Here is a 115,343-nt window from a genome sequence, read left to right on the forward strand (position 1 = left end):
CTTCGGCGAAGCGCGTCCGCGTCTATCGCCACGGCGCAACGATCACGATCAGCGGCAGCGGACTGCGCTTCGCGGCGCCGATGCTCAACCAGCGCGCCCCACAGAGCAGGCGGATCCGCCGCGGCGCGGTCGTCCGCATCCGCGACAACGGCGAGAAAGGCTGGGAAATCCTGCAAGTGCCCGAAGTCCAGGCGGCGCTGGTGTCGCTCGACGCGAACACCGGCGCGGTTCGGGCGCTGATCGGCGGCTTCGACTTCGACCACAGCAAGTTCAATCACGTCACGCAGGCGTTGCGCCAGCCCGGCTCGAGCTTCAAGCCGTTCATCTATTCGGCCGCGCTCGAACGGGGGTTTTCGCCGAGCAGTGTCGAAGACGACGCGCCGCTGTTCTTCCCCGCCGGCGTCACCGGCAGCAAGGACTGGGAACCGCGGAACTACGACGGCAAATACAACGGGCCGATGACGCTGCGCGACGGCCTGGCGCGCTCGAAGAACATGATCTCGATCCGCGTGCTGCAGTCGATCACGCCGCACTATGCGCAGGACTACATCACGCGCTTCGGCTTCGACGCGCAACGCCATCCGCCGTACCTGACCATGGCTTTGGGCGCAGGCAGCGTGACGCCCTGGGAAATGGCGGGAGCGTATGCGGTGTTCGCCAATGGCGGCTACCGTATCGATCCGTACATCGTCAAGGAGATCATCGACGGCGACGGGCGCGTGGTGGCAAAAGTCGATCCTCCGATCGCCGGCGAAAGCGCTCCGCGCGTCATCGACCCGCGTAACGCGTGGCTGATGAATTCGATGCTGCAGGACGTAATCCGGCGCGGCACTGGCACTCGCGCGCTCGCGCTCAAGCGCGGCGATCTCGCCGGCAAGACCGGCACCACGAACGACTACGTCGATGCGTGGTTCACCGGCTACAACCCCGATCTCGTCGCCGTGAGCTGGATGGGCTACGACCAGCCGCGCAATCTCGGCCGTGGCGAAACCGGCGGTTCGGCCGCGCTGCCGATATGGGTGAACTACATGCGCACGGCGCTCAAGGGAGTGCCGGAAAAAGCCCTCGCGCGACCCGACGGACTGCTCGCGATCCACTTGGCCGGCAGCGGCCGCGAAGAGTACATCTATCGCGAGAACCTGCCCCCGCAGCCCGTGGAAGTTCCGACGCTGCCCGTCGGGCTCTTCCCGCCGGCCGAAGCCCCCGACGAAGCAGTACCGCTGGCGCCGATACAGACTCCGTACAACGCTCCCGCGCCGGTCGTCGAACGCACGCCGACGCCTGTAAATCCTTAGGCCGCGACGTCTTTTCAGCCGGGCGAAAGGCTTACGGCGACGCCGGACTGCTGCCGTACCAGGTCGGACAGCATCGCGTACAGTTCCGCCCCGTCGCGCGTCGCCAGCCAGCGACCGCTGTCGGGGCGGAAGTGGAAGCCTCCCGATTTCGCCGCGACCCAGATTTCGCGCGCCGCCGTGTGGCGATTGATGATCATCTTCGTGCCGTTCTCGAATTCGATCTCGAGCACGCCGCCCGGCTTCGGTTCGATGTCGATGTCGGCGCCGCAACTGTCGAGGGCGGCTTCGATGCGCGCGAGTTCCGCATCGGCAAGGGCGTTGAATGCGGACTCTTCCATGCTCTCTCCTTCTGTTAGGATTCCCGTTTTTCCGATCGGCGACACCATGCGAGCGACTCTCATTGCGGCGGTGCTGGGCAGCACGCTGTTCCTGTCCGGATGCGGCATCAAGGGGCCGCTGTACCTGCCCGAGATTCCGGCCGCACCGCCGCAGGCGGCGCCCGCCGTCGACGCCGATCATAGCAAAGCCCTTTCCGCCCCGGCCGACTCGAAATGAATTCCGACTTTCCGCTCCCCACGCTGCGCCCCGGCTCCGCCGGGCTGCAGCTCGAAGACGTCGCGCTCGCGGCGATCGCCGAACGCTTCGGCACACCGACCTACGTCTATTCGCGCCAGGCGCTCGAGCAGGCTTTCGACGCGTACCGTCAAGCGCTCGCCGGCCGCCGCGCGCTCGTTTGCTACGCGGTCAAGGCGAACTCCAACCTCGGCGTGCTCGCAGTGTTCGCGAAGCTCGGCGCCGGGTTCGACATCGTTTCGGGCGGCGAGTTGTCGCGCGTGCTGGCGGCAGGCGGCGACCCGGGCAAAGTGGTGTTTTCCGGCGTCGGCAAAAGCGCTGGCGAGCTGCGCCAGGCGCTCGCGGCCGGCATCCGCTGCTTCAACGTCGAATCCGAGGCCGAGCTGGAGCGGCTCGACCTGCTCGCGGGCGAGCTTGGAACGCGGGCGCCGATCGCATTGCGCGTGAACCCTGACGTCGACCCCAAGACTCACCCCTACATTTCCACCGGGCTGAAGAACAACAAGTTCGGTGTCGCGTTCGACACCGCGCTCGCGCTGTACCGGCGCGCGGCGCAGATGCCGAATGTCCGGATCAGCGGCATCGCCTGCCACATCGGCTCGCAACTGCTCGATTCCGGACCGATCGCCGAAGCGGCGGAAAAAGTGCTCGGACTCGTCGATGAGCTCGCAGCGCAAGGAATCCGCCTCGACCACATCGATCTCGGCGGCGGTCTTGGCATTCGTTACCGCGACGAGGCGCCGCCGTCCGTCGCCGACTATCTCGCCCCGCTGCTGCGCCTGCTCGACGGCCGCAGCGAGGAGCTCTGCTTCGAGCCGGGCCGCTCACTGATCGGCAACGCCGGGCTGCTGCTGACGCGCATCGAATACCTGAAGCCGGGCGCGGAGCGCAATTTCGCGATCGTCGATGCGGCGATGAACGACCTCGCGCGCCCGGCCCTGTACGACGCGTATCACGAAGCGGTCGCGGTGGCGCCGCGCGACGTGCCGGAACTCAATTACGAGATCGTCGGGCCGATCTGCGAGAGCGGCGATTTCCTCGCGCACGACCGCCCGCTCGCGGTCGCGGCCGGCGACCTGATCGCGCTGCTGTCGGCCGGCGCGTACGGCATGGCGATGAGCTCGAACTACAACACGCGCCCGCGTGCCGCTGAAGTCATCGTCGACGGCGCCCGCACGCACCTCGTGCGACAGCGCGAAACCGTGGCATCGCTCTACGCGCTGGAGTCGCCGCTACTCTGAAAAACGCCGCGCCCGGACTCTTCGATCAGCGCCCGGCCGAACGCTTTCCAGGCCGGACCGCCATGCGTGTGCAGGCCCGTTTCGGCGCTCTCCGTCATCGTCCGCAGCATCAGCACCGCTAACGCGAACAGCTCGCCCCGCGCCTTGAGCTGCGGGTCCGGAGCGCGCAACAGCGCGTTGGTATGCTCGGCGCCGCCTTCGAGCGCTTCGCGCGCGAGCTGCCGCATCGCTGCCGCGTCGGACCAGTCGAGCCCGAGCAGGATGCCGCGCTTCAGGATTTCACGCTCGAGTTCGAGCGCATCGCGCGCGAAGTGCTCGAAGCCGCTCATCGCGCAGCCCTCTGGGTGACGCTTCCGTCATCGCGCGCGCGTCCCCGCCGCTCACCGCCCCGCGAGATCATCGAGGCAGCGCGCGAGCGCCTCGTCCCATCGCGGCATGACGATTCCGAAGCGCGCCTGCAGCTTGCCCGCGGCGAGGCATGAATTGGCGGGGCGCACAGCCGGCGTCGGATAGGCGGATGACGGAATCGGCGTCACCGCGGCGACTTTCAGGCCGATATCGGGCAGCTGCGCTCGCGCGGCGGCGAAAATCGCTTCGGCAAAACCGTGCCAGCTGGTCTCTCCACGGGACGCGAGATTGAATATGCCCGACGCGAAGCTGCGCTGCTGCCGCTCCGCCTGCGCCCGGGCGACCGCAAGCGCGGTCGCATCGGCAATGTTGCGCGCCCAGGTCGGTGCGCCGACCTGATCGGCGACGACTTGCAGGCGGTCGCGCTCGGCGCCCAGGCGCAGCATCGTGCGCACGAAATTGGCGCCGCGCGCCGCGAACACCCAGGTCGTGCGGAAAATCAGATGGTCGCAGCCGCTTTCGCGAATCGCGAGCTCGCCGGCGAGTTTGCTGCGACCGTACGCGTTGATTGGCGCGACCGGGTCGTCCTCGTCGTACGGCGCGGACTTCGTGCCGTCGAACACGTAGTCGGTCGAGTAATGCACCAGCAATGCGCCCGTGCGCTTCGCGACGCGCGCGAGCTCGCCCGGCGCCACCCCGTTGATGACCGTCGCCGCAGCTTCGTCGCTTTCGGCGCGGTCGACAGCAGTGTAGGCCGCGGCGTTGACGATGACGTCCGGCGCGAGTTCTTCCACCCGCGCCGCGAGCGCAGCCGGCCGGGACAGGTCGCAGCCGCTGCGGTCGAGTGCGACGACATCGCCGAGCGGCATCAGGCTGCGCGCGAGCTCCCAGCCGACCTGGCCGTTCGCGCCGGTCACCAGCAGCTTCATTCGAACACCTCGCATGCGGCGAGCGGCTTGCCTTCGCGGTCTTTCCCCGACAGCAGCGGCGAGACGCCGACCGGCCACTCGATGCCGACCGCCGGGTCGTTCCACGCGAGGCAGCGCTCGTGCTCCGGCGCGTAATAATCGGTCGTCTTGTAGAGGAAATCGGCCGATTCCGACAGCACGACGAAGCCGTGCGCGAAACCGGGCGGAATCCACAGCTGGCGGTGGTTGTCCTCGGACAGCTCGGCGCCTGCCCAGCGTCCGAAGCTCGGCGAGCTCCGACGCAGGTCCACGGCGACGTCGAACACCGCACCGCGCACAACCCGCACGAGCTTGCCCTGCGGCTGGCGGATCTGGTAGTGCAGGCCGCGCAGCACGCCGCGCGCCGAGCGCGAATGGTTGTCCTGCACGAACGTCTCGTCAAGGCCGGTCGCGTCGCGAAAAGCGCGCGCGTTGAAACTCTCGAAGAAAAAGCCGCGTGCATCACCGAACACTTTCGGCTCGATCAGCAGCACCTCGGGAATCGAAGTCGGCACGGCCTTCATCAGAACACCCGCTCGTCGAGGAGGCGCTGCAGATAATGGCCGTAGCCGTTCTTCGCCAGCGGCCGCGCGAGCCCCTGAAGCTGGTCGGCGTCGATCCAGCCGGCGCGCCATGCGATTTCCTCCGGACATGCGATTTTCAGCCCCTGGCGCTTTTCGATCGTCTGGATGAACAGGCTCGCGTCGAGCAGGCTCTCGTGCGTGCCGGTGTCGAGCCACGCATGGCCCCGCCCCATGACTTCGACGTCGAGCGCGCCGGCCTCGAGATACTCGCGGTTGACGTCGGTGATCTCGAGCTCGCCGCGCGGGCTCGGCCGCAGCGAACGGGCGATGTCGACGACGCGCTCGTCGTAGAAGTACAGGCCCGTCACCGCGTAACGGCTTTTCGGTCGCGCCGGCTTTTCCTCGAGGCTCACTGCGCGGCCGTCGGCGTCGAACTCGACGACGCCGTAGCGCTCCGGATCGTGCACCGGATACGCGAACACCGTCGCGCCGCGCTCGCGCTGGCCCGCTTGCCGCAGCGAATCGGAGAACTCATGGCCATAGAACAGGTTGTCACCGAGCACCAGCGCCGAGCAGCTGCCGGCGAGAAACTCTTCGCCGATCAGGAACGCTTGCGCGAGTCCGTCCGGGCTCGGCTGCACCGCATAGCGCAGGTTCAGCCCCCAGCGCTTGCCGTCGCCGAGCAACTGCTCGAAACGCGGCGTGTCCTGCGGCGTCGAGATGATCAGGATGTCGCGGATGCCGGCCAGCATCAATGTGCTGAGCGGGTAATAGATCATCGGTTTGTCATAGACCGGGAGCAACTGCTTGGATACTGCCAGGGTCGCCGGGTGCAGGCGGGTGCCGGAGCCGCCGGCGAGAATGATGCCTTTGCGTGCGCTCATCGCGTCAAATCCTTCCTATCGTTGGCCATAGTTGCGGTCGACCCACTCGCGGTACGCGCCGCTTTGCACGTGCGCGACCCAGCCCTGGTGCTCGAGGTACCACGCGATCGTCTTGCGGATGCCCGATTCGAACGTCTCGACGGGCCGCCAGCCGAGTTCGCGCTCGATCTTGCGCGCGTCGATCGCGTAGCGCCGATCGTGGCCGGGCCGATCGGCGACGTAAGTGATGAGCCTTGCATGCGGACCGGCAGGGTCGGGCCGCAGCTCGTCGAGCAGCGTGCATACCGTGTGCACGATGTCGAGATTCGGCTTCTCGTTCCAGCCGCCGACGTTGTAAGTCTCGCCGCACCGCCCCCGCGCGAGCACTTCGCGGATCGCCGCACAGTGGTCGCCGACGTACAGCCAGTCGCGCACGTTCTGCCCGTCGCCATAGACCGGCAGCGGCTTGCCGGCGAGCGCGTTGGCGATCATCAGCGGGATCAGCTTCTCGGGGAACTGGTACGGACCGTAGTTGTTCGAGCAGTTCGTCGTCACTACCGGCAGGCCGTAGGTGTGATGCCAGGCACGCACGAGGTGGTCGGACGCGGCCTTGCTCGCGGAATACGGGCTGTTCGGCTCGAAGCCTTTCGTCTCGGTGAACGCCGGGTCGGCAGGGCCGAGCGAGCCGTACACTTCATCGGTCGATACGTGCAGGAAGCGAAACGCCGCTTTAGCGCCGCCATCGAGACTGGACCAGTACGCGCGCGCGGCCTCGAGCAGCGTGAACGTGCCTTCGACGTTGGTGCGGACAAATGCCGCCGGGCCGTGAATCGAGCGGTCGACGTGGCTCTCGGCGGCGAAATGCACGATCGCGCGCGGCCGGTGTTCGGCCAGCAGGCGGTCGAGCAGCGTGCGGTCGCAGATGTCGCCGTGGACGAACACGTGGCGCGCGTCGCCCATCAGCGAAGCGAGATTCTCGCGGTTGCCGGCGTAGGTCAGCGCATCGAGATTGACGACCGGTTCGCCGGACTGGCTCAGCCAGTCGAGCACGAAGTTGGCACCGATGAAGCCGGCGCCGCCGGTTACCAGGATCATGGAACTCCCCTATGGACGGAATCGTCGTCCGCGCGGCCAGCGTAGAATGTCCGGCCCGCGAACGATCAGGAGGCCGAATTGTATCCTGCCGACGAGCACCTCGCTTCGCGCCGGCCGTCGAAGCACCGCAATCCGACGTTTTCTCGATGACAATCGCATCGTTGCGCACGCTTTGCGCGCTGCTCCTCGCCGGCTGGCTCGCCACCGCCCACCCTTCCGACGCTTCCGCGCTGCCGGAGCCGGTCGCGCAGGCTCTCGCTGCCGCACACATTCCGCAATCCGCCGTCGCGCTGTGGGTGCAGGCGGTCGACGGCGGCGAGCCGCAACTGCGCCTGAACGCCGAGTGGCCGATGAATCCGGCGTCGGTGATGAAGCTCGTCACCGCGTTCGCCGCGCTCGAGCGCTTCGGCCCGGCGCACGTGTGGACGACGCGCGTCGCGGCGACCGGGACGATCCATGCCGGCGTGCTCGAAGGCGATCTTTACCTGATCGGCGGCGCAGACCCGCTGCTGAGCGTCGAGCGGCTGTGGACGCTGCTGCGCAAGATCCGCGCACTGGGCATCGAGACGATTCGCGGTGATCTGGTGCTCGACGGCTCGGCGCTGCGGCTGCCGCAGCACGACCCGGCAGCGTTCGACGATCGCGCGCTGCGCCCATACAACAGCGGCGCGCACGGCCTGCTGGTGAACTTCAACACGCTGCAGCTGACGCTCCTGCCCGCGGGCCGGCGGGGCGAACGGGTCACGGTCGCGGCCAGTCCGCCGCTGAAAGGGCTCGAGATCGACAACCGCATCGTCATCGCGGCAGGCGAGTGCGGCGTGTGGTATCGCGACCTCGACGCATCGCTCGAAGCCGCGCCGGGCGGTCCGCGCCTGGTGCTGCTCGGCAGCCTGCCGGCGAGCTGCGGCCAGCGCGACTGGGCGACGGCACCGCTGCCGGCGGAACGCTTCGGCGTCGCCGCCGTCGCCGCGCTGTGGGCGGAACTGGGTGGCAAGATCGAAGGCGTCACGAGACCGGGCGTGGCGCCGGTCGAAGCCGCATTGCTGCTGACCGGCAGCTCGCCGCCGCTTGCGGACGTCGTGCGCGAGATGAACAAATGGTCGAGCAACGTGATCGCGCGCGAGCTGCTCGCGACCCTCGGCGCCAGCGACACGGCGTCGCCCGACATGGTCGCCGGCGGCGCGGCGCTCGCGCGGACGCTGCTCGATGCGGCAGGCATCAGCACGGCCGGGCTGCTCGTCGAAAACGGCTCAGGCCTGTCGCGCAGCGAAAGCGTCAGTGCCCGCACGCTCGGCGAAATGCTGCTCGCCGCGTGGCGGCGGCCGTACATGCCGGAATTCGTCGCCGCGCTGCCGGTCGCCGGCCTCGACGGCACTGCGCTCGCCCGGCTCCACGACAGCCCGGCGCGCGGCCACGCGCACATCAAGACCGGCTCGATCAACGGCGTGCGCGCGATGGCCGGCTACGTGCTCGACCGCAACGGCCGCCGCCATGTCGTCGCGATGCTCGTCAACGATGCCGCGGCCGGCAGCAGCCACGCGGCGCAGGACGCGCTGCTCGAATGGGTGTGGGACGCGCGCTGAGACGCGCGCGGGGGCTGTCACCCCGGCGGCATCGGCATCATGCCGCGATGCAGGAGACTCCACCAGCCGCGCGCGACGCGATAGACGACCCACAGCCCGGCGAGGGCGACGAGCGCCAGCGCGAGCGGGATGCCGATGATCGTGAATGCCAGCAGCAGGCCCGCGACGATCCACAGCGCCGCGAACCAGAACGTGCGGATCTGCCAGCGGAAATGGCTTTCCAGCCAAGTGCCGCGGACTGCGCTGCGCTTGAGATAGTTCAGCACCACGGCCGCGATCGACGGCACGCTGGCGACGAAGCTGCCGATGATCGTCGCGCTGCCGACGACGCCAGTGACGACCGCGAACGCGTGCAGCGCGTAGATCAGGTGCGTCAGCGTGACGAGGTTGCCGAGATCGACAGTGCGCAGCGGGCCGCCCTCGGGCGAATACTGGGTCATGGGAACTCCTTTGCTGTTGAAAGCGCGTCGAGGATGCGACTGCGCACAGCGCGGTCCGTTCGCGCCGGCGTCCGATTTGTCCGCTACAGGCCGAGTTCGTCCCACATCGCGTCGACGCGCGCCTTCACCGCGTCGTCCATGACGATCGGCCGACCCCATTCGCGTGTCGTCTCGCCCGGCCACTTGTTCGTCGCGTCGAGCCCCATCTTGCTGCCGAGGCTCGCGACCGGGCTCGCGAAGTCGAGGTAGTCGATCGGCGTGTTGTCGACGAGCACCGTGTCGCGCGTCGCGTCGACGCGCGTCGTCAGCGCCCAGATCACTTCCTTCCAGTCGCGGATCGCGACGTCGTCATCGACGACGATGATGAATTTCGTATACATGAACTGGCGCAGGAAGCTCCAGATGCCGAACATCACGCGCTTCGCGTGGCCCGGGTACTGCTTCCGGATGCTGACCACTGCGAGCCGGTACGAGCAGCCTTCGGGCGGCAGATAGAAATCGACGATCTCCGGATACTGCCGCTGCAACAGCGGCACGAACACTTCGTTCAGCGCGAGGCCGAGCATCGCGGGCTCGTCGGGGGGCTTGCCGGTGTAGGTGGAATGGTAGATCGGGTCGCGGCGCATCGTGATGCGCTCGATCGTGAACACCGGGAACTCGGACACCTCGTTGTAATAGCCGGTGTGGTCGCCGTACGGGCCTTCGGCCGCGGTGTCGCCCGGGTGGATCACGCCTTCGAGCACAATTTCGCTTGAGGCCGGCACCTGCAGGTCGGAGCCCATGCATTTGACCAGTTCGGTCTTCGCGCCGCGCAGCAAGCCGGCGAACTGGTATTCCGACAGCGAATCGGGCACCGGCGTCACCGCGCCGAGGATCGTCGCCGGGTCGCAGCCGAGCACGACCGCGACCGGAAACGCTTCGCCCGGATGCGCCTGTTGATGATCGCGAAAATCCAGCGCGCCGCCGCGATGCGCGAGCCAGCGCATGACAACGCGGTTGGCCGAGAGCACCTGCTGGCGGTAGATGCCGAGGTTCTGCCGCTTCTTGCCCGGCCCGCGCGTCACGACGAGCCCCCACGTGATCAGCGGCGCGACGTCGCCCGGCCAGCAATGCTGGATCGGCAGCCGCGCCAGATCGACGTCCGCGCCTTCCCACAGCACTTCCTGGCACGCCGCCGACCGGACTTCCTTCGGCGCCATGTTCAGCACCTGGCGGAACACCGGCAGCTTCTCCCACGCGTCCTTGAATCCTTTCGGCGGCTCGGGCTCCTTGAGGAACGCCAGCAGCCGGCCGACTTCGCACAGCGGCGTCTGCCAGTCGCCGTCGGCGAGCTCCTCGCCCATGCCGAGCGCGACGCGCTGCGGCGTGCCGAACAGATTCGCGAGCACCGGCATCGCCTGCGCTACCCCGCGCGTCACCGGCTGCTCGAACAGCAGCGCCGGCCCCCCGGCACGCAACACGCGGTCGGCGATCTCGGTCATCTCGAGATGCGTGTCGACGGGAACGGTGATGCGTTTCAGCTCGCCGCGCTCTTCGAGCTGGGCGATGAAGTCGCGGAGATCTTGGTATTTCATCGTCTGGAGGTCGGAAGGAGTTTGTGAGTGGGCGTCGTCAGTCGCCTGCGAGTCTGGCAACCCACCGCGTGACGACGAACGCGAGGACGCCCCATACCGCGACGACGAACGCCGCCGCACCGCGGCTCACGGGCTTCGCGGCGACCTGGGCAGCGCGCTCGCGCGACGCGACGATCACTTCGGGGGGCGTCAGCCGCACGACGAGTGCGACGCCGAGCGGTACGATCAGCAGGTCATCGAGATAGCCGAGCACCGGAATGAAATCCGGAATCAGGTCGATCGGACTGAGTGCGTACGCGGCGACCGCGAGCGCGAGCAGCCGCACCGCGACCGGCGTGCGCGGGTCGCGCGCGGCGAAATAGACAGTCAGCGTGTGCTGCTTGAGCGCCTTCGCCCACGTGCGTAACCCGGCGGGCGAAGGCATCAGCGGAACTGGTTGATGGCGTCACGCGTGTCAAGCGCGACCTGTCGCGCCGCGCCCACATAGTCTTCGCCGGCACCGGCGTAGAGGATCGCACGCGACGAGTTGATCATCAGCCCGCTGCCGTCGGCGCTGCGGCCGGCGCGGACGGTCGCGGCGATGTCGCCGCCCTGCGCACCGATGCCGGGCACGAGCAGCGGCAGGTCGCCGACGAGTTCGCGCACGCGCGCGATCTCGTTCGGGAAAGTCGCGCCGACGACCAGGCTGCAATTGCCGCTGGCGTTCCACTCGTCGGCAACGAGGCGGGCGACGCGCTCGAAGAGGCGCTCGCCGCCGCCGACGTCGAGGAACTGCAGGTCGCTGCCGCCGGGGTTCGACGTGCGGCACAGCAGGATCACGCCTTTGTCGGCGTACTCGAGATAGGGCTCGACCGAGTCGCGACCCATGTACGGATTGACCGTGATCGCGTCGGCACCGAAGCGCTCGAATGCTTCGACGGCATACTGCCCGGCGGTGCTGCCGATGTCACCGCGCTTCGCGTCGAGGATCACCGGCGTGCCGGGATGGCGCGTGTGGATGTGCGCGATCAGCGCTTCGAGCTGGTCCTCGGCGCGCTGCGCGGCGAAGTACGCGATCTGCGGCTTGAAGCAGCAGACGAGATCGGCGGTCGCGTCGACGATCGCGCTGCAGAAGCGGAATATGGCATCGGGCTGGCTGTGCAGATGCGCGGGGAAGCGCGTCGGATCGGGGTCGAGGCCGACGCACAGCAGGCTGTCGCGCGTGCGCCAGGCGGCCCGAAGGGCAGTCATGAAATGCATGGAAGCGTCCACAATGGTCCGGGCCGCATGATAAGCCGGGCGGCGCTTCGCGTGCACCGCCGGCTCATCGTTGCGCCTGTTCGGCAAAAGACGCTTGGGGGCCGCGCCGCCCCCGCGCGGTGTCCGAGCGGGCCCGATCAGGTTTCGATCTTCAGGATTTTCTTCGCTTTCTCGAGCGAATCGAGCGCTTCCTGGTGCTTGCCGGCCTTGTGCAGCGTTTCGCCTTCGGCGCGCAGCTGCTTCACTTCGGTCATCTGCTCGGCAGTCAGCGCCGGAGGTTTCGCGAGTGCCTCGTCGATCTTTTTCATTTCGACGGGACAGTGGAACGCGAACGCGCTGCCTGACAGCGCCATCGCCAGCAGGCCCGCAACCAGGCTCTTCTTCATCATGGTCTCCTTGGGGATCCGCGCGGTTTTTCCGCGCCGTCATTCGACCGTGTGATCGCCGTCGGTTAACCCTAGATCAGGCCGGTGGAAACGCAACGTAGTCGATGACGAGCGCGACGAACAGTGCCGCGCCGACCCAGTTGTTGTGCAGGAAAGCCCTGAAGCAGCGCGCCCGGTCGCGGTCGCGGATCAGCGTGTAATGGTAGATCGCGATCGCCGCTGCGACCGCTATTCCCCCGAAGAACCACGGCCCGCGCCCCGCCGCGACGCCGACGACGGCGATCAGGCCGAACGCGACCGCGTAGCACAGCATCACCGCGGCGACGTCGAAGCGGCCGAACGTGATCGCGGAAGTCTTGATGCCGATCTTCAAGTCATCGGGGCGGTCGACCATCGCGTATTCGGTGTCGTACGCGACTGCCCAGAAGATGTTCGCGAGCAGCAGCAGCCACGCGATCGCCGGCACTTCGCCCTGCACCGCGGCGAACCCCATCGGAATGCCGAAACCGAACGCGATGCCGAGGTAGGCTTGCGGAATCGCGAGGAAACGCTTCGTGTAAGGGTAGCTCGCGGCGAGGAACAGCGCCGGCAGCGACAGCCACCGCACCAGCGGATCGAGCGGCAGGATCAGCACGAACGACACCAGCGACAGCCCGGCCGCGAGCAGCAGCGCTTCGCGGATCGTCACCGCGCCGGTCGCCAGCGGCCGCATCCGCGTGCGCTCGACGTGGCCGTCGAAGTCGCGGTCGGCGTAGTCGTTGATGACGCAGCCGGCCGAGCGCATCAGCGCGGTGCCGAGGACGAAGATCGCGACCACGTGCAGCGGCGGAACGCCGTCGGCGGCAAGCCACAACGCCCACAGCGTCGGCCACATCAGCAGCAGGATGCCGATCGGCTTGTCGAGACGCATCAGCCGCAGGTACAGCGGCAGACGGCCGGACAGCGTGGCAGGGGCAATCATCATGTCGGCAACTCCAGAATCGTGGGCAGGAACACTTCACTGACCAGCAGCGCGCGGCCGCGCAGGGCGAACAGCGAGCGGCGCGCCCACAGCGCGGACGGCAGGCGGCGCGGCGCGACTGTGGTCGAAGCGCGATGATAGCGCGCGTCCCGGCGGTCGAGACAGGTGCAGGCCAATGGTCTGCGGCCGATGCGCGGGTCGGCGAACAGCGCAGCACCGAGGGGACGTGAGCCGAGCCCGTGGAACAGCACCCACGCTCCGCGCACGTTGTGCCGCGGCAGGATGCTGCGCGCGAACACCACCGGCACGCCGTCGGCGACGAGCAGCACTTCGCGCAGCCACGCGAGTTCGCCGCGGCGCAGCCCGAGCAGCGCGGCCTCGTCCGGGTGCGGGACGGCGAGGCGCTGGGCGAGCACGTCGACGGAAAACACGCTGCAGCGACTGCGGATGCGCGCCGTCAGCGAGCCCGGATCGGTGAGCCAGGGGCGCAGCCGCGGGAGCACCCGGGCGCGCGGCGGGCGTTCGATCCAGGTTTCGGAGTGAGGTCGGAGGCGCATGTAAAAGGACGCCGGCAGGACGCCGTGGCGCCCGCATGATACCGGGAACGACAGGCCGCCCCAATCGCGGGACGTTGCGCGACGTTGCGGGACCCGGCTGAGGAACAGGGCGAGGCGGCAAACTGGCGCTTCAGGCCCGCAGCAGCCCTTCGCGGCCGCCGAGCCAGCGCTCCATCACGCGCGCGGCGGTCTGGGGCGCGTCATCGAGCAACTGTTCGGCGAGCGTACGCGCCGGTTCGAGCAGATCGGCGTCGCGTTCGAGATCGGCGTAGCGCAGCAGCGGTGTGCCGCTCTGGCGGGCGCCGACGAATTCGCCGGGGCCGCGGATGTGCAGATCCTCGCGCGCAATCGCGAAACCATCGCTGTGTTCATAGATCACTTTCAGCCGCGCGCGGCCGTTTTCCGACAGCGGCTGCGCGAACAGCAGGATGCACACCGAGTCGGCAGGGCCTCGCCCGACGCGGCCGCGCAGCTGGTGCAGCTGCGCGAGGCCGAAGCGCTCGGCGTGCTCGATGACCATCAGGCTCGCGTTCGGCACGTCGACGCCGACTTCGATGACCGTCGTCGCCACCAGCAGATGCAGCTCGCCTGCGGCGAACGCGGCCATCGTCGCCGATTTTTCTTCGCCCCTGAGGCGCCCATGGACGAGGCCGATCCTGAGGTCCGGCAGCGCGGCGGTGAGCGTCTCGAACGTCTCGAGCGCGGTCTTCAGCTGCAGCGCCTCCGATTCCTCGATCAGCGGGCATACCCAGTACGCCTGACGGCCGGCCAGGCACGCCTCGCGCACGCGGGCGACGACCTGGTCACGGCGCAGGTCGGACACGAGCTTGGTGAGGATCGGGGTGCGCCCCGGCGGCAATTCGTCGAGCACGGTGACGTCGAGATCGGCGTAGTAGCTCATCGCCAGCGTGCGTGGAATCGGCGTTGCCGACATCATCAGCATGTGCGGATGGCTGCCGTTCGCGCCCTTGTCGCGCAGCGCGAGACGCTGGCGCACGCCGAAGCGGTGCTGCTCGTCGACGATCGCCAGGCCCAGCCGCGGCAGCAGCACTGGATCCTCGATCAACGCGTGAGTGCCGACGGCGAGCAGCACTTCGCCGCTCGCGAGGCGCGCGAGCTCGGCGTCGCGTTCGCGCCTTTTGCGGCTGCCTGACAGCCAAGCGATGTCGACGCCGAGCGGCTCGAGCCACGCGGCGAGCTTTTTCCAGTGCTGTTCGGCGAGGATCTCGGTCGGCGCCATCAGCACCGCCTGGAACCCGTTCTCGGCCGCCTGCAGCATCGCCAGCGCGGCGACGATCGTCTTGCCGCTGCCGACGTCACCCTGCAGCAGGCGCTGCATCGGGTGCGGCATGGCCAGATCGTGCGCGATCGCGGCGACCGCGCGAGCCTGCGCGCCGGTAAGACGGAACGGCAGCCGGGCGAGCAGCGCCTCGCACAGACGCCCGGTCGCCGGCAGCGCCGGCGCGCGATGCGAGCGGCGGGCGTTGTATGCGCGGCGCAGCGACAGCTGCTGGACCAGCAGCTCCTCGAACTTGATGCGCCGCCACGCCGGGTGCGCCCGGTCTTCGAGCGCGGCCGCGTCGACGTGCGGCGGCGGGTGGTGCAGCGTGCGCACCGCGTCGGCGAAATTCGGCAGCCCGAGCCCGGCGAGCACCGTGTCGGGCAGGTATTCGTCGAGCGGCACGGCGTGCAGCGCGCGGGCGACGAGCTTGCGCAGCGCCGACTGCGCGAGCCCGGCGGTGGTCGGGTAAATCGGCGTCAGCGCCTGCGGCAGCGGCTCGCCGTCATCGACGCCATGCACGCGCGGATGCACCATCTCGTCGCCGAAGAAGCCGCCGCGCACTTCGCCGAAAAGCCGCACGCGGCGCCCGGCGGCGAGCTGCTTCTGCTGCGACGGGTAGAAATTGAGCCAGCGCGCGACGAGCATTCCGGACTCATCGCGCACGCGGGCGACGAGCTGGCGGCGCGGCCGCAGCACGATCTCGCTCGACACGACTTCGCCTTCGATCTGCACTGCGGTGCCGCCTCGCGCCGCAGCGATCGGCGTCACCCGGGTCTCGTCCTCGTAGCGCAGCGGCAGGTGCAGCACCAGGTCCTGCGGCCGCCGCAGGTCGAGCCTGGCGAGCCGGCCGGCCAGTTGCGGGCCGACACCGCCCCAGCCGGCCAGCGCCGGTCGCGTTGTGGCATCAGGAGGCGACGGAGTTTCGCGGATCAGCCAAGCACCAGGATCGCGTCGGCCTCGACGAGCGCGCCTTTCGGCAATTCCTTCACGCCGACCGCGGCGCGGGCCGGGTACGGTTCGGCGAAATAGCGCGCCATCACTTCGTTCACCTTGGCGAAGTTCGCGAGGTCGGTGAGGTAGATCGTCAGCCGCGTCGCGTCGGCGAGCGAGCCCCCGGCCGCTTCGGCGACCGCCTTGAGGTTCTCGAACACGCGCACGGTCTGCGCTTCGAAGCCCTCGGCCATCTGCATCGTCGCGGGGTCGAGGCCGATCTGGCCGGAGCAGTAGACGGTGTTGCCGGTTCGGACAGCCTGCGAATAGGTGCCGATCGCGGCCGGGGCGTTGGGGGTCGAAACGATGCTACGGCTCATGGGCGGAATCCTCGATGGGTGGGGGCCGGGCGACTCACAATGAGCCGATTGTAAGCCAGGTCGGACGCAGGTCACATCCTGAGCGGCTTCACAGCCCGTTCCGCTCGTTGGCTTTTTTGCCTTTTTCACCTTTTTCGCCCTGCGCCAGGGCGCGCACCAGCGCCGCTTCGGCAACCGTGATGCCGCAGCGTTCCGCGATCGCTTCGACGTCGAGTCCGCGTCGCGCAAACACCAGCGCTTCGTCATACTCAGGCGAGGCGCCCGGGTTGGCAATGCCGCCATCGAACTGCTCGTGCTGCGCGTGCTGCGCGTGCAGCCGGGCAGTCAGGCGCGCAAGCTCCCGGCGCTGCTCGGCGAGTTCGGCGCACAGCTCGGCGACGTCCCGGCGCAGCTGCTGCACCTCGAGCTCGACCTGGAAACCGTCGCGCCGCGCCGACGGCTGCGGCCGCTCGAAGGCCTCTTCACCCGACACGCCGTCGCGTGAAACCGCGGGGCGCGAGCGGCTCCGCCGCGCCTGGTACAGGCGGACCGCGAGGTAGACGGCCGGCAGTGCGGCGGCGAACCACAGGATTTCGCTGACCCCCATCGCGCACTACCTCGCCGCGCGTGCGGACGGCCGCCGCCGCTGCGGCGCGACGCGCGGCCGCGGGGAACATGACGCGTGGATTGTCACGGATAATGCGACTCTCCCCCTGTGACAACGCCTCTGCCGACTCATATGACTCTCGACCTCGCTCTGATGCCACTTTTCTGGCTGAAGAAACTCGTTTCGGCCCTCATGCTGCCGCCGCTCGCCCCGCTGCTGCTCATCGCGCTCGGCCTGCTGCTCGTCCAGCGCTGGGGCCGCACCGGCCTGGCGGTCGCATGGGCAGGGCTCGTCGCAGCGCTGCTGCTCGTCTGGCCCGCCAGCGTCGGCTGGATGCTCGCCGGGCTGGAGACCGATCCGCCGCTGACCGCGACCGACGCTCGCCGCGCCGAAGCGATCGTCATCCTGGGCGGCGGCAAGCGGCGCCACGCACCCGAATACGGCGGCGAAACCGTGAACCGGCTGACGCTCGAACGGCTGCGCTACGGCGCGCGCCTTGCGCACGGACTGCGCCTGCCAGTGCTCGTCAGCGGTGGCGCGCCGACCGGCGAGCATCCCGAAAGCGAGCTGATGAAAGCCGCGCTCGAAACGGACTTCGGCATTATCCCGCGCTGGGTCGAGGCGAGCTCGCTCGACACCGGGCAGAACGCGGAATTTTCCGCACCGCTGCTCAAAGCCGCCGGCGTGAGCCGTGTGCTGCTCGTCACGCACGCCGCGCACATGCGCCGCGCCCGGGCCGAGTTCGAAGCCCGCGGCATCGACGTGATCGCCGCCCCGACCGCCTGGCTCGGCAGGCACGACGCGAACGACCAGGTGCTGACTGCGCTGCCGAGCGCGACTTCGGCCTATGCCGGGTGGTATGCGGCGCACGAATGGCTGGGGCTGCTCGCGCTGCGCCTGTCGCGCTGAACGTCGTGCCGCGCGATTGTCGCGGTGCCGCGGCAACTTCGGCAAGCTCGATCGCCACGACGGCAGCTGCGAACCGAGCGCGGAAGTCGCGAATCGGCAGCGCGCATCGGCGATCGTCCGGCGATCGTTGTCGTCGGGTCGCCCTGCCCCGCGCGAGCATGCTCGCGGTCTCGGCGACATGGCGAACCACCCGCGGCCGGCATGGGTCTTCTACAGGAACGGGCAGGGACACACGGACCAGCGCCCCGGGTCACGCGCCAGCATCGGGCCCCGCGCCCCTACAACCTTATCGCCGCATCGTCATATCACGTCGAGGAGAGCAGATGAACCCGAATCCATCGACATCCGCGCAGGACCCGCGATCGGTCGAAACCGTCGTCGTGCCGCAGGCGAGCGATCTGGGCGGCGGCTTCAAGGTGATGCGCGCGCTGCCGTCGGTGCAGCGGCGCATGGTCGGGCCTTTCGTCTTTCTCGACCAGATGGGTCCGGTGGAGCTTGCCGCGGGCAACGGGCTCGACGTCCGGCCGCATCCCCACATCGGGCTCGCGACGGTGACTTACCTGTTCGACGGCGAGATCCTGCATCGCGACAGCCTCGGCAACGTGCAGCCGATCCGGCCGGGCGAGCTGAACTGGATGACTGCGGGACGCGGCATCGTGCATTCCGAGCGCACGCCGCCCGAACTGCGCCCGTCCGGCTCGCGCCTCGCCGGGCTGCAGGCGTGGGTCGCGCTGCCGGGGCGCGACGAGGAGAGCGAACCCGCGTTCGCGCACCACGGCGCGGCGGAACTGCCGGTCATCGACGCGCCCGGCGTGAGCATCCGGCTGATCGCCGGCGAAGCTTTCGGCGCGCGCTCGCCGGTGGCGACGCGCTCGCCGCTGTTCTACGCCGACGTCACGCTCGCCCCGCCGGCGCGCCTGCAGGTGCCGAGCGAGCACGTCGAGCGCGCCGCGTACATCGTCGCCGGTTCCGTCGCGATCGACGGCGTGACGCATTCGGCGGGCCAGCTGCTGGTGCTGCGCCGCGGCGCCGACGTCGTCATCACGGCGTCATCGGCGACGCGGCTGATGCTGCTCGGCGGCGAACCGCCCGATGGCCCGCGCCATGTGTGGTGGAACTTCGTGTCGAGTTCGCGCGAGCGCATCGAGCAGGCGAAGGCCGACTGGCGCGCCGGCCGCTTCGCGCCGGTCCCGGGCGAGACCGAATTCATCCCGCTGCCGGACAATCGCCCGCCCCCGGTGCGCTATCCCTGACGGCTCGATCAGCCGGGCCGCGCAGCAGTACGATTCTGCGGCGGGCAGCGCAAGGACCCGGCGTGCGACGCCAAAAGCCCGCCACGGTCCGGCAGTTGCCTCAAGATGCCAACGTCGGCGGCAGGTGCTCGAATAAGACCGGCAGTTCATACCGCATCGAACCCTGCCGATTCCATTCATCCCCCCTGTGATGCAAGACGCGTACGGGAGACCCATTCATGACGGACAAGGCGACCCATCTGGTGCTCGGCGATGCCGCGGCGGGTGTTCTGCGCGACGCGATGACGGCAGGCCTGCCGGCGGCGGCGCCGATCCTGCGCTTTCGAGACATCTACTGCATCGGGCCTCTTGGCGCGCTCGGTACCGCTGACGGCCCGGCAAGCCGCGCGCGCTACTGGGCGCAGTTGCTGCCCGACGCGCCACCGCGGGTCAGCGAGTTCGACGAGGAGGAGACGCGTTACGCGCACGCGGCCGACGCTGCGCGCCACGGCACGGTGTTCGTCTGGAGTGGTGCGCACAGTTCGTCCCAATTGTGGCTACAGCGTCTGTGCGCGACGTTTCCGCCACAGGCCGCGGACGTCCGCCTTGTCGAGGCCGTCGACCCGGGGGCTGCTTCGGGCGGCCGGCGCGCGGTGAGCCAGTTCGAGCCGGGCGATTTTCGGGAACTGCTGGGGCGCACGCGCGCCCTCGACAGCGGGGAGATCGCGCGGCTCGCAGGCGAATGGCAGCGTAATCGCGGCTTCCCGTCCGGCGTGCGCCGCTGGGCCGACGGCCGCATCACCCACCACCGCGACGACTTCTACGACGCTCTGCTCCTCACTCAGTGCGATGACGACTGGCAAGCGGCCGATCAGGTGATCGGCGCGGCGCAGTGGGAATGCGACGAGTTCCTCGGCGACGTGTTCTTCGCGTGGCGACTGCGCTGCCTCGCGAGGAGCGGGCGCCTATTGTGGCGCAGCGTGGGCGAATCGGGCACCGAGGCCACGGTCAGGCTGCCGGGATCGGGCGGCGAACACGGAACGCTGCATTGACGCGCGCCGCTGGGCCCCGAGGACCGGCGCATCAAGGCGGTCGAACGCGACGATGCGCCGTGGACGACCGTCTACGACCCATGCCGCCGTTCGTCGTTCGGATTTCGGTTCGTCGGCTTCCAACAAGGGTTGAGCCGCCATTCCGAAGTGCCAGGCGACGGGCACGTGATCAGCCTTTAAACCATGCCGGTCGAGCTTTTTTCTAAGCGGCCATTTGCCCCAGCGACGGAAGCGGCCGTTCGATACGCCCGAGCGTCTTTGGCTGCCTGAGCGGCAGATTTGAGGTCGGACCGGTCAGTGAGGATAGGATGGCGCCGGTCGGCCGCCGGCCAGGAGCGGGCAGCGGTTGGTACATCTGCCTTGCTTGCCAATCACGGGCGTCTACTCTGAACAGAAATGAGCTAACGATGGTTGATGCAGGTCACGCCGGCTTGAGTAGAGAGGTTGAAGTTTCACTTCAGTCATGAGGACCCAGGGCGCGCTTTACGGGTACCACATAGGTTAGTAACCCTTGCCGGGTTTGCGCCTGATTCACCCCCATCCGCGGATGCGTAGCGGCCGCAATCGCGGACTGTGCGTTAACTTCGTGCAAACGGTTCACCGAAATGGACAGCATGTTCGCGCATCCATATCGAAATTGGGTTTTCATAACAGGTTAGGCGCAAACGGAGGCGAACGACATGGATCGCTTACAAAAAGCCGAGCTCGATGACTTCCGAGCGCACTTCCATGGAAATGTGCTTCTCCCTGACGATGCGGGCTACGACGAGGTACGCCAAATCTGGAACGCCATGACGGACCGGAGGCCCGGGCTGATAGCCCGCTGCACGTCGCCTGAAGACGTCGTTCAGGCCGTCAAGCTCGCGCGCCAGCACAACCTGCTCGTCTCCATCCGAGGGGGCGGGCACAACATCGCGGGCAATGCCGTCTGCGACGACGGTCTCATGATCGATCTCTCGCTGATGAAGAAGGTCCAGGTGGACCGGAACGCCCGCCGGGCGAGCGTCGAGCCGGGCTGCACGCTCGCCGACTTCGACGCCGCCGCGCAGACGCACGGCCTCGCGACGCCGCTGGGCATCAACTCGACGACGGGCGTTGCCGGCCTGACGCTCGGCGGCGGCTTCGGGTGGCTGAGCAGAAAGCACGGCATGACCGTCGACAACCTGCTCTCCGCGCACGTCGTCACGGCCGATGGCCACCAGGTGCACGCCAGCGAAACCGAAAACGATGACCTCTTCTGGGGGCTGCGGGGTGGCGGGGGGAACTTCGGTATTGTCACGAGCTTCGAGTTCCAGCTCCATCCGGTCGGGCCGAACGTGCTGAGCGGGCTCATCGTATTCCCGTTCGACCAGGCGAAGTCAGTGCTTACGCAGTTCGCCCGCTTCACGGAAACGATACCGGACGACCTCACCGTCTGGATGGTCACCCGCAAGGCGCCCCCGCTGCCCTTCCTGCCCGAAGACGTCCACGGAAAAGAGATCGTCGCGCTCGCCCTGTGCTATGTGGGTGACCCCGTCGAGGGCGAGAAACTGATCGAGCCGCTGCGCGGGTTCGGCACGATACACGGTGAGCATATCGGCGTGCAACCGTACACCGCCTGGCAGCAGGCCTTCGATCCACTGTTGACGCCCGGTGCGCGCAACTACTGGAAGTCGCATAACTTTTCGCAGCTCAGCGCGGGTGCGATCGACGTCATCATCGAATCCGCCGGCATGCTGCCCTCGCCGCAGTGCGAGATCTTCGTCGGCACGATCGGCGGCCAGACGGCCCGTGTAGCGCCCGAGGCGATGGCCTACTCGGCCCGAGACGCCAACTACGTGATGAACGTGCACGCCCGCTGGGAGTCGGCCGGCGAGGACCAACGCTGCATCGCGTGGGCGCGCGATTTTTTCGCCAAGTCACAGCCGTTCGCCAGCGGCGGCGCGTACATCAACTTCCTCACCCAGGACGAAACCGACCGCATCGCGTTCGCCTACGGGGCGACGTACGACCGGCTGGTGGAGCTCAAGAAGAAGTACGACCCGACGAACCTCTTCCGGATGAACCAGAACATCAAGCCGGTTTGAGAGGAGATCACGCGCCAAACGATTTAGCGGACGCCGGACGGCGCTGCCCATTGGCAGCGCCGAGCGGCAGCTTTCGTGCAACTGCGACGTCCGCACCGGGACCCGTTGCGGTCCTCCACTTCCGCCGAAACGAGTCGCTCCAAATACCCGCAAAGCGGTTGTCGAGCGGGAACGTGCTGGCCACACGACGCAGAGCGTGGCCCTCCGCCTTGGGCAAGCCAGCGCGAACGGCCGAGGGCATCGGCGCGCTTCAGCGCACCAGATTGGCCAGCATCTCATGAAGATTTTGTTGATCGTCTATCACACCATGACCGGCGGCACGCTGCAGATGGCGCAGGCCGCCGCCGACGGGGCCGCCGCCGACGGGGCGGTCGCGGTGCGCCTGCTGCATGCGAAGGAGGTCGGCGCCGACGACGTGCTGGCCGCGGACGGCTACATTTTCGCGACGCCGGAGAACCTCGCCGCCATTTCGGGCCAGATGAAGGACTTCTTCGACCGCACCTATTATCCCGTCCTGGACCGCATCAACGGCCGGCCCTATGCGACACTCGTCTGCGCGGGCAGCGATGGCAGCAACGCGGCACGGCAGATCGAACGCATCGCGACCGGGTGGCGGCTGAAAGCGGTCGCGCCGCCGTTGATCGTCTGCACGCATGCTCAAACGCCCGAGGACATCCTGCGCGCGAAACACATCGAAGCCAGCGAGCTCGAGCGCTGCACGGAACTGGGCGGTGGGATTGCAGCCGGTCTGGCGATGGGAATCTTTTGAGCGCGCGCAGGATGGGTTGAGCGAAGCGATACCCATCAACGGGGGGCGAGCAACCGCCGGGGGAGGGTGAGTAGCAAAAGCTCGACCGGCAAGTTTGGGTCGGATCCGGCTGTAGCCTGAAGTGGTCAGCGGTCATTGACCGCCACAAGCAGGTGAGCGTCAGGTGGCCGACGCATGGCCGCCCGAGGCGGGCCTGAGGCCCGAGGTCGGCAAAGGCCTGATCTCCCGCCAATCAGCAGTTAACACTCGACCCCGACTTCTGCCCTGAATCAGCCCTTCAGCGCAGTTCGGCGACGGCTCCCGCCCTCACCAATCATTCGCCAAAGGGCCGCCCGTCGGCCCACGAACCTGAGCGGACGACCAGTCTCCTTCAAAGCAGAACCTCAACGCCCCGGTTCACCGGCCGCGTGGACGAGGCACGGAGTTTGCATGATTTTTCCTGCGCCGGGCCGTGCCGGCAGATTGCTTACGGAGTACACCATGCAGAGTAATTCGTTCCTGATGCGCGCCCTGGTTTCCGGTACCGTCTCCGGCCTCGCGACTTCTGCCGTGGCCGCGCTTGCCGGCAAGCGGGAAACCGCATCGTATGCGGCGCCGATCAATGCGACGAGCCATATCCTGTGGGGCGACAAAGCGGCGCGCCACGATGACACTTCGCTCAAGTACACGGCCACCGGCTTCCTGCTCAACCACCTCGCAGCGGTCATGTGGGCCGCCGTCTATGAACGGTGGGCAGCTCCGGCAATCTCCCGCTGGGCGGCGAGGCGCCCTTCGCTTGCCCCGCTCGCCCCGGCGATGAGTGGGGTGGCGGTCGCGGCCGGCGCGTACGTCACGGACTACTATCTGGTGCCGAAGCGCTTTACCCCGGGCTATGAAAAAAGGCTGTCCGGGCAATCTCTGGCGCTGATATACGGGGCCCTTGCGCTGGGCCTGGCAGCCGGAGCCCTGCTGGAAAACAGCGGCCGTGACGGGCAGCCGAATCGTCATTTACCTGATCGTTGATGGGCGGGATATCCAGGCGGTGCTGGCGCGCCGATTGCCCGGCGCGAAGCTGCAGCAGACGGCGTCGCGGGACCTGCGCCAAGCCGATCACATCCCCCGGAACGCAGGCTTGCGCTTTTCCAGGAACGCCGTGATGCCCTCGACGAAATCGCCGGTCGCGCTGCAGCGGCCGAACGCTTCGGCTTCGCTCTCCAGTTGCGATTCGAGCTGCGTGTCGTACGAGCTCGCGACCAGGCGCTTGATCTCCCCGTAGGCTTCGCGCGGACCGGCCTGCAGCCGGGCGACGAGCTTGTCGGTTTCGCCGTCGAGCTCGGCGGACGGCAGCACGCGGTTGACGAGGCCGAGGCGCAGCGCCTCGGTGGCGTCGAAACGCTCGGCAAGCAGCAGCAGTTCCAGCGCCTTGCGGCTGCCGACGACGCGCGGCAGGAAATACGTCAGGCCGCCGTCGGCCGCGAGTCCGATCGATGAATACGCGGTCGTGAATTTGGCGCTGTCGGCGCATAGGGCCAGATCGCAGCCGAGCATCAGCGACAGGCCGAAGCCGGCGCATGCGCCGCGCACTTTCGCGATCACGGGCTGGTGCAGCGACTGGAGCATCTCGACGGCCGGGTTGATGTGCTTCTCGATGATCGCGCGGAAAGCCACCATGCGCGCCTGCGGGCCGAGGTGGAACTGAGTCGCGAAGTCCTTCAGGTCGCCGCCCGCCATGAAGTGGTCGCCGGCGCCGACGACCACGACGACGTCGACATCCTTGAGATCGCGCAACTCCCGCACCACTCCCAGCAGGTCCTGCATCATCTCGATCGACAAGGCGTTGAGCTGCGCCGGGCGATTCAGCGTGAGCGTGGCGACGCGGTTCGAGACGTCGAGCAGTACGGTATCGGCCATCGGGTTGAATCTCCAGGACAGGCGCTGGCGGGGTCTCTGGCCGCAGCGCACGACATATCGGGTAAAAGGGCGGAAAGCTTACACCCGCTCGAACACTCCCGCCGCGCCCATGCCGGTACCGACGCACATCGTCACCATCGCGTAACGCAGCTGCGGATCGCGCTGCATCGCGCTCATCACCGTCGCGGTGCGGATCGCGCCGGTCGCGCCGAGCGGGTGGCCGAGCGCGATCGCGCCGCCGAACGGGTTGACTCGCACCGGATCGAGCCCGAGCTCGCGGATCACCGCCAGCGACTGCGCGGCGAACGCTTCGTTGAGCTCGATCCAGCCGACGTCGGCGAGCTTCACGCCGCCCGCGGCGAGCGCGCGCGGAATCGCTTCGACCGGGCCGATGCCCATGATTTGCGGCGGCACGCCGGCGACCGAATAGCTGACGAAACGCGCGATCGGCGTCGCTCCGTGGCGTTTCATCGCGGCCTCGCTCATCAGCAACACTGCGCCGGCGCCGTCGGACATCTGCGAGCTGTTGCCGGCCGTGACCGAGCCGCGCGCGGCGAACACCGGCTTGAGCTTCGCCAGCGCGTCGAGTGACGCGTCCGGCCGCGGCCCTTCGTCGGTGTCGCAGACGCGCTCGACGACGCGCACCGCCCCGCCGTCGCCGGGCAGGTGAGTGCGGACCGTATAAGGCGTGATTTCGGCGCGGAAATGTCCGCCGGCGATCGCCGCGGACGCGCGCTGGTTCGAATGCAGCGCGAAAACGTCCTGGTCTTCGCGGCTCACTTTCCACTGCTGCGCGACTTTCTCGGCAGTCAGCCCCATGCCGAAGGCGATGCCGACGTTGTCGCGATTGGCGAAGATCGCCGGGTTCAGGCTGACCTTGTTGCCCATGATCTGCGGCATCACGCTCATCGACTCGGTGCCGGCGGCGATCATCACGTCGGCTTCGCCGAGGCGGATGCGCGCTGCGGCGTCTGCGACCGCCTGCAGCCCGGACGCGCAGAAGCGGTTGATCGTGATGCCGGGCACGTTGTCCGGCAGCCCGGCGAGCAACAGGCCGATGCGTGCGACGTTCATGCCCTGCTCGGCTTCCGGCATCGCGCAGCCGACGATGACATCCGCGATCTCGTGCGTGTCGAGTCCCGGCACCTTGGCGACGACCGCCGACAGCACGTGCGCGAGCAGGTCGTCGGGCCGCACGTGCGCGAACATGCCGTTGCGCCGCCCGACCGGCGTGCGCGTCGCGGCGACGATGTAGGCGTCCTGAACTTGTCTGGTCATGTCGTGCCCTCTCAGTTGCGCAGCGGCTTGCCTGTCTCGAGCAGGTGCGCGATGCGCTGCTGCGTCTTTTCGGTTTTCAGCAGCTCGATGAACAACGCACGCTCGACGTCGAGAATCCACTGCTCGCCGACCTGCGCATTCGTCTCGACTTCGCCGCCGCACAGCGCGGTCGCCGCGGCTTTCGCAACCTTGTAGTCGTGTTCCGAGATGAAGCCGCCTTCGGCCATGTTGACGAGCATCAGCTCGCAGGTCGCGATGCCGCTGCGCCCGGCGACCGTCACCGCGCGGTTGACGAGCGGCGCGCGCCAGCCGGCCTCGAACATCGCGCGCGCGCGGGAAATCGCGACGTACGGCAGTTCGCGCGTATGCATCACGACGTCGTCCGAAGGTTGCGCGAAGCCGAGCTGCACTGCCTCGAGCGCGCTTTTCGCGACGGTCGCCATCGCGATCGTCTGGAAGCTCTGCTGGATGAACGGGAACACGTCACGCCCTGCGGCGTACTGCGCGCGCCGGTGCGCCTGCAGCGCGAATTCCTTGCTACCGCCGCCGGCCGGAATCAGGCCGACGCCGGCTTCGACGAGCCCGACGTAGCTCTCGAGCGCGAGCACGCGGTGCGCCGCATGCATCGCGAACTCGCAGCCGCCGCCGAGCGCCATCCCCTCGACTGCGGCGACGACCGGCACTTGCGCGTGGCGGATCGCCATCGACACCTGCTGGAACTTCGCAACCTTGCCGTCGAGCAGCGCAAACTCGCCGGCCTTGCACGCTTCGGCGACCTGCTGCAGGTTCGCGCCGACGGCGAACGGCGCGTCGTGCCACAGCACGAGGCCGTCGAGATCGCGCTCGGCGCGCGCGATCGCCTCACACATCCCGTCAATGACGGCGTCACCGATCGCGTGCAGCTTCGCCTTGAACGACACGATGCCGATGCGTGCGTCGACGTCGGGCCGCGTCCACAGGCGCACGCCGTCGTCGTCACCACCATTCTCCCACAGCGTTTCGCCGCGCTCGGCCGGCGCTTCGCCGAGCAGCGCGTCCGGGTAGAGCTGGCGACGATATACCGGCAGCGTCGGGCGCGCCTTGACGACGTTGTCCCGCGCGGAATACGAGCCTGCCGCCTCGTGCACCGCGCCGCGCAGGAACACCCACGCCGGCAGCGGCTCTTTCGCCATCGCGCGGCCGGCGTCGATGTCCATCTGGATCGCTTTCGCGACGTCGGCCCAGCCTGCGGCCTGCCAGGTCTCGAACGGCCCGCGCGCCCAGCCGAAGCCCCAGCGCATCGCCAGGTCGATGTCGCGCGCGCTGTCGGCGATGTCCTCGAGATGCACCGCACAGTAATGGAACAGGTCGCGGAAGATCGCCCACAGGAACTGCGCTTCGGGCAGCCCGCTCGCGCCGAGCCACGCGAACTTCTCGGCAGTGTTCAGCGTCTGCAGCGCAGTCGCGACTTCCGACACGATGTCGCCGCGGCTCGGGCGGTAGTCGCCCGTCTTCGGATCGAGCACGAGGATCTTCTTGCCGTCCTTGCGGTAGATGCCGGCACGCGTCTTCTGCCCGAGCGCACCGCGTCCGATCAGCGCCTGCAGCCAGTCCGGCTGCTTGAAGCACGCGTGCCATGGGTCGTCGGGCAAGGTCGCGCCCATCGTGTCGATGACGTGCGCGAGCGTGTCGAGACCGACGACGTCGGCGGTGCGGTAAGTCGCGCTCTTCGGCCGTCCGATCAGCGGGCCGGTCAGCGCGTCGACTTCGTCGAAGCCGAGGCCGAGCCGTGCCGTGTGGTGCATCACCGCGAGAATCGAGAACACGCCGACGCGGTTCGCGACGAAGTTCGGCGTGTCTTTCGCGCGCACGATCGACTTGCCGAGCCGCGTCACGAGCCACGCTTCGAGCGCGTCGAGCATCAGTGGGTCGGTCGCGGGCGCCGGGATCAGCTCGACGAGTGCCATGTAGCGCGGCGGGTTGAAGAAATGCACGCCACAGAAGCGCGGCCGCAGCGCTTCGGGAAGCCCTTCGGCGAGCTTCGCGATCGACAGGCCCGAGGTGTTCGACGCGAAGATCGCGTCGGCGCGCAGATACGGCGCGACTTTCGCGTACAGGTCGAGCTTCCATTCGATCTTCTCGGCGATCGCCTCGATGACGAGATCGCAGTCGCGCAGGCGCTCGAGATCGCTGTCGTAGTTCGCGGCGTCGATATGGCCGGCGAGACTCTTCGCCGCGAGCGGCGCGGTGTCGAGCTTCGTCAGGCCAGCGATCGCGCGGTCGACGACGCGGTTCGGCGGGCCGTCCTTCGCCGGCAGGTCGAACAGCACGACCGGCACATCGGCGTTCGCGCAATGCGCCGCGATCTGTGCCCCCATGACGCCGGCGCCGAGGATGGCGACCTTGCGGATGATCAGCTTGCTCATGCGAGTTCTCCAGATCCTGCCTCGCCCCGCGCCGACCGGCCCGCAACGGGCCGATGCACGGGGGAAATCCCGTCATCGTTTCAGTGCGAACCGGCCGGCGGCGCCGGCGCTGCGCTCGGCGGAGGCGAAGCGCACCGCCCGAGGTTCGCCGCGATCAGAACGCCATCGAGTACTGCGCGCCGAAGATCCAGACGTCGGTCTCGTATTCGCCGGTGACGCGCCCGCGCCCTGCCGCGCGCTGGTCGTTGTCGATCTTCGTGTCGCGCACGTAAAGATAAGCGCCGCCGACATCGAGCGTCGTCGTCTTCGTCGCCTTCCACTGCCCGCCGAGCGCGAACCAGGTGCGGTCGTTGTCCGGCAGCGCGACGAGCCGCCGATCCCGGCCCCGCACCGGCGCCTGGTCGTAGGCGACACCGAACTTCAGCTTCCAGGCGTCGTTGAGCTTGTAATTCGCGCCGAGCGCGGCGCGCCAGCTGTCACGGTAATCGGTGTCGAGCGTCTGCACCGTGACGCCCGACAGTGGCCCCGAGCTGCGGTCGATATCGACTTTCTTGATGCTGCTCCAGCCCGTCCATGACAGGTCGCCGAGCATTTCCCAGCGCTCGTCGAGCTTCTGGGCGACGCTCATGATCAGCGTGTCGGGCAGATCGACGTCCGCGCGGGCCTTGCCGCTGGTCGTCTGGGGCGCCCGGCCCGCGAGCGTCCCTTTGAGCTTCAGGTCGCCTTCGAGCTCGTGCTCGATCCTCGAGCGGTACGAGACGCCGACTTTCATTGACGGCGACGGCGTGAACAGCACGCCGATGTTCCAGCCCCACGCATCGGAGTCGACATCGAGCGTCGCGAACGTCGTCGCGAGGCCGGGCGCGACCGCAGCGATGCGCTCGTACTCGGCTTCGGCGCGCTGCCAGTTCAGGCCGGCGCCGACCGACACCTTGTCATTGACGCGGTACGCGATCGACGGGTTGATGTTGTAGGTCTTGATCTCGAAGTTCAGCGACTGCGCGCCGCCGACCCACGACTCGTCGTAATCCGTGACCAGGCCGAACGGCGCGCCGAGGCCGACGCCGACATACAGATCCTCGTTCAGCGCCCACGACAGGTAGGCGTTCGGCAGCGCCGCCCACCCGCCGGCGTCATCGCCTTCGCCGCGGAGCACGCCGCTCTGCGAGCCCTTGTCGGTGAACTCGAAGCTCGGCCGCACCGCCGACACCCCGAACGACGCTTCGCGCGCCTGCAGCTGCGTCATGCCGGCGGGGTTGAAGAAGATCGTTGCGGCGTTCTCGGCGACGGCCGCCGAGCCCGCGTAGGCGTTGCCGAGCCCGCTGGCGTTCTGCTCCATCAGCTGGAAACCGGCAGCCGAGCTCAGCCCGGACGCCATCGTCAGCAGCGCCGCCGGGACTGCCCGGGCAATCATCGTCGTATGCATCGGTGTGTCGCCTCCTTGTCATGCCATCAGCAAGTCTAGCACTGCATTCGCAAGGTCGCCGGGCTGCCCGGCGCCGCTCATTCGGCCGGCGGAACCGGTCGCTTGTTGCCGTGGTCGTCGAGCGCCACGTAGGTCAGCTTCGCCTCGGTGACTTTCACGACGAACAGGCTCTCGGGATTGCGCTCGGCGAACACCTGGACATCGACGGTGATCGACGTGCGCCCGACCGATACGACGTCAGCATAAAAGCTGACCAGGTCGCCGACCGACACCGGCTGCTTGAACGTGAAAGCGTTGACGGCGACCGTCGCGCAGCGCCCGCGCGCGCGGTAGTGCGCGGCGATGCCCCCCGCGATGTCGACCATCGACATGATCCAGCCGCCGAACACGTCGCCGGCAGGGTTGAGGTCCCCCGGCATCGGCATCACCCGCAGCGCCGGCTGGCGGTTCTTCGGCAATTTCACCTGGTTCGTTGAAACGTCGGACATCAGCTCGTTTTCCATGAATTCATCGGGCCGAAACGATAGCATCATCGCGCGGCGGCAGCGCCGCATCGAGCGGTTTTTCCCCGGACGCGAGATAGTGCAGCGGGCCGCCGGTGAACGGCGCGAAACCGGTGCCGAAGATCACGCCGGCATCGGCAAGGTCCGCATCGGCGACGACGCCCTCATCGACGCAGCAGCGCGTCGCGGCGAGGAGCGGCGCGACGATGCGCGCGGCGAGCCCCGCAGGGACCGTGTCGACGGGGTTTTTCTGCGCCTTGCCGTCGCTCCAGCGGTAATAGCCCTGGCCGGATTTCTGGCCGAGATGGCCGGCGGCAACGAGCTCGGCAAGCCGTTTCGGCACCGCGACCGCGCCTCCGCCGAGCGACTTGCCCGCGGCGAGCGCGATGTCGAGCCCGACCGTGTCGACCAGCTCGACCGGCCCCATCGGCATGCCGAACGCGACGAGCGCGGCGTCGACAGCTTCCGGCGCGATGCCTTCCTCGACGCAGCGCAGCGCTTCGAGCATGTACGGTGCGAGCACCGCATTGACGAGGAAGCCCGGCGCGCTGCGGACCGGCAGCGGCAGCTTGTCGAGGTGGCGGACGAACGCCGCGGCGCGGTAGAGCGCGTCGGCGTCGGACGCCTCGCCGGCGACGACTTCGACGAGCGGCATCTGCGCGACCGGGTTGAAGAAGTGGATGCCGACGAGGCGCGCCGGGTTCGCGAGCCCGGCCGCGATGTCCTCGATGCGCAGGCTCGACGTGTTCGTCGCGAGCACGGCGTCGGGTCTGGCGCTGCGCTCGAGGTCCGCGAACAGCGCGCGCTTCGCGTCGAGATTCTCGACGATCGCCTCGACGACGACGTCGGCGCGCCGCGCGCCATGCCCGTCCGGGTCCGGGATCAGCCGGTCGAGTGCGAAGCGCACCTGCCGCGCTTTCGTCGCCGTGTCGCCGCGCAGCTTGCGCTCGAAGAGCTTCGCGGCGCGGCCGACGGCCGGCGCGATGCGCTCGACGGCCTGGTCCTGCAGCGTCACCGTCATGCCTGCGAGCGCACACACCGCCGCGATGTCGCCCCCCATGACGCCGGCGCCGACGACATGGACGTGGCGCGGGGCGAACTTACCGCCGTCGTCATCGCGGTGGTCATCACTTTTGCCGAAACTTTTCAGCCGCTCCTGCAGGAAGAACACGCGGATGAGGTTCTTCGCCGTCGGCGAGCGGAAGATCGCTTCGAGCGACGCGGGGTCACCGGCTGGCACTGCGAGCGCGTTGCCGCCGAAGCGCTGCCAGATGTCGATGATCGCGTACGGCGCCGGGTAATGCTCGCGCGGCGCTTTCGCAGCGACCTGCTTCCTCGCCCGGTCGGCGACGACCGACTTCAGCGGGCCGTTCATCAGCCGCAACTTCAAGGGCGGCTTTCGCCGCCGCTGCCCGGACAACACGAGCAGGCGCGCGGCGTTCTCCATGACGCGCGGCGGCACGCACTCGTCGGCGAGCCCGAGCTGCTTCGCGCGGCGCGCGTCGACGCTTTTCCCCGTCAACATCAGCTCGAGCGCCGCCGGTGCGCCGATCGTCTCCGGCAGCCGCTTCATGCCGCCCCACGCGGGCACGATGCCGAGCATCACTTCGGGCAGCGCGAGTTTCGTCGCAGGCTCATCGACGACGACGCGGTAGCGGCACGCGAGCGCGAGTTCGAGCCCGCCGCCGAGGCAGTGGCCGCGGATCAGCGCGAGCGTCGGAAACCGCAGCCGCGCGAGCCGGTTGAAAAGCTCCCAGCCGCGGCCGACGAGATCGCGCGCCGCCTGCGGCGAGTCGAGGCGCGTGAATTCCTCGATGTCGGCGCCGGCGACGAAGCCGGCCGGTTTCGCCGACGCGATGACGAGCCCTTTCGGCGGCTGCGCTTCGAGCGCGGCGAACACCGCCGCGAGTTCGTCGAGCACGTCGCGCGACAGCGTGTTCGTCGCTGCGTCGGCGCGGTCCAGATGCAGCCACGCGACGCCGTTCCCGCCCCCTTTTCCATCCCCTTCGTCGCGCACGACGTGCAGGTGTTCGTAACCTGAACCCATCACACCGCCTCCACGAGCATCGCGCCGCCCTGTCCGCCGCCGACGCACAGGCTCGCGATGCCGCGCGAGAGATTGTCGCGGCGCAGCCGCTGCACGAGATGCAGCACGATGCGCGCGCCGCTCGCCCCGACCGGATGGCCAATCGCGATCGCGCCGCCATCGACGTTCAGCCGCTCCTCGTCGAGGCGGCCGAGCGGCGCGTCGAGGCCGAGCTCGTCGCGGCAATAGTCGGCGTCGTCCCACGCGCGCACACAGGCGATGACCTGCGCGGCGAACGCTTCGTTGATCTCCCACGCATCGACGTCGTTCAGGCCGAGGCCGTGGCGCGCGAGCAGCGGTGTCGCGGCATGTACCGGGCCGAGTCCCATCTGCGCCGGATCGAGCGCCGCCCATTCGCAATCGACGAGGCGTGCGACCGGCGTCAAGCCGCGGCGCTGCACCGTCTCTTCGGACGCGAGGATCAGCCACGCCGCGCCATCGGTGATCTGCGAACTGTTGCCGGCGGTGACGCGGCCGTACTTGCGGTCGAAAAAAGGCTTGAGCTTCGCCAGCTTGTCGACCGACGAATCCCGCCGCACGCCGTCGTCGTCCTGGTACAGCGTCCCATCGCGATCGATCAGCGGCACGATCTCGTCGAGATGCCCGGCATCCTGCGCCGCGGCGACGCGACGGTGGCTGCGCACCGCGTATTCGTCCATCGCGGCGCGCGAAATGCCGAAGCGGTGCGCGAGGTTCTCGGCGGTCTGCCCCATCAGCTGGCCGACCACCGGATCGGTCAGGCCTTTCATGATGCCGATCACCGGCGCGAGATCGGCCGGGCGGAAGCTGTGCAGCGCCGCCGCTTTCTGCCCGATCGTCTTCGCCGCGTACCAGCTTGACAGCCAGCGCACCATCGCGTCGGAAAACAGCAGCGGCGCGCGCGACAGCGCATCGACGCCGCCGGCGAGCACGAGGCCCGAGCGGCCGGTGCGAATGTTCATCATCGCCGAATCCAGCGCCTGCAGGCCGGACGCGCAGTTGCGCATCACCGTCCAGCCCGGCACCCGGTGGCCGCAGCCCATCCGCAGCGCGACGACGCGGCCGATATTGACTTCGTCCGGCGACGGGCTCGCGCAGCCGAGGATCACTTCGTCGAGCTCGTCGGGCGCGAACGGCTGGCGCATGAGCAGCGCCGCACCGGCGGCGGTCGCGAGGTCTGACGCGGCGAACGGTCCGGGGCCGTTCCGCGCTTTGAGGAACGGCGTGCGCGCACCGTCGATGATGTAGATGGCGGAGTTCATGCGCGCAGCGGCTCCTCGGGCGAGCGCACGCCGCGGGTCCGCGAATCGCTCGGCCCGACTTCGGCGAGCGCTTCGCGCAGGCCAAAGTCGTACGGGAAATCGTCGACGCGGATGACCTTGTCGCGCAGCAGGTTGCGCCGCTCGACGAGCGCGAATTCGGCGTCGCTGATGACGCCGGCTTCGAGCGCGTGGCGCCAGATCGCATCGACGCCGCCGCCGACGAGCAGGCCCGGGTCGAAGCGCCCCTGGCGGCGCGCCTCTTTCAGCTTCGCCTCGACCGGCTCGGCTGCGATCGTCGCGGCGAGCGCCGCTTCGAGCGCGGCCGCGGGCTCGTCGAGGTCGTCCGGCAGATACACGTCGGCGGTCAGCCGGTCGCGCGTCGGCGACGGCTCGAGCAAGAGCTTCGCGACTTCGTGGCCGAGCGCGTCGGACGGCACGACGTAGGGCCGCCCGAGCGGGAACACGACGAGCCGGCGCAGCACCGCCGCGACGACGCGGTTCGGGAAGTTCGCGATGACGCCTTCGAACGCATTCTGCGCGCGGAACATGCAATCCCAGATCGCCCAGTGCATCAGCGGCGCATCCGCCGCCTGACGCCCTTCGGCTTCGAAGCGGCGCAGCACTGCCGACGCGAGATACATCAGCGACAGGATGTCGCCGAGCCGCGCGGAGAGCTTTTCCTTGCGCTTCAGCGCGCCGCCCATCGTCCCCATCGAGATGTCCGCGAGGAATGCGAACGCTGCCGAGAAGCGCGTCAGCTGCTGGTAGTAACGGCGCGTCTCGGGCGCGACCTCATTTGCGTCACCTCGCGGCACGGCGACGAAATGCGAACCGGTGAGACCCATCACCAGCGCCCGCACTGCGGACGACAGCGTGTAGCCGACATGCCCCCAGAACGCGCGGTCGAACGCGGCGAGGTCGCCTTTCTGCGCCGCGTGCATCTCGTCGAGCACGTAAGGATGGCAGCGGACCGCGCCCTGGCCGAACAGGATCAGGCTGCGCGTCAGGATGTTCGCGCCTTCGACGGTGATGCCGATCGGGATCTGCTGGTAGGCACGACCGAGGAAGTTCTGCGGTCCGAGGCAGATGCCTTTGCCGCCGATGACGTCCATGCCGTCATTGACCGTCTGGCGCGCGCGCTCGGTGACGTGGTACTTGACGATCGCGGACACCACCGACGGCTTCTCGCCGAGATCGATCGCGCCGGCCGTCATGATCCGCGCCGCATCCGACAGATAGGTGTTCGCGCCGATGCGCGTCAGCGCCTCCTCGACGCCTTCGAAGCGACCGATCGCGGTCTTGAACTGGTGGCGCACGCGGGCATACGCGCCGACCGCGCGCGCGGTCATTTTCTGCATGCCGGTGTTCGAGCCCGGCAGCGAGATCGAGCGCCCCGCCGCGAGGCACTCCATCAGCATCCGCCAGCCCTGGCCCGCCATCTGCGGGCCGCCAATGATGAAATCGAGCGGCATGAACACGTCGCGCCCGCGCACCGGCCCGTTCATCCACACCGCGTTGAGCGGCAGGTGGCGTCGGCCGATGTCTACACCCGGGTGGTCGGCCGGCACGAGCGCGCAGGTGATGCCGAGATCCGCGTCGGCGCCGAGCAGGCCGTCCGGGTCGTACAGGCGGAACGCGAGCCCAAACACGGTGCACACCGGCGCGAGCGTGATGTAGCGCTTGTCGAACGTCACGCGCATGCCGAGCACTTCACGTCCCTGCCACAGGCCTGTGCACACGACGCCGGAATCGGGGATCGACGCCGCGTCCGAGCCGGCCCACGGGCTCGTCAGCGCGAACGCCGGGATGTCGACGCCGGCTGCGAGCCGCGGCAGGTAATGCGCTTTCTGCTCCGGCGTGCCGTAATGCAGCAGCAGTTCGGCCGGCCCGAGCGAGTTCGGCACCATCACCGTGACCGCCGGCGCCGACGAGCGCGTCGACAGCTTCGTGATGACCTGAGAATGGGCGAACGCCGAGAAGCCTTTCCCGCCGTATTCCTTAGGGATGATCATGCCGAGAAAGCCGCGCTCCCGGATGTAGCGCCACACCTCGGGCGACAGGTCCTGGCGCTGCGTCGCCACCCAGTCGTCGGTGAGCCGGCACAGCTCGCTCGTCTCGTTGTCGAGGAAAGCGCGCTCCTCGGCGGTCAGCGTCGGCCACGGATACGCGAGCAGCTTCGCCCAGTCCGGCCGGCCGGCGAACAGTTCGCCTTCCCACCATACGCTGCCGGCTTCGAGCGCGTCCTTCTCGGTCTGCGACATCGACGGCAGCGCGGCGCGGAACGCGCGGAAGATGCGCGCGGTGACGAGCTCCCGGCGCAGCGGCCGGATCAGGAACAGGCCGATCGGGAGGCTGTACAGGACAAGAGCGACGATCGTCGCATTCGGCGACCAGCCCAGCGCCGCCGCGAACAGCACGAGCCACAGAAAGCCGATCGCCGCCCAGACGGGAAACGCGGCGCGCCGGTACGCAAGCGCGCCGGCAATCGGCACGAGCAATACGATGAGCAACCAGGCCATGTCGCCTCCTCGATTACGCCGCCCCGCTCGCGGCCTTCCCGCGTCTCCCGAGCAATCCCGTCGGACCGCGAGCGAACTTCGCCGGTTTGCACCGGGCAAGTCCTCTGAAGTGTGAGCGCATGGCCGGACCGGGGCAAGTCGGGCGACACGTGCGGGGCGGTCCGATGCGCTCCGGAATCATGAATGGCTGCTGAATGCGTTCTTCAGTCGCCGTTCAGGCGGCGTCATCGAAAATCGCCTCATGGTCGAGATCCGACCATCAATGAACCACGCCGGGAGACAATCATATGGCACGCACGAGACTTCATCTTTCCGCCTTTGCGATCGCGGCCGGGCTGGCGATTTTCGGGTCGATTCCCGCGTCGTCGGCCGCCGAAACCGCGACGGGCAGCGCGACCATCACTGTGCTGCAAGCCGGGCAAGGCAAGGCGAGCGCGATCGACGCAGACAGAATGGCGACCGACCCGGCACTGCGGCAGGGAATGACGACGATCCGAAAGATCGTCGAACCGTATATCCCGCTGATTCGAGCCGGGAAATTCGGTGACGGACATTACAACGCCGTCGGCACTGCGGTGACGCAGCAGATCGAATACATTGTCGGCAATTGCAAGCTCGCTCCGGAAGCGGACCGCGTGTTGCACGAACTCCTCGTCCAATTGCAGGATGGCGCAGAGCGATTCGGCGGCAAGACGGCGGGGGCCGCGCGAGGTGAAGGCGTCACGCCGATTGTCAGCGCATTGAATGATTACGGCCGCTATTTCGACCATCCGAGTTGGCAGCCGGTGGGCGAGATTCAATAACGGGCCGAAGGCCGGAGCCCGAATCGGCTCCGGCAATTTCTACGGGCGCAAAGCTGCGGTTTGACTGCGGGGTTCGCCGCCCCCAGAATCGAAGCCTCTTCACAGAAATGCCCCTGAACATGCTGTCCTTCGACGTGCTGCTGGCCTTCCTTGCGATTTCCGCTGCAGTCACCGTCGCGCCCGGGCCGGACAACCTGATGGTGCTCGGCCAGAGCCTCGCGCGCGGGCGCATCGCCGGCTTCGGCATCGCGGTCGGCTGCGCGCTCGGCTGCTTCACGCATACGCTGTGGGCGACACTCGGCGTCAGCGCCTTGCTGCTCGCGTCGCCGAACGCGTTCTTCGCGCTCAAGCTCGCCGGCGCGGCGTATCTGTTCTGGCTCGGCGTGCAGGCGCTCAGGAGCGGCGGCATCGCGGCGGCCGAACGCGGCCAAGCGGTGGCGCTGCCGTGGCGCCGCTATGTCGCGCGAGGCTTCATCGCGAACGCCGTGAATCCGAAAGTCGCGCTGTTCTTCCTCGCGTTCCTGCCGCAGTTCGCGCGCCCCGAAGCCGGCGCTGCGTCGGCGCAGATGCTGGTGCTCGGCGCGGTGTTCGCGGCGCAGACGGTCGTCGTGTTCGGCGCGATCGCGTTCGCCGCCGGCAGCATCGGCCGCCTGCTCGCGCGCCGGCCGCGCCTCGGACCGTGGCTCGACCGCGTCACCGGCATGATTTTCATCGGGCTCGCCGCGAACCTGCTGCTCGGCGGACGACGGGGGTGAGGCCGCGGCGCGTGCAGTAGAATCGCGCCATGAGACGCGCGCCCGCCACCGCCCTGCCCGGCCCCGAGCCGACCCACCGCCACGACTGGCAGACCCTCAAGAGCCTCGTCCCGTACATCTGGGCCTACAAGGGCCGGGTGGTGTTCGCGCTGTCGTGCCTGATCGCGGCGAAAGGCGCGAACGTCACCGTCCCGATCATCTTCAAGCACCTTGTCGACACGCTGTCGCTGACGACCGAGCAGGCGTTCATCGTCGTGCCGGCGGCGCTGCTGCTCGCGTACGGCGCGCTGCGCTTTTCGACGTCGCTGTTCACCGAGCTGCGCGAGCTGGTGTTCGCGCGCGTCACGCAGGAAGCGGTGCGCGAAATCGCGCTGCGCGTGTTTCGCCACCTGCACGCGCTGTCGCTGCGCTTCCACCTCGAACGCCAGACCGGCGGGCTGACGCGCGACATCGAGCGCGGCACGCGCTCGATCGGCTCGCTGATCAGCTACACGCTGTATTCGATCCTGCCGACGCTGATCGAGATCGGCCTCGTGATCGGCATCCTGCTCGCGCAGTACGACGCGGTGTTCGCGATCATCACGTTCACGACGCTCGTGATCTACATCACGTTCACGGTGAAAGTCACGAACTGGCGCACGGCCTTGCGCCGGCACGCGAACGAGCTCGATTCCGCGGCCAGCGCGCAAGCGATCGACAGCCTGCTGAACTTCGAAACGGTCAAATACTTCAACAACGAGGAGTTCGAAGCGCGCCGTTACGACGAGCAGATGAAGAAGTGGGCGAACGCGCAGGTCAAGAACCAGTTCTCGCTGTCGGCGCTGAACGTCGGCCAGGCCGCGATCATCGCGGTCGCGGTGACGCTGATGATGTGGCAGGCGGCGGTGCGCGTCGCCAGCGGCGCGATGACGATCGGCGACATCGTGCTGGTCAACGCCTTCCTGATCCAGCTGTACATCCCGCTGAACTTCCTCGGCGTCATCTACCGCGAGCTGCGCCAGTCGCTGACCGACATCGAGCGCATGTTCGGGCTGATGCACGAGCACCGCGAGATCGCCGACGCGCCCGACGCGCGGATGCTGCCACCGGGGCCGGCGACGGTGCGCTTCGAGAACGTCAGCTTCGCGTACGACCCGAAGCGCGCGATCCTGCACGGCGTTGACTTCGAAATTCCGGCCGGGCGCACGCTCGCGGTCGTCGGCCATTCGGGGTCGGGCAAATCGACGCTCGCGCGTCTGCTGTATCGCTTCTACGACGTGCAGGGCGGCGCGATCCGCGTCAATGGCCACGACCTGCGTCAGCTCACGCAGGCGAGCCTGCGCGCGGCGATCGGCATCGTGCCGCAGGACACGGTGCTGTTCAACGACACGCTGTTCTACAACATCCAGTACGGCCGCCCGCTCGCCGCGCGCGAGGAGGTCGAAGCCGCGGCGCGCGCGGCCCAGCTCACCGACTTCATCGCGCGGCTGCCGGACGGCTTCGAGACGCGCGTCGGTGAACGCGGCCTGAAGCTCTCCGGCGGCGAGAAGCAGCGCGTCGCAATCGCGCGCGCGCTGCTGAAGAACCCGGCGATCCTGATTTTCGATGAAGCGACGTCCGCGCTCGACTCGAAGACCGAGAAAGCGATCCAGGCGCAGATCGAGCTCGCCGCCGAAGGCCGCACCGCGCTCGTCATCGCGCACCGCCTGTCGACGGTGATGAACGCGGACGAGATCATCGTCCTCGACCAGGGCCGCATCGTCGAACGCGGCACGCACGCCGCGCTGCTCGCGCGCGATGGCGACTACGCGCGGATGTGGGCGCTGCAGCAGCAGGAAGGCGAGGAAGCGGCGAACGCGGCATGACTGCGCGATTGCAGGGACTTGACTGCGCCGGTGCATTCGCCTTGATCGCAACGCCACTGCCTCGAGAAAGTGCCTGAGCGCGAAGTGTCAATTGAGCTAGCATGAAGTCTCAAGTGAACAGTGGGGCGGACGATGGCTGAGACGACCGAGAAGGAAGGCAAGGTACGCAAGCTCCCGGCGAGTGTAGAGACTCCCGCTGTCCGTAGGCCGAGTCGCACGTCGGCTGCGGAGAAATGGATCGACAAGCGCAACGCGTATCTTCGAAGCTCGTTTCAGCTGCGGATCGCGGAGATCAACCGTGGAGCGAGCGCACGCGACCTGGTCGGCGCCGCCGAGGTCTTGCAAGTGCCGCGCGAGCGACTCTACGACCTCGTTGGCCTCTCCGCTTCGACCGCAAAACGCAAAGTCGCCAAGAACGAGAAACTCAACCCTCACGTGACAGAGCGACTCATGCAGATCGGCGAGGTCGAAAAGCTTGCCGAGGACGTCTTCGGCGACCGGGATCGGGCGAGCGAGTGGTTGAAAACGAGCAACATGAGCCTCGGCAACGTCCCGCCGCTCTCGATGCTTGGCACCGAGATCGGGCGCCGTGAGGTCTCACGGATCCTAAACGCCATCGCCTACGGCGGGGCCGCTTGAATGCGGGCCTGGCGGATCGCGAAGCAAGCCTACGCTCTCGATCGAACCGGCGCCGGCGGCCTCTACGAAGGCGGCCGTTGGCACTTACTCGGCGTTCCGGTGATCTACGCCGGCCTAAGCGCGGAGATCTGTGCGATGGAGAAGCTCGTCCACACCGGCCCGATCCTGCCCGTCGACCTCGTCCTCGTTGCCCTCACGTTGCCTGACTCAGCGGATCTCTACGAAGAGGCCGACATCGCTACGCTGTCCGGCTGGGATGACCTGTCGCCAAATGGCGCTTCGGTCGAATTCGGGACCGCCTTCCTGCGCTCGGGCCGGGCGCTCGGGCTCATTGCCCCGTCAGCCGTAATGCCGGAAGCGCGTAACGTCATTCTCAATCCGCTACACCGCAGCTTCGCTGACGTCGAGCTCGCGATCGAGCGCCCCTTCTCGTTCGATCCACGGCTGCGCCCCTAGCTGATCACTTGAATCAAATGCCTTGCTCGCGATGATGGTGCTCTCGGCATGCGCGGATCCGATGCCGGGGTAGCAGCCAAAGTCGTACGAAAGTCTGCTTCGATTCTCGCTGAAAGCCGGCTCCGGGTCGTTCCGGCACCGTCGGGCAGGCCGCGCCCGCGATCATCAGCTTTGCAGAGCCTGATCCCCTCGAATGCAAGTGACTGAGCCGTGGCGATGCAAAACGGTGATCACGTGCCGCGCACTTTCGCAGCATGACCCGGCCATTCCGCTAAACTCGCGCGTCGCCCACAACTAAAAGTCCCGGGTAATGGACGCCCACGCCGCTCCCGCATTCCTGCGCGAACTCATCCTGTTCCTCGTCCTCGCGGGAGTGCTGATCCCGCTGCTGCAGCGCAGCCGCATCAACCCGGTGCTCGGCTTCCTCGCCGTCGGCATGGCCGTCGGGCCGTTCGGCCTCGGGCGGTTCACCGCGGCGACGCCGTGGCTCGGATACCTGACGTTCGGGCGCACCGAGGATGTCGAAGTCTTCGCCGAGTTCGGCGTGATCTTCCTGATGTTCATGATCGGGCTCGAGATGTCGGTCGACCGGCTGTGGGCGATGCGGCGGCTCGTGTTCGGACTCGGCAGCCTGCAGGTCGGCATCACCGCGCTGGTCATCGGCGCGACCGCGTACGCGTTCGGCAACGGCCTGGAAGCATCGGTCGTGCTCGGCGGCGTGCTCGGCTTCTCGTCGACGGCGGTCGTGATGCAGCTGCTGTCGCAACGCCGCGAACTAGGCACGCCGCTCGGCCAGGCGACGTTCTCGGTGCTGCTGCTGCAGGATCTGGCGGTCGTGCCGCTGCTCGTGCTGGTGACGATCCTCGCGCAGGACGCGGGCGGCAATTTCCTCGGGCTGATCGGCCTCGCTGCGGCGAAAGGCGCGGCGACGATCGCGCTGATCTATCTCGTCGGCCGGCGCGTCGTGCGTCCGGTGTTCCACCAGATCGCCGCGAACCGCCAGGCCGAATCGTTCATGGCGCTGACGCTGCTGACGACGCTCGGCGTCGCGCTGCTGACCCGCGCGGCCGGGCTGTCGATGGAACTCGGTGCCTTGCTCGCCGGCCTGTTGATCGCCGAGACCGAGTTCCGCCACGAAGTCGAGGTCACGATCGAGCCGTTCAAGGGCCTGCTGATGGGAGTGTTCTTCATGTCGGTCGGCATGGGCATCGACGTCACCGCGATTCTCGCCGAACCGCTGCTGCTGCCGCTGTCGGTCGCCGGCCTGATGGGGCTGAAAGCGCTGATCATGTTCGCGCTGTTCCGGCTCTTCGGCCTGACCTGGGGACGGGCAGCCGAAGGCGGCATCATGCTGTGCCAGGGCGGCGAATTCGCGTTCATCGTCATCGGCATGGCCTTGGGGCTGGGGATCATCGCGCCTCCGATCGGCCACTTCATGCTGCTCGTAGTCAGCCTGTCGATGCTCGTCACTCCCCCGCTGTCGCTGTTCGGGCGCAGGCTCGGCGACGCGATCGATGCCCGCGTGGGCAAGAGCTCGGCGCTCGCCGAGGAGACGCTCGGCGAACTCGGCGGCCACGTCGTCATCGCCGGCTACGGTCGCGTCGGACAGATGATCGGCGAACTGCTCGACGAACAGGGCATTCCGCACGTCGCGATCGAAACCGACGCCAAGCTCGTCGCCCGCCAGCGTGCGAAAGGTGCGCCGGTCTATTTCGGTGACGCGAGCCGGCCCGAGCTGCTGCGCAAGTTCCACCTCGAACGCGCCGTCGCGGTCGTGCTGACGATGGATCACACGGCAGCGGCCGTGCATGCCGTCAAAGGCGTGCGCGCGACGTCGGCGAACATCCGCATCGCCGCACGTGCCCGCGACGAAGCGCACGCTGCGACCTTGCGCGACGCCGGTGCATCGGTCGTGATCCCGGAGACGCTCGAATCCGGTCTGCAGCTCGCCGGCTCGGTGTTCGAGACGCTCGGCGTGCCCGGCGACGTCGCGACGCGCCTGCTCGACCAGGAGCGCAAGCGGCGCATCGAATCGTTTCTTCCCGCCTGACGCCGGCCCTCTCATCACATGCCGCCTCCGTCACATGCCGTAATCCTCGCCGCCGCCGGCAAGCGCGACGTCGATCATGCGGCGCGTCAGGTGCGGTGCGAACAGCTCGATGAACGCGTACACATAGCCGCGCAAGTAGGCATTGCGGCGCAAGCCGACGCGCGTCGTGCTCGACTCGAACAGGTGCGCCGCATCGCTCATGCCGAGTGTCTTGTCGGCCACGGTATCGAACGCCATGCGCGCGAGGATGCCGATCCCGAGGTCCATCGACACGTAAGTCTTGATGACGTCCGAGTCGAGCGCGGTGAGCACGACGTTCGGGCGCAGGCCGCGGCCGAGGAAAGCCTTGTTGATCAGGCTGCGGCCGGTGAATGCGTCGTCGTAGGTGATGAGCGGGTAGCGCGCGATCGCCTCGAGGGTCAGCGGATGTTCCTTGAGGATCGGGTGGCGCGGCGTCGCGACGATGCAGCGGTTCCACTGGTAACAGGGCAGCATCACCAGTTCATCGTAGTCGGCGATCGCCTCGGTCGCGATCGCGAGATCGGCTTCGCCCGACATCACCATGTCGCACACCTGGCGCGGGTTGCCCTGGTGCAGCGACAGCTTGACCTGCGGGAAGCGCTGCATGAAATCGCGGATGATGCGCGGCAGCACGTAGCGCGCCTGAGTGTGCGTCGTCGCGATCGAAAGACTCCCGGCCGACTCGTTGGTAAACTCGTCGCCCACCTGGCGCAGGTTGTCGATGTCGCGCAGCACCCGTTCGGCGAGCGCGAGAACCTGGCGGCCGGGATCGGTGACCGCGACGAGGCGCTTGCCGTGGCGCACGAACACGTCGACGCCGAGCTCGGTCTCGAACAGCCGGATCTGCTTGGACACTCCCGGCTGCGACGTGAACAGCGCCTCGGCCGCCTCCGATACATTCAACCCGCGCCGCGCAACTTCGTAGATGTAACGCAATTGCTGGAGGTTCATCCAGGGACCCTTATAACCAATTCTTCTTAGAGTCTAACGTTAACTGGCTTTTTGCATCTAGCGATCCGTTTTACGATGCGCCGCACCATACAAGAAGACGCATCTCATGGATTTTGCCTACCCCGTTACCGGATTCGCAGTTGGCGCGATCGTCGGACTCACCGGCGTCGGGGGTGGCTCGCTGATGACGCCCCTGCTGGTGCTGCTGTTCGGCATCCACCCTTCGGTCGCAGTGGGCACCGATCTGCTGTACGCGGCGATCACGAAGACCGGCGGCACGCTCGCGCACGGATTGAAAGGCACGGTCGACTGGCAGGTCACGCGGCGGCTCGCGAGCGGCAGCATTCCCGCCGCAATCGTCACGCTGGCACTGGTCGGCACGTTCGCGCCCGGGGGCATGGACGGCGCCGCGAGCCTGATCAAGATCGCGCTCGGCGTCGCCCTCGTGCTGACGGCAGTGGCGCTGATCTTCCGCAAGCACATCCAGGCGTATGCGCTGGCGCGCTTCGGCGGCACGTCGAACCCGGTGCGCACGGCGCGGCTGACGGTCCTGGTCGGCGCAGTGCTCGGCGTGCTGGTGTCGATTTCCTCGGTCGGGGCCGGAGCGCTCGGCGTGACCGCGCTGTTCTTTCTGTATCCGGGGATGCCGGCGCTGCGCATCGTCGGCTCCGACATCGCGCACGCGGTGCCGCTGACGCTGGTCGCCGGCCTCGGCCACTGGATGCTCGGCAGCGTGGATTGGTTCCTGCTCGGCAGCCTGATCGTCGGTTCGCTCCCCGGCATTTGGCTCGGCAGCCACATTTCGACGAAAGTCCCGGACCGCGTGCTGCGCCCGATCCTGGCAACGATGCTGGTGCTGGTCGGCGCCAAGCTGATCAGCCACTGAGCTGCAACAAAAGTATTTAACGAGAGAGACGCGATGTACCGATACGACGACTATGACCAGCAGCTTCTCGACGAACGCGTCGTGCAGTTTCGCGACCAGATGCGCCGCCACCTTGCCGGTGAGCTGAGCGACGACGAGTTCCGTCCGGTGCGGCTGCAAAATGGCCTGTACATCCAGCGCCACGCTCCGATGTTCCGGATCTCCGTGCCATACGGCCACCTCGCGAGCCGTCAGTTGCGCAAGCTCGCGCACCTCGCGCGCACCTACGACCGCGGCTACGCGCATTTCACGACGCGCACCAACGTCCAGTTCAACTGGTCGCCGCTCGAAGCCATCCCCGACATGCTCGGCGAACTGGCCACCGTGCAGATGCACGCGAACCAGACTTCGGGCAACGACATCCGCAACATCACCGCCGACGCGTTCGCCGGCGTCGCTGCGGATGAAGTCGTCGATCCCCGCCCGTGGGCCGAGATCCTGCGCCAGTGGGCGACCTACAACCCGGAGTTCGCGTACCTGCCGCGCAAGTTCAAGATCGCGCTCAATGGCGCGACCGAAGACCGCGTCGTCGTGCGCATCTACGACATCGGGCTCGACCTCAAGCGCGACGCGGACGGCAACGTCGGTTTTCGCGTGCTCGTCGGCGGCGGCCTCGGTCGTACGCCGATCCTCGGCGAGGAGATCGCGAGCTTCGTGCCGTGGCAGCACCTGATCACCTACTGCGAGTCGATCCTGCGCGTCTATAACCGCTACGGCCGCCGGGACAACGTGTGGAAAGCGCGCATCAAGATCCTCGTCAAGGCGCTCGGCGCCGAGGAATTCGCACGCCAGGTCGAAGAGGAATGGGCGCACGTCAAGGACGGCCCGAACACGCTGACCGAAGCCGAAGTGCAGCGCGTCGCCGCACACTTCGTCGACCCGGACTACGAGACGCTGCCCGCGCGCAATGCGCTCTACGAAGCGCAGCTCGCCGACAGCAAGCCGTTCGCCGCGTGGGTCAGGCGCAACGTGCGCGCGCACAAGGTGCCCGGCTATGCGTCGGTGACGCTGTCGCTGAAGAAGACCGGCGTCGCGCCGGGCGACATCAGCGCCGAACAGATGGACCTCGTCGCCGACTGGGCCGATCGCTTCAGCTTCGGCGAAGCGCGCATGACGCACGAGCAGAACGTCGTCCTCGCCGACGTCAAGCTGTCGGACCTGCACACGCTGTGGGAGCTCGCCCGCGAAGCCGGGCTCGCGACGCCGAACATCGGCCTGCTGACCGACATCATCTGCTGCCCGGGGGGCGATTTCTGCAGCCTCGCGAACGCGAAGTCGATCCCCATCGCCGAGGCGGTCCAGAGGCGCTTCGACGACCTCGACTACCTCTACGACATCGGTGACATCGACATCAACATCTCGGGCTGCATGAACGCCTGCGGCCACCACCACGTCGGCAACATCGGCATCCTCGGCGTCGACAAGAACGGCGAGGAGTGGTACCAGGTGACGATCGGCGGCGAGCAGGGCAATGCGACCGCGCTCGGCAAAGTCATCGGCCCGTCGTTCGCGCGCGCCGACATGGCCGACGTCGTCGAGAAGCTCATCGCAACCTACATCGAATACCGCCACGCGGACGAGCGCTTCGTCGACACGGTGCATCGCCTCGGCATCGAGCCGTTCAAGCAGCGCGTGTATGGCGGCGAAGTCCAGACGCAAAGGAAGGTGGCTCATGCCTAAGTTGATCAAGAACGGCCGGGTCGTTGCCGACGACTGGCAGATCGTCACGCTCACCGAGGGCGAAACCGCCGTCAGCGCCGTCGTGCCCGCCGGACGCGTGCTCGTCCCGCTCGCGGTGTGGCAGGCGCGCCGCGAAGAGTTTGCCGGCCGCGCCGACGCCGGCGAACTGGGAGTGTGGCTCGGCAGCAGCGAAGGGCCGGAGGCGGTTGCGGACGACGCTGCGCGCTTTGCGGTCATCGGCATCGATTTCCCGAAGTTCACCGACGGGCGCGGCTACTCGACCGCGACGCTGCTGCGCACCCGCTACGGCTACACCGGCGAATTGCGCGCGATCGGCGACGTGCTGCGCGACCAGTTCAACTACCTCACGCGCTGCGGCTTCGACGCGCTGCAGCCGCGTGCCGGCCGGTACTCCGACGAGCAGCTTGAAGCGGCTACCGCGAGCCTCGCCGATTTCACCGTGCCTTATCAGGCATCGGCGACGCTTCCGCAGCCGCTGTTCCGCCGCGTCGCCCGCCCCACTCCGCCACAGGTGAAATCGTGACCGGCGCCGTGACGCTGCTGCGTCCCGCAGCGGCGAACCCGGCGACCCGTCCGGAACTGAGCGACGCGTTGCGTGCGAGCGTCGCGACGAAATCCGCGGCGGCGCTCGAGTTCCTGCGCGCCGCTGCCGCCGAATTCGGTTCGGCGGGCGAGCTGACGTTCGCGAACAGCTTCGGCGCCGAAGACATGGTGCTGACCGACCTGATCCTGCGCGAGGCGCTGCCGATCGAGATCTTCTCGCTCGACACCGGCCGCCTGCCGGCCGAGACCTACACGCTGATCGGCGAAGTCGAACAGCGTTACGGCACGAAGCTGAAGGTTTTCTTCCCCGACGCGACGGCAGTCGAGAACCACGTTCGCACGCACGGCATCAACGCGTTCTACGACTCGGTCGAGCTGCGCAAGGCGTGCTGCGGCGTGCGCAAGATAGAACCGCTGCGCCGCGCGCTGGCTGGGAAAAAAGCGTGGATCACCGGCCTGCGCGCCGCCCAGTCGGTCACTCGCACCGGCCTGCCGCAGCGTGAATTCGATGCCGGCAACGGGCTCGAGAAGCTCAACCCGCTGTCGGACTGGTCCGAGACCGAAGTGTGGGCTTACATCCGCATCCACGAAGTGCCGTACAACGCGCTGCACGATCAGTTCTACCCGAGCATCGGCTGCGCGCCGTGCACGCGCGCGATCGCCCTCGGCGAGGACGTCCGCGCCGGACGCTGGTGGTGGGAGGATCCGGCGTCGAAGGAATGCGGGCTGCACGTCAGGAAAGGCTGACCCCATGAGCCGCCGCCTCGACACCTTTCCCCACTCCTCGGCTGCCGCCCCATACTCGCGTCCCGGCCTGCGCCGCCGCCTCGCGGCGCTGCGTGCCGGGCTGAAAGCCGCTTTTCGCGCGCTGCGCGCCTCGAACATCAAACGTTAAGAAACGATCATGTCCACGCTGACCAGACAAACCCTGACCCATCTCGACTGGCTCGAAGCCGAAGCGATCCACATCCTGCGCGAAGTCGCCGGCCAGTGCTCGAACCCGGTGCTGCTGTTCTCCGGCGGCAAGGACTCGATCTGCATGCTGCGGCTCGCCGAGAAGGCCTTCCGTCCGGGGCGCTTCCCGTTCCCGCTGATGCACATCGACACCGGCCACAACTACAAGGAAGTGACCGACTTCCGCGACAAGCGCGCCGCCGAGCTCGGCGAGCGGCTGATCGTGCGCTCGGTCGAGGACTCGATGGCGCGCGGCACGGTGGTGCTGAAGACGCCGGACGAGTCGCGCAACAAGCATCAGTCGGTGACGCTGCTCGAGGCGATCGAGGAATTCGGGTTCAACGCCTGCATCGGCGGGGCGCGGCGCGACGAGGAAAAGGCGCGCGCGAAAGAGCGGATCATGAGCTTCCGCGACGAGTTCGGCCAGTGGGACCCGAAGAACCAGCGTCCCGAACTGTGGAACCTGTTCAACGCCCGCACGCACAAGGGCGAGAACATCCGCGCGTTCCCGATCAGCAACTGGACCGAACTCGACGTGTGGCAGTACATCGAGCGCGAAAAGCTCGAATTGCCGTCGATCTACTTCGCGCATGTCCGCCCGGTCGTGCGCAAGGACGGCCTGCTGCAGCCCGTGACCGACGTCACGCCCGCCAAGCCCGGCGACGTCGTGGAGAACGTCCAGGTGCGCTTTCGCACCGTCGGCGACATCACCTGCACGGCCCCGGTCGAATCCGATGCCGACACGGTCGCGAAGATTCTCCTCGAGACCGCGACGACGACAATCACCGAGCGCGGCGCGACCCGGATGGACGACCAGACTTCGGAGGCTTCGATGGAGCAGCGGAAGAAGGAAGGGTATTTTTGATTCGTGTGGTCGAGCGGTGGCTTGGGGTCCGAGGGGCGCGTGCTGTGCGGGGTGCTAAGCGAGCGACGCGGGGCATTTGCTCCGCGGGCTGCGGAACTCGCGCTGCGCCGCGCTTCCGCGGCGCGCGCTCAGACAGTCCTCGCCCGCTCCGCAAACACCCCGCCTCGCTCTTGCGGCGTGCCGGCTGAACCAAAGACCCAACCGTTCGGCGCTCGTTGTGCGCCACGCGGTTCGACAAGTAGTGAAAGAAAGAAGCGCAGTCCGAAAAACCCGGAACGGAGCCGGGGACGGGTGGGGTGTTCGTGGCGCGGGCGAGGACTGTCTGAGCGAGCGCAGCGAAGCGAGTTCCGCAGCCCGCAGAACGAACACCCCACCCAGCCCCGGCGGGCAGGCACCCCCGAGACCGCATCGACCTTTAAGCCGCAACAGAAATTTTGGAAAGAACTGAAGGAACCATGACCATGTCCGCCCTCGAAAACCTGCCCGACACCGACCACGGCCTGCTGCGCTTCCTGACCTGCGGCAGCGTCGATGACGGCAAGAGCACGCTGATCGGCCGCCTGCTCTTCGACACCAAGACGATCCTCGCCGACACGCTCAACGCGATCGAAAAAACCTCGGCCAAGCGCGGCATGACCGCCGTCGATCTGTCGCTGCTCACCGACGGCCTGCAGGCCGAGCGCGAACAGGGCATCACGATCGACGTGGCCTATCGCTACTTCTCGACCGGCACGCGCAAGTACATCATCGCCGACGCCCCCGGCCACGAGCAGTACACGCGCAACATGGTCACTGCCGCCTCGACCGCGAACCTCGCGATCATCCTCGTCGATGCGAGAAAAGGCGTGCTGACGCAGACGCGCCGCCACTCGTACCTCGCGAGCCTCGTCGGCATCCCGCATCTGCTCGTCGCGATCAACAAGATGGACCTCGTCGATTATGACGCGGCGGTGTACGAACGCATCCGTGCCGAGTACCTCGCGTTCGCGGCGAAACTCGGCATCAAGGACGTGCGCTTCATTCCACTGTCGGCGCTCAACGGCGACATGATCGTCGATCGCGGCGAGCGCATGGGCTGGTACGACGGCCCGACGCTGCTCGAAATCCTCGAGACGGTGCCGGCCGCGCACACCGAACAGGCCGAGGATTTCCGCTTCCCGGTGCAGTTCGTCTGCCGTCCGCACGACTCGGCGAACCCCGAACTGCACGACTACCGCGGCTTCATGGGGCGGGTCGAATCCGGCGAGATCAGTATCGGCGACGCCGTCACCGTGCTGCCGTCGGGACGCAGCAGCTCGGTGCGCGACATCCAGATCGGCGGCGAAGGCGTGCCGCGCGCGATCCACGAGCAGTCGGTCACGCTGCTGCTGGCCGACGAAATCGACATTTCGCGCGGCGACATGATCGTCAAGAGCGCCGAGCAGCCGCAGGCACTGAAGGAGATCGACGCGACGGTGTGCTGGCTGTCCGAAACCCCGATGTCGCCGGCGCGCACTTACCTGTTGCGCCACACGACGCGCGAAGTGAAGGCGAAGATCGCGAAAATCGACTACCGGCTCGACGTCAACACGCTCGAACATGAGCCCGTCGCGACGCTCGCGATGAACGATATCGCGAACCTGACACTCAAACTCGCCCAGCCGGTTTTCGCCGATCCTTACACCGACAATCGCGCCACCGGCGCTTTCATCGTCATTGATGAAAGCACGAACAACACCGTCGGTGCCGGAATGATCCGCTGAACCTGCGCAACCCGAACATCTGCATCTCCTGCCGCCCCCGGCGCCGTTACGGCACCGGGGCGCAACGCCTTCCCCGTCGACCCCCGGCGTGTGGGAAAATGGCGTCTTGCCCGATTTCCGGCTGCAGGGCACAGCGAGCAACATAGAAGACGAACATGAAATCTGTCGATGACTTTCGCCTGCGGTTCGGCAGCAGGGAATATGTTCCCATCATGATTGGCGGGATGGGCGTCGACATCTCGACGTCGGACCTGGCGCTCGAAGCCGCGCGTCTCGGCGGCATCGGACACATCTCGGACGCGATGGTCCCGACCGTCAGCGACCGGCGCTACGACACGAAGTACACGCGCGACAAGCTGAAGTTCTACAAGTACAACGTCGCGAACACGGACAAGTCCGAAGTGCAGTTCGACCTCGGCCTGCTCGCCGAGGCGACCGAGCGCCACGTGCACCACACGATGGAGCGCAAGCGCGGTGACGGCCTGATCTTCATCAACTGCATGGAAAAGCTGACGATGAACGGGCCGAAGGACACACTGCGCGTGCGCCTGCGCTCGGCGCTGGACGCCGGTATCGACGGCATCACGCTCGCCGCGGGCCTGCACCTCGGGTCGTTCGCGCTGATCGAGGATCACCCGCGTTTTCGCGACGTCAAGCTCGGCATCATCGTGTCGTCGCTGCGTGCGCTGCTGCTGTTCCTGCGCAAGTCGGCGCGCACGAACCGTCTGCCCGACTACGTCGTCGTCGAAGGGCCGCTCGCCGGCGGCCATCTCGGCTTCGGCATGGACTGGGCGCAGTACGACCTGCACGCGATCATGGCCGAGATCCACGATTACCTGAAGACCGAAAACCTCGACATCCCGCTGATCCCGGCTGGCGGCATCTTCACCGGCAGCGACGCGGTGTCCTTCCTCGACGCCGGCGCCGCTGCGGTGCAGGTCGCGACGCGCTTCACCGTATCGCACGAATGCGGGCTGCCGCCGGACGTGCAACAGCACTACTTCGGCGCGGACGAAGACGACATTGAGGTCAACAACACCTCGCCGACCGGCTACCCGATGCGCATGCTCAAGAGCAGCCCGTCGATCGGCGCCGGCATCCGCCCGAACTGCGAAGCCTACGGCTACCTGCTCGACGCGAACGGCAACTGCGCGTACATCAACGCCTACAACCGCGAGCTCGCCGCGCATCCGGATGCCGGCCGCCTGCGCGTGATGGACAAGACCTGCCTGTGCACGCACATGCGCAACTTCGACTGCTGGACTTGCGGCCACTACACGTACCGGCTCAAGGACACGACGCACCGGCGCCCGGACGGCACGTACCAGATCCTCAGCGCGGAACACATTTTCCACGACTACCAGTACAGCAAGGACAACCGTATCGCGCTGCCTCCGGCCGAACAGGCCTGAAGCCGCGCTGACCGCCTGAAGGGAGCGCCCCGCCTGCCGCGGCGGCCGCTCCCTTTTTTCGCCTTCCGGCGCTCGCCCAGCCGTCGTCCGTCCCGGTCAGCGGGAACGCTTCCCCCGCACTACACTCAGACGAGCGGATGCACGGCGCATTGCCCCTCGCACGCGTGCATCGGCGTCCGAAGGAACCGGCATGCACGCTGCGCTGCGACGACTGGGCACTCTGCTTTTTCTGTTTTTTTTGCTGTTCGGCCTCGGCTTCGGCCTGCCTGCGGACGGGCGGGCGGCCGAAGCGCCCGCGGCGAAAGTGGTCGCGCTGCGGCTCGACGGCGTCATCGGCCCGGCGACGTCCGATTTCGTCAGCCGCGGACTGGCACGCGCGCGTTCAGAGAACGCGGGGCTCGTCGTCATCGAAATGGACACCCCCGGCGGGCTCGACGCCTCGATGCGCATCATCATCCGCGAAATCCTCGCGTCACCGATACCGATCGCGACTTACGTCAGCCCCGGCGGCGCGCGCGCGGCCAGCGCCGGCACCTACATCCTCTATGCGAGCCACATCGCCGCGATGGCGCCGGCGACGAATCTGGGCGCTGCGACTCCGGTCGCGATCGGCGCGCCGGGAAGCGGGAAACCGCCGGCCGAAGACGATGATCCGGCGACCGAACCCGGCAAGGATGGCGACAGTGCCGACAAGGCCGCTGCGCCCAAAGCCCCGCGCGGCGACGCGATGATGGCGAAGATCGAGAACGACGCGGCCGCCTATCTGCGCAGCCTCGCCCAGCTGCGCGGCCGTGACGCGGATTTCGCCGAGCGCGCGGTGCGCGAGGCGGCGAGCCTGTCGGCCGACGAAGCGCTCAAGGGGGGTGTCATCGATGTCGTCGCAAGTGACCTGAAAGATCTGCTGACGCGGATCGACGGCCGCACGGTCAGGCTCGACAGCGGCAACACGGTGCAGCTCGCGACTGCGGACGCCACGGTCGAGCGGATCGCGCCCGACTGGCGCAACCGCGTCCTGTCGATCCTGTCGAATCCGCAACTCGCGCTGGTGCTGATGATGATCGGCATCTACGGCCTGTTCTTCGAATTCACCAGCCCGGGCTTCGGCGTGCCGGGAGTTGCCGGGCTGATCTGCCTGCTGGTCGCGCTCTATGCGTTCCAGTTGCTGCCGGTCAACTGGACCGGGGTCGCGCTGATCGCGATCGGCGCGACGCTGATGCTCGCCGAAGCGTTCCTGCCGAGCTTCGGCGCGCTCGGCGTCGGCGGCATCGTCGCCTTCGTCGTCGGCGGCCTGTTCCTGATGGACACCGAAGCGCCCGGCTTCGGCATCCCCCTGCCGTTCATCATCGGCCTCGCGCTTGTCAGCGCCGCACTGATCCTCGGCGTAGGCACCCTCGCCGCACGCACCCGCAAACAGACCGTCGTCAGCGGCCGCGAAGCGCTGATCGGCAGCATCGGCACGGTCACGGTCGTGTCGGGCGACGCGAGCTGGGCACAGGTGCAGGGCGAATCGTGGCGCGTCACCGCCCCCGGCCCGCTGGTCCCGGGCGAGCGGGTGCGCGTCGTCGGCATGCGCGGCCTGACGCTGCACGTCGAACGGCTCGCCCCTCCCCCTTCTGCGATCGAAAGGAGTTTCCGATGATCTACGACTTCAACCTCGGCCTCGGCACCGTGCTGCTGATCCTGATCGCGCTCGTCGTCAGCGCGATCAGGATCCTGCGCGAATACGAGCGCGGCGTGATCTTCATGCTCGGACGCTTCTGGAAAGTCAAGGGGCCGGGCCTCGTGCTCGTGATTCCCGGGGTCCAGCAGATGGTCAAGGTCGACCTGCGCGTCGTGACGATGGACGTGCCGAGCCAGGACGTGATCTCGCGCGACAATGTCTCGGTCAAGGTCAACGCGATCGTGTTCTTCCGCGTCGTAGACCCCGAGAAAGCGATCATCCAGGTCGAAAACTACATGGTCGCGACCAGCCAGCTCGCGCAGACGACGCTGCGCGCGGTGCTCGGGAAACACGAACTCGACGAGATGCTCGCCGAACGCGAACGACTGAACCTCGACGTGCAGCAGATCCTCGACGCCCAGACCGATGCGTGGGGCATCAAGGTCACGAACGTCGAGATCAAGCACGTCGACCTCAACGAGACGATGGTGCGCGCGATCGCCCGCCAGGCCGAAGCCGAGCGCGAGCGGCGCGCGAAAGTGATCCACGCCGAAGGCGAGAAGCAGGCGGCCGAGAGCCTGATGGAAGCGGCCGAAATGCTGTCGCGCCAGCCCGCCGCGATGCAGCTGCGCTATCTGCAGACACTGACGCAGGTCGCTGGCGAAAAATCCTCGACGATCGTCTTCCCGGTGCCGGTCGACCTGCTCAAGGGATTCCTCGACGCCGGCGCGCCGCGCCCGGTCGTGCCGACCCGGCCGCCGCAAGCCTGAAGCCGGACGCCCGGCCCTCGGCGCCGGCACGGCTTGCCCGCGGCGCAATACCCGAGTATTTTAATCAACATTAGCCACGCCAGACGGAGCTGCCGATGTCTTTGCCAGCCGACCGCTTCACGACCGAGCGCATCATTGCGATGCGGCGCTGGACGCCGCATCTGTTCAGCTTTCGCACCACGCGCGACCCGGCATTCCGCTTCGTGCCGGGGCAGTTCGCCCGCCTCGGGCTGCGCAAGGAGGACGGCTCGATCGTCTGGCGCGCGTATTCGATGGTCTCCGCGCCATACGACGAACACCTCGAGTTCTATTCGATCGTCGTGCCGGACGGGGAATTCACGGGCCGCCTCGCCCGGCGCGCCGAAGGGGACGAGATTTTCGTCGAGAAGATGAACTACGGGTTCCTGACGACCGATCGCTTCGAAGGCGGGCGCGACCTGTGGCTGCTCGCGACCGGCACCGGGCTCGCGCCGTTCATCTCGATTCTGCATGACCGCAGCACCTGGACCGACTACGAGCGCATCGTCCTCGTGCACAGCGTGCGCACCGCCGCCGAACTTGCGTACCGCGACGAGATCGCGCGCCTCGTGGACCACCCGCTGGTCGGCGACGTCGTGCACAAACTGCACTACGTGCCGGTCGTCACCCGCGAGCGTGTCGCCGGAGCCCTGAGTGCGCGCATCACGACGCTGATCGAGAGCGGCGAACTCGAACGGGCGGTCGGCTTCCCGCTCGATCACGAACGCAGCCGCATCATGCTGTGCGGCAACCCGCAGATGGTCGATGACGGACGCAAGCTCCTCAACCGCCTCGGCTACAAGCTGTCGCGCCGCGCGGCGCCGGCGCACCTCGTCGTCGAGAACATGTGGTGAGGCTTACGGCAGCACGATCGCCAGCGCGATCGGCAGGAAAACCACTGCCGCGACGTTGCCGATCAGCACCATCGACGCCACCGCCTGCGGCTCCTGGTGATAGCGCTCGGCGAAGATGTAGTTGAGCACCGCAGGTGGCAGGGCGCCGAACACCACCAGCAGGGCTTCCTGTTGCGGCGGCAGGTCGATGAACAGCATCACCGCGTACGCGAGCAGCATGCCGACGAGGGGGCGCACGGCGGCGCCGTAAAACCCCAGCCCGATCGACGAGATGTTCGAATCGGTAAGGCGCACGCCGAGCGCGAACAGCATCAGCGGAATCGACACGTCGCCGAGCATCTTGATCGCGAGCATCAGCGGCGGCCACACCACGACGCCGGCGATGCCGACCGCGAGTCCGGCGAACGTCGCCAGCACCGACGGCACTTTCCACACCGTCCACACTTTGATGCGATGGTCGAGCAGCCATGCGCCGAACGAGAAATGCAGCAGGTTCGACACCATGAACATCACCACCGCGGGCGCCAGCGCCGCTTCGCCGAAAGCGAGCACGGCGAGCGGCAGGCCGAGGTTACCGCAGTTGTTGAACATGATCGGCGGCACGAAAGTCTTCGGCGCGATCCGCGATGAGCGGGCGAGCGCCCAGCCGATCACCCCCGAGCCGATGACGATCACCAGCGTCGCGACGACGAGCGGCACGAACTCGACAATATGGAAATCCTTGTTCGCGAGCGCCGCGAACACCAGCGCCGGAATGAAGACGTCCATGTTCAGCTTGTTCGCGTGCGACAGGTCGGGCTTCATGCGCCTGCCGACGAAATAGCCCAGCGCGGTGATCGCGAACAGCGGAAAAAGGATCGAGACGATGCGCACGAGCATGGCGAGGGTAATTCCGGCGCTCGCCGGCGAGCGAGGCCGGCCAAGCGGATGGGAAGCGCGGCGCCGCCGGGAGCGCTCCCGGCGTGAGAACCGCGAAGACGAACGGCGGCGCGGGACCGCCGTCTGGCGCCGGGCTAGAGCACGTAGCGCGCGAGATCCTCGCGCTGCGCGAGAATCTCGAGCCGCGCGTCGACGTACGCGGCATCGACGAGGAGCTTGTCCAGGCCGATCCTCCCGGCGTCGAACGAGATTTCCTCGAGCAGCTTTTCCATCACCGTATAGAGGCGGCGCGCGCCGATGTTCTCGGTCTTCTCATTGACCTGGTACGCGATCTCGGCGAGACGGCGGATGCCGTCGTCGGTGAACTGCAGCGCCACGCCGTCGGTCGCGAGCAGCGCCTGGTACTGGCGCACGAGGCACGCGTCGGTCTGCGTCAGGATGCACTGGAAATCCTCGACCGACAGGCTCTCGAGCTCGACGCGGATCGGCAGGCGCCCCTGCAGTTCGGGAATCAGGTCGCTCGGCTTGGCGAGGTGGAACGCGCCGCTGGCGATGAACAGGATGTGATCGGTCTTGATCATGCCGTACTTCGTCGAGATCGTCGTGCCTTCGACGAGCGGCAGCAGGTCGCGCTGCACGCCCTGGCGCGACACGTCCGCGCCCTGCCCTTCCGAGCGCGACGCGACCTTGTCGATCTCGTCGAGGAACACGATGCCGTTCTGCTCAACCGCGCGCACGGCCTCGGCCTTGACTTCCTCGTCGTTGATGAGCCGCGCCGCCTCCTCGTCGGTCAGCGCCTTCAGCGCCTCGCCGATCTTCATCTTGCGCAGCTTCTTCTTGCCGCCCCCGAGGTTCTGGAACATCCCCTGGATCTGCTGCGTGAGCTCTTCCATTCCGGGCGGGGCGAAAATTTCGGCCGTCATCCCCTGCGCGGCGACTTCGATGTCGATCTCCTTGTCGTCGAGTTCGCCTTCGCGCAGCCGCTTACGGAATTTCTGCCGCGTGCTCGAATCCGCCGGTTCGGGCTCGTTGAGGCCGACCGGACGGGCCGGCGGCAACAGCGCGTCGAGCACGCGGTCTTCGGCGGCGTCGAGCGCGCGATCCCGTACCGTCTTCATCGCGCGTTCGCGTCCGTCCTTGACGGCGATTTCGGCGAGGTCGCGGATGATCGTGTCGACGTCGCGGCCGACGTAGCCGACTTCGGTGAATTTCGTCGCCTCGATCTTGATGAACGGCGCGTTCGCGAGCCGCGCGAGCCGGCGCGCGATCTCGGTCTTGCCGACACCGGTCGGCCCGATCATCAGGATGTTCTTCGGCGTGATCTCGCTCCTGAGCGGCTCCTCGACCTGCGCGCGGCGCCAGCGGTTGCGCAACGCGATCGCGACGGCCTTCTTCGCCTTCGCCTGGCCGACAATGTGCTTGTCGAGTTCGGAGACGATCTCCGGGGGGGTCATCTGGGTCATCCCTCGAGTACCTCGATTACGTGGCTCTGGTTCGTATAGATGCACAGGTCGCCGGCGATCTGCAGCGACTTCTTCACGATCTCTTCCGGCGGCAGCGCAGTGTTCTCGAACAGCGCGCGGGCCGCGGACTGCGCGTACGCGCCGCCACTGCCGATCGCGACGATGCCCTGCTCGGGCTCGAGCACGTCGCCGTTGCCGGTGATGACGAGGGAGTTGTCGGGATCGGCGACCGCGAGCATCGCCTCGAGCCGGCGCAGCATGCGGTCGGTGCGCCAGTCCTTCGCCAGTTCGACTGCGCTGCGCAGCACGTTGCCCTGGTGCTTCTCGAGCTTCGCCTCGAAGCGCTCGAACAGCGTGAACGCGTCGGCCGTGCCGCCGGCAAACCCGGCGAGTATCCTGCCCTGGTAGATCGGACGCACTTTGCGCGCGCTCGCCTTGATGACGATGTTGCCGAGCGTGACCTGCCCGTCGCCCCCGAGCGCCACGCGCCGGCCGCGTCGCACCGAAAGGATAGTGGTGCCGTGATACTGTTCCATCGATATTTTTCCTTCGCCGCGCGGCACGGCTTCCGCGTCAAACGCGGAGCGTCACCTGCGCGACCTGATCGACGCTCATGACGCGCAGGAGTGCGGCGACCATGGCGTTCACGTTTCTCAAAATCACCTGTTTGCCCTGCGCGTGCAACGGCGCGAGGACGTTGAACAGCGTGCCGGCGCTGACGAAGTCGAGCCGCCGCAGCTGTGCGCAATCGACTTCGAAGCGCTGGCGGTCCGCGGCGAAAGCGGCCAGCCGGCGGATGCTCTCGGTCGTCGCGCTCGTCAGCTCGCCCTCGAGGCTGAAGCCTTCGGCGGCGGCGACGGCCGCTTCGATCGCGGCAGTGGAGATCGCCTCGCGCTCCATTTTCGGTTCCCACGACGGCGGGGATTCCTCGAATGTTATCGCGTAATCGACCGCGATCTGTTCGAAGCGCTCCTGCTCGCCGGTGTGCTGCAGCATTTCGAGCAGCAACAGCCAGCCGTCCCGCCCTTCGGCCCGACTGACGTGCACCTGCCCGGCGAGCATGTCGGCAAGCTGTCCGCACTTGAGCAGCGACACCTTGACGCGCTCGGCGGCGAGTTCGCGCAGCAGCTTGCGAAACAGCGTGCATCCGACTTCATCCACCGAACGCAAGCGGCTCAGTTCGATGCGGATCGCGCCGCTTTTCTTGCCGATCGTCCCGATCTGCTCGAACTGCGTCGCCGATTGCCCCGACAGCGTGCCGGAGAGGCTCAGCAACGGCACGGCCTTCGGCCGCCCTTGCGCGGGCGCGCTGGAAAGGTCCTGCCACGGCGGTGGGGAACGCTCGAAACGGGTCGCGTAATCGACGACCCGGGACTCGAAGCGCTGCCGCTGGCCAGTGAGGCGATAAAGATCGAGGAGCATCATCCACACCCCCTCGCCAGCCTGGGGCGACGGGCTGTCGAGCACGGCGGCGAGCACAGATTCGGCGGCGTCGACACTACCATTCGCATAGAGCACCGCGGCCTCCTCGTACGCCGCGCCGAGACCGGCTCCGACTTCCGTCACCTCCATGAGCCCGGCGTACTGCGTGAGTCCGTGGTTCGCATCGCCGCTGAAATCCAGCGTGGACAATTCCGCGGCTTGCTCGCCCCGGGCGGAAGAAGCCGCGTGCGCGGGGCATCGCTCCTGGTCGGGCCGCCGGAACCGGACTTCTTGCCGAAAAATGGAAGGACCACGTCGCAGCCTGTCCAGGGGATAGGGTTAGGTGAATCGTGCCAAGCGGCAAAGAATAGCACTTCGGAAACGGGCATTGCGCAAATCGGGCCGCCACCCCGCGCACCGGCTCGATCCGCCCCCTCGCACAGCGTCCGGGCGACCCTTTGCATTTTGAAAAAAAATGTGCCTGGAAACGGATTCGCAGCGCCGGTGCGAGTCGGCTAGAATGCCGCGATGCAAACCGCTTGCCACCCTGCGATCGCAGCGGAAAAGACCGTTTTTTCGCTGCCGCTGAGGGTCTATTATGAAGACACCGATGCCGCCGGCATCGTCTATTACGCCAACTACCTGCGCTTTTGCGAGCGCGCACGCACTGAAACCCTCAGGGAAATCGGCTTCGAGCAGCAGGCGCTGCTCGCCCAACAGCGGATCGCCTTCGTCGTGCGCTCGGTGAAAGCCGACTATCTGTCACCCGGATTCCTCGATGATGCGTTACATGTCGTGTCGAACATCGACACGGTCGGCGGCGCGAGCCTGGTTTTTGCGCAACGCGTGCTGCGCGACACCGAACTGCTGTTCGATGGCCGCTTCGTGATCGCCTGCGTCCATCTCGACAAGAAACGTCCCACGCCCTTCCCTGCCGAAATACGCTCGAAACTGGAAAGACTCGTTCAAGCATGACCCTCACCGAAAACCTCTCCATCATCAGCCTGATCAGTCAGGCGAGCGTCCTCGTGCAGCTGGTGATGGCACTGCTCGCCGGCCTCTCCCTCGTTTCCTGGTACTGGATTTTCCGCAAGTCGTTCCAGATCCGCTCGGCGCGCAGCAAGACCAACGGCTTCGAGCGCGACTTCTGGAGCGGCGGCGATCTCAACGGGCTGTTCCAGTCGGCCGCCGCGGCGCGCCATCAGACCGGCGGCATGGAGCGCATCTTCGAATCGGGCTACCGCGAATTCACCAAGCTGCGCGCGAAAAGCCACGACCACGCGGCGACGATCGATGGCGCCCGGCGCGCGATGCGCGCGACCTACCAGCGCGAGATGGACGATCTCGAAGCCCACCTCGCGTTTCTCGCCTCGGTCGGCTCGGTCTCGCCGTATATCGGCCTGCTCGGCACCGTGTGGGGGATCATGAACGCGTTCCGCGGCCTGTCCAACGTCAGTTCGGCGACGCTCGCCCAGGTCGCGCCCGGCATCGCCGAAGCCCTCGTCGCGACCGCGATCGGCCTGTTCGCCGCGATTCCGGCGGTGGTCGCATATAACCGCTTCGCCCACGACATCGACCGGGTCGGCATCCGCTTCGAAAGCTTCATGGAAGAGTTCTCGAACATCCTGCAGCGCCAGCTGCGCTGAGCGCCGGAGGCTTTGCGATGCGCCAGCGCCGCCTGATGAACCAGATCAACGTCGTGCCGTACATCGACGTCATGCTGGTCCTCCTCGTCATATTCATGGTCACCGCGCCGATGATCCAGACCGGCAGTGTCGACCTGCCGACCGTCGACCAGGTGCCGCAGACTCCGCTCGAGGCGATGCTCGTCGTCGTCAAGCGCGACGGTTCGCTCGCCCTCAAGGCGACGGGCGGTGCGACCGAGCAGGCGATGAGCAATAACGAACTGGTGCGCGAACTGCGCCGCGCGATCGAGCGCAACCCGCTCCAGCCGGTGGTCATCGCCGCCGACCGCAAGGTCAGCTACGAGAAAGTCATGGACACGCTCAACGGCCTGCGCCAGGCGGGGATACAGAAGGTCGGCCTGCAGACGCAGGCGGGCAGCAGCGGGCGATGAACGGCGCAGTGCCGAATTCCCCCCGCGACGAGCCGGGAAAATGGGCATCGCTCGCGCTGACGATTGCCGTCCATCTCGGCCTCGTCGCGTTTCTCGTGCTCGGCGTGCGCTGGCAAAGCGCTCCGCCCGCAGCGCTCGAAGTCGACCTGGTGGCCGCCGTTCCGGCCCGCCCCGCCCCGCCGCCGGAACCGAAACCCGAACCGAAGCCCGAACCGAAGCCCGAGCCGAAGCCGATTCCCGCGCCGGAACCGAAGCCCGAGCCCGAACCCGAGCCGCCGAAGCCGGCCCCGAGACCCGAACCCCCGAAACCCGAACCCCCGAAAGCGCAGGCAAAGCCCGACATTGCGATGAAGGCGCCCGAGGTGAAGAAACCGGTCAAGCCGGAACCCAAGCCGGAACCGCCGAAACCCGAACCTCCGAAACCGGAGCCGAAGAAGCCCGAACCGAAACCGGAGCCCAAGCCGCCGGAGCCGAAGAAACCGGAACCGCCGGAGCCGAAGAAACCCGAACCCAAGCCGGAACCAAAGAAGCCCGAACCGAAGCCGGAACCGGCGAAACCGGAGCCGAAAAAACCCGAACCGGTCGTGCCGCCGAAAGACGACTACATGGCGCAGCGCCTGGCGCAGGAAACCGAACGTACCCAGCTCGAACGGATGATGCGCGCCGACGCCGCTCGTGCGTCGGCCGCGCGTAACCGTGCCGCCGGCGACGCCTATGAGAATGCCGTGCGCACGAAGGTGCGCGGCAATCTGCTGCGCCCTCCCGGCCTGAGCGGAAACCCCGAAGCCGTTTTCGAGCTGGACCAGCTGCCGAGCGGAGAAGTGCTTGCGATCCGGCTCAAGCGTTCGTCCGGCATCCCCGCGCTCGACGAGGCGATCGAACGCGCGATCCGCCGCTCGAGTCCGCTGCCCCTGCCCGAAGCGAAGGAACTTTTCCAGCGCACGCTCGAACTGAAGTTCAAGCCTCTCGACGAGGACTAAGGCGTGCGTGTCGTCTTCCTTGCGCCTGTTGTCCGGATTCGTTCGTTATAATTGCCAATTGACGGCCACCGCCACGCCATGAATATCCTCCTCTCCCGTTTCCGCCTGCTGCTCGCCGCCGCCCTTGCGACCCTCTCGTGGGCCGCTCAGGCGCAGCTTTCGATCGAAATCACGGGCGCGGGCGCAACGCGATTTCCGGTCGCCATTCCGCTTTTCGAGAACGAAGGATCCCTGCCGCGAGGCATCACGGATGTGGTGCGCGCGGACTTGGAGCGCAGCGGCCTGTTCAGCCTCGTCGACATGGGGCTCGTCACGCTGCCCGCAACGGCGGTGCCGGATCTTGCCGGCGTGCGCGCCCGCGGCGCCGACGCGGTGCTCGCGGGAAGCCTCTACCCGCAAGCCGACGGCCGCTACGACGTGCGCTTCCGCTTGTTCGACACGCAGAAGCAGAGCGAACTCGGCGGGCTGTCGCTGCGCATGACGCCGGCGCAGAACCGCGCGACGGCGCATCGCATTGCCGATTTCGTGTACGAGAAGCTCACCGGCCAGCCGGGCTACTTCGCGACCCGCATCGCCTATGTCGTGAAGAGCGGCCCGCGCTACGAACTGCAGATCGCCGACGCCGACGGAATGAACGCGCAGACCGCGCTCGCGTCGCGCGAACCGATCATCTCGCCGGCCTGGGCGCCGGACGGCCAGCGGCTCGCCTACGTGTCGTTCGAGGCCAAGAAGCCCGTCGTGTATGTGCATACGCTGGCAACCGGCCAGCGCCAGGTCGTCGCGAACTTCAAGGGCTCGAACTCGGCGCCGACGTGGGCCCCCGACGGCCAGCGGCTCGCAGTCGTGCTGACGAAGGACGGCCAGTCCCAGTTGTATGTCCTCAACGCGGACGGCTCCGGCCTGCGGCGGATGGCGACTTCCCCGGGAATCGACACCGAACCGGCATGGTCGCCCGACGGAGAATGGATCTATTTCAGCTCCGACCGCGGCGGCAGCGCGCAGATCTACCGGATTCCAGCCTCGGGCGGCAGTGCCCAGCGGGTGACTTTCGAAGGCAATTACAGCGTCACGCCGCGCCTGTCCCCGGACGGCCGCAGCCTCGCCTTCATCACTCGCAACAACGGACGCTTTCAGGTCGCGGTGATGGACCTCGCGACCCGTCAGACCACGATCCTCACCGACTCGTCACGCGACGAGTCACCCAGCTTCGCTCCCAACGGCCGCATGATCCTATACGCCACCGAAAGTGGCGGACGCGGAGTCCTCGCGGCAGTGTCGTCCGACGGCCGGGTGAAACAGCGTCTTTCGGTGCAGGCGGCCGATGTGCGCGAACCCTCATGGGGACCGCTCACTAGGTAACAACCACTGCTGTTCGTCTCATTACAAGGAAAATTCATGAAGAAATTCGTTCTGCCCGCACTGCTCGTCACATTGCTGGCCGCTTGCAGCAGCACCGGGACTTTCGATCAGGCAGGCGGCACCGCTGTCGAAGACCGCTCGACCGGCGCCCCTGGCGTCGCGACCGTCACCGCACCGAGCATGGCCGGTTCGGGCATCGCCGCCCTGACCGACCCGAACAACATCCTGTCGAAGCGCAGCGTGTTCTTCGACTTCGACCAGTTCGTCATCAAGCCCGAAGCCCGTCCGCTGGTCGAGGCCCATGCACGTTTCCTCGTGCAGAACCCGCAGATGAAGATGCTGATCCAGGGCAACACCGACGAACTCGGCAGCCGTGAATACAACCTCGCGCTGGGCCAGAAGCGGGCCGATGCAGTGCGCCAGGCGCTGACGCTGCTGGGTGCGAAGGAATCGCAGATCGAATCGGTCAGCCTCGGCGAAGAAAAACCGCGTTGCGGCGAAAGCAATGAATCGTGCTTCGCGCAGAACCGCCGCGGCGACATGCTGTATTCGGGCGAGTTCTGATGAAACGCCTCCTGCCGCTGGCAATGCTCGTCGCATTGTCGTCGATGGGGCCCGCGCAAGCGGGTCTTTTCACCGACGACGAGGCGCGGCGGGCGATATCCGACATGCGGATGGAATTGAACGGCCGCCTCGAGCGGCTGGAGGCGAGCAGCCGCGGGCAGCTCGAACTGGCGAGCCAGAACGAGCTGCTGAAGGCCGAGATTTCCCGGCTGCACGGGCAACTCGAAGTCCTGCTGCACGAAGTCGAATCACTCAAGCAGCGCCAGCGCGACTTCTACGTCGATCTCGACACGCGCGTGCGCCAGATCGAAAGCAACCGCGCCGCGTCCGCCGCCTTGGCGCCGAACGCGCCTCCGTCCGACCCTGCCGCCGAGTCGGCCCAGTACGAGGCCGCGCTGAATCTCCTCAAGGAGGGCCGGTACAAGGACGCGCTGAGCGCTTTCGAGCAGTTCATCAGGCAGCATCCGCAAAGCACTTTCCTGCCCGGCGCGCACTTCTGGGCCGGCAATGCCGCGCTACAGGCCAAGGAAGTCGCCGCAGCAAGCACCTATTTCAACACCGTCCTCAAAACCTGGCCGCAGGACTCGGCGGCACCCGATGCGATGCTCGGCCTGGCGAACAGCCAGCAGGCACTGGGCGACGCGAAGACCTCGCAGGAAACACTGAAAAAACTCGTCGAGCAGTTTCCCGACAGCTCCGCTGCGCAGGCGGCCCGGCAGCGGCTCGGCGTAAAGCGTTAAACCGTTCCGCGATGCAGCACGCAAGCGACAGCCACGACGCGAAGGTGCGGCTCACCGAGATCTTCGCGTCCCTTCAGGGAGAATCGACGCGCGTCGGCCTGCCCACCGTTTTCGTGCGGCTGACCGGATGCCCGCTGCGCTGCGTATGGTGCGATACCGAGTACGCCTTCCAGGGCGGCGAGAGCCGCAGCTTGGGCTCGATCGTCGAAGAAGTCCTCGGGCATGGCCTCGATCACGTCTGCGTCACCGGCGGCGAACCGCTCGCGCAGAAAAGCTGCCTCACGCTACTCGCAGCATTGTGCGACGCCGGTCTTTCAGTGTCGCTCGAAACGAGCGGCGCGCTCGACATCGCCGCGGTCGACCCGCGCGTGTCGCGCGTCATGGACCTGAAAGCGCCCGGTTCGGGCGAAGTCGCGCGCAATCGCTGGGACAACCTCGCGCACCTGAACGAGCGTGACGAAGTGAAGATCGTCCTCGCCGACCGCCGCGACTACGAGTGGGCGATCCAGCGCCTCGCCGACCATCAGCTTGCGCAGCGCTGCACGGTCCTGCTGTCGCCGGTACAGGGAAAACTCGACCCTGCGCAGCTCGCCGAATGGATCGTGCGTGACCGCCTCCCCGTGCGCTTCCAGCTTCAGCTGCACAAGATTCTCTGGAACGACGCCCGCGGGCGATAGCGCGGACCCCGGCCAGGGATCGCCGCCTGCTCTGCCGGTGGCCGATCCACGATCCGGCGCACCGCATTCCTCCCAACCGCTCGATCGGACCTCATCATGACTGAACCGAAACGCGCCATCGTGCTGCTCTCCGGCGGCCTCGACTCCGCAACCTGCCTCGCGATCGCCCGCGACGCGGGCTTCGAGTGCTACGCGCTGTCGATCGCTTACGGCCAGCGCCACACCTCCGAACTGGCCGCGGCACGGCGCGTCGCGCACAGCCTGGGCGCCTGCGAGCACCGGGTCGCCCACGTCAGCCTCGGCGAATTCGGCGGTTCGGCGCTGACCGATTCGTCGATTCCGGTGCCGGTCGAAGGGGCGGTCGGCGGCATTCCCGTCACCTACGTGCCGGCCCGCAACACCGTGATGTTGTCGATCGCGCTCGCGTGGGCGGAAGTTCTCGAGGCGCGCGACATCTACGTCGGCGTCAACGCCGTCGATTACTCCGGCTACCCGGACTGCCGCCCGGAATTCATCGCCGCCTTCGAAGCGATGGCCAACCTCGCCACCAAGGCAGGCATCGAAGGCGCACGCATCGCGATCCACGCACCGCTGATCCGGCTGTCCAAAGCCGAGATCATCCGGTGGGGAACAGCCCTCGGCGTCGACTACGCCCAGACCGTCTCATGCTACCAGGCCGATGACACCGGTCGGGCCTGCGGCGTGTGCGACGCATGCCGCCTGCGCAAAGCCGGGTTCGAAGCTGCGGGCATCGCCGATCCGACCCCCTACCAGTAGCCTGCCTGCGTCACACGACTTCCGCATTCCGGCCGTGACTGCCGCATACGACCTGCATTCGATCCGGGTTGATCGCCAGCGCGGCCCTCTCCACGCATGACCACGACGTATCGCCGCGCGAAAATCGCGTCCCGAGAAAAAGATTTATCCCGCTTTATCCTCGATAACTTGACGCGCCCGGCAGCATTCCCTAGAATCGCAATCCTTCTAGGTTTGGGTCGTTAGCTCAGCTGGTAGAGCAGCGGACTTTTAATCCGTTGGTCGCAGGTTCGAATCCCGCACGGCCTACCACAAACACGGAACCGGGGGTATAGCTCAGCTGGTAGAGCAGCTGACTCTTAATCAGTAGGTCCTAGGTTCGAATCCTAGTGCCCCCACCACCAGAATCAGGCACTTACGCCAATCCTTCGGGTTGGCGTTTTGCTTTTTTGGGATTGGGGAACGACTGGGGAACGATTAGAAAAAAAGCGCCTTTTCGGCAACGGGGAAGGCCCGTGGCAGGATGCGGCCGGCAAAGGGTCGCATCTGAAATTGCACCTCGTGCGCGGGGACGTGCTTGCTCGCGTTTCAAACGCGACCAAGCCGAACTCTTGCTCCCCTCGTGCGCGGACGGCCCACTTTCACGTACAGTGGAAGTTGAATCATCTCCATCGTTCCCTCGCGCGCGGGGTTGTCCTACACAGTCGCAGGTTACACGCTCGGGTACACCTGAGAGCCGGGCAACGGCGCGTGCGGCTCAGTTACGACACCGCCAACTTCGTGGGCGCCCTGACGGCACTGGGCATTGCCCCGCACGTGGCTGCCAAGACCCCGGGGCAGCGCCGTGCCCGAGCACATCAAGACCACCGAAGGCTACACAGTCAGTCTGGGTCGTCGAAAGATGATCGAGGAAGCCTTCGGCTGGGTGAAGGATATCGGCACGCTGCGTCGTTTGATGGCACGCGGCCTGGACAAGAGTCGCGCGCGCACGCTGCTAAATTTCGCCACGTATAAGCTGACGCGACTGGGCAATTTGCTGGCACCGTAATTCGTTGGCGCTCGCGCGCGATTCGAAGTGCGGCATGGGTGTTAGCGCCCGAGTAATACTGACCCACTGGAGGTGCGGACGAAAACTTGGACTCCTGAGGAGATCATCCATGTATTCGCACGCACCTCCGCTGCTCAATTGGGATCGCGGAATCGGCTCGAAAGACGGCGGGAACGTGCTTCATGGGGAACCACGCCGGGGTTCTTCAGAGTCGATTTTTCCCAGCCAAGCTGGAAGCCGAAGGTGAAGACGTTATTTTCAACACCCTGCTATGAAATCGGATGCAGTTCATGTGCCCCCGATATGCCGATTTACTAATCTTCTCGTAAATATCGTCATGCCATGGGACAATACGCGCATGGAATGCAAACGGAACTCGGACGGTCGCGCGCTCGACCACCACTCGCTTCAGGTGATGCGCCAACAGGCGATCAGGGCGGTTCGCGAGGGGCAGACGGCGCAAAGCGTGGCCGCGGCCTTCGGCGTGAACGTGCGCAGCGTCTTTCGGTGGCTGGCCGACTTTGCCAATGGCGGGCAGAACGCGCTGCTCGCCAAGCCGATCCTGGGGCGTCCGTCGAAGGTGAGCGCGGAGGAGATGCGCTGGCTCGCGCAGGCCGTGCGGGACCATACGCCGCTGCAGTACAAGTTTGAGTTCGGGCTGTGGACGTTGTCGCTGATCCGCGCGCTGATCAACCGGCAGTTCGGCAAGGCACTGTCGATCGCCACGGTCAGCCGACTCCTGAAGGTGCTCGGATTCAGCGCGCAGAAGCCGCTCTACCAACCATGGCAACAGGACGCCGCGCTGGTGCGGCAATGGGAGGCCGAAACCTATCCAGCGATTCGCGCGGAAGCGCGTGCGGCGGGCGCGACGATCTACTTCGCCGACGAATCGGGCATCCGCTCCGATTACCATACCGGCACGACGTGGGCGCCGCGTGGGCAGACGCTGGTGGTCGAGGTCACCGGCCGGCGCTTCTCGCTGAACATGATTTCGGCGGTGAGCCCGCAGGGCGAGTTTCGCTTCATGCTCCACGACGGTTCGGTCACCGCCACGGTGTTTCGCGAGTTCCTCAAGCGTCTGATGATCGGCGCCGAAAAGCCCGTCTTCGTCATCGTCGACGGGCATCCGATTCACAAGGCCAAGCTGGTTCGGGCCTACGTCGACAGCCTGAACGGTCAACTCAAGCTCTTCGTTCTGCCGCCGTACTCGCCGCAACTGAACCCCGACGAACAGGTGTGGGCGCATGTGAAGCGCCAGGTCTCGAAGCGCCTTGTGCAGGACAAGGACGAAATGAAGCGGCTGGCGCTCGGAGCGCTGCGTCGGATTCAACGACTGCCGAGCCTCGTCAAATCGTTCTTCCGTCAGCCCGAGTGCCAATACGCTGTTATCTGACATTACTTTTTTAGAAAGTTAGTATTTTTTCAAACCGGAAAGCGCCACATCACCATAAGGATCAGAAATGAACGCTCTTTTCAATGAAGACTGGTATTTGGCTCGTTACCCCGATGTGGCTCAGGCAGTAAGGGCTGGGTTAATCGATGCACGTACACATTTCGAGCTTTATGGCCAGATTGAAGGGCGCTCACCAAGCCCACTTTTTGACCCCGAGGTTTATTTGACCGAGAACCCGGATGTGGCGCAGGCGGTAGCGCAAGGTGTGTCGACCGCGTTCGAGCATTTCTCACTTTTCGGTGTAAGCGAAGGTCGCACTGCAAGCACTATCTTCAATCCAGCATTTTATTTGCAGCAGAACCCTGATGTTGCAGAGGCCGTTTCGCAAGGCACGATCTCGGCCATCGAACACTTCCTGCTGTTTGGTTCCAGGGAACCCAGAGTCGTAAGCCCGGTCATCGATCTGCAGAAGTACATGGCTGCCAACCGTGACGTAGATGAAGCCGTCAAAAATGGCCAGATTTCCGCATTTGATCACTTGTTGTCTTACGGCATATCGGAACGCCGTAGTTTGGGGAATGGAATCAGCCTACAAGACTTTGCAGAAGATTCGACTTTCACGCAGCTGCTGGCTTCTGGTCAGATCGACAAAGCGATTGCCCGAGTGGAAAGTGTAGCGCCCTTCATGCCACAGTTCGAACGGCCTGAAAACTGGGCACCGCCTGCCAATACCCCTATCCCAATTGACTTTACACCCCTTCCTGGACAGTTTCTCGTTATTCCACCCGAAGTGGTAGTTCCACCGACGCTGATTCTCCCTGATAGTGTGTTCGCATCGGCGGTAGAGGCACCGACACCTGCGCCACCAACACCGGCATCACCCGATCCGCTTCCTCCCGGTGCAGACACTAAGGAACAAGTTATTACAGGCACTGAGGGAGACGACACCCTGTTCGGCAGTTTAGGCGACGATACCGTTTACGGATTGGAGGGAAACGACAGCCTCCACGGGGCTCATGGCCACGATCTCATAGAGGGTGGCGAGGGTAACAACTCGCTCTCCGGCAACCAAGGGAACGACATCCTCCGCGGTGGCAGCAGCGTCGACTATCTGTCTGGGGATGAAGGCGACGATGAGCTTCACGGCGGGGGTGACAATGACTACCTAAACGGGGGGGGTGGCAATGACACCCTGAACGGGGGAGGCGGCAATGACTCCCTGAACGGGGGGGGTGGCGTCGACAAACTTTACGGCGGTGACGGTGATGACGAGCTGCAGGACGACTACTTTAGCTTCAATGAACTCAACGATAACGACACGCTCTTCGGTGGTGCAGGCAATGACCGCCTGCACGCCGGAACCGGACAGGACACTCTGAACGGTGACGACGGAGACGATATGCTCTTCGGAAGCACCGGAAGTATTCTGATCGGGGCGCTGGCAACGACCAGTTGTATGGCAGCGCAACCCTGGATGGCGGCACGGGCAACGACACGCTAACGCTCGATTCTGGCACGGTGGCAACTGGGGGTGCTGACAATGATCACTTTATCGCCCCGTATTTCTACGCGTATGAAGGCTGGCAAGAAGCCTCGGTTACCGACTTCAAATCCGGAGAAGACAAGATTGATGTCTCATCACTGCTGAGCAGCTACACCTTGGCAGCCTATCAAGGCGGCAATCCGTTCGAACAGCAGTTCCTGCGTCTGACCCAAGATAGCAACGACACCCTGCTCCAGATCGATATTGACGGCACAGCGTCGGAGCAGGGTTTCGTGACTGTCATCCGCCTGACCGGAGTTACGGCAATTGACCTGACAGCCGATGATTTCCTCCCGATTGGAGCCGGACCCTCATTCGCTTAAAACGGGAGTTGCGGCGGCGCTCTGCGTCTGCTGAACGCCTGCCGCCGCGACGAGCTTGCGCAGGTGGATGCACAGCTCGCCACCTGACCGCCCGCCAGACCAAGGAAAGAGCCGGTCAGTCCCCGGCTTTTTTCATCAGTGTGACCTGCCTGATTTCTTCGGACCACTCATTCCTGGAGAACGGCTTCCGGTGAAGCTTGCTCATCGTTTGCGTTCCACCGTGCGCACCATCGAAAAAGGGGCCGCGCCAGCCGGGCCACGGTGTCCCGGTTTCCTCCCCTCGGAGTAGGCGCGGCATTGCTCGGGATCAGGCGACGTGTTCCAGTCGCACCACTGCACGACTTCCCGTCGCCTCCGCGAAGCGAGCCAGAGTACGCATGGATGGCAGCGCGCGGCCGCTTTCCAGTCGGGCGATGGTCGATTGCGTCGTGTGCATCCGTTCGGCGAGTTCGGCCTGAGACAAGCCGGCGCGGGCGCGGGCATTGATGAGTTCGCGGGCGATGTCGAACTCGGGTGCTTGCGCTTCGTACTCGGCGCGGACCTCCGGGTTCGTCAGGAGGCGGGCTTTCAGCTTGGCAAGGTCACTCATCGGTCAAACTCCGCAGGCGCGCATGGGCCGTTTCGATAGCCTTGCGCGGGGTTTTTTGGGTCTTCTTGATGAAGACGTGAAGCACGGTCAGCACCCGGCCGGTGCGAGCCACGTACAGCGCACGAGCGATACCGTCGCGGCCGGTCATGCGCATTTCCCACAGCTTGCCCTCCAGCGGGCGCACATGCGGCAATCCGACCTTGTGCGGGCCGAACTCCTCCAGCAACTCCGCGATGTGCAGATAGCGGGCCTGAATGTCGGCGGGCATCGCCAGCAGTTCCGCTTCGGCATCGGGTGTGGCTTTGACCATCCATTGCATGAATATATCTCTTTTTTGAGATTACTGCCCGTCACGATGCGTGGCGCAACGGGCGCACATTGCCGGGCGCTTTCTCGCCTTTCTCGATTTCGTCCAACTTCCGTTCCCATGCCACCAATGCGGCGCGCTTCTCGTCGGTGTAGCCGTGTCGGTCGTAGTGCGCGGCTTGCACGCCGCCGATGCCATGCGAAAGCAGTTGCGCGCGGGTGTCGCGTGATATGCCCATGCCGGCCAGCATCGTTTCGCAGGTGCGGCGGATGTCGCGCAGGTCGAACGGCTCGCACTTCATGGCGGCGCTGATTTCGGCCGTGCGCTTGCCGGGCGTCGTGAAGGTCATCGCCACCTTGCCGTGCGTCGAGAACAGCCACATACCGCCCACGTCGCCGGGTTCCTCGCCGGCAGCTTTGGCGCGCTTCTGTTCGCGCTCGCGGACGCGCTCGACAAGTCGGGTCGCCAGGGCGGCGGCTTTCGGTGCCAGCGGCAGCAGATGTTCGCGGGCGCTCTGTCGCTTGCCTTTGCCGTCCCACAGGCGAAGCGTTGCCGGGTTGGCGTCGTAGTCGCTCACCTTGGCGCGCAGCAGTTGCGCCATGCGTTGCCCCCCGGCCAGAAGCGCCAGCCGTAGGGCTTGGTCCGGCAGGTCATCGCCAAGGGCTTTGATGTAGGCGCGCAGCTCGTCGGCGGATAGGGTGCGGTCGCCACGCTGCACGGCAATTGCCGGGATGGCATCCACGGGGTTGTGCTCGATGCCAAACGGAATCAGCGCGGCCGGCATGGCGGCATCCTCGGGGAACGACTGGGGAACGAATGAATGTGATTTTCGTCTATTCCCGTTATTACGCAAGGATGGCGTTTCCGCATTTAATCCAAGTATTTACAAGGATTTATCCGGCTTTATCGACTTCTGCCTATCATTCTGAAACCATGCGAATCTGTGACTTTTAATCAGTAGATCCTAGCTTCGAATCCTAGTGCCCCCACCAGTAGAATCAAGTTCTTGAGCCGGCTCTTGCGAGTCGGCCTTTTTGCTTTCCTGGGGACCGGGAACGACTGGAAAAAATCGGCGTCGCATTGCGCGGGCATCGGATTTCACTGTCCGCGGTAGCTCCAAGAAACACCTCCACGTACCAAAACCGTTCGCCTCGTCGAGGCGGCGATGTCAGCCCCCCAGCACCGGTGACTGACGACGTCATCCGGTAGCCGACAGCCGCTTTCTGCCGTGTCCGGACCTACTCGGGGCTCAAGCGGCGAACCGGTCTAGCCTTTGACGCATACCACCTGCTTCAAGGTGTGCAACACGTCCGCGAGGTCGTTCTGGTCGGCCATTACCGCGTCGATGTCCTTGTAGGCAGCGGGTATCTCGTCGATGACGCCTTTGTCCTTGCGGCACACGACACCTGCCGTCTGCCGCACGAGGTCCACCTCGGTGAATTGCTTCTGTGCCGTGGTTCGGCTCATCCGGCGCCCGGCGCCGTGGGCGCTCGAACAGAAGCTCTCCCCGTTGCCCTTGCCGCGCACGATGTAGCTGCGCGCACCCATGCTCCCCGGAACGATGCCCAGGTCGCCCTCGCGCGCGAGAATCGCGCCCTTGCGCGTCACCCACACTTTCGCACCGAAGTGATGCTCCTGCGCGACGTAGTTGTGGTGGCAATTGACGACCTCGCTGGTCACCGCGAACGGCGGCAGATGCCGGGCCAGCGCGGAGAGCACCAAATCCAGCATGCACTGCCGGTTCTGTCGCGCGTAGTCCTGCGCCCACTGCAGTGCCTCGACGTAATCGTCGAAATGCGCGCTGCCTTCCGGGAAGTACGCCAGATCGCGATCGGGGAGCTGGATCATCCAGCGTTCCATGTCCTTGCGCGCGAGCTGGATGAAGTAGTCGGCCATCGCATTGCCGACACCCCGACTGCCCGAATGGAGCATGACCCACACGCGGTCCGCCTCGTCGAGACATACTTCTATGAAGTGATTGCCGCCGCCCAGCGTCCCCATCTGGTGTGTCCATTTCGACACTTTGCCGAATGCCTTGAGAAGCTGCGGATGGCGTGCGGTGAGCGCCTCGAGCCCGGCCTCGAAAGGCCGCACCGCCCCCGCCAGCACCGTTTCGTCACGGTGCTGCGCGCGTCCGACCGGAACGTCACGGCTGATCTGCCCGAAAACGGCCTTGAGCGACTTTTCGTCGATGTCGTTGGCCGTCAGCGACAGCCTTGCGGCAACCATGCCGCAGCCGATGTCGACTCCGACCGCAGCAGGGATGATCGCCTTGTCGGTGGCGATGACCGAACCGATGGTCGCACCGATTCCGACGTGGACGTCGGGCATCGCGGCGACATGATGATGAATGAAGGGCATCTGCGCGAGGTTCGCGAGCTGGGCCTTCGACTTCTCATCGACGTCGTCGGTCCAGATCTTCACCGGAACACGCTGGCCGGTCAGCACCTGTTTGATCGGCATGACAACCTCCCGTCGCATCCTCGCCGCGTATCAGTTCCACTCGTTCGCCTCTTGCTCGAACCTGCCCCGGTACGGCTTCCCGACGCAGAACCTGTGCCCACTCGGAGCTTGCATGACCGTCCAGCCGTCATGACGAGATACCTGGATCGCTCCCAACTTCTCGAGGCGACTTACTTCGTCTTCGATCGAATCCGTCTCGATATCGAGATGGGCTCGCGGATCATGATCGACGCGCTGAATGATGACCTGGACTTCACCTGGCGGCGTCACGAGTTGAATGAATTTGTCGCGAGCCTGCGCGTCCCGCGGTACTGGGCAACCGAGCGCGGCACTCCAGAACTTCGCCTCTCGCAGCAAATCGTCGGTATCGCAATCGATGACGATGTTGCCAAGACGACTCTTGTGCATCAGTCCGACTCCTCATGCCAAACAGTGTTTGCGCACAGCGCTTCGCCATGGGACATCTGCCGCAGGCTCGAGTTTGCAGTTCTTCACAATGTGCGGTCCGCGTCTCGATCGCCTGCTACGGCATTGCAGTGTTCGTCGCCGAATGGGCTGCCCGAAGCTGCGGGAGACCGGATTCCATCGTTGCCCGCAGCGCGATGCCGCCACGCCGGCGCCGGACGGGTGGGGCTGCGCCGGTTTTTACACGCGCGGATGGTCGTTCGGTAGCTTTTACAGTGCGCCCTATCGGCTCCTCCCGGCACCCGCATTGCAGGCCGGTCCCAACACGGTCGGGACGGAGAACGTTCATGAGCGACACAGTCGGCGACTTCCTGCTCCAGCGCCTGTCGGCGTGGGGCGTGCAGCGGGTGTTCGGCTATCCGGGCGACGGCATCAACGGCATCATGGGCGCGTTCGGGCGCTACGGCGAAGGGCTGCGCTTCGTGCAGGCGCGCCACGAGGAGCTCGCCGCGTTCATGGCGTGCGCGCACGCGAAATTCACCGGCGAAGTCGGCGTGTGTCTCGCCACCTCGGGCCCCGGCGCGATCCATCTGCTGAACGGCCTGTACGACGCGAAGCTCGACCACCAGCCGGTCGTCGCGATCGTCGGCCAGCAAAGCCGCGCCGCGCTCGGCGGCGACTACCAGCAGGAAGTCGACCTATTGTCGCTGTTCAAGGACGTCGCGCACGAGTTCGTGCACATGGTGACGGTGCCCGAGCAGGTGCGCCACGTCGTCGATCGGGCGATGCGCATCGCCCGCGACCGGCGCACCGTCACGTGCATCGTCTTCCCCAACGACGTCCAGGACCTGCCCTATCAGGCGCCGCCGCGCGAGCACGGCACGATCCATTCGGGGATCGGCTACACCGCGATTCGCATCGTGCCGCGCGAGGCGGATCTCGTGCGCGCGGCCGACCTCCTCAACGCCGGGCAGAAAGTGGCGATGCTCGTCGGCGCCGGCGCCCTCAACGCGACCGACGAGATCATCGAAGTCGCCGAGCGGCTCGGCGCCGGCGTGGCCAAAGCGCTGCTCGGCAAAGCGGCGGTGCCCGACGACTTGCCGTTCGTCACCGGCGCGATCGGGCTCTTGGGCACGAAGCCGAGCTGGGACCTGATGAACGACTGCGACACGCTGCTGATGGTGGGCTCGGGTTTTCCGTATTCGGAGTTCCTGCCGAAGGAAGGCCAGGCGCGCGGCGTGCAGATCGACCTCGAGCCGCGCATGCTCAATCTGCGCTACCCGATGGAAGTGGCGCTGCTCGGTGATGCCAAGGAGACGCTGCAGGGGCTGCTGCCGCACCTGGTGGCGAAACCGGACCGCGCGTGGCGCGCGACGATCGAGCACGGCGTCGAGCGCTGGTGGCGCGTGCTCGAAGGCCGGGCGCTCAACAGCGCTCACCCGATCAACCCGCAGCGCGTGTTCTGGGAATTGTCGCCGCGCCTGCCCGAGCGGTGCATCCTCACCTGCGACTCGGGGTCGGCGGCGAACTGGTACGCGCGCGACCTGAAGCTGCGCCGCGGCATGCTGGCCTCGCTCTCGGGGGGCCTGGCGACGATGGGCCCGGCCGTGCCGTACGCGATCGCGGCCAAATACGCGCACCCCGAGCGCGCGGTCATCGCGCTCGTGGGCGACGGGGCAATGCAGATGAACGGCATCAACGGGCTCGTGACGATCGCCAAAGTGTGGCGCGAGTGGGCTGACCCGCGCCTCGTGGTGATGGTGCTCAACAACGGTGACCTCAACCAGGTCACATGGGAGCAGCGCGCACTGGCGGGCGACCCGAAGTTCGTCGATGCGCAGGCGGTGCCCGATTTCCCGTACGCCGAATACGCGCGGCTGCTGGGCCTGGGCGGCATTCGCGTCGACGACCCGGAAGAGGTCGGCGCGGCGTGGGACGCCGCGCTCAGTGCCGATCGGCCGACGCTCCTCGAGATGGTCACCGACCCGGACGTGCCGCCGCTGCCCCCGCACATCAGCGCCAAGCAGGCCAAAGCCTACCTGTCGGCGCTGCTGCACGGCGACCCCGACTCGCGCGGCATCGTCATCGCGAGCTTCAAGGAAAGCTGGGACAGCCTGTTCCCACCGGACAAGTCGTCAGCGGGGTGAACGCGGCATGGCAATCACGGACAGCACGGCCCCGATCGAGTCGGTCACGGTCGCAAGCTACACCGTCCCGACCGACGCACCCGAATCCGACGGCACGCTCGAATGGGACGCGACGACGCTGGTGCTGGCCCACGTCACCGGCGGCGGCCGGACCGGCCTCGGCTACGGCTACGCGGACACCGCGACCGCGCGGCTGATCCACGACCGGCTCGCGCCGCTGCTGCACGGGCGCGACGCGCTCGCGACCAACGCGCGCTGGCACGACATGACGGTCGCGATCCGCAACCTCGGCCGGCCGGGGATCTGCGCGATGGCGATCTCCGTCGTCGACAGCGCGTTGTGGGATCTCAAGGCGCGCGCGCTCGGGCTGCCGCTCGCGGCGCTGCTGGGGCGGGCCCGCGCGGACATCGCGGTATACGGCAGCGGCGGCTTCACGAGCTGCTCGACGCCCGCGCTCCAAGCCCAGCTCGACAGCTGGGCGCAGCAGGGGTTCGCCCACGTCAAAATGAAAGTCGGGCGCAGCCCGGGCGACGACGTCGCGCGCGTGACCGCGGCGGCGCAGAGCATCGGCCGGCAGACCGAACTCTTCGTCGACGCCAACGGCGCCTATACGCGCAAGCAGGCGCTGTGGTTCGCCGAGCGCTTTGCCGAGCTCCAGGTCGCGTGGTTCGAGGAGCCGGTGTCGTCCGACGATCTCGCCGGCCTGCGGCTGCTGCGCGACCGCGGGCCTGCCGGCATGGCGATCAGCGCAGGAGAATACGGCTACGACCTGCCCTACTTCCGCCGCCTGCTCGAAGCGGGCGCCGTCGACATCCTGCAGGCCGACGCGACGCGCTGCGGCGGCGTCACCGGCTTTCTCGGCGTCGCCGCGTTGTGCGAAGCGTTTCTCGTGCCGCTGTCGAGCCACTGCGCGCCGTCGCTGCATCTGCCGCTGTGCTGCGCTGCTCGACCCGCAGTGCATCTCGAATGGTTCCACGACCACGTGCGCATCGAGCACCTCTTGTTCGACGGCGCGCCCGATCCGGTCGACGGCCGCCTCGCCCCGGCCGACGACCGACCCGGCTTCGGCCTGGTGTTCAAGGAACAGGACGCCCGATGCTTCGAAAACCCGTGAACGGCGCCGATCAAACCGCCCCCGGCGTTCCGGTCGACACCCGGGCGCTGTCGCGGCGCGCCGGGGTGGATTTCGCCGCGCTCGAACGTGAGCTGCGCGAAGCCCTCGCCGGCGAAGTGCGCTTCGACGCGGGCAGCCGCGCGCTGTACGCGACCGACGCGTCGAACTACCGCCAGGTGCCGATCGGCGTCGTGATCCCGCGCTCGACCGAGGACGTCGTGCGCACGGTCGAGATCTGCCGGCGCCATCGCGCGCCGATCCTGTCGCGCGGCGCCGGCACCAGCCTGTGCGGCCAGTGCTGCAACGTCGCAGTGGTGCTCGATTTCTCGAAATACCTCAACCGCATCGTCGACATCGATGCCACGAAAAAGACCGCGCGCGTCGAGCCCGGCGTCGTGCTCGACGACCTGCGCGAAGCGGCCGAAAAAGTCGGCCTGACTTTCGCTCCCGACCCGGCCACCCATACCCACAACACGCTCGGCGGCATGATCGGCAACAACTCCTGCGGCCCGCACTCGGTAATGGGCGGGCGCACCGAGGAGAACGTGCTCGAGCTCGACATCCTGACCTACGACGGGCTGCGCTGCCGCGTCGGCGCGACCAGTGCGGAAGATTTTGCGCGCATCGACGCCGAAGGCGGCCGAAGGGCGGACCTCTACCGCCGGCTGCGCGCCCTCGGCGAACGCTACGCCGAGCCGATCCGCCGCTGCTACCCCGACATCCCGCGCCGCGTATCGGGGTTCAACCTGCGTACGCTGCTGCCTGAGGGCAGCTTCGATCTTGCGCGCGCGCTGGTCGGCTCCGAAGGCACGTGCGTCGTCGTGCTCGAAGCGACGCTGCGCCTCGTGGACAGCCCGCCCGCGCGCACCTTGCTCGTGGCCGGATTTCCCGACGTCTACGCGGCGGCGGACGCCGTACCCGACGTCATGGCGGCCGGCCCGATCGCGCTCGAAGGGATCGACGACCGGCTGGTCGGCGACATCGAGTCGATGGGCCTCGTGCCGGGCAACGTCGGGCTGCTGCCCGAAGGCAGCGGCTGGCTGCTGGTCGAGTTCGGCGGCGCCGACCGCGACGAGGCGGAAGGCCGGGCCCGCGCGCTGATGGAGCGGCTCGAGCACGCGGAGCCAAAGCCGTCGATGAAGCTGTACGCCGACACCGCCGAAGCGCAGCGGGTGTGGAAAATCCGCGAATCGGGCCTGGGCGCGACCGCCCACGTGCCGAACCAGCGGCTGACCTGGGAAGGCTGGGAAGACTCGGCGGTCGCCCCCGAAAACCTCGGCCGCTACCTGCGCGAGCTGCGCGCGCTGCTCGATCGCCATGGCTATCGCGGCGATTTTTACGGTCATTTCGGCCAGGGCTGCCTGCATACACGCATCGACTTCGACCTCGAAACTGCCGACGGCATCGCGCGCTACCGCGCCTTCATTGACGAGGCCGCACGCCTGGTGTCGGGGCTGGGCGGCTCGATCTCCGGCGAGCACGGCGACGGCCAGTCCAAGGCCGAGCTGCTGCCGATCATGTTCGGCGACGAAGTGGTGCAGGCGTTTCGCGAGTTCAAGGCGATCTGGGACCCGGACAACCGCATGAACCCGGGCAAGGTCGTCGATGCGTTTCGCGTCGACGAGAACCTGCGGCTGGGCACCGGCTACGATCCGCAGCCGGTCGAAACCCGCTTCGCCTATACCTCGGACAACGGCGACTTCGCGCGCACGATGCTGCGCTGCGTCGGCGTCGGCGCGTGCCGCAGCAAGAAAGGCGTGATGTGCCCGAGCTACATGGCCACTGGCGAGGAGATGCATTCCACGCGCGGGCGCGCGCACCTGCTGTTCGAGATGCTGCGCGGCGAGACGCTGACCGCCGGCTGGAAAGAGCCGGTGGTCAAGGAAGCGCTCGACCTGTGCCTGTCGTGCAAAGGGTGCAAGGGCGAATGCCCGGTGCGCGTCGACATGGCGACCTACAAGGCGGAGTTCTTCTCGCACTACTACGAAGGGCGCCTGCGCCCGCTTGCCGCCTACGCGTTCGGGATGGTCGACGTGTGGGCACGCGCCGCGTCCCACGCGCCCGGCGTCGCGAACTTCTTCTCGCGCACCGAACCGTTCGCGGGCTTCGCCAAACGGCTCGTCGGCATCCATCCCGCGCGGCGCGTGCCGGCGTTCGCGGTGCAAGCGTTCGCGCCCGCCTTCCGCCGCCGGCCTCCACCCGCCGCAGCGGGACAGCCGCTGATCCTGTGGCCGGACACCTTCAACAATTATTTCCATCCGGAAGTGGCGCTGGCCGCGGCGCAAGTGCTCGAGCATGCCGGCTTCGAAGTGCGCCTGCCGCCGGTACCGCTGTGCTGCGGCCGCCCGCTGTACGAGTTCGGCATGCTCGACCGGGCCAGGCGCTATCTGCTGCATATCCTCGACGCGCTCGACACGCAGATCCGCGACGGCCTGCCCGTCGTCGTCCTCGAACCGGCCTGCCTCACCGTTTTTCGCGAGGAACTGCCGCAGATGCTGCCCGGCAACGAGCAGGCGCGGCGCCTGAGCAGCCAGGTCTTTCTGCTGAGCGAATTTCTCGAGCAGCGCGCCCCGCACGCGCGCTTCGGCACGCTCGCGCGCCGCGCGGTCGTGCACGGCCACTGCCATCACCAGGCGATCATCGGCATGGACGCCGAAGCCGCGGTGCTCGAAAAACTCGGGCTCGACTACGAAATCCTCGACTCGGGCTGCTGCGGCATGGCGGGCGCGTTCGGCTTCGAGAAGGACAAGTACGAAGTGTCGATGCGCTGTGCCGAGCGCGCGCTGCTGCCTGCGGTGCGCGCGGCCGCCGACGACACGCTGCTGATCGCCGACGGCTACAGCTGCCGCGAGCAGATCGTGCAGAGCACCGCCCGCCGGCCACTGCACCTCGCCGAAGTGCTGCGGCTGGCCCTCAAAGGAGAATGACATGGACCCGATCGGAAAACGCCGCTGGGCGATCGCCGAAGGCTATATCCCGCCGTCGAGCACCGACGACAGCTACGAGTTGAAAAGCCACGAGGCCGCGTGCATCCTCAACGCGGGCGACCGCCCCGCGCAGGTCGAGATCACGATCTTCTTCGCCGACCGGGAGCCGGCCGGCCCGTACCTGCTGACCGTGCCGGCGCGGCGCACCTGCCATCTGCGCTTCGACGAGCTCGACCACCCGGAGCCGATCCCGGTCAACACCCCCTATTCGAGCGTCATCGAATCGACGGAGCCGGTCGTCGTGCAGCACACCCGGCTCGACTCACGCAAGGCGGCGCTCGCGCTGCTCACGACGATCGCGTACGCCGATCAGTGATCGCCCCGGCCGGGCAGGACGAGGACTGCACCGCCGCAAATTCGCGAGATGCATTGCGAGACGCCATGGCAACATTTTGCGATGATCGTGCTCGCGATTCCGCGCGGGCCCATCGTGCGGTCCTACGCCGGCTGGGACCGCTACCTTGTGTGGTGAGCGGCGAAGGCCCGGGCCGATGAACCTGTTCAGGGAGCGGATCCAGTGGATCAGGGAAAACAGGCCACTGAGGCGGCTCGAGCGCTGGCTCGAAGGGCCGATGGTCTTTCTCGCGTTCGTCTGGATCGGGCTGCTGATCGTGGAGTTCGTCGGCGGCCAGCGTGACTGGCTCGATGGCGCGAGCAACCTGATCTGGGCCGTGTTCATCGTCGACTTCGTGCTGCGCTTCGCGCTGGCCCGAGGCAAGCTCGCCTATATCACGCAGAACTGGCTCACGCTCGTGTCGCTCGCGCTGCCGGCGCTGCGCGTGTTCCGCCTGACCCGCGTGCTGCGGCTGACGCGGGCGACCCGCGGGCTGCGGCTGGTGCGCCTGACCACGTCGCTCAATCGCAGCATGCGCGCGCTCGCGCGCAGCATGGGCGGCAAAGGCGCCGGCTACGTCGTCGTGCTGACGCTGATCGTGACTTTCTCCGGCGCCGCCGGCATGCTCGCGCTCGAGGAAGGCGCGTTCACCAGCTACTGGGACGCGCTGTGGTGGACCGCGATGATCGTCGCGACGATGGGCAGCGACTTCTGGCCCCGCACGCCGGAAGGCCGCGTGCTGTGCCTCGCGCTGGCGATCTACGCGTTCTCGGTGTTCGGCTACGTCACTGCCGCGCTCGCGTCGTTCTTCGTCGAACGCGGCGGCCCGCCCGAAGCTTCCGGTCCACAAGCGCTGCACGCCGAGTTGGCCGCGCTGCGCAAGGAAACCGCCCGCCTCGCCGAAGCGCTCGACGGACAGGCCGCCGGGGCGAAACGCGTGCCGTGACGCGCAGCCCGAAGCAATCGTGCGTCCGCATCGCCCGGCAAGGCCCGCCGATTGCTTTCGCCCCCGATGCGATCCGATTCGTCGCGGGAGGCAGCGATATGGCAATGACACATTCGTCGATTCCCGACCGGTCCTTGCGTCGCCCCCCGCGCCCGGCGCTGCGCGAGCCCTGATCGGCGGTGCTGACATGCTCGACAACATCCAGTCGGCACTCGCCCCGCGCGGGCCGGAAGCGGCCGCGATCCTCGAGATCACCTGGGTGCTGGTGGTCGGCGGTGCGCTGATCTTCGCGCTGGTCCTCGCGCTGACTGCGCTGGCCTTTTTCGCCCCCGCGCGCTGGCTTGCCGGCAACCGGCTGATCGTCGGCGCCGGCATCGTTTTCCCGGTGATCACGCTCGCGGGGTTGCTGGTCTACACGCTGCTCGCCGCGCCGCGGCTGTCGGCAGCCGAGCCGGCCGACGTGACGATCGAAGTGGTCGGTCATCAGTGGTGGTGGCGCGTGAATTATCTCGACGCGCGCGGTGAAATCGACTTTGCGACCGCGAACGAAATCCGTCTGCCGGTCGGCCGCACGATTGAGCTGCGGCTGCGCTCGACCGATGTGCTGCACAGCTTCTGGGTGCCGTCGCTTGCCGGCAAGCTCGACCTGATCCCGGGCAAGGACAACCGGCTGCGTCTGGCCGCCGCCGAGCCCGCGGTGCTGCGCGGCCAGTGCGCCGAGTACTGCGGCGGCCCGCACGCGCAGATGGCGCTGTTCGTCGTCGCCGAAGCGCCGGAGCGCTTCGAGGCGTGGCGCGCGGCACAGCGCCGCCCGGCCGCCATCGCGGCCGATGACGAAGCGGCGCGCGGGCGGCGGCTTTTCCTGTCGCACTGCACGACCTGCCATACTGTTCGCGGCACGCGAGCCGAAGGCGAACTCGGCCCCGACCTGACCCATTTCGCGAGCCGACTGTCGCTCGGCGCCGGCATCCTGCCGAACAGCCGCGCCACCGTCGCCGGCTGGATCGCCGGCAACCAGCACCTGAAACCGGACAACCTGATGCCCGAGTTCCATTTCGACAGCGACGAGCTGCGCGCGCTCGCGCACTGGCTGGAGACGCTCGAATAAATGTTCACGGACCTGCCGCTGTGGATCAACGTCGTCGTCTTCCTGGCCGCCGGGGTGGTCGTGTGGCTGGTCGGCACGCGCGTGGCGCGCTTCGCGACTTTCGCCGCAATTCTCGCGATCGCCGTGACCGCGCTGTTCATCGCCGGCCTGCTCGAGCGGCGCCACGTCATGATCCTGCGCATGGGCGGCGACTCGCTGCTCGTCCTCGCGATCTACGTCGCCGGACTCACGGTGCTCTACACGCTCAGATGAACGCGCTGCCGAACCCCGATACCCGCCCCGCCGGCGAAGTCGACGAACTGCGCCGGCTGTGGCAGCCGCCGCAGGGCCTGCGCTTCGTCACGGTCATCAACAACAACTACGTCGGCGTGTTCTACGTCGGCGCCGCTTTCCTGTTCTTCGTGCTGGCCGGCATCCTCGCGCTGATGATGCGCACCCAGTTGGCGGTGGCCGAGAACGATCTGATCGGCCCGGCGCTGTACAACCAGCTGTTCACGATGCACGGCACCGTCATGATGTTCCTGTTCGCGGTGCCGGCGGTCGAGGCGATGGGCATCCTGCTGCTGCCGAACATGCTCGGCGCGCGCGACCTGCCGTTTCCGCGCCTGTCGGCGTATGCGTTCTGGGCCTACCTGGTCGGGGGGCTGGTGTTCTTCGCGAGCATTTTTGTCGGCTCGGCGCCCGACGGCGGCTGGTTCATGAACCCGCCGCTGACGACCCAGACCTACTCGCCGGGCTACAACGCCGACTTCTGGCTGCTCGGCATCGGTTTCATCGAGATCTCGGCGATCGCCGGCGCCATCGAGATCATCGTCGGCATATTGCGCACGCGCTCGCCAGGTATGACGCTCGGGCGCATGCCGGTGTTCGCGTGGGCGATGCTGGTTTTCGCGCTGATGATCGTGTTCGCGTTCCCGGCAGTGATCCTCGCGACCGCGCTGCTCGAACTCGAGCGCGCCTTCCACTGGCCGTTCTTCGCTGCGCATCTCGGCGGGGACCCGCTGCTGTGGCAGCACCTGTTCTGGTTCTTCGGCCACCCCGAGGTGTACATCATCTTCCTGCCCGCAGCGGGCATGGTGTCGATGATCGTGCCGACGATGGCGCGCACGCCGCTCGTCGGCTACCGCTTCGTCGTCCTGGCGCTGGTCGGCACCGCGTTCCTGAGCTTCGGGCTGTGGGTGCACCACATGTTCACGACCGGCATCCCGCAGCTGTCGCTGTCGTTCTTCCAGGCCGCGAGCACTGCGGTCGCGATCCCGTCGGGGATCCAGATCTTCGCGTGGATCGCGACGTTCGCGCAGGGTCGCGCGACAGGGCGGATACGGATCGCGACGCCGACGCTGTTCATCCTCGGCTTCCTGTTCATCTTCGTGCTCGGCGGGCTCACCGGCGTGATGGTCGCGGTGATCCCGTTCGACTGGCAGGCGCACGACAGCTACTTCATCGTCGCCCATCTGCATTACGTGCTCGTCGGCGGCATGGTGTTTCCGCTGTTCGCCGCGTTCTACTACTGGATGCCTTACACCAGCCGGCATGCGCTGTCCGAGCGGCTCGGGCGCTGGGTGTTCGGGCTGATGTTCGTCGGCTTCAACATCACGTTCTTCCCGATGCATTTCACCGGGCTCGCCGGCATGCCGCGCCGCGTCTACACGTATGCGGCAGGGTACGGCTGGGAGAGCCTGACCTTCGTCTCGACGGCCGGCGCGTTCATGATCGCCGCCGGCGTGCTGCTCTTCATCATCGATGTCGCGCGGCGCTTTCGCATGTCGGCCGAGGACAACGCAGGCAACGTCTGGCAGGCCGGCACGCTCGAATGGCTGCCGAACGGCAATTACTCGAACCGCAGCATTCCCGTCGTCACCAGCCGCGAGCCGCTGTGGGACCAGCCGGACCTGGCGCGCAATGTCGAAGCCGGTCACTACTACCTCCCGGGCGCGCCGACCGGCGGGCGCGAGACGATCGTCACGAGCCCGCTCGACGCGCAGCCCGAGTTCGTGCTGCGCATGCCGATGCCGGGCTGGGCGCCGGTCGTCGCAGCGTGGTTCACCGCCGGCTTCTTCCTGCTGCTGACCGTCAAGCTCGTCGTGCCGGCCGTGATCTCGGGCGTTGTCGCGGTCGGCGCGCTGCTGCACTGGGGCTGGAGCCTCGACCCGGAGCCGCTCGCCGAGCCGGTCGACATCGGCGGCGGCATCGTGTTGCCCAGCTACATGAGCGGCCCGCGCTCGCAGGCGTGGTGGGCGATCGGCGTGCTGATGCTGGTGTCGGGCTCGCTCTACGCCTGTGCGCTGTTTTCCTACCTCTACCTGTGGACCGTGTCGCCCGAAGTCTGGCCCGAACCCGCGCAGCTCGCCGGCATCGGCCATCCGCTCGCCGAAGCGGCCCTGCTCGTCGCCAGCAGCTTCGCGCTGGGGCTCGCGAACCGGCAGCTCGCCGCCGGCCGGCGGCGAGCGATGGCGCTCGCGGTCGCGGCCGGCCTGGTCCTGCTGGTCGCGGCGGTCGGGCTGGAGTTTTTCGCGCAGGGCGAACTGTCGCCGAGCGCGTCGAGCTACGGCGCCGCAGTCCATCTGCTCGCATCGATCGCCGTTTTTTTCACGCTGGTCGTGCTCGTGATGGCGCTGTTCGCGCTCGCCCGCGCTGCGACCGGCAAGCTCGGGCCGACGCGCCGCGTGACGTTCGACAACATGCGCCTGTTCTGGCACTACACCGTCGGCCAGAGCCTGCTTGGTGTCGCGCTGGTGCACGGCTTTCCGAGGATCGCCGGATGAGCTTCGTCGCGAGCAGCCTGCGCCTGTCCGCCGGAGTCATCGTCTGGGCGCTGCATTTTTCCGTGATCTACGGCCTGACCGCGCTGGCTTGCGCGCGCGCCGCAGCGCAGGCCGTGCCGTGGGTGATCGGCGCGGCGACGCTCGTCGCGAGCGGGGTCTGCGTCGCGATCATCGTGCGGGAACTGGGCCGGGGGCCGGGCTTCGAATCCTGGCTCGCCGCCGGGCTCGCGGTGCTCGCGCTGCTTGCAGTGCTGTGGGAAGCCCTGCCGGTGCTGATGGTGGCGCCATGCGTCTGACCGGCCTCCTCGCGCTCGCGTGCGTGGCGCTGGTCGCCGGCTGCAGCGAAGCGCGCCGCCCTGCGCTCGGTGGCGATGCGGAAAACGGGCGCCTGCTGCTGCGCCAGTTCGGCTGCATCGGCTGCCATCGCATCCCCGGCGTCGCAGGCGCTACCGGCAACGTCGGCCCGCCGCTGGACGGTGTCGGCCGCCGCGTGTACCTCGCCGGCGTGCTGCCGAATTCGCCGGCCAACATGGTGCGCTGGATCCGCGAGCCGCAGTCCTTCGGCTTCGAAACCGCGATGCCCGACCTGCAGGTCACCGAGACCCAGGCGCGCGACATGGTCGCTTACCTCCAGGAGCTGAAGTGAAGTGAAAAAAGTCCTCCTCACCGTCGTCGCGCTGGCGGTTGCGGCCGGGCTCGCCGGCACGGCCGTGGTCTACGGCGGCTTTTACGACATTTCCGCGACCGACCAGCACCTCGCGCCGACTTACCGGCTGCTCGACATCGCGATGCGCCGCTCGATCAAGCTGCGCGCGGCGTCGGTCGCCGTCCCGTCGCTCGACGCGGCCGGTGCACTCGAACAGGGCGCGCCGCTCTACCGCGACCACTGCGCGCAGTGCCATGGTGCGCCGGGCGTCGCTCCGGAGCCTTTCGCGCTCGGCCTGACGCCCGCCGCGGCGAACCTCGCGCATACCGGCCGGGCCTGGCCGCCGGAAGAAATCTACTGGGTGGTGCGGCACGGCATCAAGATGACCGGCATGCCGGCCTGGGAGCAGCGCCTGACCGAAAGCGAACTCTGGGCGGTCACCGCGTTCGTCAAGCGGCTGCCCGAACTCTCGCCGCCGGACTACCGCCGCCTGGTCGCCGAGCTCCCGCGCCACACCCACGACCATCGCGCGGAGCGAGCACTGCCGCGGCCCGACGCCGAGCGCGGCCGGCGGATCATCCAGCAGTATGCCTGCGTCACCTGCCACCGGATTCCCGGCATTGTCGGCCCGAACGCACCGGTCGGTCCGCCGCTCGACGGCATCGGCACGCGCGCGTTCATCGCCGGCGCGCTGCGCAACGAGCCCGGGCACATGGTGCGCTGGCTGCGTTCGCCGCAGCAGGTCACGCCCGACAGCGCGATGCCGGACCTCGGTATCGACGAGCGCGACGCGCACGACATCGCCGCCTACCTCGCGACACTGAAATAACGCGCTGGCCGCGTGGGCGCGAACGCGCGCTCACTTGCGGAAGGCGTTGCGCAGCGGCCACGCCTGCTGCTGACGCGCCGCCCGGCCCCGCGCTCACTGCGCGGAAGCCGGCTGCATGACGACTCCGTCGTCGCGCACGATGTAGCGCGTGCCGTCGTCGATATCGGCAGTGAACGGCGCATCGCCCGCCGGGCATGCGATCGACAGTCGCCCCGGACGACATGTGCGGTGCGTTCGCAGCTCGCGCGGCCGGAGCGAAAAATCGCGCTCGCCGGTCCGGTAAGCGACAAGTCCCGCGCTGCGGTTCTGCACCTCGAAGCGGATCGAGGCGCTTTTCGGTCGGCCGAACATCTGCACGCCGAAAAAACGTCCGTCCTCCCCCTGCGCGACACCGACGCCGGTTTGCGTGACGGCCGGCTCGAGCATGTTCTCGCGGTGCTCGGGCGAGTTTTTCCCGCCTTCGACGAAAGCCTCGGCAAGCTCCGCGGACGAGCCGAAACCGTCGGAGCGATACTGGTAACCGATGTTCTCGGCGACGATGCAGTACTCGTAGCCTTCGGCCTGCGCGCGCTGCGCGGGGCGGCGGCCATCGGCAGTGTGGCCGTAGCGCCCGGTGTTCGCCATGAAGCGGGCGAAGTCGCGCGCAGTCCGCCCGAGCGCCGCGTCGCGCTCGAGCGGCGCGAGCGGCTGCGCTTCGCGAAAAACATTCGTGCGCGCAACGATCTCCGACGCCGTCTCCTCGACGTCCGCCGCAGCGAAGCCCAAGGCGGGGCCGGCGAGGATCGCCACCAGCAGTCGTGTCACGGCGCAACGCCTGCGCGGGCGCCCGAACGCGTCGAAGCGGCCGCCGCCCGCCGCCTCCCTGCCGTGCACGGCGTCACCGCGCATGGGCTACGAGCGACGCGGTGGGCAAAAGCGCGACGTGAAGTCCGATGGCCTTCATGACGGTGATCTCCTTCGAATCGACGTCGCCGCGGACGCAAGGCGCATTCCCGCACCCGGCGCGCGCATGCGACAGCGCCCGCCGCCGCGTGCCGGGTAGGTACGGCGATTGCCTTCCTGCTCGAGCCCGTTTCAATTTTTCTCCGGAGGAAGCCTCATGCCGCTATCGATGCCGTCGTTCAGAGTCCTCGCCGTCGCGATCGCCACCGCGTTGGTGGTGCCGCCGCTTGCCGGCTGTGCCGGCGACCGGAACACGCGTGCCACCGGCACGGTGATCGACGATGCGTCGATCACCACACGCGTGAAAACCGCGCTTGCAAGCGCAGAAGGAATCAAAGCCGCCGCCGCGGTCAATGTCACGACGTATCGCGGCCTCGTGCAGTTGTCGGGCTTCGTCGATTCCGAGGCCGAGAAGCGGCGCGCCGAGCAGGTCGCCCGCAGTGTCGACGGCGTGCGTTCGGTCGAGAACGCGCTGAGCGTGCGGCCGGCCCGCTGAAAGCCCCCGGGCGCGTCACACCCTTATCCGAGCACGTAACTCTTGCAAGCGATCGCGCACCCGGTGCGGGACTTGATGTCCGCGACGACTTCGCTGGCGGGTCATGCGGCCGAGCGCCCCTTCGCGTGCGACGCAAAAGGAATCCTGTGAAGCCGCGCAGCGCGTCGCCGCAGACTCCGCCGACGAACCGCCGGCAGTTTCTCGTGCACAGCGGCCTTGCGTTGGCCGCCGCCGCGACCGGCACCGCCTGCGGGCCGTCCGGTCAGCAGGCGCCGTCGTCGACGGCACCCGCCATCCCGGCCGCGCGCTGGCCGGGCGACGGCGAGTGGGACGCGGTGCGCGAGCAGTTCGCGCTGGCCGACGACTACATCCACATGTCCGCGCTGTATGTCGCGTCGCACCCGCAACCGGTGCGCGACGCGATCGAACGGCACCGGCGCGCGCTCGACGCGAACCCGGTGCTCTATCTGAACGACAACAATCGCCGCCTGGTCGGCGAATCGCTGTCGGCCGCGGCGGACTATCTCGGGCTGGCCGACGCTGACGACATCGCGCTGACCGACAGCACGACGATGGGCATCGGCCTGGTGTATAACGGCCTGCGGCTCGCGCCGGGCGACGAGATCGTGACCACCGAGCACGACTACTACGCGACCCATGAAGCCTTGCGCCTCGCTTCGGAGCGCCAGGGCGTGACGGTGCGCCGGGCGGTGCTGTACGACGAGGTGACGCGCGCCGGCGAAGACGAGCTCGTCGACCGGCTGCTCGCCAGCGTGAGGCCGCGCACGCGCGCGCTCGCGCTGACCTGGGTGCATTCGGGCACCGGCCTGAAGCTGCCGGCCGCGCGCATCGGCGAGGCGCTGCAGCGCGTCAACGACGAACGCGACGAGGACGCGCGCGTGCTGCTGTGCCTCGACGGCGTCCATGGCTTCGGCGTCGAGGATGTCGTCCTGTCCGAGCTCGGCTGCGATTTCTTCATGGCCGGCTGCCACAAGTGGCTGTTCGGCCCGCGCGGCACCGGCATCCTGTGGGGCAGCGAGGCGGGCTTGCGGCGCTGCCTGCCGACGATACCGAGCTTCCTCGACGACGGCACGCACCGGGCCTGGATCGCCGGCGAAGAGGTCACCGGCCGCCCCGACGGCGCGCGCATGTCGCCGGGCGGCTTCAAGCCGTTCGAGCACCAGTGGGCACTGGTCGAGGCGTTCCGCTTCTGCGGTGACATCGGCAAGGCGCGCATCCAGCGGCGCACGCACGCACTCGCACGCCAGCTCAAGGAGGGGCTCGCCCCGATGCCGCACATCACACTGCGCACGCCGATGGCCGAAACCTTGTCGGCGGGGATCGTGTGCTTCGAGGTGGACGGCATGGACCCGTGGAGCGCGGTCGAGCGGCTGCGCGAACACCGCCTCATCGCGACCGTCACGCCCTACGCCGCGCGCTATGTGCGTCTCGCCCCAAGCATCCGCAATTCACCGGCCGAAGTCGACGCAGCGCTCGCAGCGATCCGTCAGCTCGGCTGAGTCGGATGAGCGCGGATTCCGGCAGCGCAGTCTTCCTCCAGCGCGTGCCGATCGTGCTCGGACTGGTCGTGCTCGGGCTGTTCCTGTGGCACATCGCCTACGCGCTGCTGCGGGGCTTCGCGGAGGCTGGGCGGTCGGCGTGCCGCTCGCACCGGCGCGCCTTTGCGTTCTCGGCGGCACGAACGAACCTGTGCTTTCAGACGATCACCTCCTCGTCCCCCCTGAGCGCCAGCCACTTCATGATGTCTTCGCGGCGCACCAGGCCGCGGACCCTGCCGTTGTCGACGACCGGCAGCAGCTCGACGCCGCGCCGGGAGATGGTCTCGAGCGCCTCCGCGGCCGCCCGGTCCGGCTCGATCGTGGGGAGATCGCCGATCGGGATCATGATGTCTGCAACGGTCGTGCCGGCCCGCGCGGCGGGCGCCAGTTTGCGTACCTCGCCGAGTCCGGCCAGCCCGACCAGCTGGCCGTCGCGCACCACTGGGAAATTGCGCTGGTCGTGGGCGATCAGGTAGTCATCGATGAGCGTTGCCACCGAGGTGTGCGGTTCGACGGTGGTCACGTCGGCGAGCATCACGCGCGATACCGGCACTCGTTCAAGCGAGCGGCGGGCGAGCAGCTGCTGGTAGCTCATCTTCGCGGCGTTGTGCAGGAACCCGCCGATCAGCGCGAGCCACAGGCCGCCGATCACGCCGGCACCGAAAAGCGGCACCGGAATGCCGACGAACATCGCCGCGCCGGCGGCGATCAGCGCGATGCCGAAGCCGCGCCCGAGCGCCGCTGCCCAGCGGGTGGCGTGGTAGACGTCGCCGGTCACGCCCCACAGGACGGCGCGCAGCATCCGTCCGCCGTCGAGCGGAAAGGCGGGCACCAGATTGAACAACGCGAGGATCAGGTTGATCGGCCCGAGCCACAGCAGCACCGTCGCGAGCGGACCGATCTGCGTGAGCGCTGGCGTCGGGTCGTTCGGATCGATGACCACGTCGCCCGCCAGCGCGGAGCCCACGACCAGGCAGGCTGCGCCGATCGCGAGACTGACGACCGGCCCGACCAGCGCCATCCAGAACTCGGCTCGCCAAGTGTGCGGTTCGCGCTCGAGCTGCGCCATGCCGCCGAAGACGAACAGCGTGATGCGTCGGATCTCGACTCCCTGGGCGCGCCCGACCAGCGCGTGCGACAGCTCGTGGACCAGGATCGAGACAATCAGCAGCACCGCGGCGACAGCGGCCACTAGCCATACCAGAGCGGCGCTCCAGTGCGGGTGCCAGGTGGGAAACAGACCCGCTCCGAGGCTCAGCATGATCAGCACGAAAATGATCATCAGGCTCCAGTCGAGCGCCACCTCAACCCCGAGGATGCTGCCGATACGCAAACCTTTGACCATGATCCGGCTCCGGAAAAACCACAACCGCGGTCGGCGACAGGCTCGCACGCGACAGCCCGACCGCCCGGACTCCATGTGGTGTGGTGATTGGCAAGTGCCATGCCCGGCAAAGCGGCGGCACGCCGGTTGCAGGCCTTCAGCGGTGAACAACGCGAGGAGACAAGACCATGGCAGATCGCGATCTCACCGCTGCGGTCGCGCGCGCCGCGCAGCCGCTCGCCGAGACGGCCGGACGGTTCGACCGCGTGCTCGAGCTTGCCGGCGAATTCCGCCTGGTGCTGCTCGGCGAGGCGAGCCACGGCACGCACGAGTTCTACGCGGCGCGCGCCGAAATCACGCGCCGGCTGATCAGCGAAAAAGGCTTCGACGCGGTCGCGGTCGAAGCCGACTGGCCGGACGCGCTGCACGTGAGCCGCCATGTGCAGGGCGGCGGCGACGACGCGGATGGCAACGCCGCGCTCGGCAGCTTCCAGCGGTTTCCGCGCTGGATGTGGCGTAACCGCGAAGTGTGCACGTTCGTCGACTGGCTCAGGCAACGTAACGGCACGCGCCCGCCCGACGCGCGCGCCGGCTTCTACGGCCTCGACCTGTACAGCCTGCGGGCGTCGATGGACGCCGTCGTGCGCTACCTCGCGGGCATGGACCCCGAGGCGGAGCGACGGGCACGTGCCCGCTACGCGTGCTTCGACCACATCGCGGACGATCCGCAGCGCTACGGCTTCGCCACCACTTTCGGCATGACCGAGCCGTGCGAGCAGGCGGTGCTGCGCCAGCTCGCCGAGCTGTCGCGCGACACGACGCGCTTTTTTGCGCCACGACGGCGTCGCTGCCGCCGACGAGCTGTTTTACGCGCAGCAGAACGCACGCGTCGCGGTGAATGCCGAAGCCTATTACCGCAGCATGTTCGCCGGGCGTAACGAGTCGTGGAACCGGCGCGACGCGCATATGGCCGAGACGCTGCAGGCGCTGGCGAAGCACCTCGGCGAGCGTCTCGGCCGGCCGGCGAAGATCGCCGTGTGGGCGCACAACTCGCATCTGGGCGACGCGCGCGCGACCGAAATGGGCGAAGCCGGCGAACTGAACCTTGGCCAGCTCGCGCGCGAGCAGTTCGGCGCCGCGAACGTGCTGCTGGTCGGCTTCACGACCCACATCGGCAGCGTCACTGCGGCGTCCGAGTGGGACGCGCCGGCCGAACACAAGCGCGTGCGCGACTCGCACCCGGACAGCTTCGAGCGCGTCTTCCACGACTGCGGCATCGAGCGCTTCGTGCTCGAACCGCGCCGCGTGCCGGCGCTTCGCGGCGTGCGCCGGCTCGAGCGCGCGATCGGCGTGATCTACCTGCCCGACACCGAGCGCCTGAGCCATTACTTCCACGCGCAGCTCGCGGACCAGTTCGACGTCGTGATCCATCTCGACCGCACGCGCGCGCTCGAGCCGCTCGAACCGACCGGGGACTGGACGCGCGGCATGTCGCGCGAAATGGAAACCTATCCGACCGGCATGTAGGCGTACGGGCGCGCAGCGGCCGGGCGTGGGCCTGGAGCCGCTTCATGACCGACATCGGCGCGCGGCTCGTCGCCCATGATGCCGTCGAGCGGTGTCGCCGAGCGGTGGCCGGGCAACGGTACGCGCGGCGGGAGTTCTTTCAATGACCCGTAGTTTTTGCATGCGCCCGGTCGCGGGGCCTGCGCAGGCATGCGTTCGGCGCGCGGCACAGCATTTGCTGAACTCGGCGGGCAGTTCGGGCGCACGCCCGTTGCAGCTTCGTTGGCTGCGGGAGTGGCCGCTGCCTGAGTCGATCGAGGTCCGAGCATTGAGAATCGCGCAGGTCTCCCCCCTGTTCGAAAGTGTCCCGCCGAAGTACTACGGCGGAACGGAACGGGTCGTGTCCTACCTCACCGAGGAGCTCGTCGCGCAGGGACACGACGTGACGCTGTATGCGAGCGGCGATTCGCAGACGCGCGCAAGCCTGCGCCCCGTCGCGCGCCAGAGCCTGCGGCTCGACCCCGAATGCATCGACCAGCTCGCGCACCACGTGCTGATGCTCGAGCACGTGGTGCGCGAGGCGCACAACTTCGATCTGATCCACTTTCACATCGATTATCTGCATTTCCCGCTGTCGCGCCGCCTGGCCGTGCCGCATGTCACGACGCTGCACGGGCGGCTCGACATTCCGGACCTGGTGCCGCTGTATCGTGAATTCAGCGAAATGCCGGTGATCTCGATTTCCGACCACCAGCGGCGCCCGCTGGCGTGGCTCAACTGGCAGGCGACCGTGCATCACGGCCTGCCGACGACCCTGCTGCCGTTCTCGCCCGGACCCGGGCGCTACCTCGCGTTCCTCGGGCGCATCTCGCCGGAGAAGCGCGTCGACCGGGCGATCGAGGTCGCGCGCCGGGTCGGCCTGCCGCTGCGCATCGCGGCCAAGGTCGCGCCCGTCGATCAGCGCTACTTCGACGAACAGATCGAACCGCTGCTCGCGCAGCCGCACGTCGAGTACCTCGGCGAGATCGCCGAAGCGGAAAAAGCGGCGTTCCTCGGCGGCGCCGCGGCGCTGCTGTTCCTGATCGACTGGCCCGAGCCGTTCGGCCTGGCGATGATCGAGTCGCTCGCGTGCGGCACGCCGGTCATCGCCTGGCATTGCGGCTCGGTGCCCGAAGTGCTGCGCGAAGGCGTCAGCGGCTTCATCGTCGGCAGCCTCGACCAGGCCGAACGGGCGATCGCGTCGATCGACCTCATCGACCGCGAAGCCTGCCGCAAAGCGTTCGAGGAGCGGTTCACCGCGTCGGCGATGGCGGGCAACTACCTGCGCGTCTATCGTGAATTGATAACACAGCAGCTGAAGGCCGCACCGGCCGGGGCATGAAGGCTTTCGATGCAGGACGCAATCCAGATCGACGACCGCTGGTACGTGCTCGCCACTTCGTCGCTCGCCGACGACCGCACGCGCGTGCTCAAGCAGGGCGACACGTTCGCGCTGTTCGACCGCTACGGCGACATCCGCCACATCGGCATCGCCGAGCAGGGGCTCTACCACGGCGGCACGCGTTTCATGTCGCAGCAGCGGCTGCTGCTGAACGGCGTCAGACCGATGTTGCTCAACTCGACGATGAAGCAGGACAACAGCCTGCTCGCCGTCGACCTGACCAACCCCGACTTCACTGCCGGCAGCCGAGCGATCGACAAAGGCACGGTGCACGTGTTTCGCGGCAAGCTGCTGTGGGAAGCGGTGCTCTACGAGCACCTGCGGGTGATGAACTACGGCCGCGAACCGCTCGACCTGACGCTGACCCTGGAATTTGCCGCCGACTATGCGGACATTTTCGAGGTGCGGGGCTTTCAGCGCGCACAAGTCGGCGAGCTGGCGCCGCCGACCGTCGGCGCGCGCGAGATCGTGCTCGGTTACCGCGGCCGCGACGGGCTGACGCGCCGCACGCGGATCGGATTCGATCAGCCGCCGTGCAGCGCCGACGCGTCGCAGCTGACGTTCGCGTTGCGGCTCGAACCGCAGCAGTCGCGTGACCTGTTCGTGTCGGTGACCTGCGAAGTCGAAGGCGAATGCGCGGTGTGCACCTACGAGCAGGCGTACGCGCGCAACAAGAACCAGCTGCATGCGTGGGACGAGAGCGACTGCGCGATCGACACTTCGAACCAGCAGTTCAACAGCTGGCTGAACCGCTCGTTCGCCGACCTGCGCATGCTGACGACCGAAACCGCCGACGGCCCTTACCCGTACGCGGGCGTGCCGTGGTTCAGCACGCCGTTCGGGCGCGACGGCATCATCACCGCGCTGCAGTATCTGTGGGTCAACCCGCAGCTCGCCAAAGGCGTGCTGCAATTTCTCGCCGCGACCCAGGCGCACGAAAAAAACCCCGAACGCGACGCGGAGCCGGGCAAGATCCTGCACGAGACGCGCACCGGCGAACTCGCCAACCTCGGCGAGATCCCGTTCGACCGCTACTACGGCAGCGTCGATGCCACTCCGCTGTTCGTCGTGCTCGCCGGCGCGTACTGGGAGCGCACCGGCGACCGCGACCTGATCGCGGCGCTGTGGCCGAACATCGAGCGCGCGCTCGGGTGGATCGACACCTACGGCGACGCCGACGGCGACGGCTTCGTCGAATACGCGCGCCACAGCAGCAAGGGGTTGCAGCAACAGGGCTGGAAGGACTCCGACGACTCGGTGTTCTACGCCGACGGCCGCCTCGTCGAGCCACCCGTTGCGCTGTGCGAAGTCCAGGGCTACGTCTACGAGGCGAAGCGCTACGCCGCGCGTTTCGCCGCCCTGCTCGGCGACCCGCAGCGCGCCGCGACGCTCGAACGGCAAGCGAAAACGCTCCGCACGCGCTTCGATCAGGCGTTCTGGGTCGCGTCGCTCGGCACCTACGCGATCGCGCTCGACGGCGCGAAGCGCCCGTGCACCGTGCGTTCGTCGAATGCCGGTCACGCGCTGTTCTCCGGCATCGCGGGCGCCGACAAAGCGGCGGTGGTCGCGCGCACGCTGCTCGCCGAGGACATGTTCTCGGGCTGGGGCATCCGCACGCTGTCGAGCCGCGAAGCGCGCTACAACCCGATGTCGTACCACAACGGCTCGATCTGGCCGCACGACAACGCGCTCGTCGCGGGTGGTTTCGCCCGCTATGGCCTCAAGCGCGAAGCACTGCGGGTCATGGAAGGGATGTTCGAGTCGAGCGTGTTCATGGATCTGTACCGCCTGCCCGAGCTGTTCTGCGGCTTCGGCCAGCGCCCCGGCGAAGGCCCGACGCTGTACCCCGTGGCCTGCTTGCCGCAGGCCTGGGCGAGCGCGACGGTGTTCTATCTGCTGCAGGCGTGTCTGGGCCTGTCCTTCCGGCCGGAAACCGCCGAGATCGTGTTCGACAACGCGGCGCTGCCCGGCTTCCTCGACCACGTCACGATCCGCGGCCTTCAGATCCCGAGCGGCTCGGTCGATCTGACGCTCTACCGCCGCGCCCAGGACGTGACGCTGCATGTGACGCGCAAGCACGGCGAAGTGCGCGTCGTGTCGGTGAAGTGAGCTGCGCCGCGCACTCGCTCACGGGAACGTGCCGCGGTGCTTCTTCTCCATGTCTTCGGTCTTGTGCTCGGGCGTCACGCCCATGCGCTGCTGATTCTCGCGCTGCTTTTCCTTGTCGCTGCGGGCATCCTCACCCTGCGTGCCGGGCTTCGGAGGGTTCGCTGCGGAAGACTGGGGATTGTCGGCTGTATCCGACTTTCGCGTGTGAGGTTCGGCCATTTGTGCTTCCTCCTGTCTATGCTCCCCCGATTCCTTCAATGACGACGCCGGTGCCGCCGCACTCGCTGCAGGGTTTGTCGTCGACGACTCCGGTGCCCTTGCAGGCGCGGCAGGTGTTCTCGCCGGTTCCCGGCGTGCCGGGAGGGGCCTGGTCGCCGGGATGAGTCTCGGGTCGAGCCGGTTCGGTGGCCATCGCAAGCTCCTTGCTGGGATCAGTCCGAATTCGACGGGACGCAAGGAGGCGGGTTCCGGCGCGTACATGTCGTTACATCGCCGCCGCGGCGCGCAACCGCGTCCCCGGCCGGGGGCACGGTCGGCAGTGCTTACAGCCAGTCCACGTTCGCCGAGAACAGGTAGCCTGCGCCGTACACGGTCTTGATCAGCTTGGGGTGAAGCGGGTTTTCTTCGAGACGCTTGCGCAGCCGCGAGATGCGCAGGTCGATGCTGCGGTCGAGCGCCGCGACGTCGCGCCCGCCGAGGAGCTGCTCGCGGGTGAGGATCTGGTTGGGACGCTGGAGCAACGCGCCGAGCAGCCGGGCTTCGGCCATGCTCAGCGTCTCGGTTTCGCCGCCGGGGGAAGTGAGGGCGTTGTTGCCCGGCTCGAAGCGCCAGCCGGCGAATTCCGCGATGCGCACGCCGCTCGCCGGTGCGTCGGCCGCATGCGGCTCGCGATAGCGCCGCAGGATGCTGCGCACCCGGGCGATGAATTCGCGCGGCTCGAACGGCTTGACCATGTAGTCGTCGGCGCCCAGCTCGAGCCCCGTCACGCGGTCATGGGTGTCGCCGCGGCCGGTGACGATCAGCAGGCCGAAGCCATGACGGGCGCGGACGTGGCTGAGGATGTCGAGGCCGTCCATGTCGGGCAGGCCGAGATCGAGAACGCACAGGCGCGGAGGGTCGGCATCGAGCCGCCGCAGGAAATCCGCGCCGGTCGCGAAAAATTGTGCCTCGAAGCCGAATTTCTCGAGCGTCTGGGCCATCAGCCGGGCGACCGCAGGGTCGTCCTCGACGACGTGGATCGTTTCCTTCGGCTTGTTCGGCACGGCACGGGCTCCGCAATTCGGTCAGCGACAGATTGCGTCCAGCATAGCCGACAGTCTCTCCTTGCTGAAAGGCTTAGCGAGCAGCGGAACGCCGAGATCCTTGGTGATCGCATCGGCCCTGTCCACGTAGCCGCTCATCAGGATCACCGGGAGGCCGGGCCGAAAGCGGCGAATGAAGCGCGTCAGCCCGCACCCGTCGAGTCCGCCGGGCATCACGACGTCCGACAGCACGAGCGAGATCGCTGCCACGTTCTCGACGATGTCGGCCGCTTCCTGGCCGTTTTCGGCTTCCAGCACCGAACAGCCGAGCGCGGCGAGCTGCTTGCGCACGATGGTGCGCACCTCCGGGTCGTCCTCGACGAGCAGCACCAGCTGCCCCGCAAGAGGCGTCGCGGGCGCCGCAGTGCCCGCTTCCCCCGCTGCGGCAGGACTCGCGAGCGTCCGCGGCAGCAACAGCGCGACTGCGGTGCCGCAGGCCTGGCGGCTGCGAATGCGTACCGCTCCGCCCGACTGACGCGCGAAGCCATACACCATCGGCAGGCCCAGCCCGCTGCCCATGCCGAAACGTTTCGTCGTGAAGAACGGTTCGAACACGTGCGCCACGGTCGTCGCATCCATCCCGGTGCCGGTATCGCGGACCGTCACCTGCACGTAGTCGCCTGGCGGAATATCCAGCTCCGCGGCAGCGGCTGCATCGAGCGTCTCGACTGCGGACTCGATGCGCAGCTCCCCGCCTTCGGGCATCGCGTCGCGTGCGTTGAGGGCAAGGTTGAGCAGCGTGCTCTCGAGCTGGTGCGCGTCGGTCATCGCGACCAGTTCGGCATTGCGGCTCGCCGTGTGCAGCGCGATGGTTTCGGGCAGCGAGCGCCGGATCAGCTTCGCCATGCCCAGAATGAGTTCGTTGACTTCGACCGGGCGCGGCGCGAGCGGCTGCTGGCGCGAGAATGTCAGCAGCCGCTCGATCAGCTGCGCGCCGCCCTGCGCAGCCTGCATCGCCGGCGCGACGAATTCCTCGATCGCGGCGTCGTCCGGGCGCGCTTCCCGCAGGCCCGCGAGATTGCCCATGACGACGGTCAGCATGTTGTTGAAATCGTGCGCGAGCCCCCCGCTGAGCTGGCCGATCGCCTCCATTTTCTGCGCCTGCGCGAGGGCGCGCTGGGTGCGGCGCTGCTCGGTGGTGTCGACCGCGTGGACGTAGCAGCCGAGCACTTCGCCGCCGACGCCGAGCTCGGGCACCAGCGTGCTGCGCGCGTATAGCGTGCGCCCTGCCGCATCGCTCATCGAATATTCGTAGGTCACCCGCTCGCCGCCCAGCGCGCGGGCGAGCGGCTCGCGCACCGCGTCGAACACTTCCGCGGGCACGACCTCGACGATGCGCCGGCCGACGACCTGAGCGCTTTCCCGTCCGAACCACGCCGCGTACGCCTTGTTCGCGTAGCGATACGTCCAGCTGTCGTCGAAATAGGCGATATGCGCCGGCACGGCGTCCATGATGTCGCGCAGGCGCCGGTTCTCGGCGGGGGGTCTCGGGGCTGCGCAGGCCTGTCGTCGATGTCCATACTTTTTCCCGTCGCGCGCCGCCGCTTGCCGCGCGGCGCTTCATGGCTGTTCCGCCCGATTCTAGCGCCCGTCCCGACGCCGCTGGAGCGACGACAAGATTGAGTACATTCGCGCGCAATTTGCGACAAGGTTTGTTGCGATGCTTGATCGTGCACGCTCACGTTCGCCGCTCGCGTGGGCCCATCGGAACGACCGCCCCAGGAGAAAGAATTGTCGAATAGCCCGTATGCTCAAGGTCTGGCAAAGAACGCCGCGAACTACGTCCCGCTGTCGCCGCTGAGCTTCATCGAACGCTCGGCCCAGGTGTACCCGCAGCGCACCGCGGTGATCCACGGCGCCCGCCGCTTCACGTGGCAGGAAACCTATGCGCGCTGCCGCCGTCTCGCGAGCGCGCTGGTGCAGCACGGCGTCGGCCGGGGCGATACCGTCGCGGTGATGCTGCCGAACGTCCCGCCGATGTTCGAAGCGCACTTCGGCGTGCCTATGATCGGCGCGGTGCTCAACACCCTCAACACTCGCCTCGACCCGGAAGCGATCGCCTTCATGCTCGCGCACGGCGAAGCGAAAGTGCTGATCACCGACCCCGAGTTCGCGTCGCTCGTCGGGCCCGCGCTCGAGCGGCTCGACGGGCCCAAACCGCTCGTCATCGATGCGCTCGACGCCGAATACCCGGGCACCGACCGGCTCGGCGCGATCGAGTACGAAGAATTCCTCGCCGCCGGCGACCCGGAGTTCGCGTGGAGCCTGCCGTCCGACGAATGGGATGCGATCGCGCTGAACTACACGTCCGGCACCACCGGCAACCCGAAAGGCGTCGTCTATCACCACCGCGGCGCGTACCTCAACGCGGCGTCGAACATCATCAGCTGGGGCATGCCGCAGCATGCGGTGTATCTGTGGACGCTGCCGATGTTCCACTGCAACGGCTGGTGCTTCCCGTGGACGATGGCCGCCAACGCCGGCATCAACGTGTGCCTGCGCAAGATCGATGTCGCGCTGATCTACGAGCTGATCCGCACGCACAAGGTGAGCCATTTCTGCGGCGCGCCGATCGTGCACGGCATGCTGATCAACGCGCCCGCAGGCCTGCGCGACGGCATCACGCACAAGGTTTCGGCGCTGATCGCCGGCGCTGCGCCGCCGGCCGCGATCATCGAGGGCATGGAGCGCATCGGCTTCGACATCACGCACGTCTACGGGCTGACCGAAACGTACGGGCCGGCGTCGGTGTGCGCGAAGCACCCGGCGTGGGACGAGCTGCCGATCGACCGTCGCGCCGAGCGCAACGGCCGCCAGGGCGTGCGTTACCACATGCAGGAAGCGATCGCGGTGCTCGACCCCGAAACGATGGTGGCGGTGCCGGCCGACGGCGAGACGATGGGCGAGATCATGTTCCGCGGCAACCTCGTCATGAAAGGCTACCTGAAGAACGAGAAAGCGAGCGACGAAGCGTTCGCCGGAGGCTGGTTCCACACCGGCGACCTCGCGGTGATGCACCCGGACGGCTACGTCAAGATCAAGGACCGCTCCAAGGACGTCATCATCTCGGGCGGCGAGAACATCTCGTCCCTCGAAGTCGAGGAAGCGCTGTACCGCCACCCGGCGGTGATGACGGCCGCAGTCGTCGCGAAGCCCGACGAGAAATGGGGCGAAGTGCCGGCGGCGTACATCGAGGTCAAGGACGGTGTGGCGGTCACCGTCCACGACATCATCGCCCATTGCCGCGAGCACCTCGCCCGCTACAAGGTGCCCAAGCACGTCGAATTCTGCGTGCTGCCGAAGACCTCGACCGGCAAGATCCAGAAATTCGTGCTGCGCGAGCAGGCCCGATCGGCCTCGGCGATCGACTGATCGCCGCTGGCGGAGAAACCGGGCCGGGAATCCTTTTCGCGGACCCGGCCCCGCAATGCCGGCCGGCGCATCTCGTTCGCATGGCGCCTGCGGCGCCCCAGCGCTCGGCCGCGAAAGCACCGCCGCTCGCATCCCAAGCAATCGGCATGCCCTCGGCGCATGCCGGCAGTACCGCCCGCGCCGTGTGGGCAGCCGCCCGCAAAGCGCCCGGCGATGCGGGTTCACCCCTATCCTCGTCGCGTTGACGCCCCCCACCCGGGTGTTAGCTTAGTTCCGCCCGGAATTGAATTTCCATATACCCTGAGCATCGAGACTCATCGCTGACGGGACGCCCCGTCCTGTCGCCGGCGGTGATCCAATCGGCGTCGGCGCAGGCTCGCCGGCACAGTTCAGCTTCCCACGAGTGAGGCAGGATCTGTCAGACGCGATGAGCACGGACTTCATTCTCGAAACACGAGACCTGACGAAGGAGTTCAAGGGTTTCGTCGCCGTCGACAAGGTCAACCTCAAAGTGCGGCGCGGCTCGATCCACGCACTGATCGGGCCGAACGGAGCGGGCAAGACGACCGTCTTCAACCTCCTGACGAAGTTCCTCACGCCGACCCGCGGCACGATCCACTACAACGGGCAGGACATCACGCACGAGAAGTCCGCGCAGATCGCGCGGCGCGGGATCGTGCGTTCGTTCCAGATCTCCGCGGTGTTCCCGCACCTGAGCGTCCGCGACAACGTGCGCGTCGCGCTGCAGCGCAAGCTCGGCACGACTTTCCATTTCTGGCGCTCGGACAAGAGTCTCGACGTCCTGAACGGGCGCGCGATGGAGTTGCTCGAAGCGGTCGACCTGCAGTCGTTCGCCGACGCGACCACCGTCGAACTGCCTTACGGGCGCAAGCGCGCGCTGGAAATCGCGACCACGCTCGCGCTCGAACCCGAGATGATGCTGCTCGACGAGCCGACGCAAGGCATGGGCCACGAAGATGTCGGCCGCGTCGCGGACCTCATCAAGCGCGTGTCGGCGAAGCGCACGGTGCTGATGGTCGAACACAACCTCAGCGTCGTCTCGCACATCTGCGACACGATCACGGTGCTGCAGCGCGGCGCCGTGCTCGCCGAAGGGCCGTACGAGGAGGTGTCGCGCGACCCGCGCGTGCTCGAAGCCTACATGGGTACCGAACATGCCTGACGCCAGCGCCCGCGACAATCCCGACGTCGAGATGCTGCGGGTCAGCGACCTGCATGCGTTCTACGGCGAATCGCACATCCTGCACGGCATCGATTTCAGCGTGAACCGCGGCGAACTCGTGACGCTGCTCGGACGCAACGGCGCCGGGCGCACGACGACGCTCAAAGCGATCCTCGGGCTCACCGGCCGACGCACCGGCTCGATCATGATCAACGGCCGGCAGGTCATCGACCTGCCGACCCACCGCATCGCCCACCTCGGCGTCGGCTACTGCCCCGAGGAGCGCGGCATCTACGCGAGCCTGTCGGCCGAGGAGAACCTGTTGCTGCCTCCCGCCGTGAACAGCAGCGGCATGTCGCTCGACGAGATCTACGAGATGTTCCCGAACCTGCAGGAGCGCCGGCACAGCCCGGGCAGCCGGCTCTCCGGCGGCGAACAGCAGATGCTCGCGATGGCGCGCATCCTGCGCACCGGCGCGCGGCTGCTGCTGCTCGACGAAATCACCGAAGGCCTCGCGCCGGTGATCGTGCAGACGCTCGCTCGCGTCATCACGAGCCTGAAGGCGAAGGGACTGACGATCATCATGGTCGAGCAGAACTTCCGCTTCGCCGCGCCGCTCGCCGACCGGCATTACGTCATCGAGCACGGCCGCATCGTCGCGACGGTGACGAAGGACGAACTCGATTCGAAGATGCAGCTGCTGCAAAAACTGCTGGGCGTGTGAGCACGGTGGACCAACAAGGAGGAGAAAAATGAAACCCAGGACTCTGGCATCAGCGATCGCCGCGGCGGCGCTGGCCGCGCAACCGATGCTCGCGCAGTCGGCGACGATCAGCGACGGCGTCGTCAAGCTCGGCGTGCTGACCGACATGTCGGGCACGTATTCCGACCTCGCCGGCCCCGGCGCGGTCGAGGCGACGCGGATGGCGATCGAGGACTTCATCGCGAACGAAAAACCGGACTTCAAGATCGAGATGGTCTCCGCCGACCACCAGAACAAGGCGGACATCTCGGCGAACAAGGCGCGCGAGTGGATCGACACGCAGAAGGTCGACGCGATCGTCGACCTCGTCACGACCTCGACCGCGCTCGCGGTGATGAAGGTCGCGAACGAGAAGAACCGCATCTCGCTCGTGACCGGCGCGGGCTCGACCCCGATCACCAACGAGCAGTGCAACGACACGACGGTGCACTGGGCGTACGACACCTATTCGCTGCCGGTCGGCACCGCGAAAGCGGTCGTGCAGCAAGGCGGCAAGACCTGGTACTTCATCACCGCCGACTACGCGTTCGGCCACTCGCTGGAGAAGAACACCTCCGACGTCGTGAAGAAGAGCGGCGGCAAAGTGCTCGGCAGCGTGCGCCATCCGTTCCCGGGCAGCGATTTCTCGTCCTTCCTCCTGAGTGCGCAGGCTTCCGGCGCACAGGTCATCGGTCTGGCCAACGCCGGCAACGACACGATCAATTCGATCAAGCAGGCGCGCGAGTTCGGCATCACGCCGAAGCAGTCGCTCGCCGGACTGCTGATGTTCATCTCGGACGTGCATAGCCTCGGGCTCGACGCGACGGCCGGGATGTACCTGACGACCGGCTTCTACTGGGACCACAACGACGAGACGCGCGCCTGGTCGAAGCGCTATTTCGACAAGATGAAGCGCATGCCGACGATGGTGCAGGCGGCCGACTATTCGACCGTCTATCACTACCTGAAAGCGGTCAGGAGCGCAGGCACCGACGAAGCGAAAGCGGTGATGGCGAAGATGCGCGAGACTCCGGTCAATGACTTCTTCGCAAAGAACGGCCAGGTGCGGGCCGACGGCCGCATGGTCCATGACATGTACCTCGCGCAGGTGAAGAAGCCGTCGGAGTCGAAGTATCCGTGGGACTACTACCACATCCGCCAAGTGATCCCGGGCGCGGAGGCGTTCATCACGCCCGCGGAAAGCACTTGCCCGCTGATGAAGAAATAGCTTTCCGACCCGGCTTCCGGGGTCCGGCCTGCGGCGCGCATCGCGTGCCCGTCAGCGCCGGACGTCCGGCGCCGCAACCAGGCCGCCCGCTATGGACATTTTCGGCATTCCGATCCAGGCCCTGATGGGGCAGCTGCTGATCGGGCTCATCAACGGCTCGTTCTACGCGATCCTGAGCCTCGGGCTGGCGATCATTTTCGGTCTGCTCAACATCATCAATTTCTCGCACGGCGCGCTGTATATGATGGGCGCGTTCGTCGCGTGGATCGGCCTGACCTACCTCGGCATCAACTACTGGGTCGCGCTGGTCGCGGTGCCGCTGGTCGTCGGCATTTTCGGCATGATCATCGAGCGCACGATGCTCAAGCACCTGTACCGGCTCGATCACCTGTACGGGCTGCTGCTGACTTTCGGCCTCGCGCTGATCATCGAAGGCCTCTTCCGCTATCGCTTCGGCATTTCCGGCGAAAGCTACCCGGTGCCCGAGCTGCTTGCCGGCGGCTTCAACCTTGGTTTCATGTTCCTGCCGAAATACCGCGCGTGGGTCATCGCGGTGTCGCTCGTCGTGTGCTTCGGCAGCTGGTACATCATCGAGCGCACGAAGCTCGGCTCGTACCTGCGCGCCGGCACCGAGAACCCGCAGCTGCTGCAGGCCTTCGGCATCAACGTGCCGCTGATGATCACGCTGACCTACGGCTTCGGCGTCGCGCTCGCGGCGTTTGCCGGCGTGCTCGCCGCGCCGGTGTTCCAGGTGAACCCGGTCATGGGCTCGAACCTGATCATCGTCGTGTTCGCCGTCGTCGTCATTGGCGGCATGGGTTCGATCATGGGCTCGATCGTCACCGGCCTCGGCCTCGGGCTCATCGAAGGGCTGACGCGCGTGTTCTATCCGGAAGCTTCCGCGGTCGTGATCTTCGTCATCATGGGAATCGTGCTGCTGCTGCGCCCGGCCGGCCTGTTCGGACGCGAGCGTTAGGCCGCGCAGCCCGCTGTCGCCCCCCGTCACTCCATCATCCAGACCAGGATCGGCGCAATGAAAGGCAAAAACATCGGCTGGATCATCCTGCTCGTTCTCGGGCTCGTCGCGCCGTTCCTCGTCTACCCGGTGCTGGTGATGAAGATCCTGTGCTTCTCGCTGTTCGCCTGCGCATTCAACCTGCTGCTCGGCTACACCGGCCTGCTGTCGTTCGGCCACGCCGCGTTTCTCGGCTGGGCGGGCTATACCTGCGGCTACGCGATGAAGGAACTCGGGCTGTCGCCCGAGCTGGGCCTGCTCGCAGGCACCGCCGCTGCCGCGGCGCTCGGTTTCGTCTTCGGCAGCCTCGCGATCCGCCGCTCCGGCATCTATTTCGCGATGGTGACGCTCGCGCTCGCGCAGCTGATGTATTTCCTCGCGCTGCAGTTCCCGTTCACCGGCGGCGAGGACGGCCTGCAGGGCGTGCCGCGCGGGCACCTGTTCGGGCTCGTCGATCTGTCGCAGACCATGAACATGTATTACTTCGTGCTCGCGGTGTTCCTCGGCGGATTCTGGGTCATCGACCGCGCGATCCACTCGCCGTTCGGCCAGGTGCTGAAGGCGATCCGCGAGAACGAGCCGCGCGCGATCTCGCTCGGCTATGACGTCGACCGCTACAAGCTGCTCGCCTTCGTGCTGTCCGCAGCGCTCTCCGGCCTGGCCGGCGCGACCAAGACGCTGGTGTTCCAGCTCGCGTCGCTGACCGACGTGCATTGGCATATGTCGGGCGAGATCGTGCTGATGACCCTGCTCGGCGGCATGGGCACCGTGTTCGGCCCGATCGTCGGCGCGACAGTCGTCGTCGGCCTGCAGAACTACGGCGCCGAGCTCGGCCAGTGGGTCAGCGTGCTGACCGGCGTGATCTTCGTCATCTGCGTGCTCGCGTTCCGCCGCGGCATCGTCGGCGAGCTGGCGGCGCTGATCCGGCGTTCAGGGATCCGGATGTAGAACCGCCGCGACGATCGACCGGCCGCGCGGCCGCCCAAACAAGGTTTTTTGGCACCCGAGTGTTGTTTCGACCCACTGCGGTGCCGGCTGTCATAGAACTGCCCGATAATGCACGCATCACAACAATCGGGCGGAAACGTGTCCGAAACGATTTCGTACAAAACACCCGGGCGCGCGTGGCTGAAAATCCTCACGCGCCTGTTTCTCGTCCTCCTCTTCCTGGCGCTGATCGCATCCGCCGCATTCCTGGTCGTCGAAGTGCGCAGTTCCTGGTTCGAGGCGCGCGAAGTGTCGCGCTACGCCGAGAATCTGCGGTACCACGTCGAAGCCGGGCCGAGCGACTCGGTCCGCTTTCCGGCGCACGGCCCGTTCGACCTTCGGCTCGGCTACGCGAAACTGCCCCACTTCATCGAGCGGCTGCAGGCGCGCGACATGACGATCGTGAGCCAGGCGCGGTTCTCGCCGCAGCTCGTGAATTTCACCGAGCGCGGCCATTTCCCGCCGTATCGCGAGAAAACCCGCGCCGGACTCGAGATCGAAGGCGCTTACGGCGAATCCGTATACCGCTCCTCATACCCGGTGCGCAGCTATCCGGCGTTCGAGCAGATCCCGACGCGCGTCGTGCAAAGCCTGCTTTTCATCGAAAACCGCAACCTGCTCGAGCCGGCACGTCCCTACCTGAACCCGGCCATAGACTGGATGCGCTTTGGCCAGGCCGCCGTGGCGCAGCTCATGAAAGTCGTCGATGACGACCTGAACACTCCGGGCGGCAGCACGCTTGCGACGCAGATCGAAAAATATCGGCACTCGCCCGACGGCATCACGCATTCGCCGCATGAGAAGCTGCGCCAGATGATCTCGGCGACGGTGCGTGCGTACAGTGAAGGGCGCGAAACCCTCCCGGTGCGGCGCGACCTCGTGCTCCACTACCTGAACACCGTGCCGCTGTCCGCCGCGCCGCTGTATGGCGAAGTCCATGGGCTCGGCGACGGGCTGTGGGTCTGGTTCGGCGTCGATTTCGCGCACACCAACCGGCTACTCGCTGCGGCCGAGGCCGAAGGCGCGCTCCTCGATGAACAAGGGCTCGCGCTGCGCCAGGTGCTCGCGCTGATGATCGCTCACCGCCGCCCGTCACACTATCTCGGGCTCGGCCGCGACGACCTCGCGCGACTTACCGACGCGCACCTGCGCATCCTCGCCGAGGCGAGCGTCATCGGCCCCGGGCTGCGTGACGCGGCGCTCGCCGCGCGGCTCGTGTTCCGTGATCCGCACCGCGCGCGCGCGCGCGCGCCGGTCGAAGCGGACAAGGGCGCGACGCTGATCCGTACGCGTCTTGCCGGAATGCTCGACGTGTCGCTCTACGATCTCGACCGGATCGACCTCAAGGCTTCTGCGACGCTCGACCAGAAGCTCCAGCGGGAAGTCAGCGACTACCTCGAGCGGCTGCGCGAAGTCGACTTCGCGCGCGACACCGGCCTGATCGGCGAGCGCCTGCTGACGCCCGGCCAGGTGCCGACGGTGAACTACAGCTTCACGCTGTTCGAGCGCACGCCGGACGGCAACCGCGTGCGAGTGCAGACCGACACCACCGACCAGCCGCTCGACATCAACGAAGGCAGCAAGCTCGAACTGGGCTCGACTGCGAAGCTGCGCGTGCTCGCGACCTATCTCGAACTCGTCGCCGAACTGCACCAGCGCTACGCCGACCAGCCGCTGCAGGTGTTGCGCGAAACCACCGTCGATCGGCATGACCGGCTGACGCGCTGGGCGCTCGACTACCTGCTTGAAACCAAAAACCGCGACTTGGCGACGATGCTGCAGGCAGCTCTCGAGCGGCGCTATTCGGCCAGCCCCGGCGAATCGTTTTTCACCGGCGGCGGGCTGCACACTTTCAACAACTTCCGCCCGGAGGACAACGGCCGCACGGTGACGGTGCGCGAAGCGCTGCAGGCCTCGATCAACCTGCCGTTCGTGCGCCTGATGCGCGACATCGTTCGCCACACGATGTACCAGGTGCCCGGCAGCACCGCGAAGCTGCTCGAAGACGACAGCGACCCGCGCCGCAGCAAGTATCTGTCGCGCTTCGCCGACCGCGAAGGCCAGGTATTCCTGCGCCGCTTCTGGCGCAAATACCAGGACCAGAACGCGAACGAGATCCAGGCGACGCTGCTCGACGGGCTACGTCCCACTGCCGACCGCCTCGCCGCCGCGTTCCGCTATCTGAACCCCGACGCCGATGCCGAGCGCTTCGCCGCGTTCATGCGTGGTCGCCTGCCCAATTCGGAGCTCGGCGACACCCGCCTCGCGAGCCTTTACCGGCGTTATGCCCCGGGCACTTTCGACCTGCCCGACCAGGGCTACATCGCCCGCGTGCACCCGCTCGAGTTGTGGCTCGCCAGCTACCTGATGGCGCACCCCGAGGCGAGCTTCGGCGACGCCGTCGAAGCGAGCAGCGAAGAACGTCAGGCCGTATACCGCTGGCTGTTCCGCACCCGGGCGAAAAGCGCGCAGGATCAGCGCATCTACACGATCCTCGAAGTCGAAGCCTTCCTCGAGATCCACCGACGCTGGGCGCTCCTCGGCTACCCGTTCAATCACCTCGTGCCGTCCTTGGCGACCGCGCTGGGCAGCGCCGGCGACCGCCCGGCCGCGCTCGCCGAGCTGATGGGGATCATCGTCAATGACGGCGTGCGCCAGCCTACTGCGCGCGTCGAGCGGCTCCACTTCGCCGCGGGAACGCCGTATGAAACGGTCCTCGCGCTGCCTCCCGGCAAAGGCGAACGCGTGATGGCACCGGAAGTCGCAGCGGCCCTGCGCAGCGCGTTGTCGGAAGTCGTCGAAGGCGGCACGGCGCGGCGTCTGGCAGGGGCATTCGCGCTGCCGGACGGCACCCCGCTCGCAGTCGGCGGCAAGACCGGCACCGGTGACAACCGCATCGTCACCTCTCGCGGGCGCGGCGGGATCGCCCTCAACCGCACCGCGACGTTCGTGTTCCACCTCGGCCCGCGGCATTTCGGCACGCTGACCGCGTATGTCATCGGTCCGGACGCCGCCGCATATCGCTTCACGTCGGGGCTGCCGGTGCAGATCCTGAAGTCGATGGCACCGATCCTGCTGCCATCGCTGCACGAGGCGACGCGCCCCGCGCTGATCGCGCAGCGCGGCAACACGGCAACGTTGCCGGCGCCGTGAATCGGCCGCGTCGCCACCGCCGGAAAGGCCCGGGGGTGGCGACGCGTGAAAGTGCGTCAGGAGCGGGGACGCGCTCAGGCGCTTCTTCTGCGGACCCCTGCCGCGAGGCCGGCGAGGCCGATGCCGAGCAGCGCCAGCACGCCCGGCTCCGGTACCGCGTTCGGCTCCACTTGCTCAGGGCCCTCCGGCGAAGCGGCCGCTTCGAACAGGAACAGGTGATAAGTTGCTTCGAAGATCCCTTGGGTGACGCTCTCGACCCAGCTCGCGCGATCCTCGGCATCCTCGGCGAGCGCGAGGGCAGTCGCGACGTCGCCGATCGACGGTCCGGTGAAGTCCAACTCGCGGGGATCGACGTCGACCGGGTCGAGCCCGAGGTCGAAGACGTGCGTTCTAAGACTGGACGGCGCGCTGCCCGCGAGCATCGTGCCGAAATCGACCGTGAAGAACGGTCCCCCGGGCCCTTGTGCGAGCGGATAGGCGTAAGCGGCGCCGCCCCCCGTCCAGCCCATCGCAAACGTCGTATTCCCGCTTGTGCCCGGGCCCGACTGCGTCGCCTGGGCCGTGGGCCCGGTCCGGCTGATCGTGACGGTGGCCAGACCGGCGTAGCTGCCGAGGCTTTCCAGGTCGCTCAGCATCAGCGCATTGGCCGCGGAAGGCACGACCGCTGCGACGGCGATTGCGGCAACTCCGAGATGTGTTCGCATTGTCATTGTTATTTTCCTTGCATTTTTTCGGATGAAATATATGCAGGCTCCCCTGCCGGCTTCTACAGCATTTTTCGTGCCCGTGCCTGCTTTGCTTCCTTTAACAAAAGCTTACGCATCCGCTGCCAAATCCCGGAAGGGTAAGTGTAAATATTTTCGACAAGTCGCAGCTTCACGCTTTCGGGCACCACACCGACCAGCAACCCTCCGCCCCAATTGCAAACAATTGTGCGCCTCGTCATCGCCCGACTCGTCGATACGTTGAATCGGGTACGCCAGCCGAACCGTCACGCGTACCGGCAGTGAAAGCGGCAACTTCGACCGGCACGCTGCTCACCGCCCTTTCCCCTGCCGCAGGGATTTTCGGGAGACTCGACAAGATGTTTCACGTTCTTCGCTTGATGTTCGCGCTGCCGCTGGTCCTGCTCGTCGCGGGTAGCGCATGGGCCGATCCGCCCGGACGGGTCGGGCGCTTGGCGCTGCTCGACGGGGAGGTGTCGCTGCGCCCGGCCGACAGCCGGCGCTGGGAAAGCGCGAGCCTGAACTGGCCGCTGACGTCGGGCGATGCCCTCAGCACCGAAGGGGGCAGCCGCGCTGAAATCCGGATCGGATCGAGCGTGCTGCGGCTCGCCGGCTCGACGTCCATCGACATCCGCCAGCTCGATGACGAACGCATCCGCATCGAACTCGAGCGCGGCAGCCTCGCGATCCGGATCCGCAGCCGCGAAGCGGCAGCGGCGATCGAGGTCGAAACTCGCGACGGCCTGGTCGTCGCCGACGAGCCGGGTCAATACCGCGTCGATTACGAGGACGCGACGACGGTCCTGACGAACTACCGCGGGGGCGAACTCGATTTCCGCTCGGAGGACAGCGACGTCGTCGTGAGCGAAGGGCGACGCGCGCACGTGCTGTTTTCCGACCACACCGAAGTGCGCTGGAGCGACCCCGAGCGGGACGACTTCACCGGCTGGACGCTGGCCCGCGACGCGCACGACGACCGGCTCGGCGAGCCGCGCTACGTGTCACCCGAGATGACCGGGGTCGAGGACCTGCATGAATACGGCGACTGGCGAACGCTCGATGATTACGGACCGGTGTGGTACCCGCGCAGCGTGCCGCCCGGCTGGGCCCCCTATCGTTCGGGGCGCTGGGTATTGGTCCAGCCATGGGGCTGGACGTGGGTCGACGACGCCCCGTGGGGCTTCGCGCCGTTCCATTACGGCCGCTGGGTAATGGTCGGCGGAACATGGGCGTGGGTGCCGGGCGCCTACGTCGCACGGCCGGTGTACGCGCCTGCGCTCGTCGTGTGGATGGGGCTGCCGGGCGTGAGCATCAGCCTCTCGTCCGGTTCGCTGCCGCACATCGGCTGGTTCCCCCTCGGTCCGCGCGAGGTCTACGTGCCGAGCTACCGCCACAGCACGACCTACGTGCGCCGCATCAACATCACCCATGTCACCAACATCGTTCATATCGACCGGGCGGCGCGCGAACCGCGGCACGCCCGCTATGCGCATCGCGACCGCCGCGACGCGGTGACGGTCGTGCCCGGCGAAGTCGTCAGGCATTCCCGCCCGGTGTTCCGTCATGTGGTGCGCGACGACGAGCACAAAGGGCGCCTGCCGCGCGCCGCGACCCCCGTTCCGCCCCTCGATCCTCGTCTCGTCGTCGAACATGATCGCGTCGAACGCGCGAGGCGGCCGCGGGACGAGGAGCGGTTGCGCGACGAACAGGCGCGGCGCAGCGCACGTCTGCGCGAAGCGGTCGAAGAGCGTCGGCAGCGGGAGCACGCAGGGCCCGAAGAACGGCGATTGCGCGCCATGCCCGAAGACGGACGCGGCCGCGAAACGTCCCCCGGGCGCCGCATCGACGGCCGGGAACAGGGACGACCCGGGACGGACGGCGAGCCGCGCGTCGAGCGCGAGCGCGAACGCGAACGTCGACTCCCGTCGGCCGCGGAAGTGCTGCCCCGCGACCCAGCCCCCGCCGTGCCGCAACCTGCGCCACAGCAAAATGCACGGGAGCTGCAACAGCGGCAGCACGAACAGGAACGGCCGCGCCAGCAACCGATACGACAGCAACGGAACCAGGAACAGCAGCAACAGGAACGTGCGCGCGAACAGGCGCAACGCCAGCGCGCGCTGGAGCAGCACGAACAGCAGCGCCGCCAGACCCTCGAGCGGCAGGAGGAACTGCGGCAGCGCCAGTCGCAGCAGCGGGAGCGCCAGCAGCAGGAACAGCTTCAGCGCCAGCAGCAGGAGCGGATGCAACGGCAGCAACGGGACCTGGAGCCGCAGCAACAGCAGCGGATGCAGCAGGAACTGGAACAGCAGCGCCGCCAGGCCATCGAGCGCCAGGAGGCACTGCGGCAGCGTCAGTCACAGGACCGCGAACGTCAGCTGCGTCAGCAACAAAGTCAGCAACAGGACCAGTTGCAGCGACAGCAGCGGCAACTGGAACGGCAGCGCGAGATGCAGGAGCGGCGGCAGAGCGAGCAGCGCAGTCAGATCGAGCGACGGGCAGCGGGGAATGAAGGCGATGCGTCGCGCGGCGAGCGGCGACGCGCGGGCGACGAGGGCAGGCCCGGCAATTGACGTACCCGCCCGGTTGCGCTCACTGCGGCGACGCTCTATCTTTGCCGGCTTTACGAATGGCGTCGCCGATGTCACCCCCCACCTCCGGACTCCGACCCCCGCTGCGCTCCGTCCGCGACCGGATCCGCCAGGTCGCACTGTTCGAGCTGGGCGGGCTCGCGCTGGTGACTCCGCCTTTCGCCTGGGCGAGCGGCGTGCCGCTATTCGACTCGATCGGCCTGCTGGCGCTGATCTCGCTGCTCGCGGCGGCGTGGAACGCCGCCTACAACACCTGTTTCGACCGCATCGAGGCGAAGCTCGCGGGCCGGCCGGCCGATCGCCGGCCGCTTCCGCTGCGGGTCGCACACGCGATCGGCTTCGAAGGCGGCCTGCTGCTGATGAGCCTGCCGATCATCATGGCCTGGACCGGCATGAGCTGGATCGAAGCACTGCTCGCGGACCTCGGGCTCGCGACCGCCTACGTGCTGTACGCCTTCGCGTTCAACCTCGGCTACGACCGGGCGTTCCCGATCGAACCGCAGCGCTGCGGATCGCTTTCCAGTGCCAAGTAACAGCGCCGCCGCGCCACTGCCGGCGCTCGAAACCCACGCCGACCTGCAGGCTCTCAACACTTTCGGGCTCCCGGCGCGGGCCGACCGCCTCGCGATCATCGAGCATCCGGCGCAACTCGCCCCGCTGCTCGCCCGACCCGACTGGACCGAAGCGCCACGGCTCGTGCTCGGCGGCGGCAGCAACCTGGTATTGAGCGGCGATTTCCACGGGCTCGTGCTGAAAGTCGCGATCGGCGGACGCCGCCTCGTCGGCGACGACGACGACGCGTGGTACGTCGAGGCCGGCGCCGGAGAGAACTGGCACGATTTCGTACGCTGGACGCTCGCGCAAGGCTGGCCGGGGCTCGAGAACCTGTCGCTCATTCCCGGCACCGTCGGCGCGGCCCCGATCCAGAACATCGGCGCGTATGGGCTCGAACTCGCCGAACGCTTCGCCTCGCTCGCCGCCGTGTCGCTGGAAACCGGCGCGAGCTTCCGGCTGGACGCCGCCGACTGCCGCTTCGCCTATCGCGACAGCATTTTCAAGCATGAGCTGGCGGGCCGTGCGCTCGTCACGTCGGTCACTTTCCGCTTGCCGAAGCGCTGGCTGCCGGTCACCCGCTACGCGGATGTCGCGGAAGAACTCGTCGCGCGCGGGAGCGTCGCCCCGCGTCCGCTCGACGTTTCCGACGCCGTGATCGCGATCCGCCGACGCAAGCTGCCCGACCCGGCAGCGCTCGGCAATGTCGGCAGCTTCTTCAAAAACCCGGTCGTCGACGCGGCCACGCTCGAACGCCTCGTTGCCGGCGACCCCGGACTGCCGCACTACCTGCAGCCCGACGGCGGCGCGAAGCTCGCCGCCGGCTGGCTGATCGACCGCTGCGGCTGGAAAGGGCGCGCCCTCGGGCCGGTCGGCGTGTATGAAAGGCAGGCGCTGGTGCTCGTCAACCGCGGCGGAGCGACCGGCGCCGACGTCCGGCGCCTCGCGCAGGCGATCCGCGACGACGTTTCGCGGCGCTTCGGCGTGGAGCTCGAACCCGAGCCGGTCTTCGTCTGAAACGCCCGCGCCGTTCCGGGCGATCAACGCAACGATGAAATATAACCGTCAACGCGACCGTCAAATACAACGAAAACCGTTCGCTCCGAGCTTCTACCACCAAAAACTGTTCGCCATGAGCTTGTACAACCACAACCGTTCGCCCTGAGCTTGTCGAAGGGCGCTGCCACCGCTTCGACAGGCCTGTCCGGAGCGAGGCCGAAGGGGTCAGCCCGAACGGTATCTGGTCGCCGCGTCAATTTGATCGCCGGGTTAATCAGCGGCTTTGAGTATCCGAATGTAATGGGCTCTTGAATGTGACCGGCTCTCTTCAATACTCTGAGCCCCATGGATACGCTCCAATGCTCATTCTGTAGCCATGAGAACCCGGCAAGCGCGAAATTCTGCAATGCCTGCGGTTCCTTGCTGAACCTGCAGTTGTGCAAGCATTGCGGCGCGATCGATAACGCTTCGGCGACCGCCTGCTACAAATGCGGCGCTTCACTCGGGAGCGGCGACGACGAAAGCAGGCCGTCCGGAGCGGCCGGCGATGAAGCCGCCGATACGACGATGAATCCGGGCCTCCCGCACCACCCCGCTCCGCCGGCCACAGCTGGCAGCGCGAAGCCGGCCGGCGCTCCCGGCAGCGGGCGCTCCAGCCGCTGGACGACAGCGCTGGTGGTGGTGATTTTCGTCATCGGCGCCGCGATCCTGTACCGCCTCTACTCGGGCAGCGGCGAGGCGACGAGCGTGGCGCAGGACGGCGCTTCGCCGACCACTCCAGCGGTCGACGCCACGCTCAGGGCCGTCCCGCCATCCTCCGCGCCGCCCGACGACGTCGAGGCGGTGTCGGTCGCGCCTGCGCCGCTCCCGGCGAAAGCACCGGCGAACGAGGAAGCGCTGGCGGCCGAACCGGTGACGTCCCCGGCCGCGACGGAACCTTCGGCACCCGCCGAGGACGCCGGGGCGCCGCCCTATTCGTGCCCTCCTGCGGTCGCCGCAGTCGGACTCTGCAACTGAGCATCCACTAAAAAAGGGGAAACACAATGCGAGTATCGGCGATCGGCATCGTTGCAGGCCTCCTCGTCGCGCTCCAGATTCCGGCAGCATCGGCAGC

At 67.2% G+C, this 115,343-nt stretch carries 108 protein-coding genes, 2 tRNA genes and 1 pseudogene (2 of these 111 only partly in view); 70 read left to right on the forward strand and 41 right to left on the reverse strand.

Going from position 1 to position 115,343, the window contains the following annotated elements; all coding sequences use genetic code 11:
• On the forward strand, positions 1-1,295 hold the 3' portion of the coding sequence (locus PA01_06810) for a penicillin-binding protein 1A (protein ID KON81354.1). Its footprint begins 1,069 nt before the window's first position; 1,295 of the gene's 2,364 nt are visible here — the last part of the coding sequence; its start codon lies beyond the left edge, outside the window; its stop codon occupies positions 1,293-1,295.
• Positions 1,296-1,309: 14 nt separating this feature from the next.
• Here the strand turns inward: PA01_06810 and cyaY are convergent, their stop codons facing one another.
• The gene (gene cyaY, locus PA01_06815; protein KON81355.1) at positions 1,310-1,633 is read right to left on the reverse strand and encodes an iron donor protein CyaY; all 324 of its coding nucleotides are present in this window, start codon (positions 1,631-1,633) and stop codon (positions 1,310-1,312) included.
• Between the two features lie 46 nt (positions 1,634-1,679).
• Here cyaY and PA01_18670 point away from each other — a divergent pair, with 46 nt between their 5' ends.
• Together PA01_18670 and lysA are read left to right on the forward strand one after the other, a co-directional pair.
• A complete protein-coding gene (locus PA01_18670; protein KAI5913062.1) occupies positions 1,680-1,850 on the forward strand; it encodes a lipoprotein in 171 nt (56 codons plus the stop codon).
• Positions 1,847-3,109, forward strand: coding sequence for a diaminopimelate decarboxylase (lysA, locus tag PA01_06820; protein ID KON81356.1), 1,263 nt, complete (start codon positions 1,847-1,849; stop codon positions 3,107-3,109). Before PA01_18670 ends, lysA begins: the two co-directional genes overlap by 4 nt.
• On the opposite strand, the gene PA01_06825 is transcribed toward lysA, so the two are convergent.
• From PA01_06825 to rfbB, 5 genes are read right to left on the reverse strand one after another with little or no spacing between them, the layout of a single operon-like run.
• Positions 3,082-3,438 (reverse strand): hypothetical protein, encoded by a 357-nt coding sequence (locus tag PA01_06825; GenBank protein KON81357.1) that lies wholly within the window; start codon positions 3,436-3,438, stop codon positions 3,082-3,084. The genes lysA and PA01_06825 overlap by 28 nt on opposite strands.
• Positions 3,439-3,489: 51 nt before the next feature.
• Positions 3,490-4,386, reverse strand: a complete 897-nt coding sequence (gene rfbD, locus PA01_06830) for a dTDP-4-dehydrorhamnose reductase (protein ID KON81358.1) — start codon at positions 4,384-4,386, stop codon at positions 3,490-3,492.
• Positions 4,383-4,928 (reverse strand): dTDP-4-dehydrorhamnose 3,5-epimerase, encoded by a 546-nt coding sequence (rfbC, locus tag PA01_06835; GenBank protein ID KON81359.1) that lies wholly within the window; start codon positions 4,926-4,928, stop codon positions 4,383-4,385. Before rfbC ends, rfbD begins: the two co-directional genes overlap by 4 nt.
• Positions 4,928-5,812: a glucose-1-phosphate thymidylyltransferase RfbA gene (rfbA, locus tag PA01_06840; protein KON81360.1), complete on the reverse strand. Its 885-nt coding sequence runs from the start codon at positions 5,810-5,812 to the stop codon at positions 4,928-4,930. Before rfbA ends, rfbC begins: the two co-directional genes overlap by 1 nt.
• Positions 5,813-5,827: 15 nt before the next feature.
• Entirely contained in the window at positions 5,828-6,886 is a 1,059-nt protein-coding gene (rfbB, locus tag PA01_06845; GenBank protein ID KON81361.1) for a dTDP-glucose 4,6-dehydratase, read from the reverse strand.
• Between the two features lie 146 nt (positions 6,887-7,032).
• Here rfbB and dacB point away from each other — a divergent pair, with 146 nt between their 5' ends.
• Entirely contained in the window at positions 7,033-8,469 is a 1,437-nt protein-coding gene (gene dacB, locus PA01_06850) for a D-alanyl-D-alanine carboxypeptidase/D-alanyl-D-alanine-endopeptidase (GenBank protein KON81362.1), read from the forward strand.
• 17 nt (positions 8,470-8,486) lie between these two features.
• Here the strand turns inward: dacB and PA01_06855 are convergent, their stop codons facing one another.
• The 10 genes from PA01_06855 to PA01_06900 form a co-directional block, all read right to left on the reverse strand.
• Positions 8,487-8,909 carry a hypothetical protein gene (locus PA01_06855; protein ID KON81363.1) on the reverse strand — a complete coding sequence of 141 codons (423 nt, stop codon included), beginning with the start codon at positions 8,907-8,909 and terminating at the stop codon, positions 8,487-8,489.
• Positions 8,910-8,992: 83 nt separating this feature from the next.
• Entirely contained in the window at positions 8,993-10,483 is a 1,491-nt protein-coding gene (gene ubiD / locus PA01_06860; GenBank protein KON81364.1) for a 4-hydroxy-3-polyprenylbenzoate decarboxylase, read from the reverse strand.
• A 37-nt stretch (positions 10,484-10,520) separates the two neighbouring features.
• Positions 10,521-10,907, reverse strand: coding sequence for a DUF1232 domain-containing protein (locus tag PA01_06865; protein KON81365.1), 387 nt, complete (start codon positions 10,905-10,907; stop codon positions 10,521-10,523).
• Positions 10,907-11,722, reverse strand: coding sequence for an orotidine-5'-phosphate decarboxylase (pyrF, locus tag PA01_06870; GenBank protein ID KON81366.1), 816 nt, complete (start codon positions 11,720-11,722; stop codon positions 10,907-10,909). Before pyrF ends, PA01_06865 begins: the two co-directional genes overlap by 1 nt.
• Before the next feature lie 137 nt (positions 11,723-11,859).
• Entirely contained in the window at positions 11,860-12,111 is a 252-nt protein-coding gene (locus PA01_06875) for a hypothetical protein (GenBank protein KON81367.1), read from the reverse strand.
• A gap of 73 nt (positions 12,112-12,184) precedes the next feature.
• On the reverse strand, positions 12,185-13,072 hold the full coding sequence (gene ubiA, locus PA01_06880) for a 4-hydroxybenzoate octaprenyltransferase (protein ID KON82359.2): 888 nt from the start codon (positions 13,070-13,072) through the stop codon (positions 12,185-12,187).
• The gene (locus PA01_06885; GenBank protein ID KON81368.1) at positions 13,069-13,626 is read right to left on the reverse strand and encodes a chorismate lyase; all 558 of its coding nucleotides are present in this window, start codon (positions 13,624-13,626) and stop codon (positions 13,069-13,071) included. Before PA01_06885 ends, ubiA begins: the two co-directional genes overlap by 4 nt.
• 130 nt (positions 13,627-13,756) lie before the next feature.
• Complete coding sequence (recG, locus tag PA01_06890; GenBank protein KON81369.2) at positions 13,757-15,793, reverse strand: ATP-dependent DNA helicase RecG; 2,037 nt, start codon at positions 15,791-15,793, stop codon at positions 13,757-13,759.
• Between the two features lie 44 nt (positions 15,794-15,837).
• A complete protein-coding gene (locus tag PA01_06895) occupies positions 15,838-16,218 on the reverse strand; it encodes a RidA family protein (GenBank protein ID KON81370.1) in 381 nt (126 codons plus the stop codon).
• An 88-nt stretch (positions 16,219-16,306) separates the two neighbouring features.
• Complete coding sequence (locus PA01_06900) at positions 16,307-16,804, reverse strand: DUF2802 domain-containing protein (GenBank protein ID KAI5913063.1); 498 nt, start codon at positions 16,802-16,804, stop codon at positions 16,307-16,309.
• A 132-nt stretch (positions 16,805-16,936) separates the two neighbouring features.
• On the opposite strand from PA01_06900, the gene PA01_06905 reads away from it, so the two are divergent.
• The 6 genes from PA01_06905 (at position 16,937) to PA01_06930 (ending at position 23,834) form a co-directional block, all read left to right on the forward strand.
• Positions 16,937-17,713, forward strand: a complete 777-nt coding sequence (locus PA01_06905; protein KON81371.1) for a YdcF family protein — start codon at positions 16,937-16,939, stop codon at positions 17,711-17,713.
• Positions 17,714-18,036: 323 nt separating this feature from the next.
• Positions 18,037-18,966 (forward strand): pirin family protein, encoded by a 930-nt coding sequence (locus PA01_06910; GenBank protein ID KON81372.1) that lies wholly within the window; start codon positions 18,037-18,039, stop codon positions 18,964-18,966.
• A gap of 218 nt (positions 18,967-19,184) precedes the next feature.
• Positions 19,185-19,997 carry a DUF1835 domain-containing protein gene (locus PA01_06915; protein KON81373.1) on the forward strand — a complete coding sequence of 271 codons (813 nt, stop codon included), beginning with the start codon at positions 19,185-19,187 and terminating at the stop codon, positions 19,995-19,997.
• Positions 19,998-20,677: 680 nt separating this feature from the next.
• Complete coding sequence (locus tag PA01_06920; GenBank protein ID KON81374.1) at positions 20,678-22,063, forward strand: FAD-binding oxidoreductase; 1,386 nt, start codon at positions 20,678-20,680, stop codon at positions 22,061-22,063.
• Between the two features lie 196 nt (positions 22,064-22,259).
• Entirely contained in the window at positions 22,260-22,832 is a 573-nt protein-coding gene (locus tag PA01_06925) for an NAD(P)H-dependent oxidoreductase (protein KON81375.2), read from the forward strand.
• Between the two features lie 429 nt (positions 22,833-23,261).
• A complete protein-coding gene (locus PA01_06930; GenBank protein ID KON82360.2) occupies positions 23,262-23,834 on the forward strand; it encodes a hypothetical protein in 573 nt (190 codons plus the stop codon).
• A gap of 87 nt (positions 23,835-23,921) precedes the next feature.
• Here PA01_06930 and PA01_06935 read toward each other — a convergent pair whose 3' ends face one another.
• From PA01_06935 to PA01_06970, 8 genes are all read right to left on the reverse strand, one after another.
• Positions 23,922-24,722, reverse strand: coding sequence for an enoyl-CoA hydratase-related protein (locus PA01_06935; GenBank protein ID KON81376.1), 801 nt, complete (start codon positions 24,720-24,722; stop codon positions 23,922-23,924).
• A gap of 78 nt (positions 24,723-24,800) precedes the next feature.
• Entirely contained in the window at positions 24,801-26,000 is a 1,200-nt protein-coding gene (locus PA01_06940; GenBank protein KON81377.1) for an acetyl-CoA C-acyltransferase, read from the reverse strand.
• 11 nt (positions 26,001-26,011) lie between these two features.
• On the reverse strand, positions 26,012-28,405 hold the full coding sequence (locus tag PA01_06945; GenBank protein ID KON81378.1) for a 3-hydroxyacyl-CoA dehydrogenase/enoyl-CoA hydratase family protein: 2,394 nt from the start codon (positions 28,403-28,405) through the stop codon (positions 26,012-26,014).
• Positions 28,406-28,559: 154 nt separating this feature from the next.
• Positions 28,560-29,831: an outer membrane protein transport protein gene (locus PA01_06950; protein KON81379.1), complete on the reverse strand. Its 1,272-nt coding sequence runs from the start codon at positions 29,829-29,831 to the stop codon at positions 28,560-28,562.
• Positions 29,832-29,908: 77 nt separating this feature from the next.
• The gene (locus tag PA01_06955) at positions 29,909-30,319 is read right to left on the reverse strand and encodes an acyl-CoA thioesterase (protein ID KON82361.1); all 411 of its coding nucleotides are present in this window, start codon (positions 30,317-30,319) and stop codon (positions 29,909-29,911) included.
• Between the two features lie 19 nt (positions 30,320-30,338).
• A complete protein-coding gene (locus PA01_06960) occupies positions 30,339-32,381 on the reverse strand; it encodes a 3-hydroxyacyl-CoA dehydrogenase NAD-binding domain-containing protein (protein KON81380.1) in 2,043 nt (680 codons plus the stop codon).
• Positions 32,381-33,661 carry an acetyl-CoA C-acetyltransferase gene (locus PA01_06965; GenBank protein KON81381.1) on the reverse strand — a complete coding sequence of 427 codons (1,281 nt, stop codon included), beginning with the start codon at positions 33,659-33,661 and terminating at the stop codon, positions 32,381-32,383. Before PA01_06965 ends, PA01_06960 begins: the two co-directional genes overlap by 1 nt.
• The gene (locus PA01_06970) at positions 33,658-36,180 is read right to left on the reverse strand and encodes an acyl-CoA dehydrogenase (GenBank protein ID KON81382.1); all 2,523 of its coding nucleotides are present in this window, start codon (positions 36,178-36,180) and stop codon (positions 33,658-33,660) included. The genes PA01_06965 and PA01_06970 overlap by 4 nt, the downstream gene beginning before the upstream one ends.
• Before the next feature lie 452 nt (positions 36,181-36,632).
• Between PA01_06970 and PA01_06975 the strand changes: the two genes are divergently transcribed.
• From PA01_06975 to PA01_07000, 6 genes are all read left to right on the forward strand, one after another.
• The gene (locus PA01_06975) at positions 36,633-36,983 is read left to right on the forward strand and encodes a hypothetical protein (protein KON81383.2); all 351 of its coding nucleotides are present in this window, start codon (positions 36,633-36,635) and stop codon (positions 36,981-36,983) included.
• A gap of 107 nt (positions 36,984-37,090) precedes the next feature.
• Positions 37,091-37,738: a LysE family translocator gene (locus PA01_06980; protein KON82362.2), complete on the forward strand. Its 648-nt coding sequence runs from the start codon at positions 37,091-37,093 to the stop codon at positions 37,736-37,738.
• 29 nt (positions 37,739-37,767) lie between these two features.
• The gene (locus PA01_06985; protein ID KON81384.1) at positions 37,768-39,582 is read left to right on the forward strand and encodes an ABC transporter ATP-binding protein/permease; all 1,815 of its coding nucleotides are present in this window, start codon (positions 37,768-37,770) and stop codon (positions 39,580-39,582) included.
• Positions 39,583-39,714: 132 nt separating this feature from the next.
• Entirely contained in the window at positions 39,715-40,221 is a 507-nt protein-coding gene (locus PA01_18675) for a DUF2384 domain-containing protein (protein KAI5913064.1), read from the forward strand.
• Entirely contained in the window at positions 40,222-40,677 is a 456-nt protein-coding gene (locus tag PA01_06995; protein ID KON81385.1) for an RES family NAD+ phosphorylase, read from the forward strand.
• Between the two features lie 310 nt (positions 40,678-40,987).
• Positions 40,988-42,727 (forward strand): cation:proton antiporter, encoded by a 1,740-nt coding sequence (locus PA01_07000; GenBank protein KON81386.1) that lies wholly within the window; start codon positions 40,988-40,990, stop codon positions 42,725-42,727.
• Positions 42,728-42,757: 30 nt separating this feature from the next.
• On the opposite strand, the gene cysB is transcribed toward PA01_07000, so the two are convergent.
• Entirely contained in the window at positions 42,758-43,699 is a 942-nt protein-coding gene (gene cysB, locus PA01_07005) for an HTH-type transcriptional regulator CysB (GenBank protein KON81387.1), read from the reverse strand.
• A gap of 106 nt (positions 43,700-43,805) precedes the next feature.
• Here cysB and PA01_07010 point away from each other — a divergent pair, with 106 nt between their 5' ends.
• The 11 genes from PA01_07010 (at position 43,806) to PA01_07055 (ending at position 55,143) form a co-directional block, all read left to right on the forward strand.
• Complete coding sequence (locus tag PA01_07010; GenBank protein ID KON81388.1) at positions 43,806-44,585, forward strand: sulfite exporter TauE/SafE family protein; 780 nt, start codon at positions 43,806-43,808, stop codon at positions 44,583-44,585.
• Between the two features lie 33 nt (positions 44,586-44,618).
• Positions 44,619-46,304, forward strand: coding sequence for a nitrite/sulfite reductase (locus PA01_07015; protein ID KON81389.1), 1,686 nt, complete (start codon positions 44,619-44,621; stop codon positions 46,302-46,304).
• Positions 46,297-46,848, forward strand: a complete 552-nt coding sequence (locus PA01_07020) for a DUF934 domain-containing protein (GenBank protein ID KON81390.1) — start codon at positions 46,297-46,299, stop codon at positions 46,846-46,848. Before PA01_07015 ends, PA01_07020 begins: the two co-directional genes overlap by 8 nt.
• On the forward strand, positions 46,845-47,615 hold the full coding sequence (locus PA01_07025; protein KON81391.1) for a phosphoadenylyl-sulfate reductase: 771 nt from the start codon (positions 46,845-46,847) through the stop codon (positions 47,613-47,615). The genes PA01_07020 and PA01_07025 overlap by 4 nt, the downstream gene beginning before the upstream one ends.
• Positions 47,616-47,619: 4 nt before the next feature.
• A complete protein-coding gene (locus PA01_18680) occupies positions 47,620-47,763 on the forward strand; it encodes a hypothetical protein (protein KAI5913065.1) in 144 nt (47 codons plus the stop codon).
• A 9-nt stretch (positions 47,764-47,772) separates the two neighbouring features.
• Positions 47,773-48,687, forward strand: coding sequence for a sulfate adenylyltransferase subunit CysD (gene cysD, locus PA01_07030; GenBank protein ID KON81392.1), 915 nt, complete (start codon positions 47,773-47,775; stop codon positions 48,685-48,687).
• Between the two features lie 461 nt (positions 48,688-49,148).
• Positions 49,149-50,429, forward strand: a complete 1,281-nt coding sequence (cysN, locus tag PA01_07035) for a sulfate adenylyltransferase subunit CysN (GenBank protein KON81393.1) — start codon at positions 49,149-49,151, stop codon at positions 50,427-50,429.
• Positions 50,430-50,584: 155 nt separating this feature from the next.
• Positions 50,585-51,841 (forward strand): nitronate monooxygenase, encoded by a 1,257-nt coding sequence (locus tag PA01_07040; GenBank protein KON81394.1) that lies wholly within the window; start codon positions 50,585-50,587, stop codon positions 51,839-51,841.
• Between the two features lie 190 nt (positions 51,842-52,031).
• Positions 52,032-53,480, forward strand: coding sequence for a nodulation protein NfeD (locus PA01_07045; protein ID KON81395.1), 1,449 nt, complete (start codon positions 52,032-52,034; stop codon positions 53,478-53,480).
• Complete coding sequence (locus tag PA01_07050; protein KON81396.1) at positions 53,477-54,271, forward strand: slipin family protein; 795 nt, start codon at positions 53,477-53,479, stop codon at positions 54,269-54,271. Before PA01_07045 ends, PA01_07050 begins: the two co-directional genes overlap by 4 nt.
• Positions 54,272-54,366: 95 nt before the next feature.
• Positions 54,367-55,143: a ferredoxin--NADP reductase gene (locus PA01_07055; GenBank protein ID KON81397.1), complete on the forward strand. Its 777-nt coding sequence runs from the start codon at positions 54,367-54,369 to the stop codon at positions 55,141-55,143.
• A gap of 3 nt (positions 55,144-55,146) precedes the next feature.
• Here the strand turns inward: PA01_07055 and PA01_07060 are convergent, their stop codons facing one another.
• The 4 genes from PA01_07060 to PA01_07075 all read right to left on the reverse strand — a co-directional run bounded on the left by PA01_07060 (position 55,147) and on the right by PA01_07075 (position 59,117).
• Positions 55,147-56,022, reverse strand: a complete 876-nt coding sequence (locus PA01_07060; protein ID KON81398.1) for an AEC family transporter — start codon at positions 56,020-56,022, stop codon at positions 55,147-55,149.
• Between the two features lie 134 nt (positions 56,023-56,156).
• A complete protein-coding gene (hslU, locus tag PA01_07065) occupies positions 56,157-57,485 on the reverse strand; it encodes an ATP-dependent protease ATPase subunit HslU (GenBank protein ID KON81399.1) in 1,329 nt (442 codons plus the stop codon).
• Entirely contained in the window at positions 57,482-58,021 is a 540-nt protein-coding gene (gene hslV, locus PA01_07070) for an ATP-dependent protease subunit HslV (GenBank protein ID KON81400.1), read from the reverse strand. Before hslV ends, hslU begins: the two co-directional genes overlap by 4 nt.
• Before the next feature lie 37 nt (positions 58,022-58,058).
• Positions 58,059-59,117, reverse strand: a complete 1,059-nt coding sequence (locus PA01_07075) for an STAS domain-containing protein (protein KAI5913066.1) — start codon at positions 59,115-59,117, stop codon at positions 58,059-58,061.
• A gap of 318 nt (positions 59,118-59,435) precedes the next feature.
• On the opposite strand from PA01_07075, the gene ybgC reads away from it, so the two are divergent.
• The 15 genes from ybgC to PA01_18695 all read left to right on the forward strand — a co-directional run bounded on the left by ybgC (position 59,436) and on the right by PA01_18695 (position 70,367).
• Positions 59,436-59,882 (forward strand): tol-pal system-associated acyl-CoA thioesterase, encoded by a 447-nt coding sequence (ybgC, locus tag PA01_07080; protein ID KON81401.1) that lies wholly within the window; start codon positions 59,436-59,438, stop codon positions 59,880-59,882.
• Positions 59,879-60,553 (forward strand): protein TolQ, encoded by a 675-nt coding sequence (tolQ, locus tag PA01_07085; GenBank protein KON81402.1) that lies wholly within the window; start codon positions 59,879-59,881, stop codon positions 60,551-60,553. The genes ybgC and tolQ overlap by 4 nt, the downstream gene beginning before the upstream one ends.
• A gap of 17 nt (positions 60,554-60,570) precedes the next feature.
• Positions 60,571-60,984 (forward strand): protein TolR, encoded by a 414-nt coding sequence (gene tolR / locus PA01_07090; GenBank protein ID KON81403.1) that lies wholly within the window; start codon positions 60,571-60,573, stop codon positions 60,982-60,984.
• Positions 60,981-61,964, forward strand: a complete 984-nt coding sequence (locus tag PA01_07095) for a TonB C-terminal domain-containing protein (protein ID KON81404.1) — start codon at positions 60,981-60,983, stop codon at positions 61,962-61,964. Before tolR ends, PA01_07095 begins: the two co-directional genes overlap by 4 nt.
• 78 nt (positions 61,965-62,042) lie before the next feature.
• On the forward strand, positions 62,043-63,323 hold the full coding sequence (gene tolB, locus PA01_07100; GenBank protein KON81405.1) for a Tol-Pal system beta propeller repeat protein TolB: 1,281 nt from the start codon (positions 62,043-62,045) through the stop codon (positions 63,321-63,323).
• Positions 63,324-63,359: 36 nt separating this feature from the next.
• On the forward strand, positions 63,360-63,887 hold the full coding sequence (gene pal / locus PA01_07105; protein ID KON81406.1) for a peptidoglycan-associated lipoprotein Pal: 528 nt from the start codon (positions 63,360-63,362) through the stop codon (positions 63,885-63,887).
• Positions 63,887-64,627, forward strand: a complete 741-nt coding sequence (ybgF, locus tag PA01_07110) for a tol-pal system protein YbgF (GenBank protein ID KON81407.1) — start codon at positions 63,887-63,889, stop codon at positions 64,625-64,627. Before pal ends, ybgF begins: the two co-directional genes overlap by 1 nt.
• Before the next feature lie 11 nt (positions 64,628-64,638).
• Complete coding sequence (gene queE, locus PA01_07115) at positions 64,639-65,304, forward strand: 7-carboxy-7-deazaguanine synthase QueE (GenBank protein ID KON81408.1); 666 nt, start codon at positions 64,639-64,641, stop codon at positions 65,302-65,304.
• A gap of 96 nt (positions 65,305-65,400) precedes the next feature.
• Positions 65,401-66,081 (forward strand): 7-cyano-7-deazaguanine synthase QueC, encoded by a 681-nt coding sequence (gene queC, locus PA01_07120; GenBank protein KON81409.1) that lies wholly within the window; start codon positions 65,401-65,403, stop codon positions 66,079-66,081.
• Between the two features lie 215 nt (positions 66,082-66,296).
• Positions 66,297-66,372: transfer RNA gene (locus tag PA01_07125), tRNA-Lys, on the forward strand.
• Positions 66,373-66,385: 13 nt separating this feature from the next.
• Positions 66,386-66,461, forward strand: a tRNA-Lys gene (locus PA01_07130).
• A 443-nt stretch (positions 66,462-66,904) separates the two neighbouring features.
• On the forward strand, positions 66,905-67,108 hold the full coding sequence (locus PA01_18685) for a transposase (GenBank protein KAI5913067.1): 204 nt from the start codon (positions 66,905-66,907) through the stop codon (positions 67,106-67,108).
• Positions 67,109-67,466: 358 nt separating this feature from the next.
• Positions 67,467-68,501 carry an IS630 family transposase gene (locus tag PA01_07135; GenBank protein ID KON82363.1) on the forward strand — a complete coding sequence of 345 codons (1,035 nt, stop codon included), beginning with the start codon at positions 67,467-67,469 and terminating at the stop codon, positions 68,499-68,501.
• 67 nt (positions 68,502-68,568) lie between these two features.
• On the forward strand, positions 68,569-70,002 hold the full coding sequence (locus PA01_18690) for a calcium-binding protein (GenBank protein KAI5913068.1): 1,434 nt from the start codon (positions 68,569-68,571) through the stop codon (positions 70,000-70,002).
• Complete coding sequence (locus PA01_18695; protein ID KAI5913069.1) at positions 69,954-70,367, forward strand: type I secretion C-terminal target domain-containing protein; 414 nt, start codon at positions 69,954-69,956, stop codon at positions 70,365-70,367. The genes PA01_18690 and PA01_18695 overlap by 49 nt, the downstream gene beginning before the upstream one ends.
• Positions 70,368-70,674: 307 nt before the next feature.
• On the opposite strand, the gene PA01_07145 is transcribed toward PA01_18695, so the two are convergent.
• The 5 genes from PA01_07145 to PA01_07165 form a co-directional block, all read right to left on the reverse strand.
• Positions 70,675-70,956: a helix-turn-helix domain-containing protein gene (locus PA01_07145; GenBank protein KON81410.1), complete on the reverse strand. Its 282-nt coding sequence runs from the start codon at positions 70,954-70,956 to the stop codon at positions 70,675-70,677.
• A complete protein-coding gene (locus tag PA01_07150; protein ID KON81411.1) occupies positions 70,949-71,275 on the reverse strand; it encodes a type II toxin-antitoxin system RelE/ParE family toxin in 327 nt (108 codons plus the stop codon). The genes PA01_07145 and PA01_07150 overlap by 8 nt, the downstream gene beginning before the upstream one ends.
• A 31-nt stretch (positions 71,276-71,306) precedes the next feature.
• Complete coding sequence (locus tag PA01_07155) at positions 71,307-72,047, reverse strand: tyrosine-type recombinase/integrase (GenBank protein ID KAI5913070.1); 741 nt, start codon at positions 72,045-72,047, stop codon at positions 71,307-71,309.
• 482 nt (positions 72,048-72,529) lie between these two features.
• Entirely contained in the window at positions 72,530-73,726 is a 1,197-nt protein-coding gene (locus PA01_07160) for an RtcB family protein (GenBank protein ID KON81412.1), read from the reverse strand.
• Positions 73,727-73,756: 30 nt separating this feature from the next.
• A complete protein-coding gene (locus PA01_07165) occupies positions 73,757-74,134 on the reverse strand; it encodes a VOC family protein (GenBank protein ID KON81413.1) in 378 nt (125 codons plus the stop codon).
• Between the two features lie 344 nt (positions 74,135-74,478).
• Between PA01_07165 and PA01_07170 the strand changes: the two genes are divergently transcribed.
• The 11 genes from PA01_07170 (at position 74,479) to PA01_07220 (ending at position 87,007) form a co-directional block, all read left to right on the forward strand.
• Complete coding sequence (locus PA01_07170; GenBank protein ID KON81414.1) at positions 74,479-76,278, forward strand: thiamine pyrophosphate-requiring protein; 1,800 nt, start codon at positions 74,479-74,481, stop codon at positions 76,276-76,278.
• Positions 76,279-76,285: 7 nt separating this feature from the next.
• Positions 76,286-77,392 carry a hypothetical protein gene (locus PA01_07175; protein ID KON81415.1) on the forward strand — a complete coding sequence of 369 codons (1,107 nt, stop codon included), beginning with the start codon at positions 76,286-76,288 and terminating at the stop codon, positions 77,390-77,392.
• Positions 77,374-80,319 carry an FAD-binding oxidoreductase gene (locus PA01_07180; GenBank protein ID KON82364.2) on the forward strand — a complete coding sequence of 982 codons (2,946 nt, stop codon included), beginning with the start codon at positions 77,374-77,376 and terminating at the stop codon, positions 80,317-80,319. The genes PA01_07175 and PA01_07180 overlap by 19 nt, the downstream gene beginning before the upstream one ends.
• A 1-nt stretch (position 80,320) precedes the next feature.
• Positions 80,321-80,695: a sensory rhodopsin transducer gene (locus PA01_07185; GenBank protein ID KON81416.1), complete on the forward strand. Its 375-nt coding sequence runs from the start codon at positions 80,321-80,323 to the stop codon at positions 80,693-80,695.
• A 175-nt stretch (positions 80,696-80,870) separates the two neighbouring features.
• Positions 80,871-81,659 (forward strand): ion transporter, encoded by a 789-nt coding sequence (locus PA01_07190; GenBank protein ID KON81417.1) that lies wholly within the window; start codon positions 80,871-80,873, stop codon positions 81,657-81,659.
• Positions 81,660-81,846: 187 nt separating this feature from the next.
• Complete coding sequence (locus PA01_07195) at positions 81,847-82,767, forward strand: c-type cytochrome (GenBank protein KON81418.1); 921 nt, start codon at positions 81,847-81,849, stop codon at positions 82,765-82,767.
• Positions 82,768-83,019: a hypothetical protein gene (locus PA01_07200; GenBank protein KON81419.1), complete on the forward strand. Its 252-nt coding sequence runs from the start codon at positions 82,768-82,770 to the stop codon at positions 83,017-83,019.
• Positions 83,016-85,532, forward strand: a complete 2,517-nt coding sequence (locus PA01_07205; protein KON81420.1) for a cbb3-type cytochrome c oxidase subunit I — start codon at positions 83,016-83,018, stop codon at positions 85,530-85,532. The genes PA01_07200 and PA01_07205 overlap by 4 nt, the downstream gene beginning before the upstream one ends.
• The gene (locus PA01_07210; GenBank protein KON81421.1) at positions 85,529-85,828 is read left to right on the forward strand and encodes a hypothetical protein; all 300 of its coding nucleotides are present in this window, start codon (positions 85,529-85,531) and stop codon (positions 85,826-85,828) included. Before PA01_07205 ends, PA01_07210 begins: the two co-directional genes overlap by 4 nt.
• Positions 85,819-86,178, forward strand: coding sequence for a c-type cytochrome (locus PA01_07215; protein ID KON81422.1), 360 nt, complete (start codon positions 85,819-85,821; stop codon positions 86,176-86,178). The genes PA01_07210 and PA01_07215 overlap by 10 nt, the downstream gene beginning before the upstream one ends.
• Position 86,179: 1 nt before the next feature.
• On the forward strand, positions 86,180-87,007 hold the full coding sequence (locus tag PA01_07220; GenBank protein KON81423.1) for a c-type cytochrome: 828 nt from the start codon (positions 86,180-86,182) through the stop codon (positions 87,005-87,007).
• Positions 87,008-87,100: 93 nt separating this feature from the next.
• Here PA01_07220 and PA01_07225 read toward each other — a convergent pair whose 3' ends face one another.
• Positions 87,101-87,811, reverse strand: coding sequence for a CAP domain-containing protein (locus PA01_07225; GenBank protein KAI5913071.1), 711 nt, complete (start codon positions 87,809-87,811; stop codon positions 87,101-87,103).
• 295 nt (positions 87,812-88,106) lie between these two features.
• On the opposite strand from PA01_07225, the gene PA01_07230 reads away from it, so the two are divergent.
• Entirely contained in the window at positions 88,107-88,445 is a 339-nt protein-coding gene (locus PA01_07230; GenBank protein KON82365.2) for a BON domain-containing protein, read from the forward strand.
• Between the two features lie 146 nt (positions 88,446-88,591).
• Positions 88,592-89,965, forward strand: coding sequence for an aminotransferase class V-fold PLP-dependent enzyme (locus PA01_07235; protein KON81424.1), 1,374 nt, complete (start codon positions 88,592-88,594; stop codon positions 89,963-89,965).
• Positions 89,966-90,161: 196 nt separating this feature from the next.
• On the opposite strand, the gene PA01_07240 is transcribed toward PA01_07235, so the two are convergent.
• Positions 90,162-91,349, reverse strand: coding sequence for a site-2 protease family protein (locus PA01_07240; GenBank protein ID KON81425.1), 1,188 nt, complete (start codon positions 91,347-91,349; stop codon positions 90,162-90,164).
• A 167-nt stretch (positions 91,350-91,516) separates the two neighbouring features.
• Between PA01_07240 and PA01_07245 the strand changes: the two are divergent.
• The 3 genes and pseudogenes from PA01_07245 (at position 91,517) to PA01_07255 (ending at position 96,384) form a co-directional block, all read left to right on the forward strand.
• A pseudogene (locus tag PA01_07245) lies at positions 91,517-92,855 on the forward strand (erythromycin esterase family protein).
• Positions 92,856-93,015: 160 nt separating this feature from the next.
• Complete coding sequence (locus PA01_07250) at positions 93,016-94,215, forward strand: glycosyltransferase family 4 protein (protein KON82366.2); 1,200 nt, start codon at positions 93,016-93,018, stop codon at positions 94,213-94,215.
• Between the two features lie 9 nt (positions 94,216-94,224).
• Complete coding sequence (locus PA01_07255) at positions 94,225-96,384, forward strand: amylo-alpha-1,6-glucosidase (GenBank protein KON81426.1); 2,160 nt, start codon at positions 94,225-94,227, stop codon at positions 96,382-96,384.
• Between the two features lie 18 nt (positions 96,385-96,402).
• Here the strand turns inward: PA01_07255 and PA01_07260 are convergent, their stop codons facing one another.
• From PA01_07260 to PA01_07270, 4 genes are all read right to left on the reverse strand, one after another.
• Positions 96,403-96,603: a hypothetical protein gene (locus PA01_07260; GenBank protein ID KON81427.1), complete on the reverse strand. Its 201-nt coding sequence runs from the start codon at positions 96,601-96,603 to the stop codon at positions 96,403-96,405.
• A 16-nt stretch (positions 96,604-96,619) separates the two neighbouring features.
• Positions 96,620-96,796 carry a hypothetical protein gene (locus PA01_18700; GenBank protein ID KAI5913072.1) on the reverse strand — a complete coding sequence of 59 codons (177 nt, stop codon included), beginning with the start codon at positions 96,794-96,796 and terminating at the stop codon, positions 96,620-96,622.
• Positions 96,797-96,926: 130 nt separating this feature from the next.
• Entirely contained in the window at positions 96,927-97,646 is a 720-nt protein-coding gene (locus tag PA01_07265; protein ID KON81428.1) for a response regulator transcription factor, read from the reverse strand.
• 21 nt (positions 97,647-97,667) lie between these two features.
• Positions 97,668-99,137, reverse strand: coding sequence for a PAS domain-containing protein (locus PA01_07270; GenBank protein ID KON81429.2), 1,470 nt, complete (start codon positions 99,135-99,137; stop codon positions 97,668-97,670).
• 279 nt (positions 99,138-99,416) lie between these two features.
• Here PA01_07270 and PA01_07275 point away from each other — a divergent pair, with 279 nt between their 5' ends.
• From PA01_07275 to PA01_07305, 7 genes are all read left to right on the forward strand, one after another.
• Positions 99,417-101,057 carry an acyl-CoA synthetase gene (locus PA01_07275; GenBank protein ID KON81430.1) on the forward strand — a complete coding sequence of 547 codons (1,641 nt, stop codon included), beginning with the start codon at positions 99,417-99,419 and terminating at the stop codon, positions 101,055-101,057.
• A 427-nt stretch (positions 101,058-101,484) separates the two neighbouring features.
• Positions 101,485-102,240: an ABC transporter ATP-binding protein gene (locus PA01_07280; GenBank protein KON81431.1), complete on the forward strand. Its 756-nt coding sequence runs from the start codon at positions 101,485-101,487 to the stop codon at positions 102,238-102,240.
• Entirely contained in the window at positions 102,233-102,964 is a 732-nt protein-coding gene (locus tag PA01_07285) for an ABC transporter ATP-binding protein (GenBank protein ID KON81432.1), read from the forward strand. Before PA01_07280 ends, PA01_07285 begins: the two co-directional genes overlap by 8 nt.
• Before the next feature lie 28 nt (positions 102,965-102,992).
• A complete protein-coding gene (locus tag PA01_07290) occupies positions 102,993-104,210 on the forward strand; it encodes an ABC transporter substrate-binding protein (protein KON81433.1) in 1,218 nt (405 codons plus the stop codon).
• Between the two features lie 91 nt (positions 104,211-104,301).
• A complete protein-coding gene (locus tag PA01_07295; protein KON81434.1) occupies positions 104,302-105,186 on the forward strand; it encodes a branched-chain amino acid ABC transporter permease in 885 nt (294 codons plus the stop codon).
• A gap of 57 nt (positions 105,187-105,243) precedes the next feature.
• A complete protein-coding gene (locus tag PA01_07300) occupies positions 105,244-106,173 on the forward strand; it encodes a branched-chain amino acid ABC transporter permease (GenBank protein ID KON81435.1) in 930 nt (309 codons plus the stop codon).
• A 108-nt stretch (positions 106,174-106,281) separates the two neighbouring features.
• Entirely contained in the window at positions 106,282-109,365 is a 3,084-nt protein-coding gene (locus PA01_07305) for a transglycosylase domain-containing protein (GenBank protein ID KON82367.2), read from the forward strand.
• 74 nt (positions 109,366-109,439) lie between these two features.
• On the opposite strand, the gene PA01_07310 is transcribed toward PA01_07305, so the two are convergent.
• Positions 109,440-110,075, reverse strand: a complete 636-nt coding sequence (locus PA01_07310) for a PEP-CTERM sorting domain-containing protein (GenBank protein KON81436.1) — start codon at positions 110,073-110,075, stop codon at positions 109,440-109,442.
• Between the two features lie 296 nt (positions 110,076-110,371).
• Here PA01_07310 and PA01_07315 point away from each other — a divergent pair, with 296 nt between their 5' ends.
• The 5 genes from PA01_07315 to PA01_07335 form a co-directional block, all read left to right on the forward strand.
• Positions 110,372-112,660 (forward strand): FecR domain-containing protein, encoded by a 2,289-nt coding sequence (locus PA01_07315; GenBank protein ID KON81437.1) that lies wholly within the window; start codon positions 110,372-110,374, stop codon positions 112,658-112,660.
• A 68-nt stretch (positions 112,661-112,728) separates the two neighbouring features.
• Positions 112,729-113,211, forward strand: a complete 483-nt coding sequence (locus PA01_07320; protein ID KON82368.1) for a PACE efflux transporter — start codon at positions 112,729-112,731, stop codon at positions 113,209-113,211.
• The gene (murB, locus tag PA01_07325; GenBank protein ID KON82369.2) at positions 113,201-114,247 is read left to right on the forward strand and encodes a UDP-N-acetylmuramate dehydrogenase; all 1,047 of its coding nucleotides are present in this window, start codon (positions 113,201-113,203) and stop codon (positions 114,245-114,247) included. The genes PA01_07320 and murB overlap by 11 nt, the downstream gene beginning before the upstream one ends.
• Before the next feature lie 549 nt (positions 114,248-114,796).
• Positions 114,797-115,246, forward strand: coding sequence for a hypothetical protein (locus tag PA01_07330; GenBank protein KON81438.2), 450 nt, complete (start codon positions 114,797-114,799; stop codon positions 115,244-115,246).
• A gap of 26 nt (positions 115,247-115,272) precedes the next feature.
• On the forward strand, positions 115,273-115,343 hold the 5' portion of the coding sequence (locus tag PA01_07335; protein ID KON81439.1) for a TAXI family TRAP transporter solute-binding subunit. 982 nt of this gene lie beyond the right edge of the window; the window shows 71 of its 1,053 coding nt (coding positions 1-71); it begins with the start codon at positions 115,273-115,275; its stop codon lies beyond the right edge, outside the window.

Source organism: Azoarcus sp. PA01 (assembly GCA_001274695.2).
Taxonomy (GTDB): Bacteria; Pseudomonadota; Gammaproteobacteria; order Burkholderiales; family Rhodocyclaceae; genus Aromatoleum.

Bases quoted from the DNA above. Each gene is read 5' to 3' on its own strand.
- ubiA (KON82359.2), bottom strand. From the start codon at position 13,072: ATGATGATTGCCCCTGCCACGCTGTCCGGCCGTCTGCCGCTGTACCTG.
- PA01_07195 (KON81418.1), top strand. From the start codon at position 81,847: ATGCTCGACAACATCCAGTCGGCACTCGCCCCGCGCGGGCCGGAAGCG.
- cysN (KON81393.1), top strand. From the start codon at position 49,149: ATGTCCGCCCTCGAAAACCTGCCCGACACCGACCACGGCCTGCTGCGC.
- PA01_07185 (KON81416.1), top strand. From the start codon at position 80,321: ATGGACCCGATCGGAAAACGCCGCTGGGCGATCGCCGAAGGCTATATC.
- PA01_07230 (KON82365.2), top strand. From the start codon at position 88,107: ATGCCGCTATCGATGCCGTCGTTCAGAGTCCTCGCCGTCGCGATCGCC.
- PA01_06920 (KON81374.1), top strand. From the start codon at position 20,678: ATGGATCGCTTACAAAAAGCCGAGCTCGATGACTTCCGAGCGCACTTC.
- ybgF (KON81407.1), top strand. From the start codon at position 63,887: ATGAAACGCCTCCTGCCGCTGGCAATGCTCGTCGCATTGTCGTCGATG.
- PA01_06950 (KON81379.1), bottom strand. From the start codon at position 29,831: ATGCATACGACGATGATTGCCCGGGCAGTCCCGGCGGCGCTGCTGACG.
- PA01_07320 (KON82368.1), top strand. From the start codon at position 112,729: ATGTCACCCCCCACCTCCGGACTCCGACCCCCGCTGCGCTCCGTCCGC.
- PA01_06985 (KON81384.1), top strand. From the start codon at position 37,768: ATGAGACGCGCGCCCGCCACCGCCCTGCCCGGCCCCGAGCCGACCCAC.
- PA01_07055 (KON81397.1), top strand. From the start codon at position 54,367: ATGTCTTTGCCAGCCGACCGCTTCACGACCGAGCGCATCATTGCGATG.
- PA01_07240 (KON81425.1), bottom strand. From the start codon at position 91,349: ATGGTCAAAGGTTTGCGTATCGGCAGCATCCTCGGGGTTGAGGTGGCG.
- PA01_06865 (KON81365.1), bottom strand. From the start codon at position 10,907: ATGCCTTCGCCCGCCGGGTTACGCACGTGGGCGAAGGCGCTCAAGCAG.
- PA01_18675 (KAI5913064.1), top strand. From the start codon at position 39,715: ATGGCTGAGACGACCGAGAAGGAAGGCAAGGTACGCAAGCTCCCGGCG.
- PA01_07290 (KON81433.1), top strand. From the start codon at position 102,993: ATGAAACCCAGGACTCTGGCATCAGCGATCGCCGCGGCGGCGCTGGCC.
- PA01_07280 (KON81431.1), top strand. From the start codon at position 101,485: ATGAGCACGGACTTCATTCTCGAAACACGAGACCTGACGAAGGAGTTC.
- PA01_07180 (KON82364.2), top strand. From the start codon at position 77,374: ATGCTTCGAAAACCCGTGAACGGCGCCGATCAAACCGCCCCCGGCGTT.
- PA01_06905 (KON81371.1), top strand. From the start codon at position 16,937: ATGACTCTCGACCTCGCTCTGATGCCACTTTTCTGGCTGAAGAAACTC.
- PA01_07145 (KON81410.1), bottom strand. From the start codon at position 70,956: ATGAGTGACCTTGCCAAGCTGAAAGCCCGCCTCCTGACGAACCCGGAG.
- rfbB (KON81361.1), bottom strand. From the start codon at position 6,886: ATGATCCTGGTAACCGGCGGCGCCGGCTTCATCGGTGCCAACTTCGTG.
- pal (KON81406.1), top strand. From the start codon at position 63,360: ATGAAGAAATTCGTTCTGCCCGCACTGCTCGTCACATTGCTGGCCGCT.
- dacB (KON81362.1), top strand. From the start codon at position 7,033: ATGACAATCGCATCGTTGCGCACGCTTTGCGCGCTGCTCCTCGCCGGC.
- rfbA (KON81360.1), bottom strand. From the start codon at position 5,812: ATGAGCGCACGCAAAGGCATCATTCTCGCCGGCGGCTCCGGCACCCGC.
- PA01_07210 (KON81421.1), top strand. From the start codon at position 85,529: ATGAGCTTCGTCGCGAGCAGCCTGCGCCTGTCCGCCGGAGTCATCGTC.
- PA01_06945 (KON81378.1), bottom strand. From the start codon at position 28,405: ATGAGCAAGCTGATCATCCGCAAGGTCGCCATCCTCGGCGCCGGCGTC.
- PA01_06955 (KON82361.1), bottom strand. From the start codon at position 30,319: ATGTCCGACGTTTCAACGAACCAGGTGAAATTGCCGAAGAACCGCCAG.
- PA01_06970 (KON81382.1), bottom strand. From the start codon at position 36,180: ATGGCCTGGTTGCTCATCGTATTGCTCGTGCCGATTGCCGGCGCGCTT.
- PA01_07200 (KON81419.1), top strand. From the start codon at position 82,768: ATGTTCACGGACCTGCCGCTGTGGATCAACGTCGTCGTCTTCCTGGCC.
- PA01_06885 (KON81368.1), bottom strand. From the start codon at position 13,626: ATGCGCCTCCGACCTCACTCCGAAACCTGGATCGAACGCCCGCCGCGC.
- hslU (KON81399.1), bottom strand. From the start codon at position 57,485: ATGACCCAGATGACCCCCCCGGAGATCGTCTCCGAACTCGACAAGCAC.
- PA01_07175 (KON81415.1), top strand. From the start codon at position 76,286: ATGGCAATCACGGACAGCACGGCCCCGATCGAGTCGGTCACGGTCGCA.
- PA01_06875 (KON81367.1), bottom strand. From the start codon at position 12,111: ATGATGAAGAAGAGCCTGGTTGCGGGCCTGCTGGCGATGGCGCTGTCA.
- PA01_07050 (KON81396.1), top strand. From the start codon at position 53,477: ATGATCTACGACTTCAACCTCGGCCTCGGCACCGTGCTGCTGATCCTG.
- PA01_06975 (KON81383.2), top strand. From the start codon at position 36,633: ATGGCGACCGACCCGGCACTGCGGCAGGGAATGACGACGATCCGAAAG.
- PA01_07040 (KON81394.1), top strand. From the start codon at position 50,585: ATGAAATCTGTCGATGACTTTCGCCTGCGGTTCGGCAGCAGGGAATAT.
- PA01_18680 (KAI5913065.1), top strand. From the start codon at position 47,620: ATGAGCCGCCGCCTCGACACCTTTCCCCACTCCTCGGCTGCCGCCCCA.
- rfbD (KON81358.1), bottom strand. From the start codon at position 4,386: ATGAAGCTGCTGGTGACCGGCGCGAACGGCCAGGTCGGCTGGGAGCTC.
- PA01_07135 (KON82363.1), top strand. From the start codon at position 67,467: ATGGAATGCAAACGGAACTCGGACGGTCGCGCGCTCGACCACCACTCG.
- PA01_07260 (KON81427.1), bottom strand. From the start codon at position 96,603: ATGGCCGAACCTCACACGCGAAAGTCGGATACAGCCGACAATCCCCAG.
- tolQ (KON81402.1), top strand. From the start codon at position 59,879: ATGACCCTCACCGAAAACCTCTCCATCATCAGCCTGATCAGTCAGGCG.
- PA01_07170 (KON81414.1), top strand. From the start codon at position 74,479: ATGAGCGACACAGTCGGCGACTTCCTGCTCCAGCGCCTGTCGGCGTGG.
- PA01_07305 (KON82367.2), top strand. From the start codon at position 106,282: ATGCACGCATCACAACAATCGGGCGGAAACGTGTCCGAAACGATTTCG.
- tolR (KON81403.1), top strand. From the start codon at position 60,571: ATGCGCCAGCGCCGCCTGATGAACCAGATCAACGTCGTGCCGTACATC.
- PA01_06980 (KON82362.2), top strand. From the start codon at position 37,091: ATGCCCCTGAACATGCTGTCCTTCGACGTGCTGCTGGCCTTCCTTGCG.
- PA01_07205 (KON81420.1), top strand. From the start codon at position 83,016: ATGAACGCGCTGCCGAACCCCGATACCCGCCCCGCCGGCGAAGTCGAC.
- ubiD (KON81364.1), bottom strand. From the start codon at position 10,483: ATGAAATACCAAGATCTCCGCGACTTCATCGCCCAGCTCGAAGAGCGC.
- PA01_06855 (KON81363.1), bottom strand. From the start codon at position 8,909: ATGACCCAGTATTCGCCCGAGGGCGGCCCGCTGCGCACTGTCGATCTC.
- PA01_07155 (KAI5913070.1), bottom strand. From the start codon at position 72,047: ATGCCGGCCGCGCTGATTCCGTTTGGCATCGAGCACAACCCCGTGGAT.
- cysB (KON81387.1), bottom strand. From the start codon at position 43,699: ATGAACCTCCAGCAATTGCGTTACATCTACGAAGTTGCGCGGCGCGGG.
- PA01_07000 (KON81386.1), top strand. From the start codon at position 40,988: ATGGACGCCCACGCCGCTCCCGCATTCCTGCGCGAACTCATCCTGTTC.
- PA01_06995 (KON81385.1), top strand. From the start codon at position 40,222: ATGCGGGCCTGGCGGATCGCGAAGCAAGCCTACGCTCTCGATCGAACC.
- PA01_06900 (KAI5913063.1), bottom strand. From the start codon at position 16,804: ATGGGGGTCAGCGAAATCCTGTGGTTCGCCGCCGCACTGCCGGCCGTC.
- PA01_06940 (KON81377.1), bottom strand. From the start codon at position 26,000: ATGACCAGACAAGTTCAGGACGCCTACATCGTCGCCGCGACGCGCACG.
- PA01_07015 (KON81389.1), top strand. From the start codon at position 44,619: ATGTACCGATACGACGACTATGACCAGCAGCTTCTCGACGAACGCGTC.
- cyaY (KON81355.1), bottom strand. From the start codon at position 1,633: ATGGAAGAGTCCGCATTCAACGCCCTTGCCGATGCGGAACTCGCGCGC.
- cysD (KON81392.1), top strand. From the start codon at position 47,773: ATGTCCACGCTGACCAGACAAACCCTGACCCATCTCGACTGGCTCGAA.
- PA01_07150 (KON81411.1), bottom strand. From the start codon at position 71,275: ATGCAATGGATGGTCAAAGCCACACCCGATGCCGAAGCGGAACTGCTG.
- lysA (KON81356.1), top strand. From the start codon at position 1,847: ATGAATTCCGACTTTCCGCTCCCCACGCTGCGCCCCGGCTCCGCCGGG.
- PA01_06825 (KON81357.1), bottom strand. From the start codon at position 3,438: ATGAGCGGCTTCGAGCACTTCGCGCGCGATGCGCTCGAACTCGAGCGT.
- PA01_06960 (KON81380.1), bottom strand. From the start codon at position 32,381: ATGGGTTCAGGTTACGAACACCTGCACGTCGTGCGCGACGAAGGGGAT.
- PA01_07095 (KON81404.1), top strand. From the start codon at position 60,981: ATGAACGGCGCAGTGCCGAATTCCCCCCGCGACGAGCCGGGAAAATGG.
- PA01_07060 (KON81398.1), bottom strand. From the start codon at position 56,022: ATGCTCGTGCGCATCGTCTCGATCCTTTTTCCGCTGTTCGCGATCACC.
- PA01_06895 (KON81370.1), bottom strand. From the start codon at position 16,218: ATGAGCCGTAGCATCGTTTCGACCCCCAACGCCCCGGCCGCGATCGGC.
- PA01_07190 (KON81417.1), top strand. From the start codon at position 80,871: ATGAACCTGTTCAGGGAGCGGATCCAGTGGATCAGGGAAAACAGGCCA.
- PA01_18690 (KAI5913068.1), top strand. From the start codon at position 68,569: ATGAACGCTCTTTTCAATGAAGACTGGTATTTGGCTCGTTACCCCGAT.
- PA01_06930 (KON82360.2), top strand. From the start codon at position 23,262: ATGATTTTTCCTGCGCCGGGCCGTGCCGGCAGATTGCTTACGGAGTAC.
- PA01_07295 (KON81434.1), top strand. From the start codon at position 104,302: ATGGACATTTTCGGCATTCCGATCCAGGCCCTGATGGGGCAGCTGCTG.
- PA01_06915 (KON81373.1), top strand. From the start codon at position 19,185: ATGACGGACAAGGCGACCCATCTGGTGCTCGGCGATGCCGCGGCGGGT.
- PA01_07215 (KON81422.1), top strand. From the start codon at position 85,819: ATGCGTCTGACCGGCCTCCTCGCGCTCGCGTGCGTGGCGCTGGTCGCC.
- PA01_18700 (KAI5913072.1), bottom strand. From the start codon at position 96,796: ATGGCCACCGAACCGGCTCGACCCGAGACTCATCCCGGCGACCAGGCC.
- pyrF (KON81366.1), bottom strand. From the start codon at position 11,722: ATGCATTTCATGACTGCCCTTCGGGCCGCCTGGCGCACGCGCGACAGC.
- hslV (KON81400.1), bottom strand. From the start codon at position 58,021: ATGGAACAGTATCACGGCACCACTATCCTTTCGGTGCGACGCGGCCGG.
- PA01_07250 (KON82366.2), top strand. From the start codon at position 93,016: ATGCGCCCGGTCGCGGGGCCTGCGCAGGCATGCGTTCGGCGCGCGGCA.
- PA01_07300 (KON81435.1), top strand. From the start codon at position 105,244: ATGAAAGGCAAAAACATCGGCTGGATCATCCTGCTCGTTCTCGGGCTC.
- PA01_07270 (KON81429.2), bottom strand. From the start codon at position 99,137: ATGGACGCCGTGCCGGCGCATATCGCCTATTTCGACGACAGCTGGACG.
- PA01_07160 (KON81412.1), bottom strand. From the start codon at position 73,726: ATGCCGATCAAACAGGTGCTGACCGGCCAGCGTGTTCCGGTGAAGATC.
- ybgC (KON81401.1), top strand. From the start codon at position 59,436: ATGCAAACCGCTTGCCACCCTGCGATCGCAGCGGAAAAGACCGTTTTT.
- queC (KON81409.1), top strand. From the start codon at position 65,401: ATGACTGAACCGAAACGCGCCATCGTGCTGCTCTCCGGCGGCCTCGAC.
- PA01_07310 (KON81436.1), bottom strand. From the start codon at position 110,075: ATGACAATGCGAACACATCTCGGAGTTGCCGCAATCGCCGTCGCAGCG.
- PA01_07045 (KON81395.1), top strand. From the start codon at position 52,032: ATGCACGCTGCGCTGCGACGACTGGGCACTCTGCTTTTTCTGTTTTTT.
- PA01_18670 (KAI5913062.1), top strand. From the start codon at position 1,680: ATGCGAGCGACTCTCATTGCGGCGGTGCTGGGCAGCACGCTGTTCCTG.
- PA01_06910 (KON81372.1), top strand. From the start codon at position 18,037: ATGAACCCGAATCCATCGACATCCGCGCAGGACCCGCGATCGGTCGAA.
- PA01_07330 (KON81438.2), top strand. From the start codon at position 114,797: ATGAATCCGGGCCTCCCGCACCACCCCGCTCCGCCGGCCACAGCTGGC.
- PA01_07010 (KON81388.1), top strand. From the start codon at position 43,806: ATGGATTTTGCCTACCCCGTTACCGGATTCGCAGTTGGCGCGATCGTC.
- PA01_06965 (KON81381.1), bottom strand. From the start codon at position 33,661: ATGAACTCCGCCATCTACATCATCGACGGTGCGCGCACGCCGTTCCTC.
- PA01_06935 (KON81376.1), bottom strand. From the start codon at position 24,722: ATGGCCGATACCGTACTGCTCGACGTCTCGAACCGCGTCGCCACGCTC.
- rfbC (KON81359.1), bottom strand. From the start codon at position 4,928: ATGAAGGCCGTGCCGACTTCGATTCCCGAGGTGCTGCTGATCGAGCCG.
- queE (KON81408.1), top strand. From the start codon at position 64,639: ATGCAGCACGCAAGCGACAGCCACGACGCGAAGGTGCGGCTCACCGAG.
- PA01_07165 (KON81413.1), bottom strand. From the start codon at position 74,134: ATGCACAAGAGTCGTCTTGGCAACATCGTCATCGATTGCGATACCGAC.
- PA01_07255 (KON81426.1), top strand. From the start codon at position 94,225: ATGCAGGACGCAATCCAGATCGACGACCGCTGGTACGTGCTCGCCACT.
- tolB (KON81405.1), top strand. From the start codon at position 62,043: ATGAATATCCTCCTCTCCCGTTTCCGCCTGCTGCTCGCCGCCGCCCTT.
- PA01_07020 (KON81390.1), top strand. From the start codon at position 46,297: ATGCCTAAGTTGATCAAGAACGGCCGGGTCGTTGCCGACGACTGGCAG.
- PA01_07285 (KON81432.1), top strand. From the start codon at position 102,233: ATGCCTGACGCCAGCGCCCGCGACAATCCCGACGTCGAGATGCTGCGG.